The organism is Bacillus cereus group sp. Bce041 (assembly GCF_052646455.1).
The window spans coordinates 57,672-173,014 of record NZ_JBQXON010000010.1 but is presented as its reverse complement, the minus strand read 5'-3'; the positions used below and the strand labels follow the sequence as shown (position 1 = coordinate 173,014).

Genomic DNA, 115,343 nt, shown 5'->3' with positions numbered 1-115,343 from the left:
TCAGTACACCAAATTGCCATCCAAGTGCAACAACAGATGTCGCTTTAGCGCGCATTTCTTTAGACCATGTTTCTGTTACGATGGCCATTCCGATTCCGAATTCACCACCAACTCCCATTCCAACTAAAAAGCGCAGAATTAATAATTGCCAGTAGTCTGTTGCGAAATAAATGAGTGCGGTTGCTAGTGAAAACAGTAAGATTGTGAAGGCCATTGTACGAATACGGCCAAATAAATCAGCAATAAATCCAAATAAATAAGAACCAATTAACATTCCTATTGTGGTAGCTAAAGTTAAGTTTCCACCTTCAACAGGACTTAAGTGAAACTCTTTTAAAATATAGACAAGTACGAAAGATAATAGCAACATATCTAAACCTTCTGCTGCATATCCTAGCGCAGAACCAAATAATGTTTTATATCTTTTCGCTTTTGTCTCCTCTGTTGTTTGTTGTATATCAGTAGTGACGTTCATTATTACTCCTCCTTATTTTCTACAGTCGCTATGGAAGAATAACAAAAGGCCTTCTCACCTGATATGATGAGAAGGCCAAAAAAGCATACGTATCCCCAAGAAAAGAACATACGTATATTGTATTCCGACTTCCTTCTCAACCTCACGGGGTTGGGTTAAAGGACTGTATTATATTACTTTATTTTTAGCACTCTTCTATATGTATTGTCAAATAAAGAGGAAGTTATTATGTGTAAAATATTTCAAAAAACATTTCGTTCTTCTTGACGCCGACTTCATTATTTTCCCATAATAAAACTAACTAAATAAAAAGGAATGAATCAAAGATGCTAAATTTAGTACTCATGATGATTGAACGAGTCGGACTTATAGTTATTTTAGGATTTTTACTCTCTCATATTAAAACTTTCAGACGCCTCCTTCATAAACAGGATGGCTATGTAGATAAGCTTAAGCTTATTTGTATTTTTTCGGTATTTACAATTGTAAGCAATTACACTGGGATTGAAATAGCAGGAAATACGATTATGAATGAAAATTGGTTACAAGGTGTTTCATCATCGAGTACCATTGCGAATACACGTATTATGGGTGTTGGAATTAGTGGATTGCTTGGTGGTCCTATCGTTGGAATTGGGGTAGGATCAATTGCTGGTATTCACCGTTATATGCTTGGAGGGACGACAGCTCTAAGTTGTGCAATCTCTTCAATTTTAGCAGGCGTTATAACTGGTTATATCGGATACATTTTTAAAAAATATAACCGTACAATTACCCCTAAGTTTTCAGCGATTTTAAGTGTTTTTATCGTTTCTTTAGAAATGATTATGATCCTATTAATTGTAGAGGATGGAATGAGCATTGTGAAAACAATTGCGATACCAATGATCCTTGTAAATAGTTTTGGAAGTTTTATTTTACTTTCTATGATACAAGCTATTTTGCGTCAGGAAGAGAACGCAAAGGCACTTCAGACTCATAAGGTATTACGTATTGCAGATAAAACGTTACCATATTTTCGCCAAGGCTTAACAGAAGAATCGTGTAAGCATGTGGCACAAATTATTCACCGCTTTACAGGAACAGATGCGGTATCCTTAACAGATACAGAGAAAATATTAGCTCATGTTGGATTAGCATCAGATCACCATATTCCGTCACATAGTTTAATAACTGGTTTGTCGAAAGAAGTGTTACATACAGGGCAAATAATGAAAGCAAAATCACGTGAGGTTATTAATTGTCAACATGAAGGCTGCCCTTTGCAAGCGGCGATTGTTATTCCACTAACTTCACATGGAAATACAATAGGGACATTAAAACTGTATTTCAAAAATCCTAACCAGTTAAGTCGTGTGGAAGAGGAATTAGCAGAAGGATTAGCAAAAATATTCTCTACACAACTTGAATTAGGTGAAGCTGAGTTGCAAAGTAAATTATTGCAAGATGCGGAAATAAAGGCATTACAAGCACAAATTAACCCGCATTTTTTATTTAATGCGATTAATACAGTATCAGCTTTATGCCGAACAGATGTAGAAAAAGCAAGGAAGTTATTATTACAGCTTAGCGTATATTTCCGATGTAATTTGCAAGGGGCACGTCAGTTATTGATTCCGCTAGAACAAGAATTAAACCATGTACAGGCATATTTATCCCTAGAACAAGCAAGGTTCCCAAATAAGTATGAGGTAAAGATGTATATTGAGGACGAGCTAAAGACAACTTTAGTACCACCATTTGTTCTTCAACTATTGGTTGAAAATGCGTTGCGACACGCCTTTCCGAAGAAGCAACCAGTATGCGAAGTGGAAGTGCATGTTTTTGAAAAAGAGGGTATGGTTCATTTTGAAGTAAAAGATAATGGGCAGGGAATTGAGGAAGAACGTTTAGAACAATTAGGAAAGATGGTAGTTTCGTCAAAGAAAGGGACTGGAACAGCTTTATATAATATTAATGAACGTCTTATTGGATTATTTGGAAAAGAAACGATGCTTCATATCGAAAGTGAATTAAATGAGGGGACAGAGATTACTTTTGTTATTCCAAAAAAAGTAGGGGAGGAAGAACAGATTGTTAAAAGTATTAGTAGTTGACGATGAAATGTTAGCACGTGATGAACTAAAGTATTTATTAGAGAGAACGAAAGAAGTTGAGATAATTGGTGAGGCTGATTGTGTGGAAGACGCATTAGAAGAACTAATGCAAAGTAGACCAGATATTGTGTTTTTAGATATTCAATTATCCGATGATAACGGATTTGAAATCGCCAATATATTAAAGAAGATGAAAAATCCACCTGCAATTGTATTTGCTACTGCCTATGATCAATATGCGCTGCAAGCATTTGAAGTAGATGCGTTAGACTACATTTTAAAACCATTTGATGAAGAGCGTATTGTGCAGACATTAAAGAAGTATAAAAAACAAAAACAATCGCAAATAGAAACGAAGCACGAAATAAAGGGGACAGATGTAACAGTAGAGATGCATAAATTAGCATTACCAATTGAAGAATCAATCGTACTTGTTAATATTGAAGATATTGTATATGTAGGACTTGTGGACGGAAAAGTGACAGTAAAAACAATGAGGGAAACATATGTAACACACGATACACTTGTGATTTTGGAAAAGAAGTTGCCGCAAGTAAGTTTCATGCGCATCCATCGTAGCTTTATTGCGAATATTAATCATATTACTGAAATTCAGCCATGGTTCAATTCTACTTATAATTTAATCATGAAAGAAGGATCAAAAGTACCTGTTAGCCGTACATATGCAAAAGAACTCAAGAAGCTGCTTCGTATTTAAGGAGCAGCTTTTGTATTTCATTCTTTTATATTTGTAACTGATTCTGTATATTTGACGCTCTGTTATGTAAACGCTTACTCTGGCGGTTATATCCTATACAATAAAGGTACCAAATCGAAAGAGGTGGCCAAAATGAGTACGAAAAAAGTATATAGTTTCTTATCACAAGCATTCATATTCTCAGCTATTATGTTAATTTCTAATATTATTGCAATACATTTACCAATTCCAATGCCTTCATCGGTAATCGGGTTAGTTATTTTATTTAGTCTATTATGTTTAAAAGTTATTAAATTGGAGCAAGTTGAATCACTCGGAACAGCTTTAACAGGTATTATTGGATTCTTATTCGTCCCATCAGGTATTTCAGTTATTAATTCTCTTGGTGTAATGGGACAATACTTTGTACAAATTTTAACTGTAATTGTTGTAGCAACAGTTATTTTACTCGCTGTAACAGGATTATTTGCACAATTTATTTTAGGAAAAGATGAAAAAGAAACAGAAGATACAAAAGAATTGAAAGTAGTAAATAAAGGACGCAAGCACGGAAAGGTTGCGTAACCATTGTATTTATATATTGTTGGGAGGTAATGAACATGGCAAGCACAATGACTCCATATTTCGGAATCGTCGTTTCATTAATCGCATACGGAATCGGAAAATTATTATTCAAGCATTCAAAAGGGTTCTTCCTATTTACACCATTATTCGTGGCGATGGTATTAGGGATTGTATTTCTAAAGGTAGGTAACTTTACTTTTGAAGAATATAATACTGGCGGAAAAATGATTAGTTTCTTCTTAGAGCCAGCAACAATTGCATTCGCTATCCCACTATATAAACAAGTTGATAAGTTGAAAAAATATTGGTGGAAAATTTTATCAGCTATCGTGGTTGGATCTATTTGCTCAGTAATTGTCGTGTTCATTGTTGCAAAAGCAATCGGTTTAGATACAGCAGTAATGAATTCAATGCTACCACAAGCAGCAACAACAGCAATTGCGTTACCAATTTCAGAAAGTATTGGTGGTATTCCAGCAATTACATCGTTTGCAGTTATTTTCAACGCAGTTATCGTATACGCATTAGGAGCATTATTCTTAAAAACATTTAGAGTGAAACATCCGATTGCAAAAGGTTTAGCACTTGGAACAGCGGGTCATGCATTAGGAGTTGCAGTAGGAATTGAAATGGGTGAGGTAGAGGCAGCGATGGCAAGTATTGCTGTAACGGTAGTTGGGGTTGTAACAGTAGTTGTCATCCCAATGTTCATGCCATTCATTGGATAGTAAAACTTACTTAAAAAATAAGAAAAGCAAGCTATTTGTAGGACAGATTTCTACTGATAGCTTGCTTTTTATGTTACAGTAGTGGTAAGACCTATTAAAAAATGTAAGTTTCCTTAAATCTTCATTAATACTATGTAGAATACGTTTTGAATTAGGTCATTGTATTGTAAAATAAGAAGTAGGCTACTATATACCTGGTAAGGTAGGCATATAATGAGTTTATAAAAATCTTAATATGAATGAATAATTAAAAGTAGAAAAGAGAGAGAAATCTACTTATTAACGTTTTAGTTTATAGGACAGGAGAGAGTATTCGTCGATTATGCAAATAAAAAACCTGTTTCAAAGCAAAGGATTCCAGAGGTTACTCGTATTAGTAATACTTGCTCTCGTGTTATACGGGCTGCAAAGTATGTTGAATTTAATATTAATTACGTTTATTCTCACGTATTTAATGGATCGATTCCAAAAGTTTATTTCACGCAAATTAGATCATTTCATGCCTATTAATCGAAAAATTATTATAGCATTTCTATATGTAATGTTAATTGGTGGAATTGCTATTACGCTATTTAAATATTTACCAGTATTGACGATACAAATTTCACAACTGATTTACCAATTCAATGTATTTTTAAGAAACCCACCAGATAGTGAACTAATTAAGTATGCAGTTAATGCTGTCAATCATATGGAGCTTTCTAAATATGTAGGACAAGGCGTAGACATTTTGTATAAATCGATTACGAATGTTGGTAAATTTGGCCTTCAAGTTTTACTTTCTTTAATTTTGAGTTTGTTTTTCTTATTAGAAAAATCTCGTATTGTCGGTTTTACTGCAAAGTTTAAAGAAAGCAGGCTTGCAATTTTCTATACTGAAATTGAGTACTTCGGAAAGAAATTTGCACGTTCATTTGGAAAGGTAATCGAAGCGCAATTTTTAATTGCTGTTGTTAACTGTGTTCTTTCAGTTATCGCATTATGGATATTAGGATTCCCACAATTATTAGGTTTAGCGTTAATGATTTTCTTGCTTGGCTTAATTCCAGTAGCAGGGGTTATCATTTCGTTATTCCCACTTTGTATGATTGCTTACAATATTGGCGGTATCATGTACGTTGTTTATATTTTGGTTATCGTAACAGTGATTCATGCGCTTGAAAGTTACGTATTAAACCCGAAGTTTATGTCGCAAAAAACAAATTTACCGATTTTCTATACATTTATGGTATTAATCTTCTCAGAACACTTCTTAGGTGTATGGGGATTAATTATCGGTATTCCAATCTTCATCTTCTTATTAGATGTTTTAGACGTGACAAGTGATGAAATGGAGAAGGATGTTGGAAAAAATAAAGTGAAGTAAAGAAAAAGCATCGATGTTCGGTGCTTTTTCTTTTATAATATGATGTTTCTTATGCCATACTGTAAGCAGAACATAGAATAGGGGTGAAGTAATGGCTGTAAATGAAAAGGTAGAATTGGCTACATTTGCTGGAGGGTGCTTCTGGTGTATGGTTTCGCCATTTGAAGAGATGGAAGGGATTATAAAGGTCGTTTCTGGCTATACAGGTGGTCATAAAGAGAATCCAACGTATAAAGAAGTATGTTCAGAAACGACGGGACATTATGAGGCAGTACAAATTACATTTGATGCAAATAAAATGCCGTATGAGGAATTGTTAAATATATATTGGAGACAAATTGATCCGACCGATATTGGTGGACAATTCCACGACCGCGGACAGTCTTATGAAACGGTGATTTTTTATCATAATGAAGAACAACATAAAAAAGCAGAGACCTCAAAAGAAGAGCTTGAGCAGAGTGGCCGCTTTTCAAAACCAATTGCGACAAAAATACTACCAGCAGCTACATTTTATCCAGCTGAAGAATATCACCAAGGATACCATAAGAAAAACACATTCCGCTATGAGTTATATCGTAAAGGCTCAGGACGAGATGCTTTTATTAAGCAACATTGGCCAAAGGATAATGCTCATTTAAAAGAAAAACTCAATGAGATGCAGTATTATGTAACACAGGAAAATGGTACAGAACCACCATTTCGAAATGAGTATTGGAACCATAAAGAGGAAGGTCTTTATGTAGACATCGTTTCAGGTGAGCCGTTGTTTACTTCTCTAGATAAATTTGATAGTGGATGTGGATGGCCTAGTTTTACAAAACCAGTGATGTCAGCAAGTGTGAAAGAAAAGATGGATGTGAGTCATAATATGACACGTACAGAAGTGAGAAGTAAAGAAGGAGATTCACATCTTGGGCACGTATTTCCAGATGGTCCAGGACCAAATGGCCTTCGTTACTGTATTAATTCCGCAGCTCTTCGATTTATTCCAAAAGAGGAATTAGAGAAAGAAGGCTATGGCGATTTCCTAATCTTGTTTGGAAATAAAAAATAACCTCGCAGTTAGCGAGGTTATTTTTTTGTTATTTTGTTTTTTTCTTTTTAAATTTGCTTAATACTTCATAAACGATTGGAACAATAAGAAGTGTTAATAACGTTGAACTTGTTAATCCACCAATTACCGTTACGCCAAGTCCTTTAGAAATTAAGCCACTACCTTCAAATCCTAATGCAAGCGGGATAAGAGCACCGATTGTTGCAATTGCAGTCATTAAAATTGGACGAAGGCGTGTTGCACCAGCTTCTAATAAAGATTCACGTGTTGATAGTCCTTCATTTTCCTTATGAATAACGCGGTCGATAAGCACGATTGCGTTTGTTACAACGATACCGATTAACATAAGCGCACCAATCATTGCAGATACACTTAATGTTTCACCAGAGATTAATAAGGCAACAAGAGCCCCAATAATTGTAAATGGTAGCGAGAATAAAATTGCGAATGGTGCTAGGGCACCACCAAATGTAACGACAAGAACGAAGTATACAATGGCAATCGCAGCTAACATCGCTAGGCCAAGTTGCTTGAATGATTCTTGAATATCTTTAGTAACACCGCCCATAGAAACATCTACACCAGAAGGAAGATCCATTTTATCTACTTCTTTTTGTACTGCAGCAGATGCTTTTGAAACGTCATCAGATGTTAATTTGGCACTAACCTCTGCATAAACACGTCCATCTCGGTGTGTTACTGTATTCGATGTTTCACCTTCTTTTACAGTCATAACATCTTTCACAGCTACTTCATTACCAAGTGGTGTTGTAATTTTGCGATTTGTTAAGTCATCGATTGTTTCATAATTTTGTTTTTCAGCTTCTACATATACATTGATATCTTTACCGTCTTTTTTAATTGTTGTCAGAACAGGGCGATCATGTTGATTAGAAAGTCCCATTCCAATTTGAGCAGCCGTTAAGCCCATTTTACTCAGCTTTTCTTGATCTGCGACTAAAGTGTACTCTGCATATGTTTTTGCAATACTAGAATCTATATCTTTTAAGTCTTTATTTTTCTTCATGATATTTTGAATATCTTTTACGACAGGCTTAATGTCTTCTGAGCTATCTCCATAAACGTATAGTTTAATTTCGTTACTACCGCCACTTGCTCCGAAGTCTTGGTTTTTCCATTCGCCTTTGCCAGACATCTTCTGTAAATCTTTAACGACTTGTTCTTTCTCTTTTTCAAAGTTTTTCGTGTCGTTATCATATTGCACGAAGAACATTGCTTGGTTTGATTGACCAGGACTCATTGGATTCTCTCCACCTAATGAGAACTGAATTGTTTTGACGTCTTTATTATCTTGGAAGTGCTTCTCAGCTTTTGTTGCAATTTTTTCAACGTCTTCTAACGTTTGACCTGGTTCAGGATTATATGTTGCAATAATCATTTTTTCTTCTTCAGAAGGTAAGAAACTTACACCGATAACTGGTACAAGTGCAAGACTACCAACTAATAGAAGGACAGCGATACTTGATGTAATAATTTTGTGATTTAAAGCCCATGCAAGTATGCGTTTATACCCATTTGCTAATTTACTTGGTTTTTCTTCATGATGTACTTCTTTTTCCCTCATGCTCTCTTTCTTAAATAAGGAATGAGCTAGCATCGGTACGATTGTAACTGCTACTAGTAATGATGCTAATAAAGCGAAGACGATAGTTAAGGCGAATGGTAAGAACATTTCACCAATCATACCTTTTACTAGTCCAAGCGGTAAAAATACAGCAATTGTTACAATGGTGGAAGACATAATCGGGATAAACATTTCTTTCGTAGCTTCACGAATTAAATCTTTTCCACGTAATTTCTCTTCTGATAACGACATACGTCGGTAAATATTTTCAATAACAACAATTGAGTCATCGACAACGCGGCCTATAGCAACGGTCATTGCTCCAAGTGTCATAATGTTAAGCGTAATATCCATTTGCTTTATGACTAAAACAGCAATTAATAAAGAAAGTGGTATTGAAACGACAGAAATTAACGTTGTTCGAATATTTCGTAGGAACAGCATAATAATAACAATCGCAAAGATAGCACCGAAAATTGCTTTGCTCAGCATTGTTTCAACTGATTTTTCAATAGGTGCACCTTGGTCGAATGTTGAAATGATCTCTAAATCTTTATATTTTTTCTCAAGATCTTTTACTTTATCTTTTACTGCATTTACAACATCAACTGTATTTGCATCAGAGGCCTTCACAATTTGAATTCCAATTGCTTCTTTTCCATTTGTTCGAGAAATAGATTCTGCTTTCCCAACTTCTTTAATGTCAGCAATTTCGTCTAATGTAACTGTTGGAATCCCGTTCATAGCAGCTGGATTCATTTGCGGCGTTTGTGCACCAGCGCCAGCATTTTGACTACCTTGACCGTTAGGTGAGGAAGGTATAGCTGGGATTTTAAGTTCTTTTAACGCTTTAATCGTTGTAATATTGCCATCTACAACAACTGATTTTTCCGTGTCTTTAAATGTGTATAAGCCAAGTGGTAAAGATACATCCGATCCCTTAATCACATTTTTTACGGTATCTTCACTTAGTCCTAGTTCTTTCATTTTATCTTTCTTGAAGACAAGCTGTACTTCATCTACTTGTTGGCCAGCAATTTGAACAGATGCAACACCATCAAGTCCTTTTAATCCTGGTACAACATTTTTTTCTACATTTTCAGTTAAGGTAGCTAAAGATTCATTCTTACTTGCCGCGCTTAACGAAATAACTGGAAAGGCATTGAAGTTTACTCGTGAAACTTTAGGATCTTTAACACCTTCTGGGAGTTTTACATTTGTGAGAGCTTCTTTAATTTCTGTTTCTGCTTTTTCCATATTTTTATCAAAATCGTATTCTACTTGAATAGAAGATGCGTTTTGAAAAGATGATGAACTCACAACGTTAACACCGCTTAAATTTTGTAGTTGTTCTTCCATCGGCTTTGAAACTTTATCAGCTACTTCTTCTGGTGTAGCACCAGGATAGACCGTAGTTACTGTCACAATCGGTGTTGTAATATCAGGGATTGTTTCCAGCTTCATATTGAGTCCAGAGTAGATCCCCGCAATAGTAACAATAATGGTTAGTAGCCAAACTGCGAACTTATTTTTTAACGAGAAATTGATGATTTTGTTCATGTTTGCGCTCCCTTTTTATTATATTGACCAACTGGTCAGTCTAATACATAATATAACTGACCAGTTGGTCAATCGTCAATAAAAAGAGATGGTATAATACATTTATAATAAGATGCGAGATTAAATTTAGGAGAGAAGATATGAAAGAAAAAGAGCGTTTAATTATAGAATCGGCTATGAAGTTATTTGCTACTAAGGGTGTAAATGCGACATCAGTGCAGGAAATTGTGACAGCTAGTGGTATATCTAAGGGAGCTTTTTACTTATATTTTAAATCGAAAGATGAGCTTTTATTAGCGACACTTCGATATTATTATGACAAAATCCAAAAGAAAATGCTGGATATTGAACAAGAGTCTTTATTACCACGTGAAAAATTTGCAAAACAATTACATTGTCAGTTTAATGATATACAAAAGCATAAAGAATTTATTATTATGCATGCGAGAGAAAATGCGATTCCGTTTAATAAAGAAGTAGAAGAATTTATGATGCGGATGAAGTTAGAGTCTCATGCATTTTATCGGAATAGTTTATTGTCCATTTATGGTGAAAAGGTTATGCCATATTTATTGGATTTAGTAATTATGGTAGAAGGCATATGCCGTGGGTATTTAGAATTAATTATTTTACAAGCACCAGAAATTGATTTATCGTATGTAGCTGCTTTTATTTTAAAAAGAGTAGATAATTTAGTAGATGGCTTAGTAGAATCTTCGGAAGAACCTATTTTACATGAAGAAAAGCTTGGAGAATTCCTTTGTAAATCAGAGCTTATTAAGGAACAAGTTAAAGAACATTTTTTAAAAGAGATTATTGTATTTAAGCGCACTTTAGCTGATCAATTAGAGGATGATGAGCTGTTGGTTACATTAGATGTTTTAGAGGCGGAAATACGATTGCTTAATCCAAGAATTCCGGTAATTAGAGGTATGTTAGCAAATTTAGAGGCGTATCCGGAATTAAAAGAATTTCGATTACGCCTTATAGGATACTACAATATAAAAAATTCTTAATAAAAATAAGTAAAAAACTCCTTGTCTACACAAGGAGTTTTTTCTTAAAGACTACTTACTATTTTGAGACCATTCTTCAACATCCCAAACTTTTGTGATCCAATCTTCATAGAAGTCCGGTTCGTGACATACAAGGAGAATTGTTCCTTTATATGCTTTCATAGCCTTCTTAAGTTCCGCTTTTGCTGTAACATCAAGATGGTTTGTCGGCTCATCAAATAATAGCCAGTTACTTTCCTCACCCATTAGCTTACATAAACGAACTTTTGCTTGTTCTCCACCACTTAATTGACTTAATGGGCGAGAAATATGTTCATTTTTTAATCCGCATTTTGCTAACATCGCACGAATTTGATGCTGGTCTAGGCCAGGGAATGTATTCCATACATCATCAATTGGTGTTATATTATCAGCTTTAACTTCTTGTTCAAAGTATGCAGGCTCTAAGAAGTCACCAAGACTTGTTTTACCGCTTAAAGGTTTAATTTTACCTAAGATTGTTTTTAGCAACGTTGATTTACCAACACCGTTACATCCAACAATAGCAATTTTTTCACCACGTTCAATCGTCATTGATAGCTTTGGTAGTAGCGGATGTGTATATCCGATTTCTACATTTTCACCTTCAAAGACGAAGCGACTACTTGCACGACTTTCTTTAAATGAGAATTCCGGTTTAATTGCTGTTTCCGGACGATCAATAAGCTCCATGCGATCAAGTTGTTTTTGACGACTCTTTGCACGACCTGTCGTTGAATAACGAGCTTTGTTCTTTGCAATGAAGTCTTCTTGCTTTTTGATAAACTCGCGCTGTTTTTCATAAGCGTTTATATGTTGATTTTTATTGATTTCTGCTAGTTCTAGGAATTTTTCATATGTCGCTGTATAGCGTGTCATTTTTGTGAATTCTAGATGGAAAATAACATCAACACATTTGTTCATAAATTCCGTATCATGAGAAATTAATAAGAATGCATGTGGATATTCTTTCAAATAATTTGTTAACCAATGAATATGTTCAACGTCTAAATAGTTAGTAGGTTCATCAAGCAATAACACTTCTGGCTGTTCAAGTAATAGCTTTGCAAGCAATACCTTTGTACGTTGTCCACCACTTAATGCTGAAACATCACGATCTAAACCAATTGCATCAATTCCAAGACCACGTGCAGCCTCTTCAATTTTCATATCTAGTAAGTAGAAACCACCTGCTTCAAGTGCATCTTGTATTTCTGCCATTTGCTCAAGAAGTTCTTCTAGTTCTTCTGGTGTAGCAGTTCCCATTTTTTCTGTAACTTCATTTAAAGCTTTTTCCTTTTCGAATAACGGTAAAAATGCATCCGCTAGTACGTCACGGATTGTACGCCCAGGTGTTAAAACAGTATGCTGATCTAAGTAGCCGTAATGTGTGCCCGGTGTCCATTCTACGCGACCTTGGTCATGAATAAGCTGACCAGTAATGATATTCATGAATGTTGATTTACCAACACCGTTTGCACCAACTAATCCAACGTGCTCACCTGCTAATAATCGCATAGATACATCTTTAAATAATGTACGATCGCCAAATGTATGTCCTAATTTTTCAACTGTTAATAAGCTCATAGTATCCTCCGTCCAACTTGAAATAGTACCTTGAATCATGATACTAAATTCTTTCATATAATGCTATCATTTCAAAATGTATATTTTTTCAAAAGAAGTGTTTGTAAATGTTAGTATATAAAAAAGTTACTTCTCCTACAGAAGTAACTTTTTGGTTATGCCTTTTGTTTAACTTCACTAACTTTCTTTTCAGCTACAATAAAATGCGGTCTACGTTTTGTTTCATAATAAATACGACCGATATATTCACCAATAACACCTAGGAATATGAGTTGAATACCGCCAATAAATAGTATAGCGGAAATGAGAGTAAAGTAACCAGGAACTTCCACACCACCGAGGATGATTTGAACGAACGTAGTGATTACGTATAAAAGTCCTAAAATGGTTGTTAGTAATCCAAGATATATAGATAGACGTAACGGTTTATTATTGAATGAAATTACACCATCAATTCCATAATTTAATAATTTCGAGAAGGTCCATTTACTTTCTCCATCAGAACGTAATACATTTTCATATTCAATGATTAATTCGTTATAACCGATCCAAGAAAATAAGCCCTTTGAAAATCGGTTGTATTCACTTAAAGATAATAAAGAATCTACTGCTCTTCGACTTAAAAGTCTAAAGTCACCAATACCGTCTACTAATTCAATATCTACAAATTTATTCATCACTTTATAGTAAAGACGAGAGACGAAAGAGCGAACGGGTGAATCACCAGTTCTTGTTCTTTTTGCAATGACTTGGTCGTAGCCGTCGTTATATCCTTCTAACAGTTCTTTTATTAACGTAGGAGGGTGTTGTAAGTCAGCATCCATAATAACAATTGCATCGCCTGTAGCATATTTTAAACCAGCTAACATTGCAGCTTCTTTTCCGAAGTTTCGACTAAATGATATGTAGTGTACCGATGAATCTGCACTAGCTAAATCACGTAAAATATTTAAAGTATCATCTTTACTACCATCATTAACAAAAACAAATTCATAATCGGTAGTTAATTTATGAATTTCAAGGGAAGTCTCTGAATAAAAGGCTCGAAGCACCTTTTCTTCATTGTAGCATGGTACAACTATTGAAAGGGTCATGTTTGACACTCCTTGTTTGTAGTGGATTAAAATAATATTTAGATATTATTTTAGGAAGCTATCTAAATAGATAGCTTCATGATTCATTAAGTGCTCATTATTGCTTTTTAAAAGAAAATTTTCGTCGTGCTTTTGGATTTTTGAAAATTAGTAAAGCTATACAGATAATTAGTGAGATGATTGATATAGTCATACCTAATTTGAAGTAAGGTGTAACGTAAGTCATTTCGATTACATGTGAACCTTTTGTAATTGGAACACCGATAAAGGCAGAATTCGCTTTCGTAAATTCTGTTTCTTTCCCATCAATTTTTATAGTCCAGCCTTTATTATATGGGACAGATAGATATAAGAGCCCGTCTTTATTTGATTTGATATCCCCTTTTAAATAATTGTTCTTATAATAAATATTTTCAAGCCTATTTTCAGTTAGTTTTTTTGTTTCTTTTTGTATACTTTCATAGTTTACAATATTTGCTTGCAAGTCACCTAATTCATACTCACCTGCCATATCAATAGAGATAGTTAGGTTTTCTGGACGCTCATTGCCCAAATTGTAAACAAACCTTTCTAACGGATAAGAGTATGCACCAGCATCGTCCCCTTTTCCTATCGTTTTTCCATTAACAGTTGCATTGAATGTGCCTGCATTTTTTAATTTTAATTCTATCAGTAGATCACCAGGTGTATCAGGATAATTGATAGGTACAATCATATTTCCAAAGCCATGAACAATTAGTTTATTTTCTTGTTTTTTCATGTTTTCGAATTTTGCTTTTTCCGTTTTAATAGATACTGCCTTTGATTTAAGGTCTTGTTTATTAAAATGGTTTAATGAAAATTCTTTTGTATTATTAACGACAACAGCATGTAATAATAATTGATCACGCTGAGCGAAGTTTAATTTAGAAAATTCTTCTTCACTTATAGCCGAACCATATACATATCCTAACGGTAAAGCATAGTCATTTTTGTAAATATTATATGGTCCTACTTGCTGTAATAGTTTATATCCATAAGGTACATTCTTTGAATCTGTATCAGCACTTAATACGCGATATTTTATACCTAGCATATTTTCGAGTAGTAGTCGACTATCAGCTTGATAAAACATTGAAGGTGTATCGTACATTTGGAATACGCCATATTTATTTTTCATAAAGTCATGGACATAATAATTAACCAAGCTTTGATACGTACTTACGCCATGATATCCTTGTAGCATTGGTGTGTTATATTCGCTATATGGATTAAGAATACGATAAAAGTCTTTATCATTTTCTTGTATGTAGCGAATTGCAGCAATTTCTTCTTGATTATCATAGCCTGGTTCGTGTAACTTTTCAGTTGAAATCTGGCTCTGTCCGTAAACTGTGCTAAGTATATTATTCGCATACATATAATTCATAGAAATTGTGCTAACGAGTACGTTCAATACAACTAAAAATTGTATGAAAGGTTTAGAAATATAACGCCATAAACATACTGTAATAACAGAAAGAACGACAGTTCCGAGTAAAATGTTATCAACGTCTTGTAAAGGTTTATCAGTTACATTTATATTTGCCTTTCTATAAAATGCATAAATGAATAATCCAATAGACACTAATAAACTTATTAAATAAGGTAATTTGTAGTCTTTCTTATGAATAATCATCCAATCTAGAATGTATGCAATTGTTTGGGCAATTACAAATACAAATAAATAAAACCATCTAGATTGCATTGCTGAAAAACCATTAAACATAGAATATGTATATGGAAGCATAAACAGAATGAACATGAATAACGTAAAGAATACTTTATTCTTAACGAGTTTATCACGTATAAACATTCCAAATACGATTAAGAATAAAATTAAAGCTGGTAAAGCTAATTGATGATTTTCAGCATTATACATGAAGAAAATATTTTCCATTAAATCTTTATAAAATTTATCTTCAAATAATAATGGTATCTCAAACTTTTTTGATAGTCGATCAGCGCTAAATACGGCATTAACTGATGGGAGGAAGCAAACGGCGGCTAAACCGAGTGATAATCCGTACAATAAACCGATTCTAATATAATAAGTTAGAAAAGAGACAATCGTTTTATTTTGTTGTGTCGCAAAGTATTGGAATAATGCATAAATAAATATGAAAATACTTGTGATAAAAGCAAAATAAAAGTTTGATGCTAACATTAAAGTAGCAGCGATTAGGAAAAGGCCGTGCTTCTTTTCAATAATATATTTATCAAGTCCCCATATTACTAATGGTAAAAATACAATGGCATCAGCCATGAAGTCCCATAGTAAAGAGTGGCGGATGAAAGTAATACAGCCACCATATATAATAGCAGCAACAAAAGATGAGAATGCTGTTTTATTATGGTAACGTAAAGAACCATACATGAATACCATAGCTAAAAAGTTTTTTAAAATACTCATGTATAATTTCACGTCATATACTTGCTCAAGACTTAGTTTAGGTAGTAACAGTGTAATCCAGAAAAACGGTGATGTGCTGTAATAATAACTAAACTCTCCAAATAAATCTCCACCTAATCCATAATCAAAAGACCAAAAAAGGTTGCCATCTTTAAAGGCATGTTGTAGAAGAAACGTAAAAAAGCCAAATTGACGTAACGCATCCCCTGTACCAGAAAAGGCTTGATTAGATGTTAAAAAGAAATAATGAAAAGCAAAAGCGCACAATAATAATATTGGTATAATTATCATTGTTTTCTTGGAAAAGAATTTATTATTCGGCTTTATGCTCATAAAAATTGATAATCCTCCTTTGAAAGTCGTTACATGTAGCAACTAGTTTTTAGGTAGCATATAAAAACACACCAATTTTTAAAGGTGTGTTCTTTAGTTTTAACATGAGAAAATATATATTTTTGTTGAAGCATATATATTTTTACAAGCGTTGAATTTCATAGTTTATATATAATTTAGTATAAGGCATTTTCAGAAAGTAAGTCAATTTGAGCTGGAATATATAGCATTTTTTTACTGAAGAAAAATGATGGTATATAAAAAAAGCAAAAAGCTTTTCCATTTTTAAATAGGAAAAGCTTTTTGCTTTTAAGCATGTTTGCGAATGAGCTTTTGTTTTATAAACCCTAAAACAAATCCACGTATTTGAGGATCAATTCCAATTCCAATTATACCGTATAGTATACCAGTAAGAGTTAAAGCAATTAGTGGCGGTAAGTTGATTAATGCAATTCGGTATATACCGTAACTAATAATAAAGGCTAAGGAATTAAATATAATTCCTTTAACTAATAATTGCATGCCTTTACGAATAAAGAGGGTAAATCCGATTAATAGTGTAATTTCGGTAAGGATAGCTGCGGCAGCTGCTCCCATCATTCCATATTTACTACCTAATACAATATAACCTATGATGGCAACAACTAATCCAATAGTCATTGTTGTTGCACGTTTCCATTGCTGGCCAATCGTTGTTAAATTATCGGCTAGTGGATAGTTAATTGATTGTAAAATAACCATAAACGCTAGAATAGCAAGAGCGTCACCGGCGGGAGCGTATTCTTCTCCTAATAAACTAACAATCCAGAAACTTGGATCCGCAATAAAGGGGATAGAAATTCCCATTCCTAAAAAAGACATAAGTTTTAATTCAAAACTTGATAATTTTCTATGTTCTTCAATATTTTTCTCATTACCAAAAGCAAAAAGCCTTGGATAAAAGGCCGCTGCAATTACCCCAGGTATTTGATATAGTACAGCAGGTATTTTAGATGCAGCACCAAAGAATCCAACTTGATTATACGTTGAAACCTTTTCTAATATAATAGGGCCCAATTGTGGTAAGAGCATAATGATGATGCCATTGATTGTAAAAATAAGTAGTTGATCTAAAATGCCTTTATCCCAACCCTTATGGACCTTCGTATAACGTATTGTCATTATAAAGGCGATAACACCTGTTACAAGACTAGATACCCCGTACATGGCAGCAACCATCATAAGTGACCATTGGAAAGACATCCCTAGTAATAGGGCAGCAGCAGCAGTTACACCTTGTAGTACAGAAATAATAGCTGTAAATTGCATGCGTTCTGTTACTTGGAAGTAAGCCATTCCAACACCTTGTAAGGTTGCTCCGAACATTGTTGGTAGAACAACCCAATATACCATCGCGCGTAAGTAAGCATCGGGATAGAAGAACTGGGCAAAAATAGCGAAAAGTACAGAAATTACGATAGCTAATATTAAACGAATACGTAAGTAACTACTTATTAGCACGCTAATATTAGCATCGCTTCTCGTTCCTTCACGCATAAACGTATGTGTTAAACCTGCATCTGTAAAGTAACAAATAACAGCTGAAACTGCTAACGCAGTTGTAAACATACCGTAATCACTTGGAGAAACATACCTTGCAAAGAAAATTGTTGCAATAGCCAGTACAAAACGGACAGTAATGTTTCCTACAAACAGGTAGGATGCGTTTTTTAGAATTTTATTTGTTTTCATGAGAAAAGACCTTTCTATTCTTTAGGACCCGGTTAGCTTGTCCTATTTGTAAATTTGATTTGTTCACAGAAAGAGAGAGTATCGTTATATTTTCAGTTTAAGAAAACAGAAATTTAATTCGTACAAACCAAAGCATTGCATATAGTTTTTTACTACGTTTTCCATTCTTTGAATAGATTTTACGGCAATATTTCTTTATATCTTTTTTGATTAATTGAACTTGTGATTTATCTAATTGAGAGTTTTCTTTAATATATATACAAGCGTTATTGATGACTGTATAAGGGAATAAATAAGTCTCAAGAATTTCAATAAGTAACTGAGAATCTTTTGTAATGAAATCTTGAGATTTATTATGTACCCATTCCTTCATACGATTGAATACTTCCAGCTCTTTTGTCGTTTTTAATTCATAATCTTTATACTTAGAAGAAAGATTTCCTTCTGATAAGATTCTATAATAAGTTAAGTATTCATGGACATAACATACATTTGTCACACTCATAAGTTTAAATAAAAACTCTAAATCTTCGCCCCAACTACATTCTGGTGTAAAACGAATGTTATGATCCATTACGATGGATCGTTTGAAAATCCAAGTACTTGTTTGAGCAACAACTTGATGCGTTAGGAATGCTTTTGCCATATCACCTTTAATAAAGTTTGTTGTATGTTCAACCTTCTCGCCTGTTTCTTCGTAGAAATTCATATAACCACAATAGCAAGCGTCCATGTTGTTTTTATGCATACTTTCGACTTGCTTCTCAATTTTAGTTGGATGCCATAAGTCATCGCTATCAAGAAAAGCGACATATTCTCCGCTAGCATTTTCAATACCCGTATTACGAGCTACTGAAACACCTTGGTTTTTTTGATGAACGTATTTTACTTGCCCTGGATATTTTTCAGCAAGGTTTTTCACAATAGAAGGTGATTGATCTTTACTTCCATCATCTACAATTACAATTTCGATATTTTTATATGTTTGATCTAGTATTGACTGCATCGTTTCTTCAATATATTTTTCCGTGTTATACAGGGGTATGACAACAGAAACAAGTTGCTTTTGTTCCATCATAGAATTTTTATCTCCTCAAGTTTTTTATGTCTTGCATCATATATACAAGCCTTTTGAAAGGAAGAAGATTACAAGAACATCTGTATAAGTTTAACGCATATAAACTTTGTAAATCAACTTTCTATTAAAAAGGTGGCGGGAAGTTAGATTCTTATGGTTAATTCTCGTATTTCAAACAGCTTTATCATGTCTATTGCATATAACTTCTTATTCATGTCATTTTAACTTATTAGTTAAGTAGGATGTATCTATCGTAACGATTGTGAAGGCGAATAAATTATTATTAAGAATAAAAAACCTCTTAATTTTTGCAATAAATTAAGAGGTTTTTTATATTAGCTATGAAATATTAGGTTAGTCTTTGTCTGGCTCAGTTGCATTTAATTTTTGCTTTAGTAACGCATAATCTTGCGTTAATGTTACAAGTTGATGATGTTGTTTAGAAATTTTTCTTGTTAGGTCAAAAATTAAGATGAAACAGAATAATAGTCCAAATAAGAATAAAATGGAAGGGGGATATTCTACTTTTAATAGTTTTCCAATCCAGTTTATAATTTTATCGGTAGAACTTAAAATAGCCATTGCAATACAAACAAAAATCCATAAAACAGCATATTTCGTTTCTAAAGTTCCACGGCGAATGGAATTAATAATTAATAATAATAATAATAAAATAAAGATGAATGAAAAGGTAATTATAGGCATTTATTATCAACCTTTCACGATTTTTTGCATCAATATAGCAAGACTTACTTTAATCATGTAATATGCAGATTTAAAAGGTGTGATAGAAGATTGTCCACCTTGTCGCTCTTGCATATTTACAGATATTTCATTAATACGAAGTTTTTTCTTTTTTAAATGAATAAGAACTTCTGGTTCTGGATAATCTTTTGGATAGTTATGTGCAAAAATTTTAATTACTTCTCGATTGATAGCACGATATCCAGAAGTTGGATCCATAAATGTTTGTTTTGTTAGTACTTTCAATAGGGCAGTAAAATAAAAAATACCGATCCTTCTGGAAATACTACCTTTATATGCTGTTTTTTCTGTAAAACGTGACCCTAGCACCATATCGCATTCATCTTCAGCGATTGGCTTTATAATTTTATATAAATCATCTGGATTATGTTGTCCATCAGCATCGAACTGAATCGCAATATCATATCCGTTCTCATATGCGTATTTATATCCAGTTTGTACAGCTGAGCCAATACCTAGGTTATATGGTAAATTCACAAGGTGAACAGGAAAATCTTGTACGATTTGAGCTGTTTTATCGTGTGATCCATCATTAATAACACAAATGCTTAATCCTGTAAAATGCTGTTTTAGTTTTAATAATCTTGTTAATGTATCTGCAATTGCTTCTTCCTCGTTATACGCTGGAATAATAATTAACGTTTTTGGTATTGAAATTGGTACTTCAATAGTCATTACCGCACCATCCCTTATATACTTAATCATATTATTGTTATTTTTAAACGAACTTTATTTAATATACCATTAACAGTATAACAAAATAAAGGAAAAGCTGGTGCATGATTTAGGAGAACAGATTGAGAATAAAATGGTAAGAGGTGATATTTTGTATAAAAAAATACATGCAAGGAAGAAAAAATCTGTGCATGTATATGGAAGAGTATTGTATTAAATATTCCAAGGTTTATTTAAAGTTAAAACCTCAGCCATTTCTTTGCTTTTTAAACGTCCTTTTTTTCTATTTTCCGCACGTTCTGAACCGGTTGTGTATAACCAATGTTCTTCCTCAGTTTCAGGTAGTACTTGTGGTACGGACGAAGGTTTTCCATCTTTTATTGCTACAAATGTAATGAAGCAAGTAGCAGCAATTCTACGCTCGCCTGCTAATAAATTTTCTGCAATTACTTTTACGAAAACTTCCATTGAAGATTTCCCTGTATAACATACGAATGCTTCATAACAAACAGAATCAGCTTGGTGAATTGGAGTTAAAAAATCAACTGAATCAATAGATGCTGTTACGCAATGTTTACGACTATGTCTTGCAGCCGCAATTGAAGCAATACTATCAATTTCTGCTAATAATTTCCCCCCAAAAAGTGTTTGGTGATTATTTAAATCGTTAGGAAAAACACGTGTTGTCTTAATTGCTTTAGATTCTCGCATGAATTTCTTTTCCATATATTCAGCCCCTATAGTCTGTTTTCAATCAGAATAATATGTGTAAGCTTAGTACTCATATTAGATATTTAATGAAGTAAAGTGTAGTCCAAAAGAGTATTATTTAAACTTCTGTATTTGTATTCATGTAACTGAAAGAAAATTTATTTTATCTAAAATGTAGTGTAAAAGAGGATTCGCTTACATTGCAAGTAAAAAGTAATGACTATGTATTTGTCATAGAAATTCTCTATCAGCCGTGTACCCATTCATGATAGAATCGTTTTGTTATGAATGGAAATAGAGGTGCAATGGACATATGAATCATATACAAACAAATTTTTCATCTTTCTTCAATAAAATTACGATCGGTGCGATGTTCGCATTTTTTGTTTATAGTTGTTGGGCAGGATTTGAGACAAGTAAGCAATTCTTTGGAGGAAGTACAACAAGTGTAACAATCATATTGGCAATTTTCGTCATACTTATTTTGTTAGTGGCATCAATTCTACAATATCGTTTTACAGATAAACAATTTCTTATTTTTCTTATAAGTATATCTATAGTTGTGAGGCTTAGTATGCTGTTATTTGTAGATGCTCCAATAATTGGTGATATGAAAGTGATGTATGAGTCTGCAAAGCAGATTGCAATTGGTAATAATATAGAGACTGTAACTCATTTGCCTTTTATTATATATGAGTCAGTAATTATTCGTATATTTGGTGATACATTATTCGCTTTACAACTATTTAATGTGTTATTTTGCGCAGGAACCGCATTTTTTATTTATCGTATTGCAGCAATGGTTTTTGGAGAAGAATGCGGTCGTATTGCTTCTATCTTTTATGCTCTGTATATTCCAAATATATTCATGAGTTCCGTATTAACTCCTGAGTCACTTGCAATATTTTTATTTTATTTTGCTTGTTACATACTTTTATATAAAGGATTAGATCATCCTTATATGTGGGTGTTTTCAGCGATTTTATTTGCATTTAGTAGTATGATTTTCCCAATGGGATTATTTCTTCCTATTTTTATCACAGTATATGTATTATTAATCGAAGTATTTCAATCAGCAACGAAACAAAAGGTGTTACTAAAGATGATAGGGATACTTATTCTATTTTATAGTGCCCATTTTGGTGTGAATTATGGAATTAAGACAATGGGAATGTCACAATATACGATTGCGAATGAGACGTATGTTCAATCTGTTTTAATTGGAAAAACGAAACATGAGGAAAAAATATCGAAAAATCAAAGTGTAACAGAGCATATTGATCAAAAGTTAAAAGAGATTGAGGGAGAAAGATTTAAACTTTTAGAACCGATGATAAATCAGTTTTCAGATGAGGGGATAAATTCTATTCTTTTCAAATATGAAAAACTGATATATATAGCCGTAACATTGTTTATGACTATAGCTCTATTACACTTCCTTATTAAGAAACAACAAAATGAGGGATATATGTTGTTCTTATTTTTAATTAGTGGATACGTATTGTTAAAGCTCTTCCAAGTAGATATGGCATATTACAATGTAATTATGCCAGCATTGTTTATTTTGCAGAGCTTTGGTGTTTATATGAGTTATGTGTATTGTCAAAAAATATTTTTCAGAAAATAAAAAGAATCCATTCTGGATTCTTTTTTTGATGGAAGATGAAATTTAGTAGTTAGTACAGATGAAAAGTATGCTTGACTACTAAATTTCATCTTATCGATTTAGTTCTAGTTGCAAATTATCGGCTGTTAGAGCCATTTGTGAGGAATCATCTTGAATTCCTTTCATTACTTGTGAAATAGCTTGTAGTTCGTGTTCAATTTTCTTATTCTGTTCTTTTGAGTTAGACATATCTTTTACGATTTCTTGGAAGTATCGATCTGTTGCCGACATACTATCTGTTCCTTCCGATACGAGAGAGCTAATTTGTTTCACAGAAGACGAGACACGATTAATTTGTTCATTTGTTTTTTCGACGAGCTTTGTAACGTTAAATATAGATTCTTTCGTTTGCTCTGATAATTTTCGGATTTCGCCAGCAACAACAGAAAACCCTTTCCCAAATTCTCCAGCACGTGCCGACTCAATAGCAGCATTTAGTGCGAGTAAATTTGTTTGCTCCGCAATCGATTTAACAATATCTATGATTTCATTAATTTTGTTAGAAATATTGAGAAGTTCATGAGTATCTGTAATAATCGTTTCCATATTCATTTGAATAGATCCCATTCGTTTGTTTTGCTGGTTTAATTGTTCTTTCCCTTTATTCGCTTTTTCTTCAGATGTTGTAGCTAATGATGTACCTGTTTTAGCAATCTCTACAATAGTTTCAGATTTGGCGGTTAGTTTTTGAATAGAAGAGCTTGTTTTTTCAGATACAGCAGCTAGTTCTGTTGCGATATGCGTAATTGTCATAGCAGTTAATTCTTTTTCTTTCTCATGCTCTTTTTGCATTCTTTCATATTCAGATTCATAAGCTGCAAGAACAAGTTCTTGTTCAAGAGTGAATAATTTATTTATAACATTTATAGAATATGAAAAATCATCGATTGTCGTTATTTTTGTTTGCAAAATCTTCATGATAGAGCGGAATAATTCTTGATAAGCAGCAGTATACCATTTTCGATGTAAACCAATTTGTACATGCCTTTTGGCAATCCTAACACGCTGTTCAATAAAATCTTCATGCATATTGCCGCTGAATAATTCTTTAATATGTGTTTTTAAAGTTTGTTTTAGTTTTGGAATAGAGCTGTAACGCTCAATAATAGTAATTAAATTAGGTTGTTTTGTAATGTTGGCATAGAATTTTTCAGTAATCCAATCAATTTCTGCATAAATAAAAGGCTGTAGTACTTTTACAACTTGTAAATCTTCTTTTGAAATATGTAGCATATCCATTTGAATTTTTAATTCAGAATTAGTAGGTACATTAAAAGTTATTTGTTGGTTCTTACTTAATTCGATTATACTGGCATTTGTTTTATTAATATTTTTTTTGAAAACCCCAAGCATCATTCTTCCCCCTGTATATAAAACGTTTTCAATTTTAAAACTAATATAGAGTAATTATATATGCTTATATATAATTACTCTATATTAGTTCGTTGAATAGTATATAAATTAAGAGAATTCTATCTAGAATTCTCTTAATGGCCTTTATTAATTTTAGCATGTGTTTTAAAGAAAACAGGGAAATGCACATTATATATTACAGTGACGACACGAATAACGAATGTTACTAATAAACAAACATAGAAAGCTAATACGTGCGCCCCCATAGCGTGTGTGATTAGGAAGCTAATTGCTCCTAAGATAGAAGCGATTGCGTAAATCTCTTTTCGGAATACGTAAGGGATATCTTGAGCACAAATGTCACGCAAAATACCGCCTCCAATACCTGTAATGACTCCCATTGAAACAACTAGAAATGAGGCGTCAACATGATGTGACATTGCCGCATTTGCACCAATAGCTGTAAAAACGCCTAAGCCAACAGCATCAGAAAGCATAATAACGACTTGAAGTTTATTGATACGCTCAAAAAACATACAAGTAAATAATGCTGATAATACACTTACGAAAAAGTAAATGGGTTTTACAAATGCGACAGGGGGCAGGTTACCAATCATGATATCACGAATAATACCGCCGCCGAGCGCAGTGGCTACAGCTAAACAAAGGACACCAAATAAATCTAAATCTTTTTTTAAACCAACTAATGTACCAGAAATGGCAGCGGCGATAATGCCAAGAAACGTAAATATATCGATTAATAACATGGCCTTAATCCCTTCCTCTTAAAGATGTTCCAGAGAAAAAATATACACTAAAGTATTGGAAATAACAATTACTTTTCGCTACATGTAGAAAAACGGATAAAATTTATAAAGAAAGCGTTTGAAAATGTTTGGAAAATAACCATAAAGTAATCTGAAAAAGATATGAAAAGATTAATTTTACATTTTTTGATGTTGTTTTTTTTTTTTTTTGGTAAAATATTACAATTAGAGGTGGGATGTTTATATTTGTATAAAATGATAAAAAAATATGTATATACTGACAAAAATAAGGGGATGGTTGTTAGATAGATTTTGTAAAAATAGGGGAGTATAGCTAAAGGACGATGATTTCTATTCCTTATTAATACTTGTCCTGGCTAGTTTTAGCTGGAAAAATAGTTCTCGATTTGAATATGAGTTATGTTATAATTGCTAGGTGTGTTTGAATGATAAAAAATTATGATTAAAAGATAATGTTAAGATTTTGTATGGAGGTCTTGGAATGTTAGCAAATCAAGCTAGGGTTAGATTTGAGCATTTTTTGCTCTTTTTTATTATTTTACAGCCTGTTTTAGATTTATTAACGTCTCTTAGCATCACTTTATTAAAGTCAAATGCTACCGTTGGAATTTTAGTAAGATTCCTTATTATGGCTGTTGGTGGTATTTACATTTTAATTCAGGCAAAAGAGAAGGAAAATAGAAAGTTTTTAATTTATCTTATATTATTAGCCGGAGTTTTAGGGATAGGGTTTATTAATAACAAACTAGTTAAAAATCCTATTGTACTTGGTGAAGAGGTTAAATTCGTTGCGAAAGCATTATATATATATATCATGCTGGGATCATACATTTTAGCTTTAAAATCATTGAAAAAGACAGTTAATATTAGTGATAAGGTTCGAAATAGTATTGTATATTCTACATTAATCATTAACGCAATTATGGTTATTTCTATTTCAACATCTACTGACTTTGGTAGTTATGAATGGATGAAGGTTGGTTCTCGAGGTTGGTTCTATGCAGGGAATGAACTAGGTTCAATCTTAGCTATTATTTTCCCTATTGTGGTACTATATTCTATTCAAAAAACAAAGAGCTGGAAACACATTTTATATTGGATTCCATCACTTTTAATGATTTATTCGCTAATTCAAGTCGGTACAAAAGTTGGAATGGGCTCAATTGGTGCTACGTTAGGGGCAGCAATCGGAATCATTGTACTACAATTATTATTTGATAGAAAAAATCCGAACAAAAAATCCCTTGCGCTTAATGCAGTAATTGCTATGGTCCTATTAGCTGGTGTAGTTGGGACGTTTAAACAAACACCATTAGCACAAAATATGGGTATTCACAATAATTATTTATCAGAGCAAAATGTGGCACAGCAAGGTCAAAAAGAAAAAGAAATTAAAGAGAAGCTGAAAAAAGAGCAAGAACTTAAAGCAAAAGAAGAAAATCATCATAAAGTTGAAAAGCCAGAAGAAAAGGCGAAGATAGAAGCGGAAGTTAAGAAAGAGCTTGAGAAAGAGCAAAAGAAAGAAAATCAAGAAAATCTTATTTTCAGTGGACGTCAAGTATATGAAGAAAGACATAAGCAGTTCTTTAAAGAAGCGCCAATGTCACAAAAGTTATTAGGAATGGGTTATGCAGGTAACTTTAAATACAATGAACAAAAGCAGCCAGATCCAAAACTAATTGAAATGGACTTCCATGATTGGTTTTATGATTTCGGGATTATTGGCTTTGTATTACTAATGATTCCATTTATTTATTACGGGCTAAGAATTTTACTAGCATTTGCTACGAGATTTAAGGACATATTCAATATAAAATATGGAATGATTTCAGCAAGCTTATTGTTAGCGTTAGGTATTGCTTATATTGCAGGACATATTTTAACAGCACCAGGAGTTGGGATTTACTTTGTAGTGGTGTTAGCTTATCTAATAGTAGACCTAGAAATTGAATGATAAAAATAAAAGCTAACTTTTGTTAGCTTTTATTTTTTAGTACAGTAAAATAAAAATAGATGGAAACGTAGCGAGGATTTAAAGGAGGAAAAAATATGAGAATATTGCATATGAATGCAGGAGCAGAAGATGGGGGAGGGAAAACACATATTATTTCACTTCTCGATCAGTTTCCAACTGGTGAAGTAGAATTAGCAGTATTTGAAGATGGAATTGTTGCGAAGGAAGCAAGGGAGTTAGGGATAAAAGTCCATGTGTTTTCACAAAAATCGCGCTATGATTTATCCATTTTAAAGAATATAAGTGAATTTATTAATAAAGAAAAATTTGATGTAGTTCATACACATGGCCCTAGGGCTAATTTCTATGTTTCTTTAATGAAAAAGAGAATAAAGGCAAAATGGGTAACGACTATTCATAGTGATCCATTTCAAGACTTTACTAAACAGGGCTTAAAAGGTTGGATTTTTACGAAATTAAATTTGAAAGCCTTAAAAAATATAGACTTATTTTTCGTTGTAACAAATAGATTGAAAAAAAGCCTGGCAGCATTAGGTATTTCAAATGAAAAGATGCATGTTATTTATAATGGAATTGAATACGATAAGGAAAAAGCAGAAGGCTATAATAAAAAAGAAATGTTCAATATTGATGAAGATGTATTTACGGCAATCCAAGTAGCACGATTACATCCTGTCAAAGGACATGAAGTTTTATTCGATGCGTTACAACAAACAAAATTAGAGAAAATTAAAGTATTATTAGTTGGCGATGGCCCATTAGAAGAAAATCTAAAGTCATTAGCTACTGAAAAAGGGATTAACGATAAAGTAGAGTTTTTAGGACATCGTCAAGATGTAAAACAATTATTTGCGTCGTCACATGTAAATTTATTAACTTCCCATAGTGAAGGGTTCCCACTAGTTTTATTAGAAGCGGCAAATCAACGCGTACCATCAATTGTGACTAGGGCTGGAGAAATTGAACCATTAATCGTAGATGAAACTTACGGATGGATTGTGCCAACAGGTGATGGAAAGGCATTAGCATTAGCTTTAGAAGAAGCGTATGATAAGTGGAAAACTGGAGAGTTAGCAGCAATGGGTAAACATATTTATGAGCATGCTACTATGAACTTCTCACTTCAAAAACTATATGAAGATACAAAGGAAACATATAAGCAATTAATAGCGAAAAACTTGTAATGATAGAGAGGATAGTTAACTATGGCAGTACAAACAGTTGATATTCTAGGCGTTCCTTTTTCTACAATGACAATGGATGAAACGGTCCAATATTTAAAAGAACAACTAGAAGCGGAGCGAACTCATACGTTTCAGGTAGTAACAGCAAACCCTGAAATTGTTATGTGCGCAAAAAAGGATGAAAAGTTCTATCAAACATTATTGAATACAGATTTAATTACACCTGATGGTATTGGGGTTGTAAAGGCAAGCGGGATGCTTGGTACACCTTTAAAAGAACGTGTAGCAGGTTTTGATTTAATGTGTAATTTACTTGCGAAGTTATCAGAAGATAGTAAGCCGGTATCTGTTTTCTTATTAGGTGCAAAGCCGCATGTTGTACAAGCTGCAGCAGATCATTTAACAAAGACATATTCAGCTGTATCCATCGCCGGTATACAAGATGGTTATTTTAAACAAGAAGACGAAGAGAATATTATTTCTCGCATTCAAGAAGCAAAACCAGATTTATTACTTGTTGCACTTGGTTTCCCGAGACAAGAGAACTTTATCCAAAACAATAAGCATCGTTTAGAAACGAAAATGGCTGTTGGAGTGGGTGGAAGTTTAGATGTATGGGCTGGAGAGGTAAAACGTGCACCAAAATGGATTCAAGCGATTCATTTAGAGTGGTTTTATAGATTATGCAGTAATCCAACACGCTGGCGTCGTCAGTTAGTATTAGCGGAATTTTTAAAAGAAGTAATGCGTTCGAAAAAGTAGCGAAATATCGCTGCTTTTTTTATTTGTTCATTTTTAATAAATTGAAACTTTAATCAGTGAGGCATCTCCACTGATTATTAGCTCTCCCCAATCGGGATAGACGTTTTACTTTTTGGGAATGATGAAGGAGAATTTTTTACACAAAAGTATTTTACTTATACAATTCACACATGTAAAATGATGTGTAAAGACACCTGTGTGAGGAGGACTTCTAGTGGGCAAGGTAAAAGAAATTTCGAAGCGCAAACTACTTGGTATAGCTGGGCTTGGATGGCTATTTGATGCAATGGATGTTGGAATGCTTTCATTTGTAATGGTAGCCTTGCAAAAGGATTGGGGATTAAGTACGCAAGAAATGGGCTGGATAGGCAGTATTAACTCAATCGGTATGGCAGTAGGAGCGCTTATTTTTGGGGTACTATCAGATAAAATAGGGCGGAAATCAGTCTTTATTATTACATTATTGTTATTTTCTATCGGTAGTGGTTTAACTGCATTAACAACAACACTTGCAATGTTTCTCGTTTTACGCTTTTTAATTGGTATGGGGCTTGGCGGAGAGCTTCCAGTTGCCTCTACACTAGTATCAGAGAGTGTTGAAGCGCATGAGCGTGGGAAAATTGTTGTGTTATTAGAAAGTTTTTGGGCAGGTGGATGGCTAATTGCAGCTCTTATCTCGTATTTTGTTATTCCTAAATATGGTTGGGAAGTTGCGATGGTATTGAGTGCAATTCCAGCACTATATGCTTTATATTTAAGATGGAATTTACCGGATTCCCCAAGGTTCCAAAAAGTTGAAAAAAGGCCATCTGTTATTGAAAATATAAAATCAGTTTGGTCTGGGGAATATCGTAAAGCAACAATTATGCTATGGATTCTATGGTTTTGTGTTGTCTTTTCCTATTATGGAATGTTCCTTTGGTTACCGAGTGTAATGGTGCTAAAAGGATTTAGTTTAATAAAAAGTTTCCAATACGTACTTATTATGACATTAGCTCAACTTCCAGGATATTTCACCGCTGCTTGGTTTATTGAACGTCTCGGTCGTAAATTTGTTTTGGTTACGTATTTAATTGGGACAGCTTGCAGTGCTTATTTGTTTGGGGTTGCGGATTCATTAACAGTATTAATTGTGGCAGGTATGCTACTATCCTTCTTTAACTTAGGTGCTTGGGGAGCATTATACGCCTATACACCTGAGCAGTATCCAACGGTTATTCGTGGTACAGGTGCAGGAATGGCAGCAGCATTTGGTCGTATCGGTGGTATCCTTGGGCCACTATTAGTGGGATATTTAGTTGCCTCAGAAGCTTCACTATCATTAATATTTACGATTTTCTGTGGATCAATTTTAATTGGTGTATTCGCTGTAATAATACTTGGACAGGAAACGAAGCAACGAGAATTAGTATAAAGTGAAAATTTAAACGTATCCTGGATCGTTTATCATCCTACACTACTCGGCTCTTTATAGGCAGTTAGTACGGGATAAAGGGGGAGAGGAAACCGAAGTGGTTTCCTTTTTTCTGTTTTTTTAGATAAATAATGGTATAGTAAGAAAAAGGGATTATTTCTTATAAAAGCGAATGTATACAACAGGACATATGGACAAAGAATTAGGTGGTTGAAGAAATGAAAATTTTACTGATTATGGAAGAGGCAGAAGAGAGAAGAGAGTTAGCTGAAAATTTCACTGAAAATATGAGAAATGTAGAATGTTTTGAAGCAAAGACAGGAACAGAATCTTTATTTATGATGAAAAAACATATACCAGACTTTGTTTTTTTAAGTTCCAAATTACTAGATGGTACTGGTTTTGAATATGCAAGTTTATTACGAGAAATAAATTGCTATACAAAATTTATTTTTGTAGGTGAAAACATAGAAGAATCTATTACAGCTTTTCGTTTCCAAGCATTTTATTATTTATTGCGACCATTTCGTGAAGAAGATTTACAATTTCTTTTATATAAAATAGGTAAAGAACAAGGTGAGAAAGCAAAGAGTTATTTGCGAAAACTACCGATAGAAAGTCAAGAGGGCATACGATATATTCTTCCAGAAGATATCGTATATGTAAGTAAAAATAAAGAAAATAAAACTGTTTCAATTTACACAACGAATAATCAGTATATTTCAACATATACACTTCAGGAATTAGAAAATAAGCTAAATGCATATGATTTTTTACGTGTACATAAAAGCTATTTAATTAATATGTCATATGTAAAAGAACTGAAACCTTATTATAATGGCACGTATAATTTGTATTTAGATAGGTATGATGAGCAACCGATTCCAGTCAGTCGTAATTATGTAAAACGCCTTCGAAATAACATTGAATTATAGTAGATAATGAGAGTATTTTAACATGATAAACTGAAAATCCTTCATGATAGGGAGGATTCAAGTTAAATATTCAGAAAATTTAGTACAATCTCCACTAAGAAATAGTATTGGGGGAATTGTATGTGAAGACATTGAAATCGATCTTACTTTGGGGCGTTATTACAGCAGTAGGAGCAGGTGCTTTTGGGGTAATAGCTTTATCACAAGGTGAAACCATTAATGCTGTATGGCTCTTAGTAGCTGCCGTATGTGTATATGCAGTTGCTTATCGCTTTTATAGTAGATTTATAGCGAGAAAGGTTTTTAATTTAGATGATAATCGGCAAACACCAGCCCATACATTAAATGATGGGAAAGACTATGTTCCAACAAACAAGTGGGTATTGTTTGGACATCACTTTGCAGCGATTGCTGGAGCGGGACCTTTAGTAGGACCGATTTTAGCGGCACAAATGGGGTATTTACCAGGGACCATTTGGATTATTGTTGGGGTAGTTGTTGCGGGGGCTGTCCAAGATTTTGTTATTTTATTTGCTTCAATGAGACGTAATGGTAAATCGTTAGGAGAAATGATTAAAGATGAGATTGGACCTGTTACAGGACTAATTGCAATGATAGGTATTTTAGGAATTATGATTATTTTATTAGCAGTATTAGCGTTGGTCGTAGTAAAGGCACTAATAGGAAGTCCTTGGGGAATGTTTACGATAGCAGCAACGATTCCTATCGCTATTTTAATGGGAGTTTATATGCGCTATATTAGGCCTGGTCGTGTTGGAGAAGGATCAGTAATCGGTATTATCCTACTTATTTTATCTCTTGTTGGAGGACAGTATGTAGCAGAAAATCCAACACTTGCAAGTATGTTCACATTTAGTGGTGAAACAATTGCTATTATGCTTATTGTATATGGATTTATTGCATCTGCATTACCAGTTTGGATGCTTTTAGCACCACGTGATTATTTAAGTACATTTTTAAAAGTTGGAACAATTGTAGGGTTAGCAATCGGTATCTTAATTGTAGCACCAGATTTACAAATGCCAGCAGTTTCGAAATTTATTGATGGAACTGGTCCTGTGTTCTCTGGAAACTTATTCCCATTCTTATTTATTACTATTGCTTGCGGTGCAGTGTCTGGATTCCATGCTCTTGTTTCATCAGGTACGACGCCGAAGATGATTGAGCAAGAGGGGCACGCACAGCCAATCGGTTATGGAGCAATGTTAATGGAGTCGTTTGTAGCAGCGATGGCGATGATTGCAGCTTGTGTATTAACACCGGGAACGTATTTTGCAATTAATAGTCCCGCAGCACTTATCGGTACAGATGTCTCGCAGGCAGCTCAAGTTATTTCCTCATGGGGATTTGCTATTACACCAAATGAACTAAAAGATCTTGCTGTAAATGTTGGAGAGCAAACGATTTTATCACGTACAGGTGGTGCGCCAACATTAGCGATAGGTATGGCATATATTTTCTCACAAGTAATAGGTGGAACGGCCATGATGGCATTTTGGTATCATTTTGCGATTCTCTTTGAAGCCCTATTTATTTTAACAACGATTGATGCTGGAACGCGTGTCGGTCGATTTATGATTCAAGATATTTTAGGGCATGTATATAAGCCATTTGGGAAAACGGATTCTACATTAGCGAATGTAATCGCTACAACGTTATGTGTATTAGGGTGGGGATATTTCTTATACCAAGGGGTAATAGATCCGCTCGGTGGAATTAATACATTATGGCCACTTTTCGGTATTGCAAATCAAATGCTAGCAGGTATTGCATTATTACTTGGAACGACAATTTTGTTCAAAATGGGAAAAAAGGCGTATGTTTGGGTAACACTTATTCCAACTGTCGGGTTGCTGATTGTAACAATGACGGCGGGGTATCAAAAGCTATTTCATGAAAATCCTAAAATTGGATTTCTATCGCATGCAAAGGTATTTCAGAGAGCATTAGATGAGGGAAAAGTGTTAGCGCCAGCTAAAAATGTCGCTCAAATGAAGCAAATTATTTTCAATGATTATATTGATGCAGCGCTTTGTGGGATTTTTATGATAGTTGTAATCGCTGTGTTAATTTCAGCACTTCGAATTTGGATACAAGTATTAAGAAATAAGCCAATGCCGTTAAAGGAGGCACCATATATTCCGAGAGATGAAAGTGAGTCGAGGAACTATGCTTAAAAAGCTGTGGCAAGTATGGAGGGAAAGAAAACGCTTTATTAGTTTGCTCGTTGGGGTACCAAGTTATGAAGTATATGTGGAGCATATGAAAAAGCATCATCCTGAAGAAGAGGTTTTATGTCAAAAGCAATTTTTTGCTGAGGCACAAGAAGCAAGATTTAACGCAAAGGGTGGAAAAATATCACGCTGTTGTTAATGAAAAAGGGCGAGTTTTCGCCCTTTTTATTTTTTTGCTGTTTCACGTGGAACAGCAAAAAATAAATAAAAACTTTGGGAATTATAGGGATTTCGTATACAATAAAGTAAGGAAAGGGATAGATAGAAAAGTAAGGAGATCATTTTATGTTAAAGGACTTATTTGTAAATACAACAATTATTCTTTCCTTTATTTTTGTTGGAGGTCAGCTTTTAAGAGATAAGCCGTTAAAAGAAGGATTCTCTTTTGGGCAGAAATGTGTAGTAGGCATTTTTACTGGGATACTAGGTATATTACTAATGTATTTCGGTGTTCGTGTTGGTACCATCACCATCCTATTGGATTTACGCTACTTAGCTGTTATTCTAGCTGTTATTATTGGAGGGCCGATAGCGAGTACCATAACAATTATTATGATTTTAGTAACTAGACTGTTGTTTATGGATTATTCATTAGCTTCTCAAGTGGCCTTTTATACAATCATTGCGATAGGAATAGGGAGTATCTTTATTTCGCGTATGAAGCTTTCTTTAGGGGAAAAGTGGGTATGGTTACACGCATATATTTTATCTATTCTAATCCCAGCCTTATATATATGGTTAATTAAAGAGATCCACATAGTGGGATTATATTTAATTTCTAGTATTATTACAGGTTACATAACATTCATAAGTGCAAATTATGTTTTACAATCCAATGAGCTATTTCAAACGATGAAGCAATACGCAACGATAGATGCATTGACAGGTCTAGGAAACGTAAGACAGTTTGATTTAGAGATGAATCGTCATATTAGTAATAAACACTTGAAAAATGATTCACTTTGTTTACTACTTATAGATATTGACCATTTTAAGCATGTAAATGATACGTATGGGCACCCAGCGGGAGACGAAGTGTTAAAACAAGTAGGGCATATTTTGCGAGAAATGTCAGCATTTCCGGATTTGGTTTTTCGAAAGGGTGGAGAGGAGTTTGCGCTTTTGATACCAAGGAAAGGAATAGCTTATGGAATTCATGTTGGGGAACAAACTCGTATAGCTGTTGAAAAACATTCATTTGAATTGTTAGATGGAACAAAAATAAAAATTACAGTTTCAGCAGGGGTTTCAGAGTATGAAGGGGCATCAGAGCAATTTATTCAAGCGGCGGATGATGCGTTATACTACTCGAAACGAAATGGTAGAAATAAGGTCAGCTCTGCATCTTAAAGATAAGATGACCGGAAGACATAAAGCTTATAAAAAACACTCACAGAGGCAATGTATGAACCTTGTGAGTGTTTTTATTTATATATTAGACAAGTTCTTTTGATACAACGAATTTACGATATGCACCATGGTGAGTTGGACCTACGTATTCGTTAATTTTGAATGAGTAACGAATAGCAGCTGTGATGAATTCTTTAGCAGTTTTTACTGCTTCTTTCACAGGTTTTCCTTTTGCAAGTTCTGCTGTAATTGCAGCAGAATATGTGCAACCTGCGCCGTGTGTATTTGTAGTATCAATTTTTTCTGATTCTAAAAGATCGAATGTTTCTCCATCATATAGGACGTCGATTGCAGTTTCCGTACCAAGTTTGCTTCCGCCTTTAATTAGTACGTATTTGGCACCTAAAGCGTGGATTTTCTTCGCTGCTTCTTTCATGTCCTCAAGAGAATTAATTTTCACACCGCTTAATTGGTAAGCTTCAAATAAGTTTGGCGTTACAACTAATGCCTTTGGCACAAGAACGTCACGTAAGCAATCGTTCGTTTCAGGGTGTAATGCTTCATCTGCACCTTTACATACCATAACAGGGTCAACTACTACATTTTTGAAATTGTGCTTTTCGATTGTTTCTGCAACCATTTCAATAATTTCTACTGATCCAAGCATACCTGTTTTTAAAGCGTCTACGCCAACACCTTCAATTGTTGTTTCTAATTGTGGTTTTAATGTAGAAGCTGGGATTGGAAATACGTTATGTGCCCAACCGTTATGTGGATCCATCGTTACGATTGTTGTAAGAGATGTCATTCCGTATACGCCCAGTTCTTGGAATGTTTTTAAATCTGCTTGTATACCAGCACCGCCACTTGTGTCAGAACCAGCGATAGTAAGTGCTTTATTTAATGTCATTATGAAAGCCCCCTCGAGTGATATAATGAAAACTATGTTTTCACCATTATATCAATGTTACGAATAAGTACAAAGTGAAAAGTAGATGATTTATTTTAAGAGCTATTTAAAATCTTGTATGCAGGAGAATGAGTATGTTTCGAGATAATCGTACGAATGAATTAGTTATATTAAAGGAAATTGCAGAAACATTAAATACATCAAATGATACATATCATGTATTGCAAGCTGTCCTCGAGAAATTGCTAAGTGTAACAGGTTTAACGACAGGATGGATTTTTCTTGCGGATGAAAATGGGAAGTATACGAAGTTAATTGATTATCAATTACCAGAGGCACTTACATATAAAAATAAACGCCCGATGTGCGAAGGTGAATGTTGGTGTTTACGAGGTTTTGTAGATGGAAAATTAGAGAGAGCCGTTAATATTATTGAATGTAAAAGAATTAATAATGCAATTGAATATAATTGGGGGGATACGGAGGGCATTCTTCATCATGCTACGGTTCCTTTAAAAGCTGGAGGAGAAAAATTTGGGGTGTTAAATGTTGCAAGTCCGGGTAAAACACATTTTTCAGAAGAAGAATTAGTATTACTCCAATCGGTTGCCTTCCAAATTGGTACGGCTTTAAAGCGAACAAAATTATATGAAAATGAAAAGAGAAGAGCACATTATTATGTGAAATTAGAGCGTTTCATTCAAGATTTAAAAATGATTCATAAGTTTAATGTACTACCTGAAAAGGTGGTAAATCACGTAGGTGAAGTATTTCAATGGAATCAAGTAGCGCTTTTTATTAGGGAGGAAAAAGAATTATCTCTGCGAGCGTCTTACGTTCAGGAAGAGTTACAAGAGGATGTAAAAGAGGCGGCCAAGAAGGCGTTAGAACAAGATGAACCAGTTCTAATAAAACATCAAATAGGACATAATGTACATCTAAATCGAGCTGTTATTGCTACACCAATACATATTCAAAACCATATATTTGGTGTTTTATGTGTTAGTTTGAATAATGGAGAGTTTGATGCTAATACAATAGATGTAATTCAAGCATTATCGAACCATGTTTCGTTAATAATAGAGAATTTGAGGTTAAACGAGCAGCGCCGTGAACTTGTACGAATGGAAGAAAGAAATCGGTTAGCAAGAGATTTACATGATTCTGTTTCGCAAAAATTATTTTCATTAACCTTCATGACAAAAGGCGCCGAGGCAGTTTTAAAAGGTAAAAATGAAAAGGTAGATCAATCTTTGCATGAGATGCGTGAACTTGCGCAAGGAGCTTTGAAAGAAATGAGGACATTAATTTGGCAGCTTCGTCCGGCAGGATTAGAAAAAGGATTATTGCCAGCTCTAAAGCAGTACGGTGAAAATTTGGGACTGAAAATTAGGGAGCAAGTTACGGGTGTTCGTGATTTACCTCGTGTAGTAGAAGAAGCTTTGTGGCGCATAGGCCAAGAAGCACTGAACAATGTAAGTAAGCATGCAGGTGTAAAAGAAGCGACGATTTATTTTACAGTGAATGAGAAAAATGTATCATTAGAAATAGTTGATCAAGGAAAGGGCTTTGTGGAAAAGAATATAAAAGAAAAGAAATCACTAGGTATGACTACGATGCGTGAAAGAGTAGAATTAGTTGGTGGAACAATTAAAATTGTAAGTAGTAATAAACGAACGAGCGTAAAAGTAAATGTACCATTATGATGTGAAAATGAGGGAAGTTTGTGAAAATAAAAGTATTGTTAGTTGATGATCATACAGTCGTTTTAAAAGGATTAGCATTTTTCTTAAGTACACAGGAAGATTTAGAGTTAGTTGGAGAAGCGAATAATGGGAAAGAAGCGTTAGTGAAAGTAGGAGAAACAAATCCCGATGTTATATTAATGGATTTATATATGCCTGAAATGGATGGTGTTGAGGCGACGACATATATAAAAAAAGAGTATCCAAATGTGAAAGTAATTGTATTAACTAGCTTTTCTGATCAGGCGCATGTGTTACCTGCATTAAGGGCTGGAGCAAGTGGGTATATTTTAAAAGATGTAGAACCAGATCAGCTTGTTGAGGCTATTCGAAGCGCATATAAAGGTAATATTCAATTACATCCGGATATAGCAAATGCTCTTCTCTCTCAAACATTACCTGTAGAAGAAAAGGAAGAAGAATCTTCTATTCAAGTGGATGTGCTAACAGCGAGAGAAAATGAAGTATTGCAGCTATTAGCGAAAGGGATGAGCAATAAGGAAATTGCATCTGTTTTAGTTATTACAGAAAAGACGGTTAAGGCGCATGTAAGTAGTATTTTGAGTAAGTTGAATTTATCTGATCGTACGCAAGCGGCATTATATGCAGTTAAAAATGGAATTGTATAAGACGAAAGTCGTAAGACCAAGTTCGCCTTTAGAAGGTGGACTTTTTTTATGGAAAAATACGTCTATGTGAGGACGAAATTGTCTTTATATAAAGATAAAATATGTTTGTAAGCAACAAAACAACAATTACAAGGGATACCTTTTTTGAAAGCATATAACAACATAAGAGTGAATACTAGGAGGAATAAATAATGGCAACAGTTTTATTCGTTAAAGCAAATAACCGTCCAGCGGAACAAGCAGTTAGTGTAAAATTATATGAGGCATTTTTAGCAAACTATAAAGAAGCACACCCAAATGATACAGTAGTAGAACTTGATTTATATAAAGAAGAATTACCATACGTAGGCGTAGACATGATCAATGGTACATTCAAGGTAGGTAAAGGATTTGATTTAACAGAAGAAGAAGCAAAAGCAGTAGCAGTTGCTGATAAGTATTTAAATCAATTCCTAGAAGCTGATAAAGTTGTTTTCGGCTTCCCATTATGGAACTTAACGATTCCAGCAGTATTGCACACATATATTGATTATTTAAACCGTGCTGGTAAAACGTTCAAATATACGCCAGAGGGTCCAGTTGGCCTAATCGGAGATAAGAAGATTGCATTATTAAATGCACGAGGCGGCGTATATTCAGAAGGGCCAGCAGCTGAGGTAGAAATGGCTGTTAAATATGTAGCAAGTATGATGGGCTTCTTCGGCGCAACAAACATGGAAACAGTAGTTATTGAAGGGCATAACCAATTCCCAGATAAAGCAGAAGAAATCATCGCTGCAGGTCTTGAAGAAGCAGCTAAAGTAGCAAGTAAATTTTAATTAAAATTATAATCGTCACTCGAAAAAAGCAGCATTAACATGTAAACGTTAATGCTGCTTTTTTATATTTTTAGTTCATCAGCAAGCTTTTCTAATGTATTTCGATCTTGTATATAATATGTTCGGCCTTCTTTTCTTAAATAATTTTGTTGGCAAAACTGATTTAATACATATAAAAGATGACGGTAGCTGACATTTAAATATTCCGAGGCCTCGGTATGCTTTTCTATATAACAATTATTTTGCTCTGTTAATAAAATAAAAGCAGCTAATCGATTTTCAAAAGGATAACTATAGTTTTTTGCGTAATTTTCAGTGCGAGTAATTGTCTTTTCTCCAATAAATTTACATAAGTGCTGTAAAAACGTTGCATCTTGTAATAAAAGTTGCTGACAATCTTTAAGTGGAAGTGCCAAACACACACAATCTTCTAGTACTTCAACGGACTTAGTAATATTTTCTACTCCTATTAATCCTAATTCTCCGATAAAAGATGGTGCTTGAATAAAATTAATTAATGAAACCTTCCCGTTTTTATGACTCATATATATTTTGGCTCTCCCAGAAATTAAGTAATAGAGATAAGGAAGAGCATTTCCTTCGCTACATATCATCTCTTTCGTTTGAAAAGAATGCAGCTCTACATATGGCAAGACATGAAATGAAAATAGGGTATGGAATTGATGGATTCGCATGTATTGATAAATTTCTTCCTCATTTTTGCTGATTTTCATATTTTCACCCCTATGTATAGTATGAGATATCTCCTATTATCTTTACAAGAAGGAATGATACGATTTATGTAAATTTGTTTTTGTAGAAAAGAGAGTGTGATGAATTTATGAAAAAATATAAAACATTGTTATTTGATGTAGATGATACATTACTAGACTTCCAAAAGGCTGAAAAAGTGGCTTTACGGGTACTTTTTGAAGAGAAGGGAATCCCTTTAACAGACGAGATAGAGACTTGTTATAAAAAAATAAATAAAGGTCTTTGGGATGCTTTTGAAAAAGGTGAACTATCACGCAATGAAGTTGTAAATACACGATTCTCTCTGTTGTTTAAAGAGTATGGAGAAGAAGTAAATGGAATATTATTCGAAAATAATTATCGTAACTACTTAGAAGAAGGAAATCAACTCATGCAAGGTGCATTTGAATTTATAAATCAAATTCAAGGGGAGTATGAATTGTATATAGTGACAAATGGTGTTTCTAAGACGCAAGATAAACGTTTGCGTAATGCAGGGTTACATTCATTGTTTAAAGATGTTTTTGTTTCGGAAGATACAGGTTTTCAAAAGCCGATGAAAGAGTATTTTGATTATGTTTTTGAACGGATTCCTAACTTTGCACCTGAAGAAGGGCTGATTATTGGGGATTCATTAAGCGCGGATATTAAAGGTGGATATGTAGCGGGAATTGATACTTGTTGGTTTAATCCAGAAAGGAAGTTAAATGATAGTGGGATTATACCGACATATGAAGTGCATAATTTTGAGGAGTTAGAAGCGTTATTAAAGCAGCATGTGTAATAAAAAAATAGACAGTGGAGCTTTCGTCTACACTGTCTATTTTTGTTAATTTGTATTTTCGTTATGTTTTGGGAGTGGAAAGGCATTCCCAATAGCAGCTGCACCAAGCATTGGCAATAGTAAATTAAGCGGGAAAAACATAAGTAATAGCAATGTAATAGCTATTGGCTTTCGTAACGCATAGCTCGAAATTGCTGTCGTTACGATAGCAACGGATGCTACTGGATCTATAGGAAGAATAGATGCTATAGCGTATCCAATACTTGATCCGGAAAATATAATTGGGAATATATGTCCACCCCGCCACCCTGTGTTCAAACAAACGGCAGTAATACACAACTTTAAAATCCCTGAAAGAAGTAGTATCCAAAAAGATAAATGGCTCCATTCAACAACTAACTCTTTTAATTGATGTTCCCCTGAAAATAATGTGTACGGAAGAAAAGTTCCCCCGATTCCTAATAAAATGCCACCGATAATTCCGAGTGTCAGCTTGTATTCTCTAAAAGGGTGAATTAACTTTTCTAATGTGAATTCTAACTTGAAATAAAAGAAACCAACTATAGCGCCGATACTAGCAAGTGGAAGAAATGCAATCCATTCATTGAAAGAAAGTGCACCTTCCCCGAAATCAACAATAAAGGATCCACGATTATCAAGTTTACTCAGTAGTAAATAAACAGAAAAACCTGCGAAAGTAGTAGCTAAGTATACAATCGCTTTTTTTCCTTTAGAAAAAGCAGCAATTTGTTCCCCCTCATTTTCATTTGGTGCTAAATAACCGAATAATGGTGCGTTAAAAATGACACTTAAAGTAGCGCCAATTCCGATCTCGGTTAGCTCATTCATACCCTTTAAGGCAAATTTAAAGCGATCCCCTACCCATGTGCACAGTCCGCCTATAATTCCAACTAGTGCGGCTTCTGGACCAAGACTAGCACCGAAAATTAAAACAATAATCGCTGTTAAAGTAGCCCGATGGACAAAGCGATATTCGATTCGACCAGTTTTTTTATATTCAGCCATCACTTCAGGCATAAGGCGTGGGTATGTACCGAAATGTTTTTGTGATAGACCAACAAGGACCCCGCCAATTATTGTTACGCAAAGGGTGTAATAAGAGGGAAAAGAGAGAACTTCAGGCAAGTATCCCCAAATAAAGTGGATTCCAATATTTATTGTGACTAAAAATAACCAGACTGTAGCTCCTACTATAGATCCTAGAAGAATGCCATATAGAGCAAGTATGTAATGCATATCTTTTTTATTTGTCATGTTATACCTCCGTTATGTAAATCTTAGTAGGGAAAAAAGTGAAATATACTAGTGAAAAATGGATTGAATATATATAGTATCTTTTTGAGAAGATGGCCTATTCAACATATAGGCTAACTTTTGGGGAATTTGAATTTATAGGTTAAATTACTTATTTAATTTTATAGACTGATTTGAGGTTTTTAAAGGTCTTTTTTGAAATAGACTAGAATATATTTCTTTTGTTGCTTTATATGAAACTGTTAACATTTATTTTAGAACATTCAGAAAAACTGTTTGACATTAGGAAATTATTGCTATAAAATCAACGGTAATTGCATAGTCTTATCAAGAAAAGGTGGAGGGACAGGCCCGATGAAACCTTGGCAACAGCCGTATAACGGAATTGTGCCAAATCCTGCAGGTAGTAATCCTGAGAGATAAGAAAGAGCCTTTAGAGCGTGTTTTCAAACTGCTCCTTTCTTGTTTTCAGGAAAGGGGCAGTTTTTTATTTTGTATAAAAGAAAGGAGAATGAGAGATGGGAGAATCATGGGGAAAAGGAACAATTTGTGTGCAAGGTGGCTATACGCCAAAGAATGGTGAACCACGTGTTTTACCACTTTATCAAAGCACAACGTATAAATACGATACTTCGGATGATTTAGCAGCTCTATTTAACTTAGAGGCAGAAGGATATATTTATACACGTATTGGAAACCCTACTCTAGCAGCATTTGAGCAGAAGTTATCAGATTTAGAAGGCGGTGTAGGAGCTGTTGCAACGGCTTCTGGGCAAGCAGCTATTATGCTCGCAGTTTTAAATATTTGTAGTAGTGGAGACCATTTACTTTGCTCTTCAACTGTTTACGGGGGAACGTTTAATTTATTTGGGGTGAGTTTACGTAAGCTTGGCATTGATGTTACGTTCTTTAATCCAAATTTAACGGCAGATGAAATCACGGCGCTTGCTAATGACAAGACGAAACTTATCTATGCAGAATCGTTAGGAAATCCAGCGATGAATGTTTTAAATTTTAAAGAATTTTCAGCTGCCGCTAAAGAATTAGAGGTACCTTTTATCGTTGATAATACATTAGCAACTCCTTATTTATGCCAGGCGTTTGAACATGGGGCAAATATTATTGTTCATTCTACGACGAAGTATATCGATGGGCATGCGAGCTCCTTAGGCGGTATTGTAATTGACGGTGGAAACTTTGATTGGACAAATGGAAAGTATCCTGAACTTGTTGAACCAGATCCAAGTTATCACGGTGTAAGTTACGTTCAAAACTTTGGTGCAGCAGCGTATATTGTGAAAGCACGTGTTCAGCTATTAAGAGATTATGGAAATTGTATGAGCCCATTCAATGCATATATTAGCAATATTGGCTTAGAAACATTGCATTTACGAATGGAACGTCATAGTGAAAATGCTCTTGCAGTTGCTAAGTGGCTTGCTAATCATGAACGTATTGAATGGGTGAATTATCCAGGCTTAGATAGTAATGAAAATTACTCATTAGCACAACAGTACTTGAAAAAAGGTGCTAGTGGTGTTTTAACTTTCGGTATTAAAGGCGGATTAGAAGCAGCAAAAGAATTTATCGCAAATGTAAAACTAGCAACTCTTGTAACGCACGTAGCTGATGCACGAACTTGCGTTATACATCCTGCTAGTACGACGCATAGACAATTAAATGCTGAAGATCAGCGTTTAGCGGGTGTTACATCTGATTTAATTCGTTTATCGGTTGGTATAGAAGATGTTTCTGATATTATTGCAGATTTGGAAGCAGCTCTAGTTGGAGGCAAAACACATGCCGATCATAATTGATAAAGATTTACCGGCTCGCAAAGTGTTGCAAAAAGAAAATATTTTTGTAATGACGAAGGAGCGGGCAGAAACACAAGATATACGTGCTTTAAAAATTGCTATATTAAATTTAATGCCAACGAAACAAGATACAGAGGCGCAATTACTTCGCTTAATTGGAAACACACCGTTACAATTAGATGTTCATTTGCTTCATATGGAATCACATCTATCGCGTAATGTAACGCAAGAACATTTAACAAGCTTTTATAAAACGTTTCGTGATATTGAAAATGAAAAGTTTGATGGGCTCATTATTACAGGAGCGCCAGTGGAGACCCTTGCTTTTGAAGAGGTAGATTATTGGGAAGAGCTTAAACATATTATGGAGTATTCAAAAACGAATGTAACATCTACGCTCCATATTTGCTGGGGGGCACAGGCTGGCTTGTACTATCATTATGGTGTTCCAAAGTATCCCCTTAAGGAAAAAGTGTTCGGTGTATTTGAACATGAAGTTTGCGAGCAACATGTGAAATTATTACAAGGATTTGATGAATTGTTTTTTGCTCCGCATTCTCGTCATACAGAAGTAAGAGAGAATGATATTAGAGGAGTGAAAGAATTAACATTGTTAGCAAACTCTGAAGAAGCAGGTGTTCACCTTGTTATTGGGTCAGAAGGAAGGCAAGTGTTTGCCCTTGGACATAGCGAATATAGTTGTGAGACGTTAAAACAAGAATACGAACGAGATCGTGACAAGGGATTAAATATTGATGTGCCAAAAAACTATTTTAAACATAATAATCCAGATGAAAAGCCGCTTGTTAGGTGGAGGAGTCATGGTAATTTATTGTTTTCTAATTGGTTGAATTATTACGTGTATCAAGAAACCCCTTATATATTGTAAAGAAAGATTGTGTAACACGTGGCAACGTTTTCCTTGTAAAGATTAACCTTTATTTTTCCGAATGTTCAAAATACATTGTTTTTCAGATTTTTTGCTCATATAATTTCATCTAAACACAATTTTTGAGGGGTGGACAGTACTATGAAAGAAATTCAAGTTGGGTTATTAGGTCTTGGGACAGTTGGCAGTGGTGTGGTTCGTATTATTACGGATCATCAAGAACGACTCATACACCAAGTAGGTTGTCCAGTGAAGGTAACGAAAGTATTAGTGCAAAACATTGAGAAAGAGAGAGAGGTAGAGGTACCTTCTACTCTATTAACACAAGATGCAAATGAAATTTTAGATAATCCAAATATTGATGTTGTTATTGAAGTGATGGGTGGCATTGATGATGCAAAATCATATATTTTACAAGCTTTAAAAAGCGGAAAGCATGTTGTAACTGCAAATAAAGACTTAATGGCATTACATGGAGCTGAATTATTAGCGACAGCAAAAGATAATAAGGCTGATTTATTCTATGAGGCGAGTGTGGCAGGGGGAATTCCAATTTTACGCAGTATCGTAGAAGGACTTTCTTCAGATCTTATTACGAAAGTAATGGGAATTGTAAATGGAACAACAAATTTTATTTTGACGAAAATGTCAGACGAAGGGAGAGCATATAACGACGTGTTAAAAGAAGCCCAACAACTTGGATTTGCAGAAGCAGATCCAACATCAGATGTAGAAGGTTTAGATGCAGCAAGAAAAATGACGATTTTAGCTACCCTCGGTTTCTCTACAAATGTAGAGCTTGGAGATGTGAAAGTAAAAGGTATTACCTCTATTACAGAGGAAGATATTGAATACAGTAAGAGCTTAGGTTATACAATTAAATTAATCGGTCTTGCAAAACGAGATGGTGAAAAATTGGAGGTTACAGTTGAACCAACTTTACTTCCAAATACACATCCTCTTGCAGCAGTACAAAATGAATATAACGCTGTGTATGTGTACGGTGAAGCAGTTGGGGAAACGATGTTTTATGGACCAGGCGCAGGAAGTTTACCGACAGCTACAGCTGTTGTTTCGGATTTAGTTGCTGTAATGCAAAATATTAGATTAGGGGTAACAGGAAATAGTGCTGTAGTCCCACAATATCAAAAAGTATTAAAAGAGCCAGACGAAATTGTCGTGAAAAAGTTTTTAAGACTGCATGTAAAAGACGAAATTGGTGTATTTGCAAAAATTACTTCATTGTTCTCTGAGCGCGGAGTTAGCTTTGAGAAAATTATTCAAATGCCGCTTGAAGAGAAAGGAAAGGCTGAAATTGTAATTGTAACGCATCGTGCGTCTCTTGCTGATTATGATTATATTCTACATACGTTGCAAGGGTATGAAGAAATAGATTGTTTGAAAGCGAACTATCGAATTGAAGGGGATGCTAAGTAGTATCTCTTACCATAAAACAGAAAGAGCCTATTAAGCAGCTTGCTTAATAGGCTCTTTTCTATTTAAAATCTGCGTACCAACTTGAATAAATGCTTGGATAATCCAGCCTGTTGTAAAGGATAAGATGATTGTTCCAAAATAGATAGGTCCATCTAATAAAAAGCTTAACGTTAAAAATAAAAAGGCTAATGAAATCTCTGTTCTTCTAAACGTCCATTTTTTCTTCTCGGCAACCGTTAAAACGAAAGCTTCTTGAGGCGCTGCACAAAGGTTTGTAGAGACGTAAAGACCAATTCCAGCTCCAACGAATAGATTTCCGCAAATAAGTGTTATATATTTTGGAAGAGAGCGGATAGCGTCCATAATAGTTGTAATGGAACCAATCCAATCAACAAAAAGAGAAATAAGAACCATCGTTACAATTGTACCGATTGTAATTTGTTTTTTATTCCAAAAGAGTACGATAAGTGTAAAGGCAAAGTTAATCATGAAAATCCAAAAACCAATACTTATCCCAAAATTTTGATATAGTGCAATAAAGAAGGAATCATAAGGGCTAAGTCCAAAGGAAGTAATTGTCGTCATCATATTAATACCGATGGCAAGAATGAGTAAACCGCCAATGAAAAATATATATTCTAATTTGAATCGAAGCATAGTTGTATATCCTTTCTAAATGTATTTGCTAGGAAAGGATATATTGTGGAAAGCTTACCAGGTCAAGGGAGAATTTTTGTGAAAAGGGGAAAATAAGATGACAAATATAAGAAAGATTGCTGAACTTGCTGGAGTATCTGTTTCAACTGTTTCACGTGTACTAAATAATCATCCGTACGTAAATGAACAGAAACGAAAAGAAATTTTAGCGATTATAGAAGAATTAAATTACACGCAAAACGTGAATGCAATTCATTTAGTGAAAGGAAAAACGAATGTAATTGGCGTTTTATTGCCACACGTAAATGATCAATATTATAGCGCTATTATCGAGGGGATATCAAAAGAGACAGCAAAGAATAATTATAATATGATGCTTTGCCAGACGAATTATAGTGAAGAAAGAGAACTAGAAATTTTGAATATGTTAAAAATGAAAAAGCTTGATGGGGTTATTATTTGTTCTCGGACAAATAGTAAGGAGAAGCTTGAAGAATATACGAAATTCGGCCCGATTGTTATGTGTGAAGAAATAGATTCAAAATGCATTTCAAGTGTACATATCGATTACTACAAAGTATTTTCACGTGGGATGAAAAGCTTAATAGATGCCGGTCATACACGTATTGGATATTGTATTGGAAGAAGTAATAGTGTTAATAGCCAAAGACGAAAGAAGGCGTATGAAGATTCGCTTCAACAGAGTATCGTAACACCGTTAGAGACCTGGAAATTTGAAGGTTGTTTTACAGTGGAAGATGGACGCAATGTAATTAGAGAATGGGCTCATATGTCAGTAAAACCGACAGCGTTCCTTGTATCTTGTAACCATATTGCAGCGGGGATGGTTACAGAAGCAAAAAAACAAGGAATTCGTATTCCAGAGGATATTACGATTATCGGGTGTGATGATCAAGAGGTGGCAGATATATTGGGTATAACGACGATTTCGCATTCTAGTAAAAACGTTGGAGTAAAAGCGTTTGAATTATTATATGAAAAGATTAATGAAGAGAAATTAGATGTGAAGCATATAGAGTTATTACCAGAGTTAATAGATAGAGAAACGACATAATTGAGAAGGTGTGAAAATCGCTTTTCAAAATTTCGTTTGGTATAATTATGGACAATCTATGAGGGCTAAAAGGGGTTTTGATATGAGATCAAAAGTAGTAAAAGTAATTCTACTCATTACAATTGCATCTTTCTGTTTATTTGCATATGGCTTTGTTTCAGGTGTAAATGATGTATTAAATCCGAAAGCTTCAAATTTAATTAAAAAGACCGATGTAGTGGCAAAAGAGAAAAAAAAAACGGGAACGTTACAAATCGTTAGTTTAGGTGATTCATTAACGCGTGGCGTTGGTGATAAAGAAGGAATTGGCTATGTTGGGCGAATGAAAAAGGATTTACAAAAAGATTATAAGCAAAAAATTGCATTAACAAATTTAGCAGTTAGTGGTGCAAAAATGCCCGATTTATTAAAACAAATTGAAAGTAATGGCGCTCAATATTCAATTAAGCAAGCAGATGTAATTGTGTTAACGATTGGTGGAAATGATTTGTTCCCAGGCTGGGAATCACTTGGGAAAATAGATTTAGAGACGTATCGTCCTGACACAGAGACGTTTCAAAATGAAGCAAAGAAAATTATAGAAGAAATTCGTAAATTAAATACAGATAGTCCGATTTTTTGGCTTGGTTTATACAATCCTTTTGAAGATGTAGAAGATTTAAAAGGGTCTTCAAACATTGTTGTGGACTGGAATGCATCTTTAGAGAAATTAGCGCTAAACGATAAAAATGTGTATATTACACCGACATTTGATTTATTCCAAAACCGCGGGAAAGATTTATTATACTCTGATCATTTTCATCCGAACGAAGTAGGTTATACGTATATGGCAGAACGTTTAGTTCAAAATGTTGTAAGTAAATTAAAACTAGAACAAGGAGGGGTAAAATGACGACGATACTTTCCGTACGAGACTTGAAGAAGGTAATTGGAAAGAAGACTCTTGTAGAGAATATTTCCTTTGATGTAAAGCAAGGAGAAGTGTTCGGGTTCTTAGGACCAAATGGTGCTGGAAAGACGACTACCATTCGAATGTTAGTCGGATTGATTAAGGCGACAGAAGGTACGATTTCTATCGGTGGTTATTCGATTAAGGAAAATTTCAGAGAAGCGATGCGTCAAATTGGGAGTATCGTTGAAAACCCAGAGTTGTATACATATTTAACGGGATGGGAAAATTTAAAGCAATTTGCTCGTATGTTAGGTGATATATCAGATAAACGTATTATTGAAATTGCTGAAATGGTTCATTTAGATGAAAGAATTCATGACAAGGTAAAAACGTACTCACTTGGTATGAAACAACGCCTTGGAATTGCGCAGGCGCTCCTTGGAAATCCGAAATTGCTCATATTAGATGAACCAACGAATGGTTTAGATCCAGCAGGGATTAGAGAACTTAGGGAATTTATACATAAGCTTGTAAAAGAAGAAAATATGAGCGTGTTTATTTCAAGCCACTTGCTAAGTGAAGTGCAAATGATATGCGATCGCGTTGCTATTATTCATAAAGGAAAGATGATAACAGTTGCCAAGGTTGAAGAATTAATTAAAACAGCAAGTGATCGTGTAGAATGGATTGTTACACCGATTTCTAAGGCGAAAGATATGCTAGAAGCGGCCGAAGAAGTAAGGGAAGTGAGTGTAGAAGGCGATCGATTACTATGCCGCATGGATATTGCATCTATAAGTAGTTGGAATAAACACTTTGTCGCAAATGAAATAGATGTACATAGCGTTAAGGAGCTTGTATTTACGCTAGAAGATTTATTTATTGAACTCACAAGGGGTGAGCAGCATGCGTGAGTTTGCGAATCTAGTTTTAAATGAATCAGAAAAGATTTACCGCAAGAAACGTATTTTTGTTGTCATGCTTATTTTAGCAATCTTGATCCCGCTTTTTGTGTATGCGCAGTATCGTGAAATAGAAACGACACAAAAAAGACTCGGTACAACTGATTGGAAGGTTTCATTGCAACAGCAAATTGTTGATTCTCAGAACCGGTTGAACAATTCTAGGTTGCCAGAAGAATGGCGTGATTGGTTAAAGGTAAGAGTTGAGCAACAACAATATTATTTAGATCATGATATTAATCCGATGGCACCGGGTGCACCGACTTTTGTCAGAGCATTTATTGAACAAGGAATTACATTATTTATTCCGCTTCTCGTAATGATTGTCGCCATTGATATCGTTTCAGGAGAACGAAGTGATGGGACGATGAAGATGTTACTTACGCGGCCGATTCGGCGCTGGAAAATACTCCTTAGTAAATACGTGACGATGTTATTTTTCATTTCGCTCATACTGTTTCTTGTAGGTTTGTTTGCTTACATATTATCAGGGCTTGTATTTGGGTACTCGGGATGGAATTTACCTGTTTTAACAGGATTCGTCATTGATAAGGAAACGTTAAATACGAACTTTGTGCATCTTATTCCGCAGTGGCAATACATCTTAATGGCGTATGGACTAGCCTGGTTTGTTGCTATCGTTGTCGGAACTATATCATTTATGGTCTCTGTTTTAATTCGTAATACACCAGCTGGTATGGGCGTTATGCTAGCTGCATTAATTGCAGGCGGTATTTTAAGCTCGTTCGCAACATCTTGGGAAGGCGCCAAATATATTTTTAGTGTGAATTTATCATTAACGGATTATTTATCAGGAAAATTACCTGCATTACAAGGTTTATCGATGGGATTTTCTTTGATGAATTTAACTGTTTGGGCAGTTGTTTCTCTTGTTATTTCGTTCGTAGTATTTACAAGACAGGATATGGTGAATTAATTAGACAGGAAGTGACAGTATGGAAAATGTTTTAAAGAATGATTGGGAGCCACTATTGGCACCAGAATTCGAGAAAGAGTATTATCTTACTCTATCCAGTTTTTTGACAGAAGAATACAGCACGCATGTTGTTTATCCGAAGGTAGAAGATATTTTTAACGCTCTTCAGTATACAAGTTATGAAAATACAAAGGTTGTCATTTTAGGGCAAGATCCATATCATGGACCGAATCAAGCGCATGGTTTAAGCTTTTCTGTGCAACCTGGTGTTAAAACACCACCGTCATTGTTAAATATGTATAAAGAACTTCGAGATGAATATGGTTATGAAATCCCGAATAACGGTTATTTAGTAAAATGGGCGGAACAAGGAGTATTATTACTAAATACCGTATTAACAGTTCGTCAAGGCGAAGCAAATTCTCATAAGGGAAAAGGATGGGAGCACTTCACAGATCGTGTAATTGAACTGTTGAACGAACGTGAAAAGCCAGTTATTTTCATATTGTGGGGGCGCCATGCGCAGGCGAAGAAGAAATTAATTACGAATCCGAATCATCATATTATCGAATCTGTACATCCAAGCCCATTATCGGCAAGACGTGGTTTCTTTGGTAGTAAGCCATATTCTAAAATAAATACGATTTTAGCTAATATGGGCGAAAGAGAAATTGATTGGGAAATTCCAAATTTATAAATAGAAAAGGTAGTTAACAGTTGTTAACTACCTTTTTATTATCATTGTTGCTCGTTCTTTAATTTTGCATCTAGTACAAAAGTACCAAATGGGATAACTGATGAAACGAATGCTCCAAGTGCCCATAAAATTGATTTACGGTGTACGATTGTTACTTGAATTACTGCAAAGATGAATAGAATAAATAGAACACCATGAGCCATGCCTGTAATTTTAACAGCTGTTGCAAATCCTGCGAAATATTTCAATGGCATTGCTACAAATAATAGTAATAGGAAAGAAATACCCTCAACTAGTCCAATTGCTCTTAATCGTCCGATTGGTGTAGATAACATAAAGTAGCCTCCTTTAACGTATGCTTGTATATAGTAAATTTGTATTCTTTTTCAAAATAAAATAGTCTATTTTGTTTCATTATATACAAAAAGAAAGTTTACACTACGAGAATAGTGCAAAGTTCAAAATATAGTCACAAAAGCATGAGAATTTAAATAAAAACCTATTTGAAGTATTTGACTTCAAATAGGTTTTGTGAATGAAAATATTAAACAAGTACATCCGTTTTTAAAACGAATTTCTCTACAACTTTTGCAACACCATCGTTCATATTTGTATCTGTTACGTAGTTTGCGATTTCTTTAATATCCTCAGGTGCATTGCCCATTGCAACGCCAAGACCAGCAAATTCAATCATTGCTTGGTCGTTATAGCTATCGCCCATTGCGATAACTTCTTCACGCTTAATGCCAAGCTTTTGAATCAGTTTGTTTAAGCTCGTTCCTTTTGTAACACCGGCTTCTGTAAATTCTAAGAAGAATGGTTTTGAACGCATCACGCTTAATTGGCCTTCTAGTTGTTTTTGTAGTTTCTTTTCAACTTCAACAAGGCGTTCAGCCTCTTTATTCATTAATACTTTTACTACAGGCTCTTTAACTGCGGCTTTAAAGTCATCTACTACAACAATTGGCATACCGGTAATATCGCCCTCAATTTCAGTATAAGGATTATTTTCTTCCGTTACGATATCATCGCCCATATAAGTATGAATCCATACATCTTCAGTTTGACTAATTTCAAATAGGTTGTGAACGATTTCAGGAGATAGCGTACTACTAAAGATTTCTTCGTTTGTTTTACAGTTAATAATTTTTGCACCATTAAAAGATAGAATGAAACTGCCGTATTCTTCTAAACGAAGTTCTTTGGCTACATTGCGCATACCAAACGTTGGACGTCCAGAAGCAAGTACAACCTTTACACCTTGCTCTTGTGCAGTCATTAACGCTTCTTTCGTACGAGGTGAAATAGTATGGTCATCACGTAATAAAGTATCATCTAAATCTAAAACAATCATTTTATAAGTCATATAGAAAATTCCTTTCTTTAATTGAAATCAAAATACATGTTCATGAAGATGTTGAGGAATAATAGTAAGACATCAAACCTCTTTGAAAAGAAGTAGATAAATTATTATGAGTTGTTGCTCATAATATTGGTTAATAATCATTGGGGAAGAATAAAACCCCAATGATTAAAGTTTGATTTTATCGTAACAACTCTAAAGGTAGAGTGCAATAATGGAAGTTTTCCAATTTAAGATATTTGTTTTGCAGCGGAACGAGAAAATAGTATTTCTAGCAAGATTGCCATTACAGATCCAAGAACGAGACCATTACTTAAAAACGATGCTAGAAATGGTGGAAGTGTGGAATATGCTCCTGCTGGAACAAACATAACTCCGACTCCTGTAAAGATTGAAAGACCGGCTACTTTAAATAATCGTTCTTTATCCTGGACAGTTTCGTATTCTCGAAAGGCGAGACCAATCATGCTTGCGAATACAGGATAAATAGCGGCATAACCAACTGCAACAGGGATTGCTGCAAAGAATGAAGTAATCTTTGGAAATATACTAACGACAATAATAAAGCTTGACCCTAATATAAACGGGAGACGTTTATAAATATTAGTCGTTGCAATAAAACCTGCTGATCCAGAAATAGCGACAGGCCCAATAGCTGAAAATAGGCCGCCTAGCAATTGGTTGATTCCTGTTATAATGCCAGCTTGTTTAAAACGATCTGATGCAGCGTTTTCTTCATATTTAGAGACAACCTTTTGTACAACGCGAATACTTGCTAACATATTTGTTAGAAGTAAGAGTGTAACGAAAATGACCGTAATTACCATGTTCCATTCAACACGAGGCATTCCGAAAACAAATAAGGATGGAAAACGGATTATGTCTGTCACTGGTGTTATTGGATTAGATAATCCGAAACATGCGAATAATATCCAGCCGCATACGATACTGAAAAGAACGGAATATTGTCCAATAATAGGTAGCTTCATGATGAAAAAGGATAGTAAAATAACAATGAGTGAAAGAATAAATACGTTAGGTTGTACTTCTGTATGTTTTCCATCAAGGCCAAACATTCCCTTTAAGAAGGAGCCACTAAGCTGCGCGACAAGAAGAAATAAATACGTTCCAATGACTGTCGGTGTAAAATAGCGAACAAGTTTATCAATAAGTCCAAAAACGCTAAGAATAATACAAATAATACCGCTTAATAAGAAAGCATATTGAAGAACTTTAAGTGTCTCATTGCTTGATCCAAATAGCACGACGCCTAAACTTGCGTAAAGGGAGAAAATTCCCCACCAAAGGCCAGCAGGACCTTCTTGAATAGGAAGTTTATGCCCAAATATAGCTTGCAAGAGACCAGCAAAACCTAGAACAAATAACGTTCTTTGTACGAATGCGATAGCTTCAGCACCATCAAGACCATAACTAGTTGCGACACTAATTGGTACAATAAGGCTTCCAGCTAAAATAAATAGTGCCCATTGTAAGGCGGAAAGAAATGTCTTCATTATATCAACCTCTTTCATAGATTCCGTATCTAGTATATACGTATTTTATTTCCACTGGCAAAGATTGTAGATAGAGAAAAGAGTTGAAACACGTTATGAATGCACGTAAGCAGTTATGGATAGCAGTTATATGTATGACTTTTGTTGTAATTCTAGGAACGATAGGATTTATGACGATTGAAGAGATTAGTTTGTTTCAAGCATTTTGGATGACAATGATTACTGTATTGACTGTTGGATACGGAGATGCCGTTCCTGTAACGCAAGCGGGGAAAGTATTTGCGCTTCTTATTATTCCTGTTGGCGTAGGTATTGTTACGTATGCAATTGGGGTAGTGGCAGCTATGATTATTGAAGGGAATTTATTTCATGCAGTACGGAGGAAGAAGATGGATAAACAAATAGCGCAGTTGAAAAATCATATTATAGTATGTGGTTGCGGTAGAGTGGGGCTTCAAGTTGTACATGAATTGCAAGAAAAGAATATTCCATTTGTCGTTGTTGATAAAGATGAAAGTATATTGGAGCAGGAAAAGCTTTTATTTGTACATGGAGATGCAACGGAAGATCAAGTATTACATAATGCCGGAATTTTAAAAGCAGCTGGTTTAGTTGCTATTGTTGCAAATGATGCCGAAAATGTATTTATTACATTAACAGCAAGAGGGTTAAACGATACGATTAAAATTGTGGCGAGATCTGAAAAGCCAGAAACTGAAGAGAAATTAAGGCGTGCCGGTGCAAATAAGGTTATTAATCCATCTAGTATGGCAGGTATTCATATCGCAAAAGGTATTGCATATCCATTAACCGTTCATTATATTGATACAGTGTTGTATGGAATAGAACAGTCATTTGTCATTGAAGAAATTCTAGTTGGAAAAGATTCAATATTAGTTGGTAAATCGTTACTAGAGAGTAATGTAAGGAATCAGTTTGATGTAACAATATTAGCGATTTCAAGAAATGGGGATATTATACATAATCCAGCAGGGCAGGAAAAATTGAAAGAACGTGATATGATAATAGTATTTGGTTCAGTAGAGAAATTGGGACAATTCGAGAAAGAATTACAAAGTACGAGGTGATAAGGAATGCAAATATCTAGCGACAAGATTTTAAATAAAATGGCGAATGAAATTGCGAAGGCGAAAAGTAGTGAAGGACAAAAGTCAAAAGAACATTTATTAGTTGTGCGTGCTTTATGTGACTTATTATTAGATGAACAAGTTGAAACATCTACATATAGAGAACCGCAAATTCCATCGCAAGTAATTGGATCACAACCAGTAACAACTATGCAACCAATTGCACCTGTTTCTGGGGAGCCGGTATATATAAAAGAAAGTGATGCAAACGGTAATTCTTTATTTGATTTTTAGAAGATAAATCGTTTGGCTTATATGCAAAAATTGCTTATGATAAAGGTAAAAAAGGGGAATTAAGATGAAAATTTTCTTTTTACTAGGTTGTATTGCAGCGGGGCTATCTGTTGCATTAGGGGCCTTTGGAGCACACGGTTTAGAAAATAAAATTTCTGCAAAAATGTTAGAAGTGTGGAAAACAGGCGTTACATATCAAATGTTTCATGCAGGTGGACTATTCGTAGTTGCTTTATTGATGGATAAGGTTCAATCATCACTTTTAACTACTGCTGGTTGGCTAATGGTAGCTGGAATTATTATGTTCTCAGGTAGTTTGTATGCATTAAGTACGACAGGTATTAAGTTCTTTGGTCCAATTACACCTCTTGGTGGTGTAGCGTTTATTGTGGCGTGGATTCTAGTAGGGACTGCAGTGGTAAAAGGATTATAAAAAAACAAAAGCTGGCATTTGCCAGCTTTTTTTATGGTCTTGGAGTATAAGTTGCTTGTTGACTAGGTAAATACGTAATTTCTTCTGGAAATTCTACGTAATCTAAGTAGATCATTAGTAGTAAATAGCGTTTTCCTGATTGCGGTTCACTAATAACGATATGGTCACGGCCAGCTGCTTCAATAATACCTGTATAAGATTGTGTGCCAAGGGAACTGCCACGTTCATAGGTCATTACAACCGTAGCTTGCTTACCTTTGTTTAAACGAAGGATATTTTCAATATAGGATTGCTCTAGAGGTAACATGCCTTGAGAAATTGCATATTGAGCTTGCGCAGCTTGAGCTGTTTGTTGTTGCATCGCTTGCTGCTGTTGTTGAGTCATTTGTTGCGGTTGTACATAAGTTCCAGATGGTTGATAAAAACCTGTTCCATAGTACGGATTTTGTTGCTGTGCCATTCAAAAATCCCTCCTCATTTTTATTCCTTAATATACGCTAGGGCAGTCTCCAGCAGATGGCTGGAAGAAGCAGTGCTTTTTAAAGCGACCAGAGTTTTGTTGGTTATACCAAGTTGGTGGACATGCACCTTCAGGTCTAAAGAACCATAAGGCAAAGTTGGCAGGCCAAAAACGTTGCCCTTGAATGGTCCGTCTCGCTAGGGCAATATCTTGTTCGCGTGCCCGTTGATAAAAATATCCTTTTTGCGTTGCTTCAAAACCGCCGGGGTTTTGATAAACCATTTGACGTAAATTACGAATGCTTTTAAAGTCTAAACAATTTCCGCGGACACGATTTACCCCAACGTTTCCGACCATTAACATTCCTTGTTGCCCTTCTCCTTCGGCTTCAGCACGCATCAGTCTAGCCAACAACTTTACATCTTCTTCGTTATAAGCAATAACGCCCATTATGTGTCACCTCTCTTTTTGTAATACCTTTTGGAAAGAGGTTTATCCCGCATTAACGGGCAGTAAGACTCCTGCCCTAAAATTTGGTTGAAGTAAAGAAATTAGATGGGAGATCAAACTGCCCGTAAACGCCCGATTGGTTCAACTAATAATCAGCGGGGGATTCCCCCACTGATTAAAGTTTCACTTTATCTCTAGATGAAGTGTGTAACAATTACTAGTTCATACGTATGAGGAAAAGGACTCAGATATGACAACCAAACGAAGTTTTACATTGAGAGTGGAAAATAAAAAAAGCTAGCGTGAGCCAGCTTTTTTATTAAAAAACTTTAGACCATAAGTTTGAGAAGAAATCACCAATAGAGCGCATTGTTAACACAAACCAATTTGCTTTTTCAACTTCCTCTGTCGTTTTTGCAGTAACTTTCATACTTTTACTACCGTCTAAGAAACCATATTTATCAGTTGATTCTAAAGTAATTGAGCCTACTTTGGTATCTTTCTTAATAGGAGCAACTAAATGTCCATCTTCAGAAAGAGATTTATCTAATTCAGTTCCAATTTTATAAGGCTCTTTGCTACCTTTTTTCGCAATTACTGTTATTTCTTTTTCGGGTGCAACAGTTACTTGGTCTTCTTTCCCTTTTACTACAGAGATTGTATTGTTTTTATTAACTTTTAGTTTTTGTTTTTCAAAGTTATTAAATCCATATTCGATTAATTCACGAGATTCCGTGAAACGTTCATCCATTGATTTTGTTTTAATAATAACCGAGATAAGACGTACATCACCACGTTTAGCAGTAATGGTAAATCCGTATCCAGCTGTATCAGAACTTCCGGTTTTTAAACCATCAGTACCTTCATAAGCGAAAGCAGCTCCTGGTAACATCCAATTCCAGTTTTCCATACGAATTGGTTTTGGGTGATTGTCTGGGAAGTTTCTAAATCTTTGTTTTGTATCCTCTAGCATTTCTGGATACTTTGTAATCATTGCTTTTGAAAGCATACCCATATCACGAGCTGACATAGAGTTTTCTGCATTTGGATCAGTACCCTCAGGATGTTTTCCTTTTAAGTCAGCGTTATTTAAGCCAGTAGCGTTTACAAATTTATATTTCTTTAATCCTAGCTTTTTAGCATGTTCATTTGCAAGATTTAAGAAGTTTTTCTCACTTCCTGCAAGAAGTTCTGCTAAAGCAATACTAGATCCATTTGCAGAGAATATAACAATAGAATGATATAATTCTTTTACAGTATATTGACGTCCTTTTTCGAACGGTACATTAGAGAATTCATTATTACGAGAGACTTCATAAGCGTAATCAGAAATATTTACTTTCGTATCCCATGTGATTTTTCCTTCTTTAATTGCTTCTAAAACAGCGTAAACAACAATTAATTTTGACATACTAGCAATAGCTAGCAATTCATCTGGATTTTGCTCGTGAAGTATTTTTCCTGTATCTGCATCAAATAAAAGTGCAGCCGCCGCCTCAATATGTATTTTTTCTTCCGCATGGGATGTTGTTACTCCTAAGGAAGAAATTGACAATACAAGCAATAGTAAAATAGACAAGATTTTTTTCATATAGATTATCACCTTCGCATCGTTATTTAGCATATAGCTCGTATCATTTTAGCATATCTTTACATATAAAAAGGTTACAATTTTACAAGAAATTTGAAAAAATGTTGGTTTTTCTTCAAAAGTGCAGAAAAAAGGAGATTTTTGAGGATAAATATAGAGAAGAATAAAAAAAGGAACGAATTTCGTTCCTTTTCACCATTTATATGTGTAAAAATTTCTCTACTTTTTCGTCTGGTAAAATGTTTCCAACGAAGAATGTTCCAAATTCACCATAACGAGCGCTTACTTCATCGAAGCGCATTTCGTATATAAGTTTCTTAAATTGAAGAACATCGTCAGCGAATAATGTTACGCCCCATTCGAAATCATCGAATCCAACAGATCCTGAAATCACTTGGCGTACTTTACCTGTGTATTGACGACCAATTTTACTATGGCTGTACATCATTTTTTTACGTTCTTCCATAGGAAGCATGTACCAGTTGTCATCACCTTGGCGACGCTTATCCATTGGATAGAAGCAAATATGATTTGCTTTCGGTAATTCAGGATATAAACGAGCTAAAATTTGCGGGTTTTGGTATGGATCCTCATCAGCTGGAAGGTAGTTGCTTAATTCAACAACAGATACGTAAGAATATGCAGGAACCATATATTCAGCTAAAGTTGTTTTATTCAATTCTGTCTCAATTTCATTTAACTCTTCCATTGTTGGACGTAAAATCATAAGCATAATATCAGCTTTTTGGCCAACAACTGTATACATTGCGTGACTACCTTTTTTCGCAGTAGCTACTTCGTTCCATTTTTCAACGACATTTAAAAATTCAGACACTGCTTGTCCGCGTTCGTCGCTAGATAATGTTTTCCATGCAGCCCAATCAATAGAACGTAAATCATGTAAACAATACCAGCCATCTAACGTTGTTGTTGCTTCACTCATTCTATTCACCTCAGTTAATGATAGTTTTACACGTTAACTATAGCATATATAGTTTTAAAATCATCTATATAAAACCTTGGCGCATAAAATTGTCACATTTAAGTGTTTAAGCAAGGTGAATTCAATGGCTGAATTTTATGAAAATATAATCATTTTTATTTTATCTATTTTTTGGGAGCTATAAGTTTAAAATATAGAAGAAAAGCAGTATTCTTAAAGATAGAGTTTTTTTAACATATGTAGGAGGGTTTATTCGTGAGCAACTTATTTACAACAGTAAAAGAAAAAGTTCAAGGAAAAGGCATTTCTATCGTACTTCCTGAAGGAACTGATGAAAGAATTTTAGGCGCTGCAGAGCGTTTAGCAAAAGAAGAGTTAGTAAAACCAATCTTAGTTGGTAATAAGGAAGAAATTAGCGCAAAAGCTGCTAGCATGAATTTAACATTAGCAGGCGTTGATATTTACGACCCAGCTACATACGAAGAAATGGATGCAATGGTAGCATCTTTCGTTGAACGCCGTAAAGGTAAAGCAACTGAAGAAGACGCTCGAAAAATCCTTAAAGACGAAAACTACTTCGGTACAATGCTTGTATACATGGGCAAAGCACACGGTTTAGTAAGTGGTGCAGCTCACTCTACAGCTGATACAGTTCGTCCAGCACTTCAAATTATTAAAACAAAACCAGGCGTTACAAAAACTTCTGGCGTATTCATCATGGTACGTGAAGAAGAGAAATATGTATTCGCTGATTGCGCAATTAACATTGCACCAAACAGCCAAGATTTAGCTGAAATCGGTATCGAAAGTGCGAAAACTGCTGAGTTATTCGGCATTGATCCACGTGTTGCTATGTTAAGCTTCTCTACAAAAGGTTCTGCGAAATCTCCAGAAACAGAAAAAGTTGTAGAAGCAACTCGCATTGCAAAAGAAATGGCTCCTGAGTTAACTTTAGATGGAGAATTCCAATTCGATGCTGCATTCGTACCATCTGTAGCTGAGAAAAAAGCTCCAGGTTCTACAATTAAAGGTGATGCTAACGTATTCGTATTCCCAAGCTTAGAAGCTGGTAATATCGGCTACAAAATCGCTCAACGTTTAGGTAACTTCGAAGCAGTAGGACCAATCTTACAAGGCTTAAACATGCCTGTAAATGATCTGTCTCGTGGATGTAACGAAGAAGAAGTGTACAAGTTAGCTTTAATTACAGCAGCTCAAGCACTTTAATTCTATAATGAATTGAAATAAAGACCGTCGCTATTATAGCGACGGTCTTTATTTTTCTAAGCCAAGTGCTTTATTATTACGATCAATAATACGTTGTAAATTCGTCTCATATAAAGGAATCTCGTCTATTGTTAATTGAGATGTTGTTAACTTTGGAGCGAATTGCTGCAATGTTTTTAAAAGACGCATCATTAAATCTTGTACTGTAATGGTTTCGCCAAGTAATTCTGAGAGTGAGGCCATCGTACTTGGTACAATTTCAGGGTACGTAAAGCGTGTTTCTTCCCCCTGAATTGCTAGGTTGTAGAAATCACGAACGAGTGCGGCACGCTCAGAGCCACTTCCGGTAGCACAGAGGTAAATTTGGACAGCGACACCCCCGCGAATACGACGTTGTGAAATACCAGCGAATTTTTGATCGCGAATACTTAAGTCATAACTACCAGGACAGTAAGAGCCAACAATTTCTTTTGCCTCGATAGTAACGTCGTAATCCTTTAACATCTCCTTAATCAAATGCCACATTGTATCGTACCCAAGATCGATATCGATACCTTTTTCTGTTTCTTGAAATAAAAGTGATACATTTAAAACACCTTCATCAAGCACGACCGCAAGCCCGCCAGAATTACGAACAATGACATTGAAGTTGTTTTGTTTTAAAAAAGAAATACCTTCTTCTAAATGCGGAAGGCGTGAATCTTGAATGCCAAGGACAATTGTATTGTGATGAACCCAAGAACGCATTGTTGCGGCTGACTTGCCATTTCCAATGCTTGTGCATAATGTGTCATCCATTGCGAATGACTGAAGTGCATGGAATGTTGGTCCTAAACTAGATTGATCTACAATGCGCCACTCTGGCTGAGGTAAAATGGAACGGGAATTGCTCATATAATTAACCCCTTATCTTTAAAATGACAATCTCTATTATAGCAAAAAATGAAGAATGGAGTTTTCTCACATATAAAGGGGGAGCTTAGAGGTGAAATAATAAAAAGGATGCATTACATGCATCCTTCTTATTCTGCAATTTTTTCTAAATTACCGTTTCGGTCCATTCGGAAAGATGTTTGAGAACGTTCTTCGTCATCCATGACTGCCAATTTACGAGCACGGTTCATAATGTTCATAAGTGTTTCGTAATCTTCTTGTACAGTATGAGATTGCTTTTCTAATTTTTCTAGTTTCTTTTCTAGTTCCTCATTCCGAAGGATTTGTGCTTTAATTTCTTGTTTCAATCTCGTATTCTCGTTTTCAAGAGCTGTCACTTTTATATTTGAAGATCCGACTGTTTGTAAAAAATAAATAACATCTTGCATTGTCATAGAGCTTCTTGCAGCAGGAGCAGTAGATTCTTGATATGGAATAGCTTCTTTATATTGTACGATTGATTCTTCTTGTACTAATTCTTCATAATCAGTTATCGAATCTGAAGCTGGTGGTGTATAAAGTAAACGTTTTTTCGCTTGTTCACCGCTTGCAGCACGCATTTTATCTTTACGATGTTTTTTTGCTAGTTGAAGAGCTTGTTCATAGCTATAGCGAACAACAGCATTCCAGCGGAAACCACAAGCAGCAGATGTACGATTTAACTGATCCCCTACTTCCTCAAATGCATTTAATTGCGTACTTCCTTCTCTAACATGACGAAGTACCGTTTCAGCAAGTAATAAATCATCCTCATCTGTCCAAGCATCTTGTCTTACTTTCATAGATTCAACTCCCTTTCTTTTTATGAACTTCCTATTTTTATAATGGGCAAAAAAATAAACTTTTATACAAAGCTTTTAAAAATATGGTAGATTTCGATGAAAGGTAAAAATTTTCCCATGAATGGTGAGCGCTTCTGTAGGAGAGCATATAAATATGTAGCAATATGTAGAGAATAGGCTTTGTAGGGAAACTTGCAACGAGCTTCAAAGAGCGGTAAAATACCATTTAGTGTTTATTTTTAAATGTACTTGAGAAAAGTTTAAAATAGAGGAAGTGTTATATAATGGGAAACGAGTTTCGCGTGTGCGATGACTGTCAGGCAACGAACGTTAAAACGTTAGTTCCGAAGCTAAAAAAAGTAGATTCATGTGCAACGATTGAAGTTGGATGTCAGTCTTACTGTGGTCCTGGTCGTAAAAAATCATTCGCATTTGTAAATAACCGTCCAGTTGCGGCTCCAACAGAAGATGAGTTAATCGTGAAAATTGAAGCAAAGTTAAATAAGTAAGAAAAAGAAGAGTGAAAAGATTCCTCTTCTTTTTTTATGCCCATAAGAGGAATGGTTTATTCTGCGAAAGGAATCTTGTGTGGATGAACGTTTTCTAAAGGATGGACATAACTTTTGTATTAAAATTCCAATTTATATAAATTTATATTTCAAAATAATGGTTGACAGTCTTTTAAAGCGATAGGTAGAATAGAAGTGTCTGATTCTGAGAATCATTATCAGGGAAATAACAATTCACCTAATTTTTTTATTACTATTTGAGAATAAATTTCATTTCAATAAATATATGTTGTTGGTTAGGATGGTTGAGGGATGGAAGCGAGCGCAAGCAGTATAGAACAGCAAGAAGAGAATGTTAAAGAGATTAAGAGCAGACCGCTCATCGCTTCTATTATTTTAGTAGCGGGTACAATTTTGTTAGCTTTAAGCATGGCAGTTTCTATTTCTTTTGGGGCTGCAGATATTAGTTTAAAGACTGTATGGCAAGCTGTATTTCAGTTTGATGGATCTATTACACATCATAACGTAATTCAAGAGCTTCGCATGCCTAGAGCAATAGGGGGCGTAGTTGCAGGTGCCTTTTTAGCGGTATCAGGAGCAATTATGCAAGGTATGACGCGAAATCCACTTGCTTCACCATCGTTAATGGGGATTACAGATGGAGCTGTATTTGGAATCGCAATTATGTATGCATTTTTCCCTAATTCACCTTATTTAATGTTTGTTATCGCATCTTTTATTGGAGCTGCGTTTGGTGCAAGCATTGTATATGGAATTGGATCTTCTTCACCAGGTGGATTAACACCTGTGAAATTAGCTTTAGCAGGTGCAGCTATTAGTGCTTTATTAGGGGCAATTTCATCTGGAATCGCATTGTATTTCAATCTTGCCCAAGAGGTGAGTATGTGGAATGCAGGCGGAGTCGCTGGAGTGAAATGGCAAAGTATTAATATGTTAGTGCCAATTGGCCTTGTTTGTCTTTTTATCGCAATTATGATGTCGAGATATATTACAATTTTGAGCTTCGGTGAAGAAATTGCAATTGGACTTGGTCAAAATACGACATTGATTAAATTTATCGGAACAGTACTTGTTCTTGTTTTAACGGGTTCCGCAGTTTCCATGGCAGGATCAGTTGGATTTGTTGGTCTTGTAATTCCGCATATGACTCGTTTCCTCGTAGGCTCGGACTATAGATGGGTCATTCCATGTTCTGCGGTCTTAGGTGGGCTGTTAATTGAATGTGCAGATATGTTATCTCGCGTTATTAACCCGCCATTTGAAACGCCAATTGGAGCAATTACAGCGCTAATTGGGGTTCCATTCTTCCTCTACTTAGCACGTAATGAAGGGAGAGGAAAGATGTGAGGACGAGTGTCTTAACAAAAAAGAACATTTCTATATTAACGATTTTAGTAGGACTAATCGTTTCTATATTTCTTATTAGTTTAAATACAGGAACTTTTAAAATCCCGCTAATGGACGTATTAAAGTCATTGGTTGGACTAGGGGCTGAAGATCAGTCTGTTATTTTATTTGAATTCCGTATGCCGCGTATGGTAATTGCTATACTAGTCGGATCTGCTTTAGCTATGTCAGGCGCGATTTTGCAAGGTTTATCACGAAATCCGCTTGCTGATCCAGGTATTATAGGTATTAATGCTGGAGCGGGATTAACAGTTGTTATATTCGTCTACTTCTTCTTCGGAAAAGTAGGGACTGGTACATTTTTATCTGTATTCATTCTTCCATTCTTCGCACTAGTTGGAGCGATATTAGCAGCGGTAATTATTTATTTACTAGCATGGAAAGACGGCGTTTCATCGACTCGATTAATACTAGTCGGTATTGCCGTTGCAGCTGGATTTGGAGCTGTTAGTTTAATTTTCTCTATGAAGATGACATCTAACGATTTTCGTTTTGCTACGATTTGGCTGGCGGGAAGTCTATGGGGGACAGATTGGAAATTCGTATTAAGTGTACTTCCATGGATGGTTATTTTCTTACCGCTTGCTATAAGTAAAGCACACATATTAAATGTAATGAACCTAGGCGATTCTACAGCAGTTGGCCTTGGTGTAAACGTAGAAAAAGAAAGACGTAAATTATTATTTATTGCAGTTTGTTTAGCAGGTGCATCTGTTGCTGTTGCCGGCGGAATTGGCTTTATCGGTTTAATGGCCCCGCATTTAGCAAGACGCCTTGTTGGTGGTAAACATCAAATTATGTTGCCCACAGCTGCGCTAATAGGAACGTTTTTACTTTTATTCGCAGACGTAATTTCAAGAAGTGTACTAACAACTTCAGAAATACCAGTCGGTCTTGTTATTTCTGTAATTGGTGCGCCGTATTTCATTTATTTACTTATGAGGACAAAATAAAGGGAGGCTTTTCGTATGGCAACTTTAGCGGTGGATGCGGTATCGGTTGGCTATAATGAAGGTTTAATTATTGATGGATTAACAGTTGAAATTCCGGAAGGGAAAATTACAACAATTATTGGACCAAATGGTTGTGGGAAGTCCACATTATTAAAAACGGCGTCTCGTATTTTGAAGGCAAAGCAAGGTACTGTTTATCTTGACGGAAAAGCAATTGAGAAACAGCCAACGAAAGAAATTGCAAAGAAAATGGCGATTTTACCACAAACTGCAGAAGTACCAACGGGTCTTACTGTATTTGAGCTTGTGTCATATGGAAGATTCCCTCATCAAAAAGGGTTTGGCACGTTGAAAGAAGAGGATTATCGCTACATTAACTGGGCACTTGAAGTGACAGGAATGAAAGAATTTGCGAATCGTCCAGCAGAAGCGCTATCAGGCGGTCAACGTCAACGTGTTTGGATTGCAATGGCTCTTGCACAAGGAACAGAATTACTTGTATTGGATGAACCAACGACGTACTTAGATATGGCTCATCAATTAGAAGTATTAAACTTATTGAAAAAGTTAAATGAAGAAGAAGGTAGAACGATTGTTATGGTTATCCATGACTTAAATCACGCTTCTCGTTTCTCAGATCATATGATTGCATTAAAAGCAGGTAAGTTAATGAAACAAGGAACGCCAGATGAAGTTATGACAAGTGAAACACTTCGTAACGTATTTGAGATTGAAGCTCAAATCGTTCCATGTCCAGTAAACTGTAAGCCAATTTGTTTAACATATGATTTAGCGATGATTAGTAATCAATTGCGTAAAAAAGCATAAGTAGAACCCCCTCGTGAAGAGGGGGACTTCTAATGGACGTTGAGCTTCTTATATAAGAATGGGAAGTTGAACGCCCGTTAGAATGGGTTATTAACAACAATTAATAAATATATATTGATTAATTGTTGTCTTTGTTTCTTATAGTTCGTTGTAACTTATAAGATAAATACAGCTAGAAGGAGTGGGAACATGAAGAATTTTAAAATGGCACTATTAGCAATGGTACTAGTTGTGACTTCTGTACTATTTGCAGCTTGTTCTAACAAAGAAGAAGAAAAGAAAGCAGATGCAAAGACTGAAGAGCGCACTGTAAAACATGCAAAAGGGGAAATTAAAATTCCTGCAAACCCAAAGAAAATTGCTGACCTTAGTGGTTCAACAGAAGAATTATTAATTTTCGGTATGAAACCGGTTATTACTGCTAATACATCTCAAGAAAAAATTGATGCACATATTGAAAAGAAACTAAAAGACGTTAAACCAGTTGGTTCTGCTTGGGGCGATAAAATTAACATCGAAGCAGTAGCTGCTGCAAAACCAGATTTAATTCTTGTAAATAATCGTCAAGAAAAGATTTATGATCAATTATCTAAAATTGCACCAACAGTTATGTTAAACACTCCATTAGATCAATGGCGTCCAAAATTTGAAGAAGTAGGTCAAATCTTCGGTAAAGAAAAAGAAACAAAAGAATGGTTCAAAAAGTATGATGAAAAAGCAAGCAAATTACATGACAAAATCGTCGCTAAAACTGGTGAAGCAACATTTATGAAAATGGCTGCATATCCAAATGCTTTCCGCGTATACGGTGACTACGGTTACGGTAGCGTAATCTTTAATGACTTAAAACTACCAGCAGTTAAAGGTACACCAACTGATAAACCGTTAGTACAAGTACAAAAAGAAGCTTTAATTGATTACAACCCAGATTACTTATTCGTGTTTACAACTGGTGACGGTTCTCAGCGCTTGAAAGAATTCCAAGAAGAATCAATTTGGAAAAACATGAACGCTGTTAAAAACAACCACGTATTTACAATTAAAAATGAAGACTTAAACAAAGGTTACTTCCCACTTGGGAAAGATATGATCTTAGACGAAGTTGCTGAATTCGTTTTAGGTAAATAATGTATAAAGGAGATCACTTTTACTTCGGTAAAGGTGATTTTTTCTTTTTATAAAGGGAATTAATACAGTCTTTCATTTCTTTCTGTTTCTCATTTCGTTTATAATATAAAGTAAGAATGTAGTAAAGAAAGGGGGATGTCGGAAAGTGGTATATTTAAACGACAAACTCAGCGAAACAAAAGTGTTTAAAGACCCAGTACATAAATATGTGCACGTGCGTGATCGTGTTATTTGGGATTTAATCGGAACGAAAGAATTTCAACGCTTGCGCCGTATTAAGCAGCTTGGAACGACATTTTTTACATTTCACGGTGCAGAGCATAGTCGCTTTACTCATTCGTTAGGTGTATACGAAATTATTCGTCGTATGATTGATGATGTATTTGATGGCAGACCAAATTGGAATGCTGAGGATAGATTGTTATGTTTATGTGCGGCATTACTTCATGATGTCGGCCACGGCCCATTTTCTCACTCGTTTGAAAAAGTATTTTCATTAGATCATGAGAAATTTACGCAAAAGATTATCGTTGGCAATACGGAGATTAATGATGTATTAAGTCGTGTTGATAAGGAGTTTCCACAAAAGGTAGCAGATGTAATTGCAAAAACGTCTACTAATAAATTAGCGATTAGTATGATTTCGAGCCAAATTGATGCGGATCGTATGGATTATTTATTAAGAGATGCTTATTTCACAGGCGTAAAGTACGGAAACTTCGATATGGAACGTATACTGCGTGTAATGCGTCCGTATGGGAATCAAGTAGTCATTAAAAATAGTGGTATGCATGCTGTTGAGCATTACATTATGAGTCGTTATCAAATGTATTGGCAAGTATATTTCCACCCGGTAACGCGAAGTGCAGAAGTTATTTTAACGAAGATTTTACACCGTGCTAAATCACTGCACGAGAAGTATTATACATTCAAAAATCATCCTGTTCATTTCTATTCTTTATTTGAAGAAGAAGTAACAGTAGAGGATTATTTAAAGTTAGACGAGAACGTTATGTATTACTACTTCCAAGTATGGCAGGAAGAAGAAGATCCAATTTTAAGCGATTTATGCCGTCGTTTTATGAATCGAAATCTATTTAAATATGTAGAATTTACAGATAAACACGGTTTAGATAATTGGATGGAATTAAGTAGTTTATTTAAAAAGATTGGACTTGATCCGGAGTATTATTTAGTAGTTGATTCAACATCAGACTTACCGTATGACTTTTATCGTGCAGGAGAAGAAGAAGAGCGTTTGCCAATCCTACTTCTTATGCCAAACGGAGAGCTTAGAGAGCTTTCACGTGAATCGGATATTGTTGAGGCGATTACAGGTAAGAAAAGAACGGACCAAAAGCTATTCTATCCACATGATTTAATCTATGAAGATGGAAGAAAAGGAAAATATAAAGAGAGAATTATTGAGTTGTTAGAAGGAAAGAAATAAGAAGCAGCTAGTGGCTGCTTCTTATGAAAAACTTGAAATTATTTGTCGCTTAAGCGTTTTCCGCCAACTGCATAATGATTCTTAGACATTTCTTCGATGAAAACAACGATGTTTTCTTCAGGAGCACCAGTTGTTTCGCTTACTGCTGCTGTTACTTTCTCAGCAAGAGCTTTCTTTTGTTCTTCTGTGCGTCCTTCTAGCATTTTCACTGTTACGTATGGCATGTACAATCGCTCCTTTTATGTAAGTTACACTCTTATTATAGCGGATTATGGGGAAGAACAATCGAAAAAACAAATAATTTCTTTTTTGACATATGGAAGAGGAGATGAAGTATGGATCAGTTATTTAGATATCCATTGCACGAAATTCCGTTAGTAGCAATGGCAATTATTATTGCACTATCCGTTCATGAATTTGCACATGCATATGTTGCATATAAATTTGGGGACGATACAGCAAAGAGACAAGGGCGTTTAACGTTATCACCGATGGCCCATTTAGACCCTATCGGTTTGATTGCAGTATTAATTCTTGGATTCGGTTGGGCAAGACCGGTTCCTGTTAACCCATATAACTTTAAAAGACCGCGTCTTGCAGGTATATTAGTTTCAATTGCAGGGCCGATTAGTAACTTAATTTTAAGTGCAATTGGTTTAATTATTTGGTATAGCTTATTAAAATTTGGTGTATTATACTCAATTCCATCTGCAGTAGCAGATACGTTAGCTCAATTTTTCCAGATTTTTATTATGCTGAATATCGTTTTACTTGTATTTAACTTATTACCGATCCCGCCACTTGATGGGTATCGCGTAGTGGAAGATTTAGCACCAGCAAATATTCGCGCAAAAATGACACAGTATGAAAAATACGGGGCAATTGCGTTATTAATTCTCGTTATTACACCGCTTAGTAATTACACAATTCAACCTATTTTCCAGGTAGTTATTCCGCATGTATTTGTATTTTTAGACAGCATCATTGCGCCTATTTTTGGCCTTTTATAATTTTTAAGTGAGGAGGATTTTACATATGACAGAGAAAAAGAAAAAAATCGGTTTTAATATCGTGAAAAATGATTCAACAGATGGACATGGTGGATTTGGTGTTGGAGCATTAAGCTTAGAAAACATTTCACCTGTATTTGTTGATGTACTAGAGAAGACTGCATTCGTTGATATCGGTGCGATGCATGCGCGTAGTACAGTAGAAAAAGGTATTAAGTTTTTAACAAATAAAGATGAAGTTCCAAATGGAAAACCATTTTGGCTTGTTTGGGTAACAATTGAAAGAACTGCGACAGGTGCGTATTACGCAGGTGTAACAGCTTGTGAAATGACAGTTGACCGTGAGATTCGCCGCGGATATAAATCACTTCCAGAACACGTAAATAAAATGGATAAATCATTGAAGCGTCACATTATGGTTGACCATATGGATGAATCATCTAAAAAGGTACTTGGTACGTTCTTGAAAGAACATAATGAAGCGATTTGGAACGAATCTAGTGAAGAATTGCGCCGTGCATTATTAAGTGAATAAAAAATAGCTGACGGATGCCCGTCAGCTATTTTTTTTACCAAGGAAGATATTTTTTCCACCAACTTGTTTTTTTCTTTTCTTCAGCCGTTTTTTCAAATTCTTCTTTATCATCGACGTGATCCATACAATATTCAGTCGGTTCGGTACCTTTAGCGAAATACATTTTCACAGAAATAGGACAATTTTTTGTAGCAATTTTACCGTTCTCTGGATTGATATTAACCGCTACGACGTCACTTGGTTGTTTAAATTCTTTTTTAGGCTGTCCATCTAAGCCCTTCTCCATCGTATCAGTCCATATTTTCTTCGCATACCCCTGTTCTGCTACGTTTGAAATAGATTTAGGTTGATCATATCCGACCCATACACCTGTTACGATTTGCGGAGTAAATCCGATCATCCAACTATCCGTTTCAGTAGAACCAGATTTGCCGGCATATGTTCTTGATAATTTTGATAACATCGATTGGCCAGTTACAGCAGCATAACTGCTTAGTTTCTTATTAAACATACCAGTCATCATTTCTTCCATTACAAACGCTTTGCTCTTGTCGAGAACTTGTTTACTCTCTAAATGAGCATCGTATAATATATTTCCTTCATGATCCATAATGCGGCGAATGAAAGTAGGTTTTACTTCTTTTCCACCGTTTGCGAACATGCTATAAGCGTTAACCATTTCAATTGGTTTTACTGGTGATGTACCGAGAGCTAGAGAAGGCACATCTTTTAATGCACTTTTAATTCCAAATTGTTTCGCTGTTTTTGCTAGCGTGTCATCTCCTAAAAACAAATTCGTTTTCACAGCATAAATGTTATCAGAGACTGCGAGAGCTTGTGCCATCGTTACGAAATCATCTGCATAATAATCTTTATAGTTCTTCGGTTTATACTTTGAAACGCCGTCACCTAAGGTGAATACAGTATATTCGCTTTTTAAGCGCGTAGCAGGCGTGAATCCTCGTTCTAATGCCGCATAATATAGAAATGGCTTAAATGTAGAACCAGGCTGACGAACGGCTTGTGTAGCCCTGTTAAATTGACTCATATTATAATCAGTTCCACCAACAAGAGCAGCCACTTCACCTGTCGTTGGATTCATAGAGACGAGAGCAGTTTGTATGTTTGTTGTGTCAGGTATATGATCTTTTACAGCTTGTTCTGCTACAGCTTGTAGTTTAGGGTCTAGCGTTGTATAAATTCGTAAGCCACCTCGTTGTAAAGCTTGTTCGTCTAATCCAACATCACGAAGAAGCGAAGCTTGTACAGCATCTTGGAAATATGGTGCGACCTCTGCTACTTTTTTCGTATCTAATGAGGCAAAAGTTAGTGTCTCTTTCTTCGCTAAGGCTGCTTGTTGCTTCGTAATATATCCTTGCTTCACCATTTCATCTAATATGAGAGCTTGTCGTCCTTTAGCGCGATCCTCTTTCAAAAAGGGAGAATAGACACTTGGCCCTTTCGGGATACCTGCCAGCATACTAGCTTCTGCTAATGTTAACTCTTTTGCCGTTTTATCGAAATATAGACGGGACGCAGCTTCGATGCCATAAGCGCCATGTCCGTAATAAATTGTATTTAAATATCCTTCTAAAATATGATTTTTATTATAGTTTACTTCAAGGCGGATAGTGTACATTGCCTCTAATAATTTTCGTTTCCACGTTTTATCATGATCTAAATACAGATTACGCGCGTATTGTTGTGTAATTGTACTAGCTCCTTGTACCTTTGCCATCGCTTTTAAATCAGCAACAATTGCACCTGCAATCCGTTTCACATCGAAGCCGTGATGTTTATAAAATCTTTGATCTTCAATAGAAAGGGTCGCTTCTTTTACATAAGGTGAAATTTCATTAAGAGAGACATTGTAACGTTTTTGAATTTCGTTACTTTGTCCAATAACAGTATCATCGTTTGCGTAAAAGACGCTTGTTTGCGGGACCGCAACAGGAGGAGGTCCCATAATTTTTGCAACTATAATAATAACAAAAAAAGAAAAAACGAAGAAAAGGACGCACGAAAACATTGCGGTGAAGAAAAGACGTTTATATTTTTTAAGTTTTGGATTCATAGTTTGATCCATCTTTTTTCAGCCCCTCATTAATACAAGCGTTATTGTATTAGTATTGAGGGTTTTCGTTTATTTTAAACAATGAAATTTCGAAAATAAAAAAGCCCTTTCCATTAAGAAAGGAGCTCAAAGGCACGTGCTGGCCAATCGGTAATGATGACATCTACACCATAATCAATCATAGTTTGTAAATCTTTGTATTCATTAATTGTATATGGACGGAAAACATATCCTTGCTCTTGTGCTAACTGCACAAATTCTTTCGTTAATAACTGGAAGTTTGGATGTAATCCACTTGCTTCTCTATGCTTTGCTTCGGCAATTGGATCAGCAAGTGGTGTATCATATAAAATTGCTCTTGGGATTTCAGGAGCAATTTCTGCTAATAATGAAACAGAGTCATGGTTAAATGATGAAAATACAATTTGATTAGAAAGATGATATTCACGCACAAGTGCAACAGCTTTTTCCTCAATATTTGGGTAATGAATCACATCTGTCTTTAATTCAATATTTAGTTGTAAGTTCGTTGTGGAAAGCCAAATGAAAACCTCACGCAACGTTGGGATTTTTGCTTCATGGAAAGAAGGGTCTTTATAGCTACCAGCGTCCAATAATTGTAGTTCCTCTACCGTTTTTTCAGAAACAGGTCCAACGCCATTTGTTGTACGATCGACGGTTTCATCGTGAATTACGACAAGTTCACCATCTTTTGATAAGTGGACATCGAGTTCAATTCCGTGAGCACCAATGCGTTCTGCTTCTTGGAAGGCAATCATCGTATTTTCGGGATGTGTTCCTTTTACTCCGCGGTGAGCGAAAATAAGTGGTTTACTCATGTGAAATTCTCCTTATTATCTCTTTTCTTTTATTATGAAACTGCTTTAGGGAAAATACAATTGAATATGACAAACATTTACAAAAGTCTAACAGTTGCAGAAAAGTTAACGTTAACGTAAAATGTAATAATCAAGTGAAGGGAGGAATAAACATGTATAAAATTGATGAAGTAACAAAGCAAGTCGGTTTAACAAAACGTACACTTCGTTATTATGAGGAAATTGGTTTAATTCATCCCCCAGAACGTAGTGAGGGAAATATCCGTCTGTATACGGATGAGGATATTGCCAGAATTAAAAGAATTGTAGAAGCGAAAGAAGTGCTAGGAATCACACTTCAAGAAATGCAGCATTTCTTATCACTAAAAGAAAGAATGGAGCAAAGAAGAAATAGCGAAAACCCTCGTGATCGTGAAGTGATTCAAGAAATTAAAGATATGCTTGAAAAACAAGTGCAAACGTTAGACGAAAAAATGGAGCAAATGCAACGTGTAAAGGCAGAACTAGAAGATAGTTTACATCGTGCAGTAACATTTTTAGAGAGCACAAAAGGAGAGTAATCAAAATGGAGAGCAAACAAAAACTAGGGAGATTGATTACAGTGGTGGCTACCTTCCTTGCCTTTTCGGGTATAGGAGTAGTCGACCCAATTTTGCCGATTATTGCAGAGAAAATTGGTGCATCGCATTGGCAAGTTGAAATGTTATTTACCGCTTATATTTTAACGATGGCAATTATGATGTTACCATCTGGTATATTTGCATCGAGATTTGGTGATAAACGGATGATGACAATCGGTCTTGCGATTGTGACTGTATTTGCGTTTATATGTGGTATGTCACAAACGATTGCTCAATTATCTCTTTTCCGCGCTGGATGGGGATTAGGGAATGCGATGTTCTTCGCGACGGCGATGACTTTATTGATTGCATTAAGTAAAGAAGTTCATGAAGCAGTAGGATTATACGAAGCAGCTATCGGCTTAGGTATGGCTGGCGGACCGTTATTAGGCGGGATATTAGGTGGTCATTCTTGGCGTTATCCGTTTTTCGCGACGAGTATTTTAATTTTCTTAGCATTTATTTTAGTATTCTTTTTTGTAAAAGAACCAGAACGAAAAGTGAAGCGTAAGGCTGCTGGCGTAGGGGAATTACTTAACCTGGTGAAGTATAAACCATTTATGCAAGGTGCCATTTCAGGGATGCTATACTACTACGGATTTTTTGTCGTGTTAGCATATTCACCACTTATTATGCATTTATCAGCTATTCAATTAGGCTTTGTATTTTGCGGATGGGGACTCGCGTTAGCTTACGGTTCTGCAATTTTAGCACATAAGCTAGAAGGGAAATATGAACCAAAAACATTATTGAAGGGTAGTTTACTCGTATTTGCGATTTTCTTAATTGCATTATTCTTTGTGAAAATTATGTGGTTACAAATTACTCTTATCGTTTTATCAGGATTGGCGTCTGGCTTAAACAATGCATTATACACAAGTTATGTAATGGATATTTCACCTTATGAAAGATCTGTTACGTCAGGTGTTTATAACTTCGTTCGTTGGTTAGGGGGCGCAATTGCTCCGATTTTATCAGGAATTATCGGTCATACTGTTTCACCACAAAGTCCGTTTTTAGTAGGTGGAATTGTGGTGTTAGTTGGTTGTATTATGATCCTAATTCCGATTCGTAAACCAGCAGAAATAGAGACAAAAGCCCTTTCTTAAGAAAGGGTTTTCTTTCCTTTTACGGTGCAAACCCTTTCCGCACATATGTTAGAACCCTCTGACTAAAATATATTTTCGGTATTTTTGTACTTTTAACTATACATTTTGGATGTTTTGTTTTATTTTTGTTAGGGGACATTAATGATGTCCCTATTATAAATTTGCATTGAAAGGCGTGATTGTACGATGGAACTATGGTTCACTGAAAAACAAACAAAACATTTTGGGATTACGGCGCGTATTAACCGCACATTACATACGGAGCAAACAGAATTCCAAAAACTTGATATGGTTGAAACGGAAGAGTTCGGAAACATGCTTATTTTAGATGGCATGGTTATGACAACAGAAAAGGACGAGTTCGTTTATCACGAAATGGTAGCGCACGTACCTTTATTTACACATCCAAACCCTGAAAACGTATTAGTTGTTGGTGGCGGTGATGGTGGTGTTATTCGTGAAGTGTTAAAACACCCAAGTGTAAAGAAAGCAACTCTTGTTGAAATCGATGGAAAAGTAATTGAGTACTCTAAACAATACTTACCATCAATTGCAGGCGCATTAGATAATGAGCGTGTAGAAGTAAAAGTAGGAGACGGTTTCCTACATATCGCAGAAAGCGAAAATGAATACGATGTAATTATGGTAGATTCTACTGAGCCAGTAGGACCAGCAGTAAACCTATTTACAAAAGGCTTCTACGCTGGAATTTCAAAAGCGTTAAAAGAAGATGGTATTTTCGTTGCACAAACGGACAACCCTTGGTTCACACCAGAGTTAATTACAACTGTGTTTAAAGACGTAAAAGAGATCTTCCCAATCACTCGTTTATACACAGCAAACATTCCAACTTACCCAAGTGGTCTTTGGACGTTCACAATTGGATCTAAAAAACATGATCCATTAGAAGTAAGTGAAGAGCGTTTCCACGAAATCGAAACGAAATACTACACAAAAGAATTACACAATGCAGCATTCGCATTACCGAAATTTGTTGGCGATTTAATTAAGTAAGAGAATTGTATCAAACAAATAAAGTGTAAGTAGCTCATTTAAGGTGTTTGTCCAGAAGACTTGAACATGCTAGCTACTTACACTTCTGTAGAGAAAATCGTCTTCTTGTTGTTAAAAAGAAGACCCGGTAAATCGAGAAAGAGGAGCAATTCGCTCCAAATTTGAGAAATAGTGAAAGGTTGGGATACCTTAAGTTCCACATAAGGAGGAAAAGAATATGCGTTTTGATGAAGCTTATTCAGGTAAAGTATTTATTAAAAGTCATCCAAGTTTTGAAGAGTCAAAGGTAGTTATTTATGGGATGCCTATGGATTGGACAGTAAGTTACCGTCCGGGATCTCGTTTTGGCCCTGCACGTATTCGTGAAGTATCAATCGGTCTTGAAGAATATAGCCCGTATTTAGATCGTGAACTAGAAGAGGTAAAATATTTTGATGCGGGTGATATCCCATTACCATTCGGAAACGCACAACGCAGCTTAGACATGATTGAAGAGTATGTATCAAAACTTTTAGATGCCGATAAGTTTCCACTAGGTCTCGGCGGTGAGCACCTAGTGTCTTGGCCAATTTTTAAGGCAATGGCAAAAAAATATCCGGATTTAGCAATCATCCACATGGATGCTCATACTGATTTACGTGAATCGTATGAAGGGGAGCCTTTATCCCACTCTACACCAATTCGTAAAGTGTGTGATTTAATTGGTCCGGAAAACGTATATTCTTTCGGAATTCGTTCTGGAATGAAGGAAGAATTTGAATGGGCGAAAGAAGTAGGTATGAACTTATACAAATTTGACGTATTAGAACCGTTAAAAGAAGTATTACCGAAACTTGCTGGCCGCCCAGTCTATGTCACAATCGACATTGATGTATTAGACCCAGCTCACGCTCCAGGAACAGGAACGTTAGAAGCTGGCGGTATCACATCTAAAGAATTATTAGATTCCATCGTAGCAATTGCAAATTCAAATATAAATGTAGTTGGAGCAGACTTGGTAGAAGTAGCTCCAGTCTACGACCATAGTGATCAAACACCAGTCGCAGCAAGCAAATTCGTGCGGGAAATGCTGCTCGGTTGGGTGAAATAAAAGTGAAGCCGACTGTTTAGGCCCGGTGGCTAAGGTTCTTTCCTGCAAAAGGCGCTTTTTGCCTCCAAGGAAGAAGCGAAGCCACCGATCATTCTAGCCGCTGCAGCTAGATAAAATAAGAGCCCTCTATATGATTAGAGGGCTCTTATTTTTTCGTTATGTGTCGGTAAGTCGATATATTAAAAAAATCGCCGATATAATTCGAGTTGCGCTGATATATTAAAAAACCGCCGATATAATTTCATTTACTGTTACGCGACACAAAAAAGAGCTATTCCTAAACGATGGGAATAGCTCTTTTTCTTATGCAACCTTCTCTTCCGAAGTAACTCCGCGAATTTCATCAGCAGAGCGGATTGGATATTTACGGAACACAATAGATCCGATGTATCCGACAATAGTGGTAACGATTCCACATAATATAGCAGCAATTGTTACTTTTACAACGTCATTAAATCCGAATAAGACAAGAAGTCCTGGGATTGGTGATGCTGTTCCTGGTGCATTATTAACGAGCTGGAACAGAGAGGTAATAATACCAGCAAGTGCACCGCCAACGAAGTTTGTCGCATAAATTGGAATCGGATTTGCTGAAACAACATCGGCTTGTGTTAAAGGCTCGATTGCTACAGCAATTGTATCTTTCTTTGAACAAATTTTTAAGCGTTTAAAGAAAATAAAGTTCATTGGGGCTGAAGCTGCTACAGCCAGACTACCAATTGCCATTGGTAAACCTGTTAATCCAAGCATTGCAGTTAGTGCCATAGAACTCAGTGGAGAGGTAGAAATAACTGTTATTAATCCACCAAGCATAATACCCATAATGATAGGACTTTCTGTAGTTGCAACTGAAATCATAGAACCGATTTTACCAAGTGTGGCGTTAACGAGCGGATCCATAAGCATTGCCATTCCGCGTGAGATTGGTGCAGCGATAAATAGGATTGCTAAAAATTCCACACCAGCTGGTAATTTCTTTTCGAGAAATTTCACGACGAAGGCACAAACGTATCCAGCGAAAAATCCTGGTAAAATACCAAATCCACTAGTAGCGATACCAATTAAAACAGCATATACGGGGGAAACACCGATTGCTAATGCGACTAAAATCGCTGCTGCGACACCGCTCATACTACCGGAAGCTTCTCCTACTGATTGTAAAAAGTCATTATGAAACATTTCTCCACCTATATAACGGTGAAATGCTTCAATAAGAAAACTTGCAATTGCTGCATTAGCTAAAGCGCCCATCGCCTTCATTCCGTAAGGCGCACGGTAACTGAAAAGTGTAAATAGACAAAGTACAACAAGTAATAGTGCTAAACCTTGCAAGATAGCCATTTGAAAACTGTCTCCTTTGATTTTTGTAATAAAAATTCGTATCATTCAATAATAATATAAAAGTGTATGAAACGGAAAAATTTTTTCTTGGGAACTGGTTGTAAGAAAAAATCCCTTACAATAATGTAAGGAAAGTGTAAGACTTTTAGATAGAGTATAGTATGCTCTTTTCCGTATAATACAAGTATAGATATAATACTAGCGAGAAAGAAGTGCAAACAGGAGGTTCATGTATGAAATTGGTAATTAAAGTTTTAGCTGTATTCGCCATTATTCTAGGTGGAACAGCGTATTATTTGAACACAAAAACAGAAGGTGTACATGCTTTTGTAGACAACTTCTTTTCAAATAAAGAAATACAAGATTATTATGCGGTTATAGATAAAGGTGAGAAAAAAGACGGAGAATACTTGTATACTTTTAAAGGATATACAGAAGATGGAAAGTTACAGGTTATTAAAAGAATGATGAACCGTGAATTGCATACGGGGGCGTTTATAAAAATTTATGCAAAAGGTATGCAAGGAAAAGGATGGGCTGAAATCCCGAAAGAATCCATTCCGCAAAAAGCGTTGGAAAAAATAGAAAAACCATAAAAGGAGCGACTCATTCGCTCCTTTTTTAGTACGTTAAAATAGTGATAGATGTCTTCTCTTTGTGAGAAATAATTTTTGCACGTCCACCAATTGGAAAAGTGAAAATCGGGGTTGTATGCCCGAAACTTGCGTTTGCAATGATAGGGATATGTGCAAGTTCAGGTTTTGAAGCAATCATTTCTTGAATGTCTTCTATCGTACATTCTGCACCTTTTTGCATCTTTCCTATAACGATTCCCTTTATGTATTCAAAACCTTGCTGCTGCATAAGGGAATGTAAATAACGATCAAAAGTTTTAAGAGTAGATGTTCCAGTTAAACTATCTTCTTCAATAAATAAAATTTTCTCCTTTAAATTTGGCATATATGGTGTACCTTGCAGTAAGTTAAATGTGCTCATATTGCCACCGATAATATCTCCCGTAGCTTCTCCTTCTTGAATTGAAACATATCCTTCATTTTTAATAAATTCTCGATTTTCCTGATCTATATACCAAGAATCATCGCTCCATGTTTCAGATGGAAGGACTTCAATAGGCTCATTAGAAGTTAAGCACTTTAAAAAGTAATCGGTTGTATACCCGAGCCCTTTCTCCATTCCAAACGAAGAGAAATGGGGTCCTGAGTATGTAACAAGCCCTGTTTTTGCGTAAATTGCATTATTTAAGGCAGTAATATCAGAATAACCACAGAAAAATTTCGGGTTTTCACGAATTAAATCATAATCGAGATGTTTCAATAAACCATTTGAGTTGTATCCGCCAAGTGTAGTCAAAATAGCTTTTACATTAGGGTCTCGAAATGCTTCATGGAGGTCTTGAATGCGGGAAGAAATAGAGGAGGAAGCAAATCGATCTATCTCATCAGCATATTTTGAGAATGTAACTTGAAAGCCCATGTCAGTTAATCTTTTTATAGCAAGTTTTCTATTTTCATTTGAAACAATACTTAAACTACACGATGGTGAAATCACTCGTATTTCAGCACCCTTTTTTAACTTTGTTGGTATCACTACATTCACCCCTTTAATTGAAAGAATATTTAGATTTAAAAAATATTTTATCATATGAAATAAAGTAGAAGTGAATTATTTTTTGAAATGGAGTTTTCCTGATTTTTCAGCAGACAGACAGAGTCTTTTTTTGATATGATAGGAAAAGTGATTTATTATAAGTAGTATTTAATATCTATAACATTTGAAAGGTGTGCAAGACGTGGAGAAACAACTTGCAGGCTTGCCGGTACACGTTCATTTCGTAACAGAAATCCGTGAAGGGGCGAGGAAGGAAACCGTTGCTTTTGAAGCAAATGGTCAATACTATGTAAAAGGTCAAGGTACATATGTAACATTCCAGGAGCCGAACGAACAAGGCGAAGTGAAAACAATTATTAAAATTCAAGATGAACAAGTTCTCATTATGCGTTCAGGTGCTGTTTCTATGCGTCAGACGCATGCGAAAGGTGAATGGACAACTGGTACGTATACGAGTGAACTTGGTACGTTTGCATTGCAAACAAAGACTGATAACGTTCTTTTTAAATGGTCGGATGAAAAGAAAAAAGGACAACTCTTCTTAACGTACGCATTGCTTCTAAGTGAACAAGAAGCTGGCAGATATACTATTACAATTAATTTGAAGGAGGCAAAATAATGAATTCCTTAGAACAGGTAAAAGGATTGATTAAAGAAGAAATTCAGGCTGCTGTATTAAAGGCAGAATTAGCGACAGAAGAACAAATTCCAAACGTTGTATTAGAATCTCCAAAAGATAAAACAAATGGTGACTTCTCTACAAATATGGCAATGCAACTTGCACGCGTTGCGAAAAAAGCACCTCGTATGATTGCAGAAGAACTAGTTGCAAACTTCGATAAAGCAAAAGCTTCTATTGAAAAAATCGAAATCGCTGGTCCTGGTTTTATTAACTTCTATATGGATAATAGCTACTTAACAGATTTAATTCCAACAATCGTAAACGCTGGTGAAGCTTACGGTGAAACGAATACTGGTAAAGGTGAAAAAGTACAAGTTGAGTTCGTATCTGCGAATCCAACAGGTGACCTTCACTTAGGACATGCACGCGGTGCGGCAGTAGGTGACACTTTATGTAACCTATTAGCAAAAGCAGGATACGATGTATCTCGTGAGTACTACATTAATGACGCTGGTAACCAAATTCATAACTTAGCTCTTTCTGTTGAAGCTCGTTACATGCAAGCTTTAGGCTTAGAAAAAGAAATGCCAGAAGACGGATACCATGGTGCGGATATCATTGGAATTGGTAAACGTTTAGCAGAAGAATTCGGTGATCGTTATGCGAAAGCTGATGAAAAAGAAAGCTATGAATTCTACCGTGAGTACGGTTTAAAATATGAATTAGCAAAACTTCAAAAAGACTTAGAAAGCTTCCGCGTTAAATTTGATGTATGGTTCTCAGAAACATCATTATACAAAAACGGGAAAATTGATCAAGCACTTGCTGTATTAAAAGAGCGCGATGAGATCTTTGAAGAAGACGGTGCAACTTGGTTCCGTTCAATGACTTACGGTGACGATAAAAACCGTGTATTAATTAAAAATGATGGTTCTTACACATACTTAACGCCAGATATCGCGTATCATCGTGATAAATTAGAGCGTGGTTTCGATAAGTTAATTAACATTTGGGGTGCTGACCATCACGGTTATATTCCACGTATGAAAGCTGCTATTCAAGCACTTGGTTACGATAAAGACACGCTTGAAGTAGAAATCATCCAAATGGTACAACTATACCAAAATGGTGAAAAAATGAAGATGAGTAAGCGTACGGGTAAAGCAGTTACACTTCGTGAGCTTATGGAAGAAGTAGGCGTGGACGCAATGCGTTACTTCTTCGCAATGCGTAGCGGTGACTCTCATTTAGACTTCGATATGGACTTAGCTGTATCAAAATCTAATGAAAACCCAGTATACTATGCACAATACGCTCACGCTCGCGTATGCAGCATCCTTCGCCAAGGTGAAGAATTAGGATTAGCTACAGGCGGAGATGTGAACTACAAACTTGTTACTTCTGAAAAAGAAGTAGAGTTACTGAAAAAACTTGGTGAATTCCCAGCGGTAGTTGCGGATGCAGCACAAAAACGTCTACCACACCGTATTACAAACTATGCATTTGAATTAGCAGCAACATTACACAGCTTCTACAATGCAGAAAAAGTATTAAACCAAGATAATTTAGAATTAAGTAAAGCTCGTTACGAGTTAATGAAAGCAGTACGCACTACACTTCAAAATGCATTAGCAATCGTAGGAGTATCTGCACCAGAAAAAATGTAATTAAGAAAAGCGGAAGCGGACTTTCGTTTTTAAATAAAAGGCAATCACACGATGTTGTGATTGCCTTTTTATGTGGAGATAATAAAAAAATAAAATTTTATCAAACAAAAAGGGAATTTGCGTCGTCTTATATAAATGACAGGAGGCTTATGATGGAAGAAAAGGTAGAAGAATTAATTGATATATATAAGAAGCAAATATATTCCTTATGCTATAAGTTAGCGAAAACGAAAGAAGATGCGGAAGATATTTTTCAAGAGACGTGGATAAAGGTTTTTTCATCAAGGCACCAACTTTCTTATGTGGATAAAGGAGTTAAAGGAAATCTGTGAATCGAAAAAAGGTAGTTTTACAGTTACTTTAAAAGCAAATGAAGAGTATGTATTGAATATAAGCGGATTAAAAGTGAAAGATGGATTCGTAAAAGTGAATTGGCAAGAGAAATAAAAGGGGCCCTATAAAGGACCTCTTTTTTATTGAATAGTATAAGTAACAGAAAAACTAACAGGACTATAGTAAACGTAAGGTGCATGAAATTGAACATACATATTTCCATTTGTTTTTGCAGTGAAAATTCGGCCGTAACCATCAGAATAACGTCCAATTAGGTTATGATTTGAGTCATAAACACTGTAACTAGGAGTTTTGCTGTTAGGATGAATTGTTAGTTCTTGTCCTTTTTGAAGGAAAATAGGTTCTTGTTCAGAACTACCTCCAGTTTGCAAAGAATAAAATTTTGTAAAGCTTTGTTCTTGAGCGGCAGCAGCGACTTTTGTTTCAGGAATAAACGCAGTAGCTCCAGTAATTCCTGCTAAAGTTAATGCACCTGCTAAAATCATTTTTTTCATAATAGAAAAAGCCTCCTTATTAGTTGTAATCGGTGTTGTTACAGTTAATATTGTATACGATAATGGGTAGGATAAAATATGCTTTTATGCATATATATTTTTTCTCAATAAAAGACTACTGATAAAATCAGTGGTCTTTTAAATGATTAAGCAGCTTTCTGTTCAGTTTGAGGAACAGGTTTTTGAAGCGAGTTATAAACTCCTGTTCCGATAACGTCTAATGCCATTCTCATTCGTTCAGATGAAATGTTTTCTAATACGTTATCTTGAGGTGTATGGTATACCTTCTCAATATGATAGATTAATGGATTCCAACTATCCACACCCATCCAAATGAATAGAGCAGCAGGAATACCAGCTTCAGCAAATGGAACATGATCACTAGAACCGAATTTACCTTGTAGGACGAGGTCATTATTTAGTTGTTTACCTGCTTGCAAGGCAGCGTCTGTTACAAAGTTTGTAGAGCCATCAGGTGTCATAGCGTATAAATTCTTTGCTTTATCATAATTTGTTGCAACCATGTCGGCGTTAAAGACACCTAAAATACGGTCGCGTTCTTTTTGGGATAGACTATTCACGTAATAATCCGAACCAAGTAATCCAGTCTCTTCAGAACCAAAGGTAATAAAGCGAATTTCTTTATCAGTTTCTACATTTTGAAAAGCACGAGCTAGTTCTAATACTAATCCAGTTCCAGAAGCATTATCATTTGCGCCAGGTGCTCCGACAACACTATCATAGTGCGAGCTTACAACGACTGCTTTTTCATTACCTGTACTCTTTTTTGGTTTCTTTTTGGCGATAACATTTAGAGATGTTAATTTAGATTCATGTCTCGCTTTTAGGGAAAGAATTGTTGTCCCTTTTTTAGCGATTTCTTCTTTAAATGCATTTCCTTGCGCATAAGCAAGACCAAAGACAGGGATAGATTGCTTTTTCGTTAGGCGGGGATTGAAGGTTTGTCCATAATTTCCGCGTCCGCCAATTAAACTGTATAAAAGAACACCTTTTGCACCTTTGCTAACAGCATTTTCAACTTGTTTATTATAGTCTGTAACTGTCGTTCCTCTTTCAAATAAAACAATTTTACCGTTTACTTCATTTGGAATATCTTCTAATTTTGTCCCACCTTGAACAAAGATAAGGGGAGCTGTAACAGCTTCTGTAGAAATGAGTGCATTAGGAGCAGCACCAGCTTGCCAATTACGTTTTGTTGATAGTGGTGATTCAATGAATCCAACGTATTGATCGGGCACCTGAAATGGTTGATATTCTACGTCATAGCCCATTGATTTAAGCTGCATACCAATGTAACGAGAAGCCCATTCTTCGGATTTTGTTCCACCGGGGCGAGGACCAATTGTTTCAGATAAGAAACGAACATGTTCAATCGCGCGGTTTGGATCAATCTGTTTTGTAATAGATGGAGTTTGTGTAACCTCTGACGTGGAATCCGCTTTTGCTTGCTCAATTGGAGCTAAGCTAACAGCGAGTGATACAGCAAGCAAAGAGCTTACTATTTTTTGTTTCAATGATTTTCTCATTTTTTCCTCTCCTATTCTTCTATTCTCTCTGACTGACAAAAGAAGACGGATAATGACTTTATTTTACCTTTGCACCTTTTATTTTTCAATATTCCGACATTGAGAAATAAAAACGATATATGCATATTTGCATATTTTTGAGGGAGATATGTATGCTATCATTTTAAACGAAGGTTCGCTTTCTACTCTGAAAGCTCCTACATTGCATGAATCTAGTGTACCCAAACTTTAGATTATGTAGAGGAATGGAATCACTGTAGGGTTTCATTTCTCATGTTTGAATCAGTTGATGGTAATTATGTTTCCGCATTTCATAATTATTATCAGTGATATATGTAAGGCATCCATATGAAAATAAGAGGCTGTTCAAAGGTTTTCCGTACTTTTGGGCAGCCTCACCCCGTTAAAAGGACGATACTTTATGTATCGTCCTTTTTGTATAAAAAAACATCCAATCAATTAAGAAATTGATTGGATGTGAAAAAATTATTAATAATTTTTTTTGCGTTTTGTAGCCAAAATACTTAATAATCCAGCTAGTAGAAGAAGGATACCTACTGTTTGTGTAGGGTCTTCTTTATGACCTGTATTTGGAAGGTGTTTATCCGTATTTCGATCATCTTGCTGTTTGTTATCTGTTTTATTCGATGTTTCTTCGGAAGTTCCGTTTTCGTGTTTCTCAGATATTTCATTGCCTTTGTTTTCTTCTTTATTTGGAGGAGTAACTGGCTTGTCATCTCCACCTGAAGAAGATTCAATTTTTTTATTTGAAACTGTAATTTGTAGTGGCGTAGCTTGGGCTTTATCAATTGTAAAGTTTATTGGTGATGCATCTAATTGATAGCCTTTAGGAGCCTTTGTTTCTACTAATTGATAAGTACCAGGTTTCAAATCATTTACGATTACTTTTCCGTGTTGATCTGTTTTTAAACCTTCTCGGATGAATTTTCCATCTTGGTCTAAAATATTGAAAATGGCACCTTCAAGTGTTCCATGGTGATCAATATCAACTTTAGTTAACTCAATTGAACCTGCTGTTAAACTATTTAAAGCTGTAACAGAGGTAACCTGAGATTGTCCTTTCGTAATTGTGAAAGGAATTGGTTTAATGTTTAAATCATAGCCAGTTGGAGCTTTCGTTTCAATAAACTGATAATCTCCTGGACGTAAATCAGAAACAGAAATCTTCCCATCTTTATCAGTAGTTAAATCAGAACGAATATCCTTACCGTCCATATCTACAATTTTAAAGATAGCCCCTTCAAGAGTAGTACCATCGATATCATCAACTTTAGTTAATTCAACTGCGCCTTTAGTTAAGCTGTTAGTAGCAGTAACAGAGGCGATTTTTTCTTGGCCTTTTTTAACTGTGAACTTAATAGGTGTGTCGCTTAAGTCATAGTGTTCAGGAGCTTTTGTTTCAATAAACTCATACTCTCCTGGTGGTAATTCATCCACAACTAAACGGCCGTTTTTATCAGTAGTTAAATCGGTACGAACATCGTGTCCATCCTTATTAACAATTTTAAATACTGCACCTTCAAGTGTTGTGTTTTGCTTGGCATCATCAACTTTAATTAACTCCACACTACCTTTCGTTAAGCTATTAATAGCTGTAACGAAGACATGCTTTGTTTGACTTCTTTCGATTGTGAACTTAATAGGTTCTTCATTTAAGTCGTAATGTTTAGGAGCTTTCGTTTCAATAAATTGGTAGTCTCCTGGTTGTAAGTCTTTAGCGATTATTTTTCCGTCTTTATTGGTAACTAAATTCGTACGAATATCGTTACCGTTCAGATCAGTAATTTTAAATACCGCACCTTCTAGCATTTCTTTCTTATCTATAGAGTCAACTTTCGTTAATTCCACGCCACCTTTTGTTAGGCCATTCTTAGCAGTAATAGAAGCGTGAGTTAGTTGACTTCTCTCGATAGTGAAATCGATAGGTGTTTTATTTAAATCGTAATCTTTCGGAGCTTTCGTTTCAATGAATTGATAGTCTCCTGGGCGTAAGTTCGTAGCAGTAATCTTACCATCTTTATCAGTAGTTAAATTAGTGCGAACAATTTTACCTTTCGCATCGATGATGTTAAACACTGCATCAGAAAGTTTTGTATCTGGGTTTATATCATCCACTTTTATTAATTCTACAGCACCCTCAGTTAAGCTATTTGTAGCAGTAACTTGGAGCATTTCTTTTTGGCTTTTCTTAATTGTAAACTTAATAGGTGTACTATCTAATTTATAATGTTCAGGAGCTTTCGTTTCAATAAACTGATAGTCCCCAGGACGTAAGTCAGAAACAGAAATTTTTCCATGTACATCTGTTGTAAGCTCAGTGCGAATGTCGTTACCATTCATATCAGTAATTTTAAATATCGCATCTTTAAGAGCAGTACCATCTACATCATCAACTTTAGAAAGTTCCACAGCGCCTTTCGTTAAGCTATTTGTAGCTGTAACGGAGATAGGATCAGCTTGGCTCTTTGTGATTGTGAATGGAATTGGCTCTTTGTTTAAATCATAGTGTTTCGGAGCCGTTGTCTCGATGAATTGATAATCACCAGGACGTAGGTCGTTAATTTCGATTATTCCTTGTTCATTTGTAACAAGGTTTTTATGAACTACATCACCGTTCATATTAACAATTTTAAATACTGCATCTTTAAGAACAGTGCCATCAACATCGTCTACTTTAGAAAGTTTAACTGCACCCTTTGTTAAAGCATTTGTAGCAGTGACATGAAGGGTTTCAGTTTGGCTCTTTTTAATTGTAAATACGATAGGTTTTTTATCTAAATCGTAATGTTCAGGAGCAATTGTTTCAACGAATTGATACGTACCAGGACGTAGATTTTCAACAACAATTTTACCTTCATCATTTGTTTTTAAGCCTTCTTCAACTAGCTCCCCGTCTGCATCTAATAAATTAAATACGGCGTTAGCAAGTTTTGTATTCATATCAATATCGTCAATCTTTGTTAGTTCAACGCTACCTTTTTTCAAAGCATTTTTGCTTGTAACATTGATCTCTTTCGTTTGACTTCTTTCAATTGTAAATGGAATCGTTGTTTCATCTAATACATAGTGCTCAGGAGCTTTTGTTTCAATGAACTGATAGTCTCCAGGGCGTAAATCAGAAACAGAAATTTTACCGTTTTTATCTGTAACGAGATTCGTATGAACTTCCTTACCATTCATATCAACAATCTTAAAAATTGCACCTTCGAGCATCGTACGATCGATGTCATCAATTTTTGTTAATGTTACTGCACCATTCTTTAAACTGTTAGTAGCAGTAACAGTAATATTCTCTTTTTGACTTTTTTCGATAGTGAACGGAATAGGGTCTTTGCTTAAGGTATAGTCTTTTGGAGCTTTTACTTCAATAAATTGATAGTCTCCAGGACGTAAATCAGAAGCAGAAATTTTACCGTTTTTATCAGTCGTTAAACCTTTTCGAATTACCTTTTTAGTATCATGAGCGTCAACGATTATAAATTCTGCACCTTCAAGAGTAGTGCCATCAACATCATCAACTTTTGTTAAAGTGACGCCACCTGTAAGTAAACTATTTTTTACAGTAACAGGGATAGGAAGATCTTCCTTACTACCTTTTTTAATTGTGAACTTAATAGGTGTTTTGTCTAATTTATAATGTTTAGGGGCTTTTGTTTCGATAAATTGATAATCCCCTGGTGCTAAATCAGGAATAACTAATACTCCGTGATCATCTGTTGTTAAATCTTTCATAATTTCTTTGCCAGTTGCGTCTTGCAATGTGAATACAGCGCCGGCAACAGCTTTACTACTTTCCAGATCATCTTCTTTAATCAGTTTAACTTTTCCTTTCGTTAAACTATTTTTAAATGTAAGTGGAAGAAGTTTTTGTTGTCCTTTTTCGATTGTAAATTCAATTGGTTCTACATTTACATCGTAATAAGTTGGAGCCTTTGTTTCGATAAGTTTATAGTTACCAGGACGTAAGTCATCTACAACTAGCATTCCTTTACTATTCGTAACAAGGTCCGTACGAACATCTTCATTAGTATCTCTATTAACGATTTTAAATACTGCACCTTCAAGTGTTTCCTTTTCATCTGCAGCATTCACTTTTGTTAACTCAATACCGCCTTTTGTTAAGCTGTTTTTAGCGGTAACAGTAGCCTGAGTTGTTTGACTTTCTGTAATCGTAAATTTAATTGGTTTTGTATTTTTGTCGTAATACTTCGGTGCTGTTACTTCGATAAATTTATAATCGCCAGGGCGTAAGCCAGTAGCGATAGCTTTACCATCCGCACCAGTTTTTACATTTTCGCGAATAACTTTCTTTTCATCATTTGCATCAACAATTTTAAATACAGCACCTTCAAGAGCTGTACCATCGATATCATCAACTTTTGTTAATTCAACATCTCCTGGTTTTAAAGCATTTTCAGCTTTCACAAGTAGAGTTTCTTTCTGACTTCTATCGATTGTAAATTCAATAGGTTCTGCTCGTAAAACGTAATGTTCAGGAGCAGCTATTTCAATAAATTTATACGTACCAGGACGTAGGTTACTAACTTTAACTTTACCGTGTTTATCAGTAGTTAAGTTAGTGTGAGGGGAAACGTCATTATTATTTGTATCGACAAGTTTGAATACAGCACCTTCTAGTGGTTTTTTCTCACCAAACTCATCAACTTTTAATAATTCAACCTCGCCCGTTTTTAAGCTGTTATTTGCCGTAACAGTAGCAAGAGCTTGTTGGCTTTTATCAATTGTAAACTCGATAGGGTTTGTACTTAACGTATAATCCTTAGGAGCTTCTGTTTCGATAAATTTATAAGCACCAGGCTCTAAATCTTTAACGGTAACTTTTCCATCTGAACCTGTTTTTATATTTTCACGAATTACTTGTTTCTCGTCATTCGCATCGACAATTTTAAATACAGCACCTTCAAGGGCAGTGCCATCGACATCATCGACTTTCGTTAAAGTGACACCACCTTTAATGAGGTGATTTGTCGCTGTAACAGTAACTGCTTTTTTTTGACTTTTTATAATTGTAAACTCAATTGGTTTTTTATCTATGTCGTAATCTTTAGGTGCTTTTTCTTCGACAAATTGATAGTCTCCAGGGCGTAAATCTTTTGCTTCGATTTGTCCTTGATCATTTGTCGTTAATTTTTCATATCCACGAATTACTTTGTTATATCGATCGCGTACACTGAACTCCGCACCTGCTAAAGTTTTTCCATCTTTATCGAATTTTGTTAAAATGGCCGATCCTGGAATCAAACTGTTTGTTGCAGTTCGGTTTATTACTGTTGTTTGATCTTCTTTGATTGTGAATTGTATAGGTGTACTGTCTAATTTATAATGCTCAGGAGCAGTTGTTTCTTGTAAGTAGTAAGTTCCTGGTTTTAAATTATCTACAGTAATTTGTCCTTGATTATTTGTTGTTAATTTTTCGTGTTCTGAAATTATTTTTTTGTCTTTATCAAGTAGTGTGAAAACGGCACCTTGCAGTGTGACGTTTTTATTCAGGTCATCAGACTTTGTTAAAACTACTTTACCGACAAACTTCTTATTTGCAAGTTTATATGTTGTAGTCTCTTGTGTACCAAGTTCAACAATTTTCCCTTGTTTTAAATCCCAGCTAATTACATAGCCTTCAGGAGCCTTTGTTTCTTTTAATAAATATTTATCGCGTTTTAAATTATTAAATTTAGCGATACCGTCTTTGTCTGTTGTAATTTTACGGATAACAGTTTTACCTGTACGATCGTATAAAGTAAATTCTGCCCCAGCTAATAGTGCGTTCTTATTGTCGTTATCTACCTTTATAATTTCAAGGTTTCCACGGCCTTTAGTAGCAGATCCTCCGCCTGAACCAGAAGACATTCTCACTTCAATCGTTTCAGTAGTTTCTGTGTTTTTAACTGTCAACTTATTGCCTGTGATTTTCGCTTTATTACTTACTTTTTCTTTATCGTCTGCATTAATAAGTGAGCGATATTCTAAAATATAAGCTCGATCAATTTTTTTCAAGAAGGCAATTTCGAAATGTTGCTTTCCGGTATTATTGTCTGTTGTTATTTTGAGTTTATAGTCTGTTCCTTCTTTTAATTCGTTTACTGTATCTTTTGTTAAATTTCCATATGGATCTACAGTTGTAGGATATAAGTGGAATGAATCTTCCACAATTACCTGATTTTCGGTTGGATCATCTGTTACAACGGCATCTGCAATGGTTGATTGGCTTTCGTTAATTGCGATACTCCAATTAATATAGTTGTCGTCTTGCACAGCTTTTTTAGTAACGAAGCTGCCACCTTTATTTACTTGAGTGTCACCTGTAAGGGTGTTTACGATTTTAGAGCCATCTTTTAAATCTGCCTCGTTTTTGTAGGTGCCTTGGATAAGTTCACCATCAAGGCTTGTTTTAAAGATAATATAGTAAGGTGAATTAATTGATTGTTTGAAATGAACCTTTAGGGTGTTTTTATTTTTCTCTGTAGGTTCTTCAAGTTCATATTTCTCAGTTGGTACAGCATTACCAGGTTGTGCATTATCAGGATTTCCATTTAGAATCATATCGCGCACTTCAATGGATCCAGGCACTAATTTTTGTTTATCTTGTATTACGTCTATAACATAAGGATCTTTAATCTCAACATTATTATAGTTAAAGCCTATTATCCAAGTAATTTCCTTCGTTTGGGCGTTATAAGAACCGTATTTATAACCATTTGCCTTTGTGAAAGTATCAGGATCGAAATTAGCTTCAACTTTATTTGATTGTGGATTAGAATCCGTATCTATCCAAGAAAGGTTACCTGTATTTTTAAATGAAGTTTTACCACTTTCTAGCTTTGTATAATCAAAGTCTGTCGTATATTTTACGACTAATGTCTTTGTCATATTAGACTGATACGTACCTATAAGAGTAATTTTGAAGCCTTTATCTGTTACATCTAAAATATAGTCAGTCCCAGCTTGAAGGGTATAATTTCCGTCTTTAATTTCTAGTTTCTTATCTTTTAATTGTAATCCACCATGATCAAAGGTGTCCGTAATAATCGCGTTGCTTAATGGATAGTTGTTATTATTTACTATAATTGTCCAAGTTGTTGTTTTGTCTTTATAATTTGTTTCAGCTTTATTATTAGATTTAATAATATTTTGCTGCTTGAAGCTAGCTTCATTTTCTTTACTTGAATCATTATCAGCTGTAACTTTATTTTTTACTTTTCCATCTTCTATAACTTTATTAGTTGGCTTGGTTTTATAGGTAATCACATAAGCACTATTAATATCATCATTAAACTGTAAATCGAATCCATTCTTCTTGTTATTTACAGTGTAATTATTAACAGCGTCTCCTGTTACAAGCGTTCCTTTTTCATTATATGAAGCGTTTTTTACAACAATAGAATTTGCATCTAGTTCGTGTGTATCGTCAAAAATATCTTTTAAAATCGCATCAGCTTTTTTGATCTCTCTTTGATCACCATTGTAAGTAATTGTCCACTCAATTGTTTGCGTCTTTGGATCATATTTACTTGTTTTATTTAAGTGTGTACCACGAGAAACCGTTACAGTAGAACTTGCGTTTTGTTGCTTTTGATTATCACTCGTTATCGTAACGTTATTTCGGAAACTTTTAATATTTTCATCAGTAATTTTTGTGGCATATTCGATTTGATATGCTTTATTGATAGAATCTTTGAAAGCAATCTCCAATTTTGAGCCATCTGATGAAATAATATTGTAATCTGTTGGCTCAGCTTCTGCACCACGCGTTACATTCCCATTAACATCAACTTCTAAATAATAAACTTTAATAGAATCTTTATTTAAGCTTGTACCTTGTGGAATGTTATCTTTAAAAACAGCGTTTTTAAGGGGGTCTTTCGTTTTGTTCATCTCTACTTTCCAATTAATTTCATTTGTATTAATTGGTCTATCAGGTAAGCCCTTTTTATTCGTAGCTGTTTGTACATTAGGCTTAAAGTCAACTGTAATAGAAACATCCTTATCTTTAATCGGGAAAGGAATTTCTTGTGTTGTTGTACCTTTAATTTCAGCTTTATTAAATTCTGTCTTTAATTGTAGGTTACCAGCAACATCTGGATGCTCTTCAACATAATCGTTGAATGTCATCGTGACTTTTCCATCTTTTGTAACAGTAAAATTACCAATTTGATGGTTTTCACTATCATATAAAGGACTGTTAATTGTATTGTAAATCTTAAAATGTTTAGGAAGATCAAAAATATAGTAATCTCCATTTTTCACATTCATTGATTTTAAAAGTTCCCATGTAAACTCAATATTGGCAGGGGAATCTGTACTTGGACGGTTATCCTCTGTAAATGGTTTTCCGTCTTTATCCGTCAACTTTACACTGGTTAAAATGTTTGTTGTTATTTGCCTTGGACCTGAATTTGTATTCTCAGCAGGGTCGCTTGCTAGCTTTTGTTCTGGATTGTCAGTAGCAATTTTAGCTGCTGGATTTTGTTCCGGATTATCAGTGGCAGTTTTAGCTGCTGGGTTTTGTTCCGGATTATCGGTAACAGTTTTAGTTGTTGGGTTTTGTTCCGGATTATCAGTAACAGGTTTAGTTATTGGGTTTTGTTCCGGATTATCAGTAACAGGTTTAGTTGCTGGATCTTGCTCCGGATTGTCAGTAACAGGTTTAGCTACTGGATCTTGCGCTTGTTTATTAGTATCCTGTTTGGTGCCATCTTCTTTAGAGTTTTCTACTTGAACAGGAACTGATATAGGCTGAACCATTGTTCCTAAAGGAAAAGCGATTTGAACTGATTTTTCTCCAGTTTTTAAAGTTGAGTTAAACACGGTATCAACTTTAATTTTTCCTTTAGCGTCTTTCAAATTTTCTACTTGATTATTAAATATTAATTTTAATTTATTATCTTTAGCTGTTATAAAATATTGACCAATATTTTTTTGATCTGTTACTAAATCTCCTTGCAAATCTTTAGATACTTTTAATGCAAGTGGTATTTGAACTACTGCTGTATCATTTGCGTGTGCAGCTTGTTGATCCTTTATTGACCAAGCGTATTCTACTTGAATGATTGATCCTATCTTTATTAAGTTTTTAGGATTTAATGCTTCGTCAATAATATGATTCGTTGCATCTTTCATTTCAACAGTGTCAAATAAGGAATCTCCTGTTAAGGTTTCCGCTTTTACTTGATTGTATGGAAAACTAGCAAGTTGCGAAAATAGTACGAATAAAATTAAACATACATTGAAAAGTTTTTTCATTTTTCCTCCTCTGAACATTCATTTGTCCATTGGGGACTTATTCCACATGAACAAATGGAATATTAAAAGTATTTGTTATAAGCTATTTACTTTTTGCTATCCCTCCGTTTCTATACGCGTTCTCAGACAAACAGGATTATGTTCAAAGTAAAATTGTTTAACGTAAAACAAAATGTATATTTACACAGTTCTATGAAAATATACACAATTCGACAAAAAATGTCGAAAAAAATACTGATATAAAGAATGATATCAGACCTTTATATGTGAGATAGTTTTCATGTATATCTAGTAAAAAAGAATGGTTATAAAGGTAAGTTTTACGATACATACTAACCAATGTAGTGTATCCCTTTGTGAAGGCTTATTGTTGCCTTAAAGTTATGTGGAAATAAAAATCTAGATAGGGTTGGTTTTGGTCAGAATGAAGACAATATGTACTTTGAAAATAGTCATTTATTTTGTCTAAAGAGAGTTGTGCGATTAGTGGACCGAAGTTGAAAGATGATAGTTTCTTACATTATTAGAGGAATATAAGAATTACAGAATATTCGACTAACACGTTACTACGGTCATTTTTGAGACTGTTTAAACAATAAGAAAGAAGGTGTTTTACTCCTTAGTTACAATATCTTTTTAGTAAAGATAAGCTTAAGTAACCTCCGCTAAAGATTATATACTTAAATGATAAAGAGTTCAACAGTAGTTCACATATTTTCCCAAAAATAAAAACGGCTGTTTTATGTGGAATAAATCTACAAAACAGCCGTTTTTGGTATTAGATTTCTGTTAAAATTATTGGTTCGCCGCGCGTTACGACAACGGTATGTTCACATTGTGCAACAAGACTTTTATCAGGTGTAACGAATGTCCAACCGTCGTCACCACGTTCAATAATATGATCAGCTTTCATAGAGATGAACGGTTCTACAGCGATAACAAGACCGTCTTTTAGAAGCGCATTATCCATTGGATCATAGTAACTTAAAATGTGATTTGGTGCTTCATGTAAGCTAAGACCAATGCCGTGACCAGTTAAGTTTTGAATAACATTGTATCCACTTTTATGTGCGAAGTTTGAAACAGCACGACCAATTTGATTTTGTTTTGAGCCAGCTCTAACCTTTTTCATTGCTGCCCAAAATGCATCAACCGCTGCTTGGCAAAGCTTTTCTTTTGCTTCGTCTTCTCCAAGAACAAATGAGATACCTGTATCTGCATAATAGCCATCAAGTGCAGCAGATACATCGACGTTTACTAAGTCGCCTTCTTTTAATACGCGATCTCCTGGAATACCATGAGCAACTTCCTCATTTACACTAATGCAAGTTACACCTGGGAAATCATATTCTTTTTCAGGTGCAGAAATAGCACCGTGCTCATCTAATACTTTTTTACCGATCAAATCAAGCTCTTTCGTTGTCATACCTGGCTTCGCTTGTTTTTTCATTTCTTCACGTGCAAGCGCAACGATGCGGCCGATTTTTCGTAAGCCTTCTAAATCTTGTTCATTACGAATAATCATGAAAACCACTGTCCTTCCTCGAATATATATCTTATCCGATTGTATCATGTTTATTTTCGTCCTGCTACTCGCTTGCGGTATGGGGGTTGATTCCTCTCATAAAGAATACATGACAATTGTCATATCGATGTCATGACGCATCATACTGTTTCCTAAGTTTTCCAAGTAATACAATGTAAATATAAGAAACAGCGGGGGTGGAGAGATGGAAAAGATTATTGAAGTAAATGGTGTTTCTAAAACATTTAAACATAAAAACGCAGTAAATAATGTTTCATTTCATGTAAATAAAGGGGAAATAGTAGCGTTGCTTGGGCCAAATGGTGCTGGGAAAACAACGACGATGTCGATGATGCTTGGATTAAAGGAACCAACGGAAGGTAAGGTCTCTATATTTGGAAAGAGTCCAAAGCATAGAGATGTTCGTAATAGCCTCGGTGCGATGCTGCAAGAAGTAAGTGTCATTGATAGTATTACGGTGGAAGAGGCAATTGAGTTATTCCGTAGTTATTATACGAATCCTATAGAGAAAAAAACGTTACTGCAGTTATCAAATTTAGAATCAGAGCGAAAGCAAAGATGTGAGAAATTATCAGGTGGGCAAAAAAGAAGGTTAAACTTTGCGCTTGCACTTGCGGGAAATCCGGATTTGTTATTTTTAGATGAGCCGACAGTCGGAATGGATATTACGTCTCGAAGAACGTTTTGGGAAACGATTCGAAAGTTAGCAAGTGAAGGAAAAACGATTATTTTAACGACGCATTATTTAGAAGAAGCAGATGCTTTAGCAAATCGTATCTTATTATTTGCGAATGGAAAGATTATCGCAGATGGTACACCAGATGAAATGAAAGCAACAATTTCGAGAAAAACAATCACATTTTACTCAAAGGAAAGCATTCCTACAAAATTACTAAAGGAATTACCAAATGTAACAGAAGTAAAGTCAAACGAAGGATGCTTCATTTTAACAACGGAGGATACGGATGCAACTTTAAAAGCCATTTATCAAAGGAGTTTACCTGTAACAGATGTTTCAGTTGAACGTGGAAGTCTTGATGAGGCATTTGAACAATTCGTTGCAAATCAGAAGGAGGAAATCGCATGAGAGCGTTATGGATGCAGTGCAAAATAGAAATTTTACGTACATTCCGCAATAAATTATTTATCTTTTTCTCATTATTAATGCCTGTTATGTTTTACTACATTTTCACAAATGTTGTTCAAGTACCACAAAACGGAGATGCATGGAAAGCACATTATTTAATTTCGATGGCAACTTTCAGTATTGTAGGGACTGCACTCTTTAGTTTCGGTGTGAGACTTTCTCAGGAAAGAGGGCAAGGATGGACACATCTTCTAAAAATTACACCGCTTCCAGAGGGAGCATATTTAACAGCAAAAATTATCGCTCAAACAGTAGTAAATGCTTTTTCAATATTAGTTATCTTTATTGCAGGGATACTAATTAATCATGTTGAGTTAACGGTAGGGCAATGGATTGGTGCGGGGTTATGGTTATTGTTAGGGGTAACACCATTTTTAGCGTTAGGAACAGTAATAGGTTCCATTAAGAAGGCGGACGCAGCTGCTGGCTTAGCAAATATTTTAAATATGAGTTTAGCTATAGTTGGCGGGTTGTGGATGCCGATTGAAGTATTCCCAAAAATATTAAGAACGATTGGTGAATGGACACCGACATACCATTTCGGAAGTGGTGCGTGGGATATTGTAGCTGGAAAATCAATTGGATGGGAAAATATCGCGGTATTAGGAGGTTATTTCCTTATATTTGTTGTAGTATCAATATATATAAGAAAAAGACAGGAAGCGGTATAAATGATAGAGAAGAAGAGGATTGAGATTTTTCCGAAACATATGGGATTTTTTCCGTACATGTGGCTTGTGTATTTATTATTTCCAATTTATCATTTAGCACAAGCATCAGGATGGAAGCTTGTGCTAGGAAGCGGTATGTTGATACTTTTTATTATCACATACCGTCAGCTATATTTTGTTCAGAAGACGTTTATTTTATGGGCATGCATTCAAATGATACTCATCTTTTTATTTGCTTTATTTTATAATCCTTTTATGATATTTTTTGGCTTTTTCACAGCAAGTGCGATGGGGTTTGCGCCAAATAAGAAAGTATTTCGAGTGCTGTTATGCTCGTTAGTTATAATGCTTGGAGCATTTTTATTTGTAAATATGAATCAAATAACAACTACAAGTTTAGTAAATATCGTTCCTATGTTTATTTTAATACTTCTTACGCCATTTGGTATGCGTAATTTTAATCAGAAAAAGATGTTAAGAAATCAATTAGATGAGGCGAACGAGCAAATTAAAGATTTAGTAAAACGTGAAGAACGGCAGCGAATTGCAAGAGATCTTCATGACACATTAGGGCATACCTTATCTCTTATTACTTTAAAAAGCCAGCTCGTTGAGAAGTTAATTGTGAAAAATCCAGAGCGTGCAAGTGCGGAAGCTAAGGAAATTACACAAACTTCTCGTACAGCTTTAAAACAGCTGAGAGAATTAATTTCTGATATGCGTATGATTACGGTAGAAGAAGAGCTAGAGCAAATAAAAGCGATCTTACAAGCAGCTAATATTGAATTAGAAGTGAGGCAAGAAGCAAGATCGAGCTCGTTATCACCAATTGAACAAAATATTGTCGGGATGTGTTTACGTGAGGCCGTTACAAATGTTGTAAAACATAGTAAGGCAACGCGGTGCGCAGTTTCTGTATTAGAATCACAAGGTGAACTGATTTTGAAAGTAGAAGATAACGGAATCGGTTTAACAGATCAAAATCATGATGGAAATGGTATTCGCGGCATGAAAGAACGAATTGCTCTTATTGATGGATTTGTTGAACTAGGTACAATCAATCCAGGGACGTTATTAACGGTAAAAGTTCCAGTTGTTATTAGAACAGGAAAAGATGAGGTGAGGGCATGATTCGAATTATTATTGCAGAAGACCAGCGGATGCTTCGTGGTGCATTAGGGGCCCTGCTTGATCTAGAAGATGATATCGAAGTAATTGGGCAAGCTGCGAACGGGGAAGAGGCGTTAAAATTAATTGAATCGTTAAAGCCAGATGTAAGTATTATGGATATTGAAATGCCGATTCAAAGTGGATTGGATGTCGCTGAGACTTTAAAGAAAGAAAAATCATCATGCAAAGTAATGATTTTAACAACATTTGCACGGCCGGGATATTTTGAAAGAGCAATGAAAGCTGGTGTGCACGGCTATTTATTAAAGGATAGCCCAAGTGAAGATTTAGCGGCAGCAATTCGTAATGTAATGAAGGGGAAACGAGAGGTCTCCCAAGATTTAATGTTTGGCTTATGGCAGGAGCAAAATCCGTTGTCAGATCGCGAAAAGGAAGTACTGTTGCTTGCGAAAGAAGGAAAGACGGCAAACGAAATTGCGAAGGCACTTTATCTTTCGCCGGGTACAGTACGTAATTATATTTCTGAAGTATTAGCGAAGCTTGATGCGAAAAATAGAATTGAGGCAATTACAATTGCGGAAGAAAAGGGTTGGATATAAAAAGAAGGTTACCTATGAGAGGTAACCTTCTTTTTATAATTATTGTACTTCTATTACTTGATTTACTTTTTGTAACGGTTTGTAACCGTGTGCTTCAAATGCCTTTGCAAATTCATTTGATACGGCAGTGCCATATAAATCTTTTGCAGCTTGTACGATATGAGATTGAAGTGATTCAAAGTCTTCAGCGGAAGTTGCATAATTTTGCAATGCACGCATAACAACTTTACTTACTTTTTCATTTCCTTGTTTTTGAACAGCAACACCGTTATATGTTTTACCTTCAGCTAATTGATATAATACGTGACTGATAATACCAGAATTCACGTGTGATTCTTGATTATTACCATCGTTATAGAAATCTTGTAAATTTGTATATAGTTTATGACCGCCGTCACCAATTTCCCTTGGGATATCACGAATTGTTAGGCCACCTAATGTATCGCCCATAATCCAGTTTCCTTTATCTTTCTTTACGTAATATTCGATTTGTGTACCCCAGAAATCCGCTAATCCCTCGTTTAGTGCAGATGTTTCAGCGCTTGGATATCTCACGACTTTATTTTTCGTCGTGCCACTGAATACAGCATGTCCAAATTCATGAGCTGTTACATCAAGAGCGGATGTTAGTTTTCCGTCTAAACCATCACCAAATACCATTTGGTTCCAAGCGGGATGCCAAAATGCATTTACATAGTCTTCTTTTACACCATCATTAACTTCAGTAGAATCAAAACCGTGTACACTAGCAACAACTTTTGAATCTTTATTGTCGTAACTTTTTAGATTATGTTCTTTCTTAAAGTAATCGTAAATATCACTCATGTTCTTCATAGCGCCCGCGGCTTCTTTATCTGCAAAATTAGGATTGCTACTTGAAATTAGTGTCCCTGGATAACCAGCTTGACTATATCCTCCGAGAGAATCGGCGTAGTTTGCATTATAAATATAAATACCATTTCCGCGTGATAAATCTGCTAAATAAAACTTCCCATCAGTTCCTTTGGCAATATTGAAAGAGATGTTTTCTTGAAGTGCATTTTTCCCAGTTCCTTGCTCACTTGCAGGGGATAATCTAGGTGATGTTACTTGATTTATAGTCTTATTCTCTTTGTTTTTAATGAATTTTTCTTGGAAAAGTACTTCGCCAGTTTTTAAATCAACGATAGCATTGCCGTTTATAATTTGTTCATTGTTTTCATAAGTAAATGTAATAACAGTTGCGAATGTATAATAGCCATCTTTTTTCTTATAAACAACGGTTTCGCTAGAGAATTCTGTCTCAACTGCATCACTTGGAATTTGAACTATATCGCGTAATTTAGATTTTACTTCATTTTTCGACAAAAAATTTGTTATAGTAAGATTAGGTTGTTGATTTAAATTTTGAACAACTTTACCACTAACAGTTGTGATCACTCCATTTTTATCTACTTTTACAATGAGATCTTGGCCATATACTTTATAGTTTTTATATGTTTGTGCAAGGCGAACTTCGGTTTGATTTTCTTTGGTTTCTTTATTTGTAGGTTGGAAATCTACATTTTTTTCAGTAGTGACTTGTTCTTGTTGAGCTTTAGCCCCGTTTACCTCACCTTTTAAATACTTTTTCGCAATATTTTCTTTCGTATCATTTTGAGGTTCTGTTAATTTTCCAATTGTTAAACCAGGCTGAGCAATTTCAACTTTGACTTCATTTTTATCTAATTCTTGGGCATGAATAGCTTTTGTTGATAAAGGACAAAGGAGACCGAACGTAACGAAAGCACTAGCAAATTTTCTATAATTCATCTATAACACTCCTAATCTATTATTGTATGTGAGATGAATTGTATGAAAAATTTGCCGAATTATATATATATTATGCATTATTTCATATCAAAAATTGTCGAATTAACATTATTGTAGTGGTATGACAACTTAAAAAACTAGATTGTTATAATGGGATGGTGATTAAGTATGCACGCAGAAAAATTAGGAAGTGAAATTAAGAAAATTAGGGTGATGAGAGGATTAACACAAAAACAGTTATCCGAGAACATATGTCATCAATCGGAAGTAAGTCGAATTGAATCGGGCGCGGTATACCCAAGTATGGATATATTGCAAGGTATTGCAGCAAAATTACAAGTTCCCATCATTCATTTTTATGAGGTACTCATTTATTCTGATATTGAGAGGAATAAGCAGTTAAAAGATCAAATTATTCTACTTTGTAAGCAAAAAAAATATAAAGAAATTTATAATAGAGTATGCAATGAATTGAAAAAGGAAGAATATCATCCCGAGCTTCAGCAATTTCTTCAATGGCAATATTATGTAGCTGCTTACGTATTGAAAAAAATCGATTACGAATATTGCATTTTAGAATTAAAGAAATTGCTCAATCAACAACTGGTAGGAATAGATGTATATCAGAACCTTTATATTGAAAATGCAATTGCAAACATTTATGCTGAAAACGGCTATTTGAAGCAGGGTATTGATTTGTTTGAAAATATATTAAAACAATTAGAGGCATTGCATGATAATAAAGAGTTTGATGTGAAGGTGAGACATAATCATGCAAAAGCATTATACATAGACAATCAATACGAAGAAGCGCTTTGTCACGCAAATAAAGCCATTGACCTATCGTGTCGAATTAACAGTATGACATTGATTGGACAGTTATACTTTCGAAAAGGTGAATGCCTAGCAAAACTTGGGTGTGATAGAGCAGAAATTGAAGATGCTTACGAAAAAGCATGCTTCTTTTTTGATATATTAGGAAACCATGAATTAAAAGAATCACTTATAAAAAAAATGAAGAAATAAAAAAGACATAAAGAACAAATATGCATAATTGCATAAAGTCTGGATAATTTTTCATGATATATTTAAAGAAAAAAATGCGGGTGATGGAATATGAAAAAACTACTTATTGGTAGTTTACTAACGTTAGCGATGGCATGGGGTATTTCATTAGGAGATACAGCATTAGAGAAAAACCAAATAATTTCTCATAATAATCAAGAGGTACAATTAGCTAATGAAGTACCTTTTGAGTTCTAAAAAACAACCGTCTTACTTAGACGGTTGTTTTTTTATGGAGTAACATCCAAACGTCTTTACTAGAGACAGGTTTGCTAATAAAGAATCCTTGAATGTGATCACAATTTTGTTTATGTAAAAATTCCCATTCTTCTTCCGTTTCTACACCTTCTGCAATCACTTTTAAATTTAGTTCTTTTGATAGTGTAATAATGGAAGAGACAATTGCTTCTTCTAAAGGGCTAGTTGTAATTCCACAAATAAACTCTCGAGCGATTTTTAATGTGTTGATTGGATATTTTGTTAAATAAGCTAAAGAACTATAACCAGTTCCAAAGTCGTCGATTGAAATTTGAATACCGAGATTTTGAAGTTGTTCTAGTTTTGCAACTACAGATTGATTTTGATTAATTGCGATGCTTTCCGTAATTTCAATATCTAGTGCTTCGGGTTTCAGTTCTGTTTCTTCCAATACCTTTGAAATAGTTGGGATTAAATCTGCATGGTTAAATTGAACAACAGATAAATTTACACCAACTTTTAAGTGAGAGAAACCTTGATTATGCCATCTTTTTGCCTCTAAACAAGCAGTACGTAAAATCCAATTGCCAAGTTCAATAATAAAACCAGTTTCCTCTGCTAGAGGGATAAATTGGGCAGGAGATACGATACCGAGTTTTGGATGCTTCCAACGTATTAATGCTTCAAAACCGATAATTTGTTTTGTTTTTGTGCTTACTTGTGGCTGGTATTCAAGGAAAAATTCATTTTGTTGTAATGCTTTTGAAAGTTCACCTTCTAAGAATTGAATTTCATTTTGAGCGATACTCATTTCTTTTGAGAAGAAAACAAATCTGTTTTTTCCATTTGCTTTCGCACGATACATAGCCATATCAGCATTTTTCATTAACTCATTTACATCAGTTCCATAATCAGGGTACATCGCAATTCCGATACTTGGTGTAATAGAGAGTTCTTCGCCTTGAATGAAGAATGGTTTGTTTAAAATAGTTAAAATCTGTTCAGCTATAAAAATTGCACTTTTTTCTGAGTACATTTCTGGTAATAGAATTGTAAACTCATCGCCACCTTGGCGAGCGACGATATCTTTTGAACGCAAGCAACCGCGTAATCTTTTTGCTACTTCAATTAATAATAAATCTCCAACGTCATGGCCAAGTCTATCGTTAATTTTTTTAAATCGATCTAAATCAAGGAATATGACGGCGACATCATTTGCGTTAGTTTGGGCTGTATTTAAAATGGCTTTTAAATCTTTTTCGAACTTTCGACGATTTGGTAATCCAGTAAGTGCATCGTGAAAGGCTAAATGTTCTACTTGTTTTTGTTTTTCATATAAGGTGGTAATATCACGTGCTATCCCAAACATTCCGACCACTTCTTTGTTTATAAAAGTAGGGATAAGTGTAATATGGAGATAATAATAATAGCCTTCTTGTTCTTTTGTACGAACTTCTAACGTTTGTGGCCTACCTTCCTTTGTAATTTGTAAAGCCTTCTTTAGTAGTTCGTGGTCTTTTGAATCAATGAAGTGTACCAGAGAATAGCTTGCCACTTCGCAATAATAGGCAGTAAATAAGCTTTCGCACGCCTTATTAGATTGTTGAAAAATGCCATTCATATTTAAAGAGAAAACGGCATCGGGATGGTCCTCGAATAAAGATTTATAACGTTGTTCACTTTTTGATAATGCAAATGCACCTTCTTCAACTTCGTCCTCTAGTTGTGTAGTCAACTGTTCATATGTATGAATTAGTGCTTGATTATCTTTCCACATGTAAAGTTGCCGAAAGAATAACAAAATAAGTGATAATACGAGACCGATTAACATGAATTTATCATCCCAAGGTTGAATGATAATAAAAGAAAAAGTAATAATTATACTAAAATAAGGTAGTATAAAACGTATATAATCGAATCGATAATATTTTGTTTTCGTTTCATGCTGCATTGGTTTATCTAAAATATATAGTATGGAAGAAAGTCCAATTAATAAAATAGAAGCAGTGTGTATTAAATAATTAATTTCAGCAGAAGTTTTCATCCCAAAATTCAATTGAAACAGATGAATATAACCGTATACGAGTATAATAGTGAAACCGATAATTAATGCAATTCTACTAGAAGAATATTGTTCTCTTCTATATAGGCTAATAACGGCGTAAATTACTAATGATTGTGCAATGAAATACCCAATTAAAATCCAAGTATCCTTTGTTAACATGCGGAAGCTTGAAAGGTCTAAGATAAAAGTTAAGGTGAAATAAATGTTCATAATAATAATAAAGATGCTATCGAATGAAAATTGAGAAAGCCCCTTAATAGAATAATTTTTTATAAACTTTATAGCAAATCCAACAAAGAGCAAAATATATTGTATGATAAAAAAAGGTAATGCTTTATATGAAAATATAGATTGATCATGTATAGAAAGTGAACTAAGAAATAGGGTTATCTCCATAACTAATCCACATAGGCAAGTACATAGTAATAAAATCCAAAATAGTTTATCACTGCGTTTCATTCTCTTAATAGCTTTATATAAACAGTGACAAGAAAAAAGTGCAGCGAAACAGAATAAGAAAAGAATTCCAATCTCCTTTATATGCGACTCATTTGGAATAAAGAGTATCCAAAGAGCAAATATAGATATGTATATTATGACAAATTGTACATATTTTTTTTGATTAATCATATTATGACTCCGTTTCAATAAAGTTGAATCTCGAGGGAATGCTAATTTAAATAATAGCATATAAAATAGGATGTTTTTTACTATAAAAATTACTTTTTTGAAAAAATGGTGCAAAGTTACAATTTACCACTGTAACATTGCACCACTTATTCTTTTAATTCCTCTTATAGCAGAAAGTTCATCTATTAATTGGAATAATGCTAAGTCTTTTTGTTTACTTTCAATCATAATATCGAAATTATGATTGTGTTTTTTTGCTATGTGTAAGAAAGGCTTAATAAACTCTAAATCGATATATTCAGCATGAGCCCTAAATTCTTTTTCCGATCTCGGGGAGGAAATGTGAACTTTAGGAGAGATATTTGTATGTGACCAAGTTTCAAAAATTGCAGGAAGCAACTCTTCTAGTGGTTCCTCGCAAAGATTGGCCATATGATGATGATAATCAAATACAAATGGAATATTTTCTTTTTGGCAAATTGATAAAGTTTCAGCGGTTGTATAGGTTTTATCATCATTTTCAAGAGTCATTTGTTTTTTTATATGTGTAGGAAGTTTTTTTATGTTTTCATGGAAGCGCTCAATTGCCTTTTCTTTATTTCCATAGGCTCCACCTACATGAATATTAATGTAAGAAGAATCTGCAATGCCTATAGCATCCAATATTTTATAATGATAAGTCATATCCGTAATAGCGTTAGTAGTAATATGTGGCTTGTCGCTTGTAAATAGCGTAAATTGATTTGGATGAAAACTTATTCGTAAATGGTGTTCTTTAATTAAAGCCCCTATTTTACGCCAAAGTGGTGTGAATACCCCAATATAGTCAAACTCGACTTCGGGATGTGTTGCAAGTGGGACGATGGAAGACGATAGGCGATATAGTGGGATTTCATGCGCTATATTGTAATGAAGGATACGTATTGTGTGCTCTAAATTTTGCCTTATAACATGGTACAGTTTGTCTTCTCGCTCTTGCTTGCTGAGTTTCTTAAAGCTTGTAAACGTCATTGTTTTGGCAGGAGAACAGTCCCAGAGTGCCATTGCATGTGAGACATATCCAAACCGTATAAGCATATGAGATACACCTCTTTTATTCATTGTCTTTCCTATAAAAAGAAAGCAAATATTGTTCCAATCCATTCCTTTCCTCTATCGATAAGAGAAGGCGGGTTTACATCGCTATAGGAAAGTACAGATGCATTCTCTAGATCTTCATGGAATTTCTTTTTTACTGTTTGAATGAAATGTTTATTATATAACAGGCAGTTTATTTCATGGTTAATATATAAACTTCTCATATCAAAGTTTGCTGTTCCGATATCGCAAATATCATCGTCTACTATAATAATTTTGGCGTGAAAAAAACCTTGTTGAAATGCATAAATATTGCAACCAGCCTGTATTAATTTTCGGCAGTACGGAAATTTGGCTTCTCGAACAAGAGGGTGATCAGCTTTTTCTGGAACAAGAATTGTGATTTGAACCCCTCTTTCTTTTGCTTTTAATAAGGCATTCATAATTTTTTTTCCAGGAATGAAATATGGTGTACCGATACAGATTTCTTTTTTTGCCGCGTTAATTAAATGTAAAAAAGTATGCTGTAAATAAGCCCCATCAGTCGGAATAAATTGATGCAGGATGGTACCTGGGTTTTGTTTTGGAAAATAAAGAGAAGCATCTAATAAATTTTGTTTCGTATCATCAAACCAGTCATGCAAAAATTGCTTTTGTAAATCTTGAACCCCTTCTCCTGTAAGACGTAAATGGTAGTCTCGCCATAATCCTAAATATTCATTATGCCCTAGATACTCTTCACCGATATTAAATCCCCCGATATAGCCGGTTTTCCCATCAATCACTGTAATTTTCCTATGATTTCGTTGATTGGCAGAAAAGAAAGGCAGAGGAAATTTTACCTTATGACAAAATGAAAAAGATACACCATGTTTTTGCAGGGAGCGAATAGCTTCGTTTGATAAAGAATGGCTGCCAAATCGATCAAGTAAAAGTCGTACTTCAATTCCTTCCTGAGCCTTATCAATCAGCAATTTTAAAAATTCACGACTGATTTTATCGTTTTTTACAATGAAGAATAAAATATGAATGTGATGCTGTGCTTGTTTTATATCAGTAAATAAAGCGTCATACAAATCTTTCCCGTATGTATAAAGGTGAAAATCACTTTGACGTAAAGGGAAAGTGCGAGAGCTTACTCGTTTTAAATGAAGAAGTCTCCCGTATGAAAGGTCAATTGTAATCCAAAGAGCAACGGATATTAACAAAAGAGATAAGTAGAGCATTAGTGAATTCCCTCCTTCGCATTCTTTTCACCTTCAGTGTGTTACAAATGATACGGGTAGCACGGCTGTTATTATAAATTTCTTTAGAGGATAGATCTTGTACTGGTTAAAGTTTCACTTTATCCCGCTTTAACGGGCAGTAAGCCTTTCGACTCAAAAACTGTTGAATAAGTAGAAGTTAGCTTGAAAATCAACTGCCCGTAAAAGTCCGATTGATTCAACTAATAATTAGAGGGGGATGAACCACCCCTGCTAATTAAAGTTTCACTTTACCCCGCTTTAACGGGCAGTAAGCTTCCTATTTCAAAAATTGATGAATAAGCAGAAGCTAGTTTGGAAATCAACTGCCCGTAAAAGCCCGATTGGTTCAACTAATAATCAGCGGGGGATGAACCACCCCTGCTGATTAAAGTTTCACTTTATAGTTTCACCGAAATAAACAGCTTTATGAAAAAATGTGTTGTTCTATAACAAAAAACTGTTGACTGAATGCTCACTCATTATATAATGGGGATAGGGGATATAATTCAGAAAATTATATATTTTTGAATATTCAAAAAAGAAAGAGGGCTTACAAAGAGAGGGGTAGCATAAAAATGAATAGCTTACTAATCATTAATTGGCTGGCTGCCATTGCTGTTATTGCTTATGCAGGATATTTGTTTGTATATCTTATACGGACGAGAATGGCCTACATACAATTAGGAAAAAAAATTGAATTTGACCGTCGTTTTAAAGAGCGTTGGGATCTCCTTAAGGTCAATGTTTTCGGTCAGAAAAAGCTGCTGAAAGATAAGAAAAGCGGCATCATTCACGTTATGTTCTTTTACGGATTTATTCTTGTCCAATTTGGAGCAATTGACTTCGTTTGGAAAGGACTCGCACCAGGATCACATCTTCCACTTGGACCACTATACCCTGCATTTACATTCTTCCAGGAAATTGTCACACTTGTTATTTTAATTGCAGTATTTTGGGCTTTTCATAGACGTTATGTAGAAAAGCTTGTTCGTTTAAAACGTAACTTCAAATCAGGTCTTGTTCTTATCTTTATCGGTGGCTTAATGATTTCTGTGCTACTTGGTAACGGTATGGGACTTATATGGCATGGCGAGGAGCTTTCATGGAGTGAACCAATTGCTTCTGCAATCGCTTACGTTTTTAGCGGGATAAATGAAACCGTAGCCATTTCAGTGTTCTATTTTTCTTGGTGGGTGCATTTACTAATTTTGTTAACGTTTTTAGTGTATGTTCCACAATCAAAACATGCGCATTTAATTGCAGGACCAGCTAATGTATTCTTCGGTCGTCTTTCAAACCCAGGGAAGCTTGAAAAGATTGATTTTGAAGATGAAACGCAAGAAACATTTGGTGTTGGTAAAATTGAAGACTTTAGACAAAATCAACTTATTGACTTATACGCTTGTGTAGAGTGTGGCCGTTGTACAAATATGTGTCCGGCAACAGGAACAGGAAAAATGTTATCGCCGATGGACTTAATTTTAAAACTTCGTGATCATTTAACTGATAAAGGAGCTGCGGTAACATCAAAAGCACCGTGGGTTCCAGTAGTTGCCTTCAATAATACACAAGGAAATCAGTTAGCGATGATGGCAGCTGGAAAAGGACAACAAGAATCAGCGTCTACAACGCTCGCTTACGATCCGAGTTTAATCGGAGATGTTATTACAGAAGAAGAGATTTGGGCATGTACAACGTGTCGTAACTGTGAAGATCAATGCCCAGTTATGAATGAGCATGTTGACAAAATTATTGATTTACGTCGATATCTCGTTTTAACAGAAGGAAAAATGGACGCGGAAGCACAACGCGCGATGACAAATATCGAGCGTCAAGGGAATCCGTGGGGTCTGAACCGTAAAGAGCGTGAAACATGGCGCCAAGGTGATGACGAAGTAACAGTTCCAACTGTAAAAGAAAAATCAAAAGCTGGGGAGGAATTCGAGTATTTGTTCTGGGTTGGTTCAATGGGATCATACGACAATCGTAGTCAGAAGATTGCGATATCGTTTGCGAAGTTAATGAACGAAGCAGGCATTTCATTCGCAATTCTCGGTAATAAAGAAAAGAATTCTGGAGATACACCACGCCGCCTCGGAAATGAATTTGTATTCCAAGAGATGGCGACAAAGAATATCGAAGAATTTGAAAAGGCAGGAGTGAAGAAAATCGTTACGATTGATCCTCATGCTTATAACACATTTAAAAATGAGTATCCGGACTTTGGCTTGCAAGCAGAAGTCTATCATCATACAGAATTGTTAGCTCAGTGGGTGAAAGAAGGGCGCTTAAAGCCTGTTCACGCTATTGAAGAAACAGTTACGTACCATGATTCCTGTTATTTAGGAAGATACAACGAAGTGTACGAAGCGCCACGTGACATTTTGAAAGCGATTCCTGGAGTGAATCTTGTAGAAATGGCACGTAATCGTGAAACTGGAATGTGCTGTGGCGCAGGTGGTGGCTTAATGTGGATGGAAGAAACAACAGGTTCTCGTATTAACGTTGCTCGTACAGAACAAGCATTAGCTGTACAGCCATCCATTATCGGTACAGGTTGTCCATATTGCTTAACGATGATCAGTGATGGAACGAAAGCGAAAGAAGTAGAAGAGAAAGTTCAAACTCTTGATGTGACAGAGATTTTAGAACGATCTGTTATCGGACAGAAAAAAGAAGCAATGTAGTTTGTAAGAATGTATACAACTTTAGAAAGAGGTGCAATGATTGCACCTCTTCTCAACGTAGGGATACCGAGCGAGCGCTCAGTGTTAAAAAATGAAATGGGGGAAAGAAACATGAGTAAAACAGTTATTTTAAGTGCTGCAAGAACACCAGTTGGAAAATTTGGAGGATCTTTAAAGGATGTAAAAGCGACGGAACTTGGAGGAATTGCAATTAAAGCAGCGCTTGAAAGAGCAAATGTTGCGGCTAGTGATGTTGAAGAAGTTATATTTGGAACGGTTATTCAAGGTGGGCAGGGACAAATTCCATCGCGCCAAGCTGCGAGGGCTGCTGGAATCCCTTGGGAAGTGCAGACGGAAACAGTGAATAAAGTTTGTGCATCAGGGCTTCGTGCGGTTACGTTAGCGGATCAGATTATTCGTACTGGCGATCAATCACTGATTGTAGCTGGCGGTATGGAGTCGATGAGTAACAGTCCTTACATTTTACGTGGAGCAAGATGGGGATACAGAATGGGCAACAACGAAGTTATTGATTTAAACGTTGCTGACGGTTTAACATGCGCATTTTCAGGTACACACATGGGCGTTTATGGCGGAGAAGTTGCAAAGGAAGATGGAATTTCTCGCGAAGCGCAAGATGAATGGGCATATCGTAGCCATCAGCGTGCGGTTTCAGCGCATAAAGAAGGGCGTTTTGAAGAGGAAATCGTGCCAGTAACGATTCCGCAAAGAAAAGGCAATCCTATTGTCGTTGCAAAGGATGAGGCGCCACGTGAAGATACAACGATTGAAAAGTTAGCAAAGTTAAAACCTGTATTTGATAAGACAGCGACGGTGACAGCTGGTAATGCGCCGGGACTAAACGATGGTGGTGCCGCACTTGTATTAATGAGCGAAGACAGAGCGAAGCAAGAAGGAAGAAAGCCATTAGCGACAATTTTGGCGCATACAGCAATTGCAGTGGAATCTAAAGATTTCCCAAGAACTCCAGGTTATGCAATTAACGCATTGCTTGAAAAAACAGGAAAGACAATTGAAGACATTGATTTATTCGAGATTAATGAAGCCTTTGCAGCGGTAGCAATTGCAAGTACAGAAATCGCAGGAATTGATCCGGAAAAATTGAATGTAAATGGCGGCGCGGTAGCGATGGGACATCCAATTGGAGCAAGCGGAGCGCGCATTATCGTTACACTAATCCATGCACTTAAGCAGCGCGGCGGTGGAATTGGAATTGCTTCGATTTGTAGCGGTGGCGGTCAAGGGGACGCAGTGATGATTGAAGTTCACTAATTAAAGTTCGAGGGTATAAAATTTATTAACAATTAAGGGGGAAGAAAAAATGGGTGTACAAAACATTGTTGTAATTGGTGCAGGACAAATGGGATCAGGAATTGCACAAGTATGTGCAATGGCAGGATATGACGTGAAGGTACAAGATTTAAAGCAAGAGCAATTAGATAGAGGATTGGCTATCATTACGAAAAACTTAGCACGCCAAGTAGAAAAAGGACGTATGAAGGAAGAAGAGAAGGAAGCCACATTAAATCGTCTTACAGTAACGCTTGATTTAGATTGTGTGAAAGAAGCGGATCTTATTATTGAAGCAGCTGTTGAGAAAATGGATATTAAAAAGAAAATCTTTGCGAATCTAGATGAAATTGCTCCAGAACACGCAATTTTAGCAACGAATACGTCATCTCTGCCAATTACAGAAATTGCAGCGGTAACGAAGCGTCCGGAAAAAGTAATCGGTATGCACTTTATGAATCCAGTTCCAGTTATGAAGCTTGTTGAGATTATTCGTGGTTTGGCTACCGATGATGCGGTATATGAAGCAATTGAAGATATTACGAAAAAAATTGGGAAAGTACCAGTTGAAGTGAATGATTTCCCAGGTTTTGTATCAAATCGTATTTTGCTACCGATGATTAACGAAGCAATTTATACGTTATATGAAGGTGTAGCGACGAAAGAAGCAATTGATGAAGTCATGAAGCTTGGTATGAACCATCCGATGGGGCCTTTGACACTCGCCGATTTTATCGGTTTAGATACGTGTTTATACATTATGGAAGTGTTGCATGAAGGATTAGGAGATAGTAAATATCGTCCATGTCCGTTATTACGTAAGTATGTGAATGCAGGATGGTTAGGGCGTAAAACAGGTCGTGGATTCTACGTTTACGAATAAATGCCCCCTTTGTTACAACATAGTGGTCTTACCAAATTATTTAAAGGATATATAGCAAATGGAGGCGGAATATATGAACTTTCGTTTTAATGAAGAGCAGCAAATGATGAGGAAAATGGTTCGGGATTTTGCACAGAAGGAAATAGCTCCCTTTGTTCCTAGTATGGAACAAGGGGTGTTCCCGAAAGAGATTTTGCAAAAGATGGGTGAGCTTGGATTAATGGGTATTCCAGCGCCTGCAAAATACGGTGGGGCAGAAATGGACTTTATATCTTACATTCTAGCAATTGAGGAAATCTCAAAGGTAAGTGCAACAGTTGGTGTAATTTTAGCTGTACATACGTCAGTTGGAATGAATCCGATTTTATATTTCGGAACAGAAGAACAGAAGAAAAAATATGTTTCTAAACTTGCGACCGGGGAATATTTAGGTGCATTTGCTTTAACAGAGCCAAATGCAGGATCAGATGCAGGGAGTTTGAAATCAAGAGCTGTGAAAAAAGGTGATCATTATATTATTAATGGATCGAAAGTGTTTATTACAAATGGTGGTGAAGCAAGTACATACATTGTATTCGCTTCTACAAATCCAGAGGCAGGAAAAAGTGGTATTTCTGCATTTATAGTAGAGAAAGATACACCTGGTTTAATCATCGGAAAAGATGAACATAAGATGGGACTTCTCGGTTCTCGTACAGTACAACTTACTTTTGAAGATATGAAAGTGCCAGCTGAGAATTTACTTGGGGAAGAAGGACAAGGATTTAAGGTGGCGATGGCGAATTTAGATGTTGGGCGAATTGGAATCGGTGCGCAGGCGTTAGGAATTGCTGAAGCGGCGCTTGGCTGTGCAATTGATTATGCAAAAGAAAGAGAGCAATTCGGGAAGCCAATTGCGGCGCAGCAAGGGATTGGCTTCAAGCTTGCAGATATGGCAACAAGTGTCGAAGCAGCAAGGTTACTCGTATATAGAGCGGCATCTCTTAGGGCACAGGGATTACCATGCGGTAAAGAAGCATCTATTGCGAAATTATTTGCTTCTAAGACAGCGGTTGAAGTCGCGATTGAGGCGGTGCAAGTGTTTGGTGGTTACGGTTATACGAAAGACTATCCAGTAGAACGATTTTTCCGTGATGCGAAAATCACGCAAATATATGAAGGAACAAGTGAAATACAGAAACTTGTTATTAGCCGTGCTTTATAAAAGGGCGAGGGGGAGACGGAGATGCATTTTAAACTATCAGAAGAACATGAAATGATAAGAAAAATGGTTCGAGATTTTGCTAAAAATGAAGTGGCACCAACAGCAGCTGAGCGTGATGAGGAAGAGCGATTTGATCGAGAATTATTTGATCAAATGGCAGAGCTTGGTTTAACCGGTATTCCGTGGCCTGAAGAGTACGGTGGAATTGGAAGCGATTACTTAGCGTACGTAATCGCTATTGAAGAATTATCCCGCGTTTGTGCTTCAACAGGCGTAACACTGTCCGCGCATACTTCACTTGCGGGATGGCCAATTTTTAAATTTGGGACGGAAGAGCAAAAGCAAAAGTTTTTACGACCGATGGCTGAAGGAAAGAAAATTGGTGCATACGGCTTAACTGAGCCAGGATCTGGATCGGATGCTGGTGGAATGAAGACAATCGCAAAGAGAGATGGAGACCATTATATTTTAAATGGATCAAAAATTTTCATTACAAATGGCGGTATTGCTGATATTTATGTTGTTTTTGCGCTAACTGATCCTGAATCAAAGCAGCGCGGTACGAGTGCATTTATTGTAGAAAGTGATACACCGGGATTTTCAGTTGGGAAGAAGGAGAGCAAGCTAGGGATTCGCTCTTCACCAACGACTGAAATTATGTTTGAAGATTGCCGTATTCCTGTAGAGAATCTACTTGGAGAAGAGGGGCAAGGGTTTAAAGTTGCGATGCAAACATTAGATGGAGGTCGTAACGGTATTGCGGCGCAAGCTGTTGGTATTGCACAAGGGGCTTTAGATGCTTCTGTAGAATATGCAAGGGAGCGCCATCAATTTGGAAAACCAATTGCGGCGCAGCAAGGGATTGGCTTTAAACTTGCGGATATGGCAACAGATGTAGAAGCGGCACGCCTTTTAACATATCAAGCGGCTTGGCTTGAATCAGAAGGGCTTCCGTATGGAAAAGAGTCAGCGATGTCAAAAGTATTTGCAGGAGATACAGCGATGAGGGTGACGACTGAAGCGGTGCAAGTATTTGGTGGTTACGGTTATACGAAAGATTATCCAGTAGAGCGTTATATGCGAGATGCAAAAATTACACAAATATATGAAGGAACACAAGAGATTCAGAGGCTTGTAATTTCTCGTATGTTAACGAAGTAGGAACGAAAGCGTAGGTATTTTCCTACGCTTTTTCCTTCCAAAAAATAATAGAGAGAGGTGAAGGGAATGGTTAAACATAATGTACATGCATCGGTGAAAGATGAAAAATTAGTTGCGTTAAGACGTGAGCAAATGATTAAAGGTGCGGTGCAACTGTTTAAACAAAAAGGATTTCCGCGTACAACAACGAGAGAAATTGCAAAAGCGGCTGGATTTAGTATAGGGACACTTTATGAGTACATTCGTACAAAAGATGATGTTTTGTATTTAGTTTGTGATAGTATTTATGAACATGTAAAAGAAAGATTAGAGGAAGTAGTTTGTACAGAAAAAGGGAGTGTAGAAAGTTTAAAGATAGCAATAACGAATTACTTTAAAGTGATGGATGAATTACAGGAAGAAGTATTGATAATGTATCAAGAGGTACGCTTTTTACCGAAAGAATCACTTCCGTATGTATTAGAAAAGGAGTTTCAAATGGTAGGAATGTTCGAGAATATTTTAGAACAGTGTACGGAAAATGGAACATTTACATTAAATAAAAAAGAAATACAGCTTCTTGCCCATAATATTTTTATACAAGGACAGATGTGGGGATTTAGACGCTGGGCGCTGCAAAAACTGTATACGCTCGAAGAATATACAGAAATGCAAATTAGGTATGTATTGCAAGGGGCCCATATGCTTCCAAAATAAGGAACAGACAAATTATAATTTTACTACCCTATAAAAGTTTCCCGTTTTTTTTGTAGCATATTTGTGCGACTTTTGTTTATAATGAA

At 35.4% G+C, this 115,343-nt stretch carries 97 protein-coding genes, 4 pseudogenes and 1 riboswitch (1 of these 102 only partly in view); of the genes and pseudogenes, 62 read left to right on the top strand and 39 right to left on the bottom strand.

Annotation, left to right across the window (positions count from 1 at the left end; all coding sequences use genetic code 11):
• On the bottom strand, positions 1–475 hold the start of the coding sequence (locus ACUN13_RS24610; protein ID WP_445424002.1) for an MFS transporter. Its footprint begins 824 nt before the window's first position; the window shows 475 of its 1,299 coding nt (coding positions 1–475); its start codon is at positions 473–475; the stop codon falls past the left edge of the window.
• A gap of 326 nt (positions 476–801) precedes the next feature.
• Here ACUN13_RS24610 and lytS point away from each other — a divergent pair, with 326 nt between their 5' ends.
• The 7 genes and pseudogenes from lytS (at position 802) to msrB (ending at position 7,004) form a co-directional block, all read left to right on the top strand.
• A complete protein-coding gene (lytS, locus tag ACUN13_RS24605) occupies positions 802–2,571 on the top strand; it encodes a two-component system sensor histidine kinase LytS (RefSeq protein ID WP_000933565.1) in 1,770 nt (589 codons plus the stop codon).
• Entirely contained in the window at positions 2,549–3,289 is a 741-nt protein-coding gene (locus ACUN13_RS24600) for a LytR/AlgR family response regulator transcription factor (protein ID WP_000921842.1), read from the top strand. The genes lytS and ACUN13_RS24600 overlap by 23 nt, the downstream gene beginning before the upstream one ends.
• A 132-nt stretch (positions 3,290–3,421) precedes the next feature.
• Positions 3,422–3,853 carry an antiholin-like murein hydrolase modulator LrgA gene (gene lrgA / locus ACUN13_RS24595; protein WP_086412009.1) on the top strand — a complete coding sequence of 144 codons (432 nt, stop codon included), beginning with the start codon at positions 3,422–3,424 and terminating at the stop codon, positions 3,851–3,853.
• 35 nt (positions 3,854–3,888) lie between these two features.
• The gene (gene lrgB / locus ACUN13_RS24590; RefSeq protein WP_025689991.1) at positions 3,889–4,581 is read left to right on the top strand and encodes an antiholin-like protein LrgB; all 693 of its coding nucleotides are present in this window, start codon (positions 3,889–3,891) and stop codon (positions 4,579–4,581) included.
• 322 nt (positions 4,582–4,903) lie between these two features.
• Entirely contained in the window at positions 4,904–5,947 is a 1,044-nt protein-coding gene (locus ACUN13_RS24585) for an AI-2E family transporter (RefSeq protein WP_001166010.1), read from the top strand.
• A gap of 91 nt (positions 5,948–6,038) precedes the next feature.
• Positions 6,039–6,506, top strand: a pseudogene (gene msrA / locus ACUN13_RS24580) (peptide-methionine (S)-S-oxide reductase MsrA); the annotation flags it as partial.
• 45 nt (positions 6,507–6,551) lie between these two features.
• Positions 6,552–7,004 carry a peptide-methionine (R)-S-oxide reductase MsrB gene (gene msrB / locus ACUN13_RS24575; RefSeq protein WP_224201069.1) on the top strand — a complete coding sequence of 151 codons (453 nt, stop codon included), beginning with the start codon at positions 6,552–6,554 and terminating at the stop codon, positions 7,002–7,004.
• 28 nt (positions 7,005–7,032) lie between these two features.
• On the opposite strand, the gene ACUN13_RS24570 is transcribed toward msrB, so the two are convergent.
• Entirely contained in the window at positions 7,033–10,149 is a 3,117-nt protein-coding gene (locus ACUN13_RS24570) for an efflux RND transporter permease subunit (RefSeq protein ID WP_025689995.1), read from the bottom strand.
• Positions 10,150–10,289: 140 nt separating this feature from the next.
• On the opposite strand from ACUN13_RS24570, the gene ACUN13_RS24565 reads away from it, so the two are divergent.
• Entirely contained in the window at positions 10,290–11,165 is an 876-nt protein-coding gene (locus ACUN13_RS24565; RefSeq protein ID WP_000659648.1) for a TetR/AcrR family transcriptional regulator, read from the top strand.
• A gap of 51 nt (positions 11,166–11,216) precedes the next feature.
• Here the strand turns inward: ACUN13_RS24565 and ACUN13_RS24560 are convergent, their stop codons facing one another.
• From ACUN13_RS24560 to ACUN13_RS24525, 8 genes are all read right to left on the bottom strand, one after another.
• A complete protein-coding gene (locus tag ACUN13_RS24560; RefSeq protein WP_000055410.1) occupies positions 11,217–12,770 on the bottom strand; it encodes an ABC-F family ATP-binding cassette domain-containing protein in 1,554 nt (517 codons plus the stop codon).
• Positions 12,771–12,925: 155 nt separating this feature from the next.
• The gene (locus ACUN13_RS24555; RefSeq protein ID WP_000175825.1) at positions 12,926–13,864 is read right to left on the bottom strand and encodes a glycosyltransferase family 2 protein; all 939 of its coding nucleotides are present in this window, start codon (positions 13,862–13,864) and stop codon (positions 12,926–12,928) included.
• 97 nt (positions 13,865–13,961) lie between these two features.
• Positions 13,962–16,628: a YfhO family protein gene (locus ACUN13_RS24550; protein ID WP_445424001.1), complete on the bottom strand. Its 2,667-nt coding sequence runs from the start codon at positions 16,626–16,628 to the stop codon at positions 13,962–13,964.
• A 309-nt stretch (positions 16,629–16,937) separates the two neighbouring features.
• On the bottom strand, positions 16,938–18,359 hold the full coding sequence (locus ACUN13_RS24545) for an oligosaccharide flippase family protein (RefSeq protein ID WP_000856131.1): 1,422 nt from the start codon (positions 18,357–18,359) through the stop codon (positions 16,938–16,940).
• 97 nt (positions 18,360–18,456) lie between these two features.
• Positions 18,457–19,437 carry a glycosyltransferase family 2 protein gene (locus tag ACUN13_RS24540; RefSeq protein WP_000970530.1) on the bottom strand — a complete coding sequence of 327 codons (981 nt, stop codon included), beginning with the start codon at positions 19,435–19,437 and terminating at the stop codon, positions 18,457–18,459.
• A gap of 354 nt (positions 19,438–19,791) precedes the next feature.
• A complete protein-coding gene (locus ACUN13_RS24535) occupies positions 19,792–20,142 on the bottom strand; it encodes a DUF2304 domain-containing protein (protein ID WP_001121774.1) in 351 nt (116 codons plus the stop codon).
• Between the two features lie 6 nt (positions 20,143–20,148).
• Positions 20,149–20,877, bottom strand: coding sequence for a glycosyltransferase family 2 protein (locus tag ACUN13_RS24530; protein WP_000151539.1), 729 nt, complete (start codon positions 20,875–20,877; stop codon positions 20,149–20,151).
• Between the two features lie 213 nt (positions 20,878–21,090).
• On the bottom strand, positions 21,091–21,603 hold the full coding sequence (locus tag ACUN13_RS24525; RefSeq protein ID WP_000412123.1) for an acyl-CoA thioesterase: 513 nt from the start codon (positions 21,601–21,603) through the stop codon (positions 21,091–21,093).
• 298 nt (positions 21,604–21,901) lie between these two features.
• Here ACUN13_RS24525 and ACUN13_RS24520 point away from each other — a divergent pair, with 298 nt between their 5' ends.
• Positions 21,902–23,215, top strand: a complete 1,314-nt coding sequence (locus ACUN13_RS24520; protein ID WP_445424000.1) for an ArnT family glycosyltransferase — start codon at positions 21,902–21,904, stop codon at positions 23,213–23,215.
• 90 nt (positions 23,216–23,305) lie between these two features.
• On the opposite strand, the gene ACUN13_RS24515 is transcribed toward ACUN13_RS24520, so the two are convergent.
• The 3 genes and pseudogenes from ACUN13_RS24515 to ACUN13_RS24505 form a co-directional block, all read right to left on the bottom strand.
• The gene (locus ACUN13_RS24515; RefSeq protein WP_429865100.1) at positions 23,306–24,007 is read right to left on the bottom strand and encodes a methyl-accepting chemotaxis protein; all 702 of its coding nucleotides are present in this window, start codon (positions 24,005–24,007) and stop codon (positions 23,306–23,308) included.
• A gap of 54 nt (positions 24,008–24,061) precedes the next feature.
• Positions 24,062–24,607, bottom strand: a pseudogene (locus ACUN13_RS24510) (protoglobin family protein); the annotation flags it as partial.
• Positions 24,608–24,741: 134 nt separating this feature from the next.
• Positions 24,742–25,374, bottom strand: coding sequence for a trimeric intracellular cation channel family protein (locus tag ACUN13_RS24505; protein ID WP_000924371.1), 633 nt, complete (start codon positions 25,372–25,374; stop codon positions 24,742–24,744).
• Positions 25,375–25,876: 502 nt separating this feature from the next.
• Between ACUN13_RS24505 and ACUN13_RS24500 the strand changes: the two genes are divergently transcribed.
• The 8 genes from ACUN13_RS24500 to ACUN13_RS24465 all read left to right on the top strand — a co-directional run bounded on the left by ACUN13_RS24500 (position 25,877) and on the right by ACUN13_RS24465 (position 35,270).
• A complete protein-coding gene (locus ACUN13_RS24500) occupies positions 25,877–27,349 on the top strand; it encodes an O-antigen ligase family protein (RefSeq protein ID WP_025687487.1) in 1,473 nt (490 codons plus the stop codon).
• A 95-nt stretch (positions 27,350–27,444) separates the two neighbouring features.
• Positions 27,445–28,554 (top strand): glycosyltransferase family 4 protein, encoded by a 1,110-nt coding sequence (locus tag ACUN13_RS24495; protein WP_001221227.1) that lies wholly within the window; start codon positions 27,445–27,447, stop codon positions 28,552–28,554.
• A gap of 21 nt (positions 28,555–28,575) precedes the next feature.
• Positions 28,576–29,316 (top strand): WecB/TagA/CpsF family glycosyltransferase, encoded by a 741-nt coding sequence (locus ACUN13_RS24490; protein ID WP_000290748.1) that lies wholly within the window; start codon positions 28,576–28,578, stop codon positions 29,314–29,316.
• Between the two features lie 214 nt (positions 29,317–29,530).
• Complete coding sequence (locus tag ACUN13_RS24485; protein ID WP_025687488.1) at positions 29,531–30,730, top strand: MFS transporter; 1,200 nt, start codon at positions 29,531–29,533, stop codon at positions 30,728–30,730.
• Between the two features lie 218 nt (positions 30,731–30,948).
• The gene (locus ACUN13_RS24480) at positions 30,949–31,665 is read left to right on the top strand and encodes a LytR/AlgR family response regulator transcription factor (RefSeq protein WP_000698256.1); all 717 of its coding nucleotides are present in this window, start codon (positions 30,949–30,951) and stop codon (positions 31,663–31,665) included.
• A gap of 122 nt (positions 31,666–31,787) precedes the next feature.
• Positions 31,788–33,863 (top strand): carbon starvation protein CstA, encoded by a 2,076-nt coding sequence (gene cstA / locus ACUN13_RS24475; RefSeq protein WP_000854314.1) that lies wholly within the window; start codon positions 31,788–31,790, stop codon positions 33,861–33,863.
• A complete protein-coding gene (locus ACUN13_RS24470) occupies positions 33,856–34,059 on the top strand; it encodes a YbdD/YjiX family protein (protein ID WP_000914505.1) in 204 nt (67 codons plus the stop codon). The genes cstA and ACUN13_RS24470 overlap by 8 nt, the downstream gene beginning before the upstream one ends.
• A 146-nt stretch (positions 34,060–34,205) precedes the next feature.
• On the top strand, positions 34,206–35,270 hold the full coding sequence (locus ACUN13_RS24465) for a GGDEF domain-containing protein (protein ID WP_025687490.1): 1,065 nt from the start codon (positions 34,206–34,208) through the stop codon (positions 35,268–35,270).
• 85 nt (positions 35,271–35,355) lie between these two features.
• On the opposite strand, the gene pdxK is transcribed toward ACUN13_RS24465, so the two are convergent.
• Positions 35,356–36,180 (bottom strand): pyridoxine/pyridoxal/pyridoxamine kinase, encoded by an 825-nt coding sequence (gene pdxK / locus ACUN13_RS24460; RefSeq protein ID WP_000174252.1) that lies wholly within the window; start codon positions 36,178–36,180, stop codon positions 35,356–35,358.
• 134 nt (positions 36,181–36,314) lie between these two features.
• Between pdxK and ACUN13_RS24455 the strand changes: the two genes are divergently transcribed.
• The 3 genes from ACUN13_RS24455 to ACUN13_RS24445 all read left to right on the top strand — a co-directional run bounded on the left by ACUN13_RS24455 (position 36,315) and on the right by ACUN13_RS24445 (position 39,372).
• A complete protein-coding gene (locus ACUN13_RS24455; RefSeq protein WP_025687491.1) occupies positions 36,315–37,886 on the top strand; it encodes a GAF domain-containing sensor histidine kinase in 1,572 nt (523 codons plus the stop codon).
• 20 nt (positions 37,887–37,906) lie between these two features.
• The gene (locus ACUN13_RS24450) at positions 37,907–38,554 is read left to right on the top strand and encodes a response regulator (protein ID WP_025687492.1); all 648 of its coding nucleotides are present in this window, start codon (positions 37,907–37,909) and stop codon (positions 38,552–38,554) included.
• Between the two features lie 191 nt (positions 38,555–38,745).
• The gene (locus tag ACUN13_RS24445; protein ID WP_000246735.1) at positions 38,746–39,372 is read left to right on the top strand and encodes an FMN-dependent NADH-azoreductase; all 627 of its coding nucleotides are present in this window, start codon (positions 38,746–38,748) and stop codon (positions 39,370–39,372) included.
• Between the two features lie 62 nt (positions 39,373–39,434).
• Here ACUN13_RS24445 and ACUN13_RS24440 read toward each other — a convergent pair whose 3' ends face one another.
• Positions 39,435–40,106: a transcriptional regulator YeiL gene (locus ACUN13_RS24440; RefSeq protein ID WP_000703327.1), complete on the bottom strand. Its 672-nt coding sequence runs from the start codon at positions 40,104–40,106 to the stop codon at positions 39,435–39,437.
• A gap of 107 nt (positions 40,107–40,213) precedes the next feature.
• On the opposite strand from ACUN13_RS24440, the gene ACUN13_RS24435 reads away from it, so the two are divergent.
• Complete coding sequence (locus tag ACUN13_RS24435; protein ID WP_089607773.1) at positions 40,214–40,909, top strand: YjjG family noncanonical pyrimidine nucleotidase; 696 nt, start codon at positions 40,214–40,216, stop codon at positions 40,907–40,909.
• A 45-nt stretch (positions 40,910–40,954) separates the two neighbouring features.
• Here the strand turns inward: ACUN13_RS24435 and ACUN13_RS24430 are convergent, their stop codons facing one another.
• Complete coding sequence (locus ACUN13_RS24430) at positions 40,955–42,184, bottom strand: chloride channel protein (protein WP_025687494.1); 1,230 nt, start codon at positions 42,182–42,184, stop codon at positions 40,955–40,957.
• Positions 42,185–42,505: 321 nt separating this feature from the next.
• Positions 42,506–42,610: riboswitch (SAM riboswitch) on the top strand.
• Between the two features lie 92 nt (positions 42,611–42,702).
• Here ACUN13_RS24430 and ACUN13_RS24425 point away from each other — a divergent pair.
• From ACUN13_RS24425 to ACUN13_RS24415, 3 genes are all read left to right on the top strand, one after another.
• Entirely contained in the window at positions 42,703–44,001 is a 1,299-nt protein-coding gene (locus tag ACUN13_RS24425) for a bifunctional O-acetylhomoserine aminocarboxypropyltransferase/cysteine synthase (protein ID WP_000504780.1), read from the top strand.
• The gene (gene metA / locus ACUN13_RS24420) at positions 43,985–44,890 is read left to right on the top strand and encodes a homoserine O-acetyltransferase MetA (RefSeq protein WP_006921973.1); all 906 of its coding nucleotides are present in this window, start codon (positions 43,985–43,987) and stop codon (positions 44,888–44,890) included. Before ACUN13_RS24425 ends, metA begins: the two co-directional genes overlap by 17 nt.
• Positions 44,891–45,031: 141 nt before the next feature.
• Complete coding sequence (locus tag ACUN13_RS24415; protein ID WP_000659109.1) at positions 45,032–46,327, top strand: homoserine dehydrogenase; 1,296 nt, start codon at positions 45,032–45,034, stop codon at positions 46,325–46,327.
• 30 nt (positions 46,328–46,357) lie between these two features.
• On the opposite strand, the gene ACUN13_RS24410 is transcribed toward ACUN13_RS24415, so the two are convergent.
• Positions 46,358–46,984: a YczE/YyaS/YitT family protein gene (locus ACUN13_RS24410; RefSeq protein ID WP_000943411.1), complete on the bottom strand. Its 627-nt coding sequence runs from the start codon at positions 46,982–46,984 to the stop codon at positions 46,358–46,360.
• Positions 46,985–47,081: 97 nt separating this feature from the next.
• Here ACUN13_RS24410 and ACUN13_RS24405 point away from each other — a divergent pair, with 97 nt between their 5' ends.
• The 5 genes from ACUN13_RS24405 to ACUN13_RS24385 are packed head-to-tail and all read left to right on the top strand — an operon-like array spanning position 47,082 to position 51,547.
• Positions 47,082–48,059 carry a LacI family DNA-binding transcriptional regulator gene (locus ACUN13_RS24405; protein WP_000181975.1) on the top strand — a complete coding sequence of 326 codons (978 nt, stop codon included), beginning with the start codon at positions 47,082–47,084 and terminating at the stop codon, positions 48,057–48,059.
• Between the two features lie 10 nt (positions 48,060–48,069).
• Entirely contained in the window at positions 48,070–48,951 is an 882-nt protein-coding gene (locus tag ACUN13_RS24400; protein ID WP_157797762.1) for an SGNH/GDSL hydrolase family protein, read from the top strand.
• A complete protein-coding gene (locus ACUN13_RS24395) occupies positions 48,948–49,865 on the top strand; it encodes an ABC transporter ATP-binding protein (RefSeq protein WP_089607770.1) in 918 nt (305 codons plus the stop codon). The genes ACUN13_RS24400 and ACUN13_RS24395 overlap by 4 nt, the downstream gene beginning before the upstream one ends.
• The gene (locus ACUN13_RS24390; RefSeq protein WP_001206477.1) at positions 49,858–50,850 is read left to right on the top strand and encodes an ABC transporter permease subunit; all 993 of its coding nucleotides are present in this window, start codon (positions 49,858–49,860) and stop codon (positions 50,848–50,850) included. Before ACUN13_RS24395 ends, ACUN13_RS24390 begins: the two co-directional genes overlap by 8 nt.
• A gap of 19 nt (positions 50,851–50,869) precedes the next feature.
• Positions 50,870–51,547, top strand: a complete 678-nt coding sequence (locus ACUN13_RS24385; RefSeq protein ID WP_000432519.1) for a uracil-DNA glycosylase — start codon at positions 50,870–50,872, stop codon at positions 51,545–51,547.
• Positions 51,548–51,588: 41 nt separating this feature from the next.
• Here the strand turns inward: ACUN13_RS24385 and ACUN13_RS24380 are convergent, their stop codons facing one another.
• The 3 genes from ACUN13_RS24380 to ACUN13_RS24370 all read right to left on the bottom strand — a co-directional run bounded on the left by ACUN13_RS24380 (position 51,589) and on the right by ACUN13_RS24370 (position 54,424).
• Positions 51,589–51,882, bottom strand: coding sequence for a DUF3817 domain-containing protein (locus ACUN13_RS24380; protein ID WP_000953396.1), 294 nt, complete (start codon positions 51,880–51,882; stop codon positions 51,589–51,591).
• A gap of 209 nt (positions 51,883–52,091) precedes the next feature.
• A complete protein-coding gene (locus ACUN13_RS24375) occupies positions 52,092–52,913 on the bottom strand; it encodes a Cof-type HAD-IIB family hydrolase (protein WP_000221397.1) in 822 nt (273 codons plus the stop codon).
• 227 nt (positions 52,914–53,140) lie between these two features.
• Positions 53,141–54,424 (bottom strand): purine/pyrimidine permease, encoded by a 1,284-nt coding sequence (locus ACUN13_RS24370; protein WP_000847034.1) that lies wholly within the window; start codon positions 54,422–54,424, stop codon positions 53,141–53,143.
• Positions 54,425–54,519: 95 nt separating this feature from the next.
• Between ACUN13_RS24370 and ACUN13_RS24365 the strand changes: the two genes are divergently transcribed.
• From ACUN13_RS24365 to ACUN13_RS24355, 3 genes are all read left to right on the top strand, one after another.
• Positions 54,520–55,512 carry a potassium channel family protein gene (locus ACUN13_RS24365; RefSeq protein ID WP_445424003.1) on the top strand — a complete coding sequence of 331 codons (993 nt, stop codon included), beginning with the start codon at positions 54,520–54,522 and terminating at the stop codon, positions 55,510–55,512.
• Positions 55,513–55,518: 6 nt separating this feature from the next.
• On the top strand, positions 55,519–55,806 hold the full coding sequence (locus tag ACUN13_RS24360; RefSeq protein WP_001167352.1) for a YwdI family protein: 288 nt from the start codon (positions 55,519–55,521) through the stop codon (positions 55,804–55,806).
• Positions 55,807–55,870: 64 nt separating this feature from the next.
• Positions 55,871–56,239: a DUF423 domain-containing protein gene (locus tag ACUN13_RS24355; protein WP_000688315.1), complete on the top strand. Its 369-nt coding sequence runs from the start codon at positions 55,871–55,873 to the stop codon at positions 56,237–56,239.
• Between the two features lie 31 nt (positions 56,240–56,270).
• Here ACUN13_RS24355 and gerQ read toward each other — a convergent pair whose 3' ends face one another.
• From gerQ to hemQ, 4 genes are all read right to left on the bottom strand, one after another.
• Positions 56,271–56,699 (bottom strand): spore coat protein GerQ, encoded by a 429-nt coding sequence (gene gerQ / locus ACUN13_RS24350; RefSeq protein WP_000068652.1) that lies wholly within the window; start codon positions 56,697–56,699, stop codon positions 56,271–56,273.
• Positions 56,700–56,726: 27 nt separating this feature from the next.
• Entirely contained in the window at positions 56,727–57,149 is a 423-nt protein-coding gene (cwlJ, locus tag ACUN13_RS24345; protein ID WP_000538167.1) for a cell wall hydrolase CwlJ, read from the bottom strand.
• A gap of 319 nt (positions 57,150–57,468) precedes the next feature.
• Complete coding sequence (locus ACUN13_RS24340) at positions 57,469–58,740, bottom strand: serine hydrolase (protein WP_000722870.1); 1,272 nt, start codon at positions 58,738–58,740, stop codon at positions 57,469–57,471.
• A gap of 199 nt (positions 58,741–58,939) precedes the next feature.
• Complete coding sequence (hemQ, locus tag ACUN13_RS24335) at positions 58,940–59,683, bottom strand: hydrogen peroxide-dependent heme synthase (RefSeq protein ID WP_445423999.1); 744 nt, start codon at positions 59,681–59,683, stop codon at positions 58,940–58,942.
• Between the two features lie 255 nt (positions 59,684–59,938).
• Here hemQ and pta point away from each other — a divergent pair, with 255 nt between their 5' ends.
• Entirely contained in the window at positions 59,939–60,910 is a 972-nt protein-coding gene (gene pta / locus ACUN13_RS24330; RefSeq protein ID WP_000067215.1) for a phosphate acetyltransferase, read from the top strand.
• Between the two features lie 48 nt (positions 60,911–60,958).
• Here the strand turns inward: pta and ACUN13_RS24325 are convergent, their stop codons facing one another.
• Complete coding sequence (locus ACUN13_RS24325; RefSeq protein ID WP_089607768.1) at positions 60,959–61,804, bottom strand: lipoate--protein ligase family protein; 846 nt, start codon at positions 61,802–61,804, stop codon at positions 60,959–60,961.
• Between the two features lie 128 nt (positions 61,805–61,932).
• Positions 61,933–62,625, bottom strand: a complete 693-nt coding sequence (locus ACUN13_RS24320; RefSeq protein WP_000868358.1) for an RsfA family transcriptional regulator — start codon at positions 62,623–62,625, stop codon at positions 61,933–61,935.
• A gap of 284 nt (positions 62,626–62,909) precedes the next feature.
• On the opposite strand from ACUN13_RS24320, the gene ACUN13_RS24315 reads away from it, so the two are divergent.
• From ACUN13_RS24315 to ACUN13_RS24290, 6 genes are all read left to right on the top strand, one after another.
• Positions 62,910–63,134, top strand: a complete 225-nt coding sequence (locus ACUN13_RS24315) for a DUF1450 domain-containing protein (protein ID WP_000526079.1) — start codon at positions 62,910–62,912, stop codon at positions 63,132–63,134.
• 312 nt (positions 63,135–63,446) lie between these two features.
• Entirely contained in the window at positions 63,447–64,502 is a 1,056-nt protein-coding gene (locus ACUN13_RS24310) for a FecCD family ABC transporter permease (RefSeq protein ID WP_000388294.1), read from the top strand.
• Positions 64,499–65,515 carry a FecCD family ABC transporter permease gene (locus ACUN13_RS24305; protein WP_089607767.1) on the top strand — a complete coding sequence of 339 codons (1,017 nt, stop codon included), beginning with the start codon at positions 64,499–64,501 and terminating at the stop codon, positions 65,513–65,515. The genes ACUN13_RS24310 and ACUN13_RS24305 overlap by 4 nt, the downstream gene beginning before the upstream one ends.
• Positions 65,516–65,530: 15 nt before the next feature.
• Positions 65,531–66,343 (top strand): ABC transporter ATP-binding protein, encoded by an 813-nt coding sequence (locus ACUN13_RS24300; RefSeq protein WP_000212068.1) that lies wholly within the window; start codon positions 65,531–65,533, stop codon positions 66,341–66,343.
• Between the two features lie 189 nt (positions 66,344–66,532).
• A complete protein-coding gene (locus ACUN13_RS24295; protein ID WP_000787724.1) occupies positions 66,533–67,471 on the top strand; it encodes an ABC transporter substrate-binding protein in 939 nt (312 codons plus the stop codon).
• 145 nt (positions 67,472–67,616) lie between these two features.
• A complete protein-coding gene (locus ACUN13_RS24290) occupies positions 67,617–68,921 on the top strand; it encodes an HD domain-containing protein (protein WP_000262742.1) in 1,305 nt (434 codons plus the stop codon).
• Between the two features lie 38 nt (positions 68,922–68,959).
• Here the strand turns inward: ACUN13_RS24290 and ACUN13_RS24285 are convergent, their stop codons facing one another.
• A complete protein-coding gene (locus ACUN13_RS24285) occupies positions 68,960–69,145 on the bottom strand; it encodes a 2-hydroxymuconate tautomerase (RefSeq protein ID WP_001147171.1) in 186 nt (61 codons plus the stop codon).
• Between the two features lie 111 nt (positions 69,146–69,256).
• Between ACUN13_RS24285 and ACUN13_RS24280 the strand changes: the two genes are divergently transcribed.
• Together ACUN13_RS24280 and ACUN13_RS24275 are read left to right on the top strand one after the other, a co-directional pair.
• Entirely contained in the window at positions 69,257–69,931 is a 675-nt protein-coding gene (locus tag ACUN13_RS24280; RefSeq protein ID WP_000372445.1) for a site-2 protease family protein, read from the top strand.
• Positions 69,932–69,956: 25 nt separating this feature from the next.
• A complete protein-coding gene (locus ACUN13_RS24275) occupies positions 69,957–70,466 on the top strand; it encodes a YwhD family protein (protein ID WP_000136678.1) in 510 nt (169 codons plus the stop codon).
• Between the two features lie 34 nt (positions 70,467–70,500).
• Here ACUN13_RS24275 and ACUN13_RS24270 read toward each other — a convergent pair whose 3' ends face one another.
• Positions 70,501–72,552: a transglycosylase domain-containing protein gene (locus tag ACUN13_RS24270; RefSeq protein ID WP_089607766.1), complete on the bottom strand. Its 2,052-nt coding sequence runs from the start codon at positions 72,550–72,552 to the stop codon at positions 70,501–70,503.
• Between the two features lie 101 nt (positions 72,553–72,653).
• Positions 72,654–73,379 (bottom strand): glycerophosphodiester phosphodiesterase, encoded by a 726-nt coding sequence (locus ACUN13_RS24265; RefSeq protein WP_089607765.1) that lies wholly within the window; start codon positions 73,377–73,379, stop codon positions 72,654–72,656.
• Between the two features lie 152 nt (positions 73,380–73,531).
• Here ACUN13_RS24265 and ACUN13_RS24260 point away from each other — a divergent pair, with 152 nt between their 5' ends.
• The 4 genes from ACUN13_RS24260 (at position 73,532) to speB (ending at position 77,212) form a co-directional block, all read left to right on the top strand.
• Positions 73,532–73,939 (top strand): MerR family transcriptional regulator, encoded by a 408-nt coding sequence (locus tag ACUN13_RS24260; RefSeq protein WP_000276560.1) that lies wholly within the window; start codon positions 73,532–73,534, stop codon positions 73,937–73,939.
• A 5-nt stretch (positions 73,940–73,944) separates the two neighbouring features.
• Complete coding sequence (locus ACUN13_RS24255) at positions 73,945–75,108, top strand: MFS transporter (RefSeq protein WP_089607764.1); 1,164 nt, start codon at positions 73,945–73,947, stop codon at positions 75,106–75,108.
• Positions 75,109–75,294: 186 nt separating this feature from the next.
• Positions 75,295–76,122: a polyamine aminopropyltransferase gene (speE, locus tag ACUN13_RS24250; RefSeq protein WP_000424696.1), complete on the top strand. Its 828-nt coding sequence runs from the start codon at positions 75,295–75,297 to the stop codon at positions 76,120–76,122.
• Between the two features lie 217 nt (positions 76,123–76,339).
• Positions 76,340–77,212, top strand: coding sequence for an agmatinase (gene speB, locus ACUN13_RS24245; RefSeq protein ID WP_001209831.1), 873 nt, complete (start codon positions 76,340–76,342; stop codon positions 77,210–77,212).
• Between the two features lie 303 nt (positions 77,213–77,515).
• Here speB and ACUN13_RS24240 read toward each other — a convergent pair whose 3' ends face one another.
• Entirely contained in the window at positions 77,516–78,553 is a 1,038-nt protein-coding gene (locus ACUN13_RS24240) for a PTS sugar transporter subunit IIC (RefSeq protein ID WP_000996319.1), read from the bottom strand.
• Between the two features lie 233 nt (positions 78,554–78,786).
• Between ACUN13_RS24240 and ACUN13_RS24235 the strand changes: the two genes are divergently transcribed.
• On the top strand, positions 78,787–79,149 hold the full coding sequence (locus ACUN13_RS24235) for a YxeA family protein (RefSeq protein ID WP_000779921.1): 363 nt from the start codon (positions 78,787–78,789) through the stop codon (positions 79,147–79,149).
• 25 nt (positions 79,150–79,174) lie between these two features.
• Here the strand turns inward: ACUN13_RS24235 and ACUN13_RS24230 are convergent, their stop codons facing one another.
• On the bottom strand, positions 79,175–80,161 hold the full coding sequence (locus ACUN13_RS24230; RefSeq protein ID WP_006922030.1) for a S66 family peptidase: 987 nt from the start codon (positions 80,159–80,161) through the stop codon (positions 79,175–79,177).
• 202 nt (positions 80,162–80,363) lie between these two features.
• Here ACUN13_RS24230 and ACUN13_RS24225 point away from each other — a divergent pair, with 202 nt between their 5' ends.
• From ACUN13_RS24225 to ACUN13_RS24210, 4 genes and pseudogenes are all read left to right on the top strand, one after another.
• A complete protein-coding gene (locus ACUN13_RS24225; RefSeq protein WP_000414865.1) occupies positions 80,364–80,801 on the top strand; it encodes a DUF1934 domain-containing protein in 438 nt (145 codons plus the stop codon).
• On the top strand, positions 80,801–82,471 hold the full coding sequence (gene argS, locus ACUN13_RS24220) for an arginine--tRNA ligase (protein ID WP_001086454.1): 1,671 nt from the start codon (positions 80,801–80,803) through the stop codon (positions 82,469–82,471). Before ACUN13_RS24225 ends, argS begins: the two co-directional genes overlap by 1 nt.
• Before the next feature lie 89 nt (positions 82,472–82,560).
• Positions 82,561–82,779: pseudogene (locus tag ACUN13_RS24215) on the top strand (sigma factor); the annotation flags it as partial.
• Positions 82,778–82,918 (top strand): annotated as a pseudogene (locus ACUN13_RS24210) (anti-sigma factor); the annotation flags it as partial. The pseudogenes ACUN13_RS24215 and ACUN13_RS24210, both read left to right, overlap by 2 nt.
• 26 nt (positions 82,919–82,944) lie before the next feature.
• Here the strand turns inward: ACUN13_RS24210 and ACUN13_RS24205 are convergent.
• The 4 genes from ACUN13_RS24205 to map form a co-directional block, all read right to left on the bottom strand.
• Entirely contained in the window at positions 82,945–83,319 is a 375-nt protein-coding gene (locus tag ACUN13_RS24205) for a hypothetical protein (protein WP_025687502.1), read from the bottom strand.
• A 146-nt stretch (positions 83,320–83,465) separates the two neighbouring features.
• Complete coding sequence (locus ACUN13_RS24200; RefSeq protein ID WP_025687503.1) at positions 83,466–84,866, bottom strand: M28 family metallopeptidase; 1,401 nt, start codon at positions 84,864–84,866, stop codon at positions 83,466–83,468.
• A gap of 489 nt (positions 84,867–85,355) precedes the next feature.
• Positions 85,356–94,148 (bottom strand): SpaA isopeptide-forming pilin-related protein, encoded by an 8,793-nt coding sequence (locus ACUN13_RS24195; RefSeq protein ID WP_445423998.1) that lies wholly within the window; start codon positions 94,146–94,148, stop codon positions 85,356–85,358.
• 778 nt (positions 94,149–94,926) lie between these two features.
• Entirely contained in the window at positions 94,927–95,721 is a 795-nt protein-coding gene (gene map / locus ACUN13_RS24190) for a type I methionyl aminopeptidase (RefSeq protein WP_003313889.1), read from the bottom strand.
• Between the two features lie 157 nt (positions 95,722–95,878).
• On the opposite strand from map, the gene ACUN13_RS24185 reads away from it, so the two are divergent.
• Genes ACUN13_RS24185 through ACUN13_RS24170 form a run of 4 tightly spaced genes read left to right on the top strand, consistent with a single transcriptional unit; the run spans position 95,879 to position 99,242 of the window.
• Positions 95,879–96,781: an ABC transporter ATP-binding protein gene (locus ACUN13_RS24185; protein ID WP_025688592.1), complete on the top strand. Its 903-nt coding sequence runs from the start codon at positions 95,879–95,881 to the stop codon at positions 96,779–96,781.
• The gene (locus ACUN13_RS24180) at positions 96,778–97,512 is read left to right on the top strand and encodes an ABC transporter permease (RefSeq protein ID WP_001202431.1); all 735 of its coding nucleotides are present in this window, start codon (positions 96,778–96,780) and stop codon (positions 97,510–97,512) included. The genes ACUN13_RS24185 and ACUN13_RS24180 overlap by 4 nt, the downstream gene beginning before the upstream one ends.
• Complete coding sequence (locus tag ACUN13_RS24175) at positions 97,513–98,643, top strand: sensor histidine kinase (RefSeq protein WP_445423997.1); 1,131 nt, start codon at positions 97,513–97,515, stop codon at positions 98,641–98,643. It abuts the gene before it with no gap.
• Positions 98,640–99,242, top strand: a complete 603-nt coding sequence (locus ACUN13_RS24170) for a response regulator transcription factor (protein ID WP_000619259.1) — start codon at positions 98,640–98,642, stop codon at positions 99,240–99,242. The genes ACUN13_RS24175 and ACUN13_RS24170 overlap by 4 nt, the downstream gene beginning before the upstream one ends.
• 39 nt (positions 99,243–99,281) lie before the next feature.
• Here the strand turns inward: ACUN13_RS24170 and ACUN13_RS24165 are convergent, their stop codons facing one another.
• On the bottom strand, positions 99,282–101,033 hold the full coding sequence (locus tag ACUN13_RS24165; protein ID WP_445423996.1) for a M4 family metallopeptidase: 1,752 nt from the start codon (positions 101,031–101,033) through the stop codon (positions 99,282–99,284).
• A 168-nt stretch (positions 101,034–101,201) separates the two neighbouring features.
• Between ACUN13_RS24165 and ACUN13_RS24160 the strand changes: the two genes are divergently transcribed.
• Together ACUN13_RS24160 and ACUN13_RS24155 are read left to right on the top strand one after the other, a co-directional pair.
• On the top strand, positions 101,202–102,059 hold the full coding sequence (locus tag ACUN13_RS24160) for a helix-turn-helix domain-containing protein (RefSeq protein ID WP_000542925.1): 858 nt from the start codon (positions 101,202–101,204) through the stop codon (positions 102,057–102,059).
• Between the two features lie 90 nt (positions 102,060–102,149).
• Positions 102,150–102,296: a quorum-sensing peptide PapR gene (locus ACUN13_RS24155; protein WP_000734727.1), complete on the top strand. Its 147-nt coding sequence runs from the start codon at positions 102,150–102,152 to the stop codon at positions 102,294–102,296.
• A 16-nt stretch (positions 102,297–102,312) separates the two neighbouring features.
• Here ACUN13_RS24155 and ACUN13_RS24150 read toward each other — a convergent pair whose 3' ends face one another.
• From ACUN13_RS24150 to cls, 3 genes are all read right to left on the bottom strand, one after another.
• Entirely contained in the window at positions 102,313–104,991 is a 2,679-nt protein-coding gene (locus tag ACUN13_RS24150; protein ID WP_025688603.1) for a DUF4084 domain-containing protein, read from the bottom strand.
• Positions 104,992–105,114: 123 nt separating this feature from the next.
• Positions 105,115–106,068: a UV DNA damage repair endonuclease UvsE gene (gene uvsE / locus ACUN13_RS24145; RefSeq protein ID WP_025688605.1), complete on the bottom strand. Its 954-nt coding sequence runs from the start codon at positions 106,066–106,068 to the stop codon at positions 105,115–105,117.
• A 32-nt stretch (positions 106,069–106,100) separates the two neighbouring features.
• The gene (gene cls, locus ACUN13_RS24140) at positions 106,101–107,294 is read right to left on the bottom strand and encodes a cardiolipin synthase (RefSeq protein ID WP_000966419.1); all 1,194 of its coding nucleotides are present in this window, start codon (positions 107,292–107,294) and stop codon (positions 106,101–106,103) included.
• 596 nt (positions 107,295–107,890) lie between these two features.
• On the opposite strand from cls, the gene ACUN13_RS24135 reads away from it, so the two are divergent.
• The 6 genes from ACUN13_RS24135 to ACUN13_RS24110 all read left to right on the top strand — a co-directional run bounded on the left by ACUN13_RS24135 (position 107,891) and on the right by ACUN13_RS24110 (position 115,257).
• Positions 107,891–110,002 carry a heterodisulfide reductase-related iron-sulfur binding cluster gene (locus ACUN13_RS24135; protein ID WP_001086776.1) on the top strand — a complete coding sequence of 704 codons (2,112 nt, stop codon included), beginning with the start codon at positions 107,891–107,893 and terminating at the stop codon, positions 110,000–110,002.
• Positions 110,003–110,011: 9 nt separating this feature from the next.
• The gene (locus ACUN13_RS24130; RefSeq protein ID WP_025688609.1) at positions 110,012–111,295 is read left to right on the top strand and encodes an acetyl-CoA C-acetyltransferase; all 1,284 of its coding nucleotides are present in this window, start codon (positions 110,012–110,014) and stop codon (positions 111,293–111,295) included.
• A 49-nt stretch (positions 111,296–111,344) separates the two neighbouring features.
• Positions 111,345–112,196, top strand: coding sequence for a 3-hydroxybutyryl-CoA dehydrogenase (locus ACUN13_RS24125; RefSeq protein WP_000538874.1), 852 nt, complete (start codon positions 111,345–111,347; stop codon positions 112,194–112,196).
• A gap of 73 nt (positions 112,197–112,269) precedes the next feature.
• On the top strand, positions 112,270–113,400 hold the full coding sequence (locus ACUN13_RS24120; protein WP_001011179.1) for an acyl-CoA dehydrogenase: 1,131 nt from the start codon (positions 112,270–112,272) through the stop codon (positions 113,398–113,400).
• 21 nt (positions 113,401–113,421) lie between these two features.
• Entirely contained in the window at positions 113,422–114,561 is a 1,140-nt protein-coding gene (acdA, locus tag ACUN13_RS24115; protein ID WP_000545544.1) for an acyl-CoA dehydrogenase AcdA, read from the top strand.
• A 66-nt stretch (positions 114,562–114,627) separates the two neighbouring features.
• Entirely contained in the window at positions 114,628–115,257 is a 630-nt protein-coding gene (locus tag ACUN13_RS24110) for a TetR/AcrR family transcriptional regulator (protein ID WP_000238605.1), read from the top strand.
• Positions 115,258–115,343: the final 86 nt, after the last annotated feature.

Bases quoted from the DNA above. Each gene is read 5' to 3' on its own strand.
- lytS (WP_000933565.1), top strand. From the start codon at position 802: ATGCTAAATTTAGTACTCATGATGATTGAACGAGTCGGACTTATAGTT.
- lrgA (WP_086412009.1), top strand. From the start codon at position 3,422: ATGAGTACGAAAAAAGTATATAGTTTCTTATCACAAGCATTCATATTC.
- lrgB (WP_025689991.1), top strand. From the start codon at position 3,889: ATGGCAAGCACAATGACTCCATATTTCGGAATCGTCGTTTCATTAATC.
- ACUN13_RS24585 (WP_001166010.1), top strand. From the start codon at position 4,904: ATGCAAATAAAAAACCTGTTTCAAAGCAAAGGATTCCAGAGGTTACTC.
- ACUN13_RS24570 (WP_025689995.1), bottom strand. From the start codon at position 10,149: ATGAACAAAATCATCAATTTCTCGTTAAAAAATAAGTTCGCAGTTTGG.
- ACUN13_RS24565 (WP_000659648.1), top strand. From the start codon at position 10,290: ATGAAAGAAAAAGAGCGTTTAATTATAGAATCGGCTATGAAGTTATTT.
- ACUN13_RS24560 (WP_000055410.1), bottom strand. From the start codon at position 12,770: ATGAGCTTATTAACAGTTGAAAAATTAGGACATACATTTGGCGATCGT.
- ACUN13_RS24555 (WP_000175825.1), bottom strand. From the start codon at position 13,864: ATGACCCTTTCAATAGTTGTACCATGCTACAATGAAGAAAAGGTGCTT.
- ACUN13_RS24550 (WP_445424001.1), bottom strand. From the start codon at position 16,628: ATGAGCATAAAGCCGAATAATAAATTCTTTTCCAAGAAAACAATGATA.
- ACUN13_RS24545 (WP_000856131.1), bottom strand. From the start codon at position 18,359: ATGAAAACAAATAAAATTCTAAAAAACGCATCCTACCTGTTTGTAGGA.
- ACUN13_RS24540 (WP_000970530.1), bottom strand. From the start codon at position 19,437: ATGATGGAACAAAAGCAACTTGTTTCTGTTGTCATACCCCTGTATAAC.
- ACUN13_RS24535 (WP_001121774.1), bottom strand. From the start codon at position 20,142: ATGCCTATAATTACCTTTTCATTCATCTTTATTTTATTATTATTATTA.
- ACUN13_RS24530 (WP_000151539.1), bottom strand. From the start codon at position 20,877: ATGACTATTGAAGTACCAATTTCAATACCAAAAACGTTAATTATTATT.
- ACUN13_RS24525 (WP_000412123.1), bottom strand. From the start codon at position 21,603: ATGGAAAAGAAATTCATGCGAGAATCTAAAGCAATTAAGACAACACGT.
- ACUN13_RS24520 (WP_445424000.1), top strand. From the start codon at position 21,902: ATGAATCATATACAAACAAATTTTTCATCTTTCTTCAATAAAATTACG.
- ACUN13_RS24515 (WP_429865100.1), bottom strand. From the start codon at position 24,007: ATGACAATTACGCATATCGCAACAGAACTAGCTGCTGTATCTGAAAAA.
- ACUN13_RS24505 (WP_000924371.1), bottom strand. From the start codon at position 25,374: ATGTTATTAATCGATATATTTACGTTTCTTGGCATTATCGCCGCTGCC.
- ACUN13_RS24500 (WP_025687487.1), top strand. From the start codon at position 25,877: ATGTTAGCAAATCAAGCTAGGGTTAGATTTGAGCATTTTTTGCTCTTT.
- ACUN13_RS24495 (WP_001221227.1), top strand. From the start codon at position 27,445: ATGAGAATATTGCATATGAATGCAGGAGCAGAAGATGGGGGAGGGAAA.
- ACUN13_RS24490 (WP_000290748.1), top strand. From the start codon at position 28,576: ATGGCAGTACAAACAGTTGATATTCTAGGCGTTCCTTTTTCTACAATG.
- ACUN13_RS24480 (WP_000698256.1), top strand. From the start codon at position 30,949: ATGAAAATTTTACTGATTATGGAAGAGGCAGAAGAGAGAAGAGAGTTA.
- ACUN13_RS24470 (WP_000914505.1), top strand. From the start codon at position 33,856: ATGCTTAAAAAGCTGTGGCAAGTATGGAGGGAAAGAAAACGCTTTATT.
- ACUN13_RS24465 (WP_025687490.1), top strand. From the start codon at position 34,206: ATGTTAAAGGACTTATTTGTAAATACAACAATTATTCTTTCCTTTATT.
- pdxK (WP_000174252.1), bottom strand. From the start codon at position 36,180: ATGACATTAAATAAAGCACTTACTATCGCTGGTTCTGACACAAGTGGC.
- ACUN13_RS24455 (WP_025687491.1), top strand. From the start codon at position 36,315: ATGTTTCGAGATAATCGTACGAATGAATTAGTTATATTAAAGGAAATT.
- ACUN13_RS24445 (WP_000246735.1), top strand. From the start codon at position 38,746: ATGGCAACAGTTTTATTCGTTAAAGCAAATAACCGTCCAGCGGAACAA.
- ACUN13_RS24440 (WP_000703327.1), bottom strand. From the start codon at position 40,106: ATGAAAATCAGCAAAAATGAGGAAGAAATTTATCAATACATGCGAATC.
- ACUN13_RS24435 (WP_089607773.1), top strand. From the start codon at position 40,214: ATGAAAAAATATAAAACATTGTTATTTGATGTAGATGATACATTACTA.
- ACUN13_RS24430 (WP_025687494.1), bottom strand. From the start codon at position 42,184: ATGACAAATAAAAAAGATATGCATTACATACTTGCTCTATATGGCATT.
- ACUN13_RS24425 (WP_000504780.1), top strand. From the start codon at position 42,703: ATGGGAGAATCATGGGGAAAAGGAACAATTTGTGTGCAAGGTGGCTAT.
- metA (WP_006921973.1), top strand. From the start codon at position 43,985: ATGCCGATCATAATTGATAAAGATTTACCGGCTCGCAAAGTGTTGCAA.
- ACUN13_RS24415 (WP_000659109.1), top strand. From the start codon at position 45,032: ATGAAAGAAATTCAAGTTGGGTTATTAGGTCTTGGGACAGTTGGCAGT.
- ACUN13_RS24410 (WP_000943411.1), bottom strand. From the start codon at position 46,984: ATGCTTCGATTCAAATTAGAATATATATTTTTCATTGGCGGTTTACTC.
- ACUN13_RS24405 (WP_000181975.1), top strand. From the start codon at position 47,082: ATGACAAATATAAGAAAGATTGCTGAACTTGCTGGAGTATCTGTTTCA.
- ACUN13_RS24395 (WP_089607770.1), top strand. From the start codon at position 48,948: ATGACGACGATACTTTCCGTACGAGACTTGAAGAAGGTAATTGGAAAG.
- ACUN13_RS24390 (WP_001206477.1), top strand. From the start codon at position 49,858: ATGCGTGAGTTTGCGAATCTAGTTTTAAATGAATCAGAAAAGATTTAC.
- ACUN13_RS24385 (WP_000432519.1), top strand. From the start codon at position 50,870: ATGGAAAATGTTTTAAAGAATGATTGGGAGCCACTATTGGCACCAGAA.
- ACUN13_RS24380 (WP_000953396.1), bottom strand. From the start codon at position 51,882: ATGTTATCTACACCAATCGGACGATTAAGAGCAATTGGACTAGTTGAG.
- ACUN13_RS24375 (WP_000221397.1), bottom strand. From the start codon at position 52,913: ATGACTTATAAAATGATTGTTTTAGATTTAGATGATACTTTATTACGT.
- ACUN13_RS24370 (WP_000847034.1), bottom strand. From the start codon at position 54,424: ATGAAGACATTTCTTTCCGCCTTACAATGGGCACTATTTATTTTAGCT.
- ACUN13_RS24365 (WP_445424003.1), top strand. From the start codon at position 54,520: ATGAATGCACGTAAGCAGTTATGGATAGCAGTTATATGTATGACTTTT.
- ACUN13_RS24360 (WP_001167352.1), top strand. From the start codon at position 55,519: ATGCAAATATCTAGCGACAAGATTTTAAATAAAATGGCGAATGAAATT.
- ACUN13_RS24355 (WP_000688315.1), top strand. From the start codon at position 55,871: ATGAAAATTTTCTTTTTACTAGGTTGTATTGCAGCGGGGCTATCTGTT.
- gerQ (WP_000068652.1), bottom strand. From the start codon at position 56,699: ATGGCACAGCAACAAAATCCGTACTATGGAACAGGTTTTTATCAACCA.
- cwlJ (WP_000538167.1), bottom strand. From the start codon at position 57,149: ATGGGCGTTATTGCTTATAACGAAGAAGATGTAAAGTTGTTGGCTAGA.
- ACUN13_RS24340 (WP_000722870.1), bottom strand. From the start codon at position 58,740: ATGAAAAAAATCTTGTCTATTTTACTATTGCTTGTATTGTCAATTTCT.
- hemQ (WP_445423999.1), bottom strand. From the start codon at position 59,683: ATGAGTGAAGCAACAACAACGTTAGATGGCTGGTATTGTTTACATGAT.
- ACUN13_RS24325 (WP_089607768.1), bottom strand. From the start codon at position 61,804: ATGAGCAATTCCCGTTCCATTTTACCTCAGCCAGAGTGGCGCATTGTA.
- ACUN13_RS24320 (WP_000868358.1), bottom strand. From the start codon at position 62,625: ATGAAAGTAAGACAAGATGCTTGGACAGATGAGGATGATTTATTACTT.
- ACUN13_RS24315 (WP_000526079.1), top strand. From the start codon at position 62,910: ATGGGAAACGAGTTTCGCGTGTGCGATGACTGTCAGGCAACGAACGTT.
- ACUN13_RS24310 (WP_000388294.1), top strand. From the start codon at position 63,447: ATGGAAGCGAGCGCAAGCAGTATAGAACAGCAAGAAGAGAATGTTAAA.
- ACUN13_RS24300 (WP_000212068.1), top strand. From the start codon at position 65,531: ATGGCAACTTTAGCGGTGGATGCGGTATCGGTTGGCTATAATGAAGGT.
- ACUN13_RS24295 (WP_000787724.1), top strand. From the start codon at position 66,533: ATGAAGAATTTTAAAATGGCACTATTAGCAATGGTACTAGTTGTGACT.
- ACUN13_RS24285 (WP_001147171.1), bottom strand. From the start codon at position 69,145: ATGCCATACGTAACAGTGAAAATGCTAGAAGGACGCACAGAAGAACAA.
- ACUN13_RS24280 (WP_000372445.1), top strand. From the start codon at position 69,257: ATGGATCAGTTATTTAGATATCCATTGCACGAAATTCCGTTAGTAGCA.
- ACUN13_RS24275 (WP_000136678.1), top strand. From the start codon at position 69,957: ATGACAGAGAAAAAGAAAAAAATCGGTTTTAATATCGTGAAAAATGAT.
- ACUN13_RS24270 (WP_089607766.1), bottom strand. From the start codon at position 72,552: ATGGATCAAACTATGAATCCAAAACTTAAAAAATATAAACGTCTTTTC.
- ACUN13_RS24265 (WP_089607765.1), bottom strand. From the start codon at position 73,379: ATGAGTAAACCACTTATTTTCGCTCACCGCGGAGTAAAAGGAACACAT.
- ACUN13_RS24260 (WP_000276560.1), top strand. From the start codon at position 73,532: ATGTATAAAATTGATGAAGTAACAAAGCAAGTCGGTTTAACAAAACGT.
- ACUN13_RS24255 (WP_089607764.1), top strand. From the start codon at position 73,945: ATGGAGAGCAAACAAAAACTAGGGAGATTGATTACAGTGGTGGCTACC.
- speE (WP_000424696.1), top strand. From the start codon at position 75,295: ATGGAACTATGGTTCACTGAAAAACAAACAAAACATTTTGGGATTACG.
- speB (WP_001209831.1), top strand. From the start codon at position 76,340: ATGCGTTTTGATGAAGCTTATTCAGGTAAAGTATTTATTAAAAGTCAT.
- ACUN13_RS24240 (WP_000996319.1), bottom strand. From the start codon at position 78,553: ATGGCTATCTTGCAAGGTTTAGCACTATTACTTGTTGTACTTTGTCTA.
- ACUN13_RS24235 (WP_000779921.1), top strand. From the start codon at position 78,787: ATGAAATTGGTAATTAAAGTTTTAGCTGTATTCGCCATTATTCTAGGT.
- argS (WP_001086454.1), top strand. From the start codon at position 80,801: ATGAATTCCTTAGAACAGGTAAAAGGATTGATTAAAGAAGAAATTCAG.
- ACUN13_RS24205 (WP_025687502.1), bottom strand. From the start codon at position 83,319: ATGAAAAAAATGATTTTAGCAGGTGCATTAACTTTAGCAGGAATTACT.
- ACUN13_RS24200 (WP_025687503.1), bottom strand. From the start codon at position 84,866: ATGAGAAAATCATTGAAACAAAAAATAGTAAGCTCTTTGCTTGCTGTA.
- ACUN13_RS24195 (WP_445423998.1), bottom strand. From the start codon at position 94,148: ATGAAAAAACTTTTCAATGTATGTTTAATTTTATTCGTACTATTTTCG.
- map (WP_003313889.1), bottom strand. From the start codon at position 95,721: ATGATACAATCGGATAAGATATATATTCGAGGAAGGACAGTGGTTTTC.
- ACUN13_RS24185 (WP_025688592.1), top strand. From the start codon at position 95,879: ATGGAAAAGATTATTGAAGTAAATGGTGTTTCTAAAACATTTAAACAT.
- ACUN13_RS24180 (WP_001202431.1), top strand. From the start codon at position 96,778: ATGAGAGCGTTATGGATGCAGTGCAAAATAGAAATTTTACGTACATTC.
- ACUN13_RS24175 (WP_445423997.1), top strand. From the start codon at position 97,513: ATGATAGAGAAGAAGAGGATTGAGATTTTTCCGAAACATATGGGATTT.
- ACUN13_RS24170 (WP_000619259.1), top strand. From the start codon at position 98,640: ATGATTCGAATTATTATTGCAGAAGACCAGCGGATGCTTCGTGGTGCA.
- ACUN13_RS24165 (WP_445423996.1), bottom strand. From the start codon at position 101,033: ATGAATTATAGAAAATTTGCTAGTGCTTTCGTTACGTTCGGTCTCCTT.
- ACUN13_RS24160 (WP_000542925.1), top strand. From the start codon at position 101,202: ATGCACGCAGAAAAATTAGGAAGTGAAATTAAGAAAATTAGGGTGATG.
- ACUN13_RS24155 (WP_000734727.1), top strand. From the start codon at position 102,150: ATGAAAAAACTACTTATTGGTAGTTTACTAACGTTAGCGATGGCATGG.
- ACUN13_RS24150 (WP_025688603.1), bottom strand. From the start codon at position 104,991: ATGATTAATCAAAAAAAATATGTACAATTTGTCATAATATACATATCT.
- uvsE (WP_025688605.1), bottom strand. From the start codon at position 106,068: ATGCTTATACGGTTTGGATATGTCTCACATGCAATGGCACTCTGGGAC.
- cls (WP_000966419.1), bottom strand. From the start codon at position 107,294: ATGCTCTACTTATCTCTTTTGTTAATATCCGTTGCTCTTTGGATTACA.
- ACUN13_RS24135 (WP_001086776.1), top strand. From the start codon at position 107,891: ATGAATAGCTTACTAATCATTAATTGGCTGGCTGCCATTGCTGTTATT.
- ACUN13_RS24130 (WP_025688609.1), top strand. From the start codon at position 110,012: ATGTATACAACTTTAGAAAGAGGTGCAATGATTGCACCTCTTCTCAAC.
- ACUN13_RS24125 (WP_000538874.1), top strand. From the start codon at position 111,345: ATGGGTGTACAAAACATTGTTGTAATTGGTGCAGGACAAATGGGATCA.
- ACUN13_RS24120 (WP_001011179.1), top strand. From the start codon at position 112,270: ATGAACTTTCGTTTTAATGAAGAGCAGCAAATGATGAGGAAAATGGTT.
- acdA (WP_000545544.1), top strand. From the start codon at position 113,422: ATGCATTTTAAACTATCAGAAGAACATGAAATGATAAGAAAAATGGTT.
- ACUN13_RS24110 (WP_000238605.1), top strand. From the start codon at position 114,628: ATGGTTAAACATAATGTACATGCATCGGTGAAAGATGAAAAATTAGTT.